Consider the following 102953-nt stretch of genomic DNA (forward strand, 5'->3'; position numbering starts at 1 on the left):
TCCGATCAGCTTCCGCAAAGAGGAAGGGTTTGTCGCCGACACGCTTGATCTCGGCGACACGGGATCCTGAGAGTCTGGCCCATAAATGAAGCTGACATGGTTTGAGGCGAATTGGTCTCCATCAAGGAGCGAAAGCGCAGGAAATGTGGTTCATTTTCAAACCCTTCGCGACGCAGAGGAAGACCAATCCGGTCAAATCCGCAGGACATGGAAATGGCTTCACCCCGTGTCGTCAGCGTGCTTGGCCGGGCAATAAGCCCGGCCCGCGCACCCTACCTATCGGTGTTTCGCCATTTCTCATGCCATTTCGACTTCATTTATGGGCCAGACGCTGAGGGCGGTTTCGGACTAAAGCAGTGAACGGGACGCGTCCCGGACATTCAGCGTCGCGGCGTCGATCTGTGTGGTGGCGGCCGAGATCGACTGCATGTTGCTGGTGACCAGTTCCACCCCTTGAGCGGCCGTCTGCATGTTGGCGGAAATGTCGTTGGTGACGGCGGTCTGTTCCTCGACCGCCGAAGCGATGCCGGCGGCAATGTCGCCGATGTTGCGAATGACATCGCGGATCGTTTCGATAGCGGCCACGGCGCTGACCGTGGTTTCCTGGACAGAGTTTACCTGGGCCGAGATTTCCTCGGTTGCCCTGCTTGTCTGGGAGGCGAGGCTCTTGACCTCGGAGGCAACGACCGCAAAACCCTTGCCGGCTTCTCCGGCGCGGGCCGCCTCGATGGTGGCGTTGAGCGCCAGAAGGTTGGTCTGATCGGCAATGCCGTCGATCAGCTCTATGACGGAGCCGATGGTCTTTGCGTCTTCGGAGAGGCCGGACATGATTTCGCTTGAGCGTTCCGCTTCCGAAACCGCGCCCTGCGACACTTCCAGCGCCGTCTGGACCTGGCGGCTGATTTCCTGGATGGAGGCCACCAGCTCCTCCGCGGCGGCGGCCACGGTTTGGACGCTCGAGGAGGTCTGCTCCGCGGCTGTGACCGAGCTTGTCGCCTGTTCGGAGGTTGCGGAAATCGACCGTGCGATCTCTTCCAGATCGCTGTCGATCTGCTGGCGCACGTCAGCGCGTCTGTTGCGCTCGATGACCTGCCCGGTGATGTCGGTGGCGAATTTCACCACCTTGAATGGCCGTCCGCTGGCATCGAGGATCGGATTGTAGGTCGCCTGGATCCAGATTTCCCTGCCATCCTTGCCGATCCGCCGGAACTGGTCCGATTTGAAGCGGCCCTCGGCCAGCTCGTCCCAGAAACGCTTGTAGGCCGGGCTGTCCCTTTCCTCCGGCGCAACAAACAGGCTGTGATGCCGGCTACGGATTTCGTCGAGCGTGTAACCGACCGTCTTCAGGAAATTCTCGTTGGCATCGACAATGGTGCCGTCGATCTGAAAGTGAATGACCGCCTGTGACCGGTTGATGGCTTCGACCTGACCGGCCGTTTCCGCGTTCTTCAGCTTCTGTTCCGTGATGTCCGAGGCAACCTTGACGACCTTGACCACCTTGCCGGCCATGTTCAGCACCGGGTTGTAGGACGCCTGGATCCAGACTTCCTTGCCGCCCTTGCCGTAACGCAAAAACTCCGCCGATTTGAACTCTCCGGCCGCGAGGTCCTGCCAGAAGGTCTGGTAGTCCCGGCTGTCCGCGTAAGCCGGCTCGACAAACAGGCGATGATGTTTGCCGCGGATTTCCTCAAGCGTGTAGCCCATCGTGTCGAGGAAATTCCGGTTGGCGGACAGAATGGTGCCCTCGGGCGTGAATTCGATCATGGCCTGGGACCGGCTCAAGGCCTCGATCACCGCTTTCGATGATCCGGTTTTGAAAAATGTCATGATACTCCCCAAAAGTATCTGGAATGAAGTCTTGTTTACCTTTTTTATCGGTAAGGCATTAACGCAATGATACTTGTTGCGCAGTGTTCTTCTTGAAGGGGAAGTTTGGAAACAACAGGAGGGAGTGTTTAATAGTTGCTCGTTCACCTAAATAAACTTAGACGGGCAATATAGATAATAAGTAAAAAGAAAATTCCATATTTTCAGCTTCTTATCTCTTGTGTGGCGATTGGATCAGCTCTCTGTTGATTTATTCCACATTGGAAAAAATGCCTAAACGCACGGCAGGCGCCCACCAGGGAGGCGCCCGCGGCTTTAGGGAAAAGGTAGTTCCGGGCGTTTTACTTCAACGACCAGCGGATGGTGACGTTGGCGCCGATGATTTCCTCTCCGGCCTCAACCGGCACCGAGCTGGCCTTGGCGGCCATCATGCCTTCGGCGCGCATCATCACCGGCTGGGGCATTTCCACACCGGTTTCGGTTATGGAGACGATCGTGCCGAGTTCGACACCGGCAGCGGCCGCGAACACTTCCGCCTTATGGCGGGCTGCCGCAACGGCCTGCTTGCGCGCCTCGTCGAGTTTTTGCTCCGGATCGCTGACTTCGAAGCGGATGCCGTCGACCGCGTTGGCGCCGCTTTCCACGGTCAGGGTCAGCAGCCCGCCGAGCTTGGTGAGATCGCGCACCTTGACCTCGACACCGTTGCGGATCTCGTAGCCGATGATGTCCGGCTGGCGGTTGCTGGAGTTGGAATGGTCATAACGCGGATAGATGCCGAAGCCCCGGGTCTGGATGTCCTTGGTCTCGATGCCCTCGCTTTTGATTGCCTCGATGACCTTGGCGATGGCCGCGCTGTTACCGGCAAGCGCCTCGGCGGCGTTGTCACCGGTGGTGACGACACTGGCGGAAATCACCGCCATGTCAGGGGCAACGGCGACCGTGCCGCGGCCTTCCATGGTGAGGCTGCCGGCAGGCATCTGGTCCGCCTGCGCCAGAGCCGGGGCAGCGCCGAACAGCGCAGCGCTCAGACCGGCCGCCAGAACGGCCTTGCGTAGCAGAGGGACGGGAAGGAAATAGCGGACTTTCATGGGATTTATCCTTGAAGCAAAAGCGAATTTCAAGGTCGCGACCCTCACCCTTGAATGCGGCGCGGTAATGACCGCACCGTTCATCCACCGTTCAGGGGCTGGGCCGCATGCGGGCAATGCCCCCTTCTTGATGGGGAGGCGGCCGCGCGATTTCAACCGGCCGGCCGATTTGCGTCAGTCTTTGAAAGGCGCGGTCAGGTGTCCGGCCTGTCCTCTGGGCGAGGGGCGATTTCGCCGGTTTGCGACAGCAATACGGCAATCGGCCGGGCGCCGTCGAAGCGGGCGCAGACGATCACGATCATGACGGTCAGGGGTACGCACAGAACCATGCCGACGACACCCCAGATCGCCCCCCAGAAGGCCAGCGACAGCATGATCACCAGGCCGGAAAGATTGAGATTGGACCCCATCAGCCGCGGTTCGATCAGGTTGCCGATGGCGAACTGGATCAGGCCGAGGCCGGTGGCGATCGCGATGAACGGGGCGAGGCTGTCATAATAGACGATCGCCAGAAGGCTCGGGAAGATCACTCCGATCAAGGAGCCGATGGTCGGGATGTAATTGAGCAGGAAGGCGATGAACCCGAAGAGAGCGGCGTAAGGCAGGCCGATCGCGATCAGCACAAGGCTGGTGAGTGCCCCGGTGGCAACGGAGACCGCGGTCTTGATCGAGAAATAATGCATGATCGACCGGTTGATCTCCGCGCGCATAGCGAAGGCGGCCTCGGCGCGTTCCGGCGTGGCGAACAGGCGCTCGAACTTGCGGTCGAAGGTGGATTGCTCAAGCACCAGGAAGAGGATGTAGATGAACACAAGGCTGGCCGAGCCGGCCAGCGTCGTCACCAGGCTGGCCCCAGCGGTCACCATGCGCGGCACCACGGAATCCGGCAGCAGATCCTTCAGTTCGATCGGGTCGTTCAGATCCAGGTGGGACGAGACCTGGTCGAACAGTTCTTCCAAGCGCCGCTGGTAGGTGGGCGCGTCCTGGGCCAGCTGGGTAAGGTTCACCGTGACGATGTCGAGCACCATGGTGGCGGCGACAAAGATCACCAGAAGCGCCAATGTGAGCGATATGAACCCCGGAAGGTGCCAGTGGCCGATCGGGATCGCCCGGATGGCATGGGCCAGCGCGTTGATCATGTACCAGACGATCAGCGCGATCACGAAGGGCAGGATCAGCGAGCGCCCGACGACCAGCAGCCAGCCGATCAGGCACACCAGAATGAGGCTCAGCGTGACAGACAGAAGCGGGGATCGCATCGGCACTCCGGGACAGGATGGCATTGCTTTCCTTTAGAGCGCATGCGGCGCGTGAACGGAACCGGTTTTTGGACCGGCGCATCCGACGGCCCCGCCAGTGGCCGCCTTTCCAGACCTTTTTGCACCTGGCTCCGCAAAACCCTTGCCCACGATTCCCGCCATGGTATACGGAAAATAGCGCGGGCCTGCTCATGGCGGTCCTGCCGTGGGCCTGTAGCTCAATTGGTTAGAGCCGTCCGCTCATAACGGATTGGTTGGGGGTTCGAGTCCCTCCGGGCCCACCACTCCACTTTCGGGGTGTTGGCTTTCTTGCATTTTTTCCTCTTTTTGTCCCACTCGATTTGCGGTGAGAAGTAAGTGGGACATTTTTTCGTCCCGATGTGTTTTCGAGATGTGCAAACGCCGATCTGGCGAGACGTTCCTGTTCGGCCTTTTTGGTATAGATCCGAGCAGTTTTAGAGTCGCTCCAACCGAAGACGGCCATGAGCTGATATGGACCTTTCCCGGATTTGTACCGCTCCTTTGACTTGGTATTTTGCCACAAAGGAGAATGTTCATGGCATCACGTCACGGCGCGGAGTTCCGCGCAGAAGCAGTCCGGATTGCGCTGACCAGCGGCTTGTCCCGTAAGCAAGTTGCCAAAGATCTCGGTGTTGGTTTCTCGACACTGAACCGTTGGATACAGAAGGGCCGGCGCGATCCAGGGAAACCGGCCACACAATCTGACCTTGAAAAGGAGATAGCGGAGCTTCGCCGAGAGAACCGCCTACTCCGGGAGGAGAGGGAGGTGTTAAAAAAGGCCACCCAGTTCTTTGCGGAAAGAAGCAAATGAGGTTTGCATTCATCGCGGAGAACCAAGGTGTTTTGCCGGCTTCCAGATTATGTCATATCATGAACGTCAGTCCCCGGGGTTACCGGTCCTGGCGGGATCGCCCTGTAAGTGACCGGCAGCGTAAGGATTTGGTCGTGCTTGCTCATATCCGGGAGCAATTTCGGTTGTCGCTTGGCAGCTATGGGCGTCCTCGCATGACCGAAGAACTGAAGGAGCTCGGACTTGATGTCGGTCATCGGCGCATTGGACGGCTGATGCGTGAGAACGCGATCACGGTGACAAGGAGCAAGAAGTACAAGGTGACAACCGACAGCAATCACAGGTTCAACATCGCGCCAAATCTGCTGAACCGGGACTTTTCTGCTGGCCGGCCGAACCGGAAATGGGCTGGGGACATCAGCTATGTGTGGACCCGGGAGGGCTGGCTCTACCTGGCTGTCATCCTCGATCTGCATTCCAGACGTGTGGTTGGTTGGGCTGTGAGCAACCGGATGAAACGCGATCTTGCCATCCGGGCCCTGAACATGGCCATCGCCCTGCGCCGTCCGCCCAGAGGCTGCATTCACCATACGGATCGCGGCAGCCAATATTGCTCTCACGACTATCAGAAGCTTCTGCGCCAGCATGGCTTCCAGGTCTCAATGAGCGGAACTGGGAACTGTTTTGATAATGCCGCCGTGGAAACCTTCTTCAAAACGATCAAGGCCGAGTTGCTGTGGCAGAAATCATGGGCCTGTCGCCGCGAAGCTGAAATGGCCATCTTCGAATACATCAATGGCTTCTACAATCCGCGCCGGAGGCACTCGGCTCTGGGATGGAAAAGCCCCTTGGCTTTCGAAGCAAAGGCCGCGTAAATGAGAACTCGGAGCGGCATCAAAACGTGACAGGTCCATCTCACGTAGCTGGCTTGGAAAAAAAGCGCAAGACGCTCCATCGGATTTGCCCGGGCAGCGATCAAGTTTCCACCTTCCCAGTCTTTTTGCCGTAACTGGAGCTGGAAATTGGCGGCCGCGGGCGGTATGTGATCAGATAACTCAAAAACACCGGACCCGGCCGCACCAGCGAACATGGGCAGGCACCCCGGATAAGTGCGAGACACGGACACCCCATGGTCAGCTATATCGACGCCGCCGAAGCCCCCTTGAAGAACACCGGACAGGTGCGCCTCTACGGCCCCGAGGATTTCGAGGGAATGATGCGCGCGGGACAGCTGACAGCCGCCTGCCTCGACGAGCTGGCCGATATGGTCAAGCCGGGAACGACCACCCAGGAAATCGACGATTTTGTCTATCAGTACGGCCGGGACCACAACGCTCTGCCGGCGACCCTGAACTATCGCGGCTACACCAAGTCGAGCTGCACCTCGATCAACCACGTCGTCTGCCACGGCATCCCGAACGACAAGGCCCTGCGCGAGGGCGACATCGTCAATATCGACGTCACCTTCATCCTCGACGGCTGGCATGGCGATTCCAGCCGCATGTATCCGGTAGGCCAGTTGAAGCGGGCCGCCGAGCGCCTGATCGATGTCACCTACGAATCCCTGATGCGCGGCATCGAGGCGGCCAAACCCGGCAACACCACCGGGGATATCGGCCACGCGATCCAGTCCTATGTCGAGGCCGAGCGCTGTTCCGTGGTGCGCGATTTCTGCGGCCACGGCCTTGGCCTTCTGTTCCACGACACGCCGAACATCCTGCATTACGGCCGCCCGGGCGAAGGCGTCGAGCTGAAACCCGGCATGATCTTCACCATCGAACCGATGGTCAATCTCGGCCGGCCCCATGTCAAAGTGCTCAGCGACGGCTGGACCGCGGTCACCCGCGACCGTTCGCTGTCGGCCCAGTTCGAGCATTCCATCGGCATCACGCCGGAAGGCTGCCAGATCTTCACCACCTCGCCCAAGGGCATTCACAAGCCGGGACGGCCCGACGACTGACCAGGAGCGTATGAACCAGAAGACCTTCGACGAGTTGGCGCCAAAGTCCGAACCGGACCACAAGGGCCACCGCCAGAGACTGAGGCAACGGTTCCGTAAAACAGGCGAGCAGGGTCTCGCCGACTACGAGCTTCTGGAATTCCTGTTATTCTCCGCCCTGCCCCGCCAGGACACCAAGAAAATCGCCAAGGCGATGCTGCAGCGCTTCGGCTCGTTTCCGGCCGCCCTCGCCGCGCCCCGGGAACGCCTGAAGGAGATCCCGGGCCTCTCCGACATCAGCATCGATGCGATCCAGGCCGTGCATGCGGCAGTCATCCGCTATCACAGCGCGGGACTGGAGCGGAAACAGATGCTCGGCAGCTGGCAGACGGTGATCGACTATCTGCAAGCGGCCATGGGCCATGCCGGTGTCGAACAGTTCCGGGTGCTTTTTCTGGACAAGAAAAACGCGCTGATCGCCGACGAGGTTCAGCAGACGGGCACGGTCGATCACACGCCGGTCTATCCGCGGGAAGTGATCCGGCGGGCGCTCGAACATTCGGCAACGGCAATCATTCTGGTGCACAATCACCCGTCCGGCGACCCGACCCCGTCGCGCGCGGACATCAAGATGACGCGGCAGATCATCGACATCGCAGAGCCGCTCGGCATCACGGTTCACGATCACATCATTGTCGGGCTACGTAAAAATGTCAGTTTCCGTAGCCTAAATCTGATCTGAGGCCTGTCATCTTCTGGCAATGTTCAAAAGCAGCCAAATATCTTTTCACCCTTGAATAAACAAAATCGGCATTTTTTCCGCTTTACCCTTATTTTACTATAGTTCTGCGGCATTCCTTAACCGAGATCGACAATACTCTGCCCAAACAACTGGGCACGTGTATGTACAATTCGTCTAAAAATTCAGGTGGCCGTATCGCGAACGCGATCATCATTCCGATGGTCGTGGTTGTCGCGATATCGGTTGTCGGCATTTTTGGGCTGATGCACTGGTCGGCACAGCTTTCGGACGAAGCCGCGGAACAGTCGCAGCACAAGCTCATTGCCGGCGCGCTGAAACTGACCGAGAGCTATCTGGTCAAGCTGCAGAACGGCGTTGTCATCTGGGACGAGGCCTATCACCAGGTCAACCAGCCTGAGCCGGATCAGGGCTGGATCTATGACAACATCATGCATTGGCTGTTTCAGAATCACGGCTTCACCAAGTCGATCCTGGTGAACCGGGATTTCGAACTGTCGACGGTTTACGCCCAGAACCACACCAGCAAGTGGATGACGCCGGAACTGTTCGCGGCGTTGGAGCCAGCGCTCGCAAAGGTACGGGCCCGCTACATCACGTCGTTCAGACGCACGCCTTCGGGGCTTTACAGTTTCATTCCCCAAAGCAGCGACGCCCGCCGGTCGATTGCCGAGACGGGGATCGTGTCCCTGGCCGGCGAACCCTACCTCTTCAGCGCCGCGGCCGTCATGCCGCAGATCCAGTCCATCTCCAAGGACCGCGAACCGCCGTCGGTCCTGGTGAGCTTGGTGCCTTTGCGCGGTGAAAAACTTCAGGACATCTCCGAGATGTCGCGTCTTGACGGGTTTGTGCTGACGAACGTGCAGAACGGCCGCACCGGTGTTGGCCGCTATCAGCTCAAATCGCCTCTCGGCGAAAATGTCGGCCTGATTGCCTGGCAGACCGCCCAGCCGGGCACCCAGATGATGCGCCGGATCAATCCGTTTCTGGCGCTGGCCGCCTTCATGATCACCGCCGTCGTGATCCTGGTAACGCTGTTCACCCGCCAGATGACCCGGCGGCTGGCCCGCAGCGAATCCAAGGCGGTGCACGCGGCCCGTCACGACGCCCTCTCCGGTCTCCCCAACAGAGCGCGCTTCCACGCGCTTCTGACGGACATCCTGGAAGAAAGCACCTTCAGGGAAACCAATACCGCCGTCGTCTATATCGACCTCGACCATTTCAAGGATATCAACGACACGCTCGGCCATTCCGCGGGCGACAAGGTCATCGTCGCGGTCGCCCAGCGCCTCCGGCGCGTCATTCCCGAGACAGGCATCGTCGCGCGCATCAGCGGCGACGAGTTCGCAATGGTTATCAGGGACTGCGAGGACGACGTCTGGCTGGAATATATTCTCGACCAGGTCCAGGACGAAATCGGCCGGCCGATCATGATCGGCCGCCGGGAACTGTTCGCCAGCCTGTCCATGGGCGCCGCAATTGCCCCGCGCGACGGCAACGATCCGGATGAATTGCTGCGCAAGGCCGACATTGCCCTTTACGATGCCAAGGCCAACGGGCGCAACCGGCGGTCCTTCTTCGAACCCGGCATGGAACATCATGTCCAGTCCAAGGACAGGATGTCCCGGGACCTCCGGCTTGCCCTGAAAAACGACGAACTGGACCTCGCCTACCAGCCCCAGACCGACACCAGCGCGAAGCGCATCGTCAGTGTCGAGGCCCTTGCCCGCTGGACCAAGGAAGACGGCACGGTCGTGGCGCCGTCCCAGTTCATTCCGGTGGCCGAAGAAACCGGCCTGATCAACGATCTCGGCATCTGGGTCCTGAACAAGGCCTGCGCCAAGGCGCATGAATGGCCGGGCATCGTTGTCTCGGTCAACGTCTCGCCGAACCAGTTCAAACATCCGCGTTTCGTGGAAAAGGTGATGGCGATCCTGGCGGCCAACAACCTGCCGCCACAGCGGCTTGAGATCGAAGTCACCGAGACCGTCTTCGCCGGCCGCAACGATTCCGTCCTGAAGGCCCTGCGCCGCCTGAAGAATCTCGGGGTCAAGGTCGCCCTGGACGATTTCGGCTCCGGCTATTCCAGCCTAAGCTATCTGCGCCGGTTCCCCTTCGACACGCTGAAAATCGACCGGGATTTCGTCTCGGACATGAACGGCAACGCGGAAGCCGAAGCCATCCTGGTGTCGATCATCCAGCTCGGCAAGGCCCTCGGCATGACCATCGTCGCCGAAGGCATCGAGACCATCGAGCAGATCCGCTTCCTGCAGGCCCATGACTGCCACCGGATGCAGGGCTACTTTATCTCCAAGCCCCTGCACGAGGCCGCCCTCACCCAGTTTCTGGATGACTTCAACAAGGACAGCGGCGGCAACGGTTTCGGCACCGATTTGAGCTTCCAGGCCCGCGCCGCAAAGGTCTGAACGACGCCTTGTTCCAACTAGCCTAAACCCCCAGCAGGCTGTTCATGCTCGCGCTGAAGGCGGCAAAGCTTGCGAAAGGCGTCTGCCGGGCCTGCTGTAGCCAGAAAACCTGCTGATCCCGACCGCACAGCCGCAGCCCGGCCTGACCGTATTGCGTCCGGACCATGTCCCTGAACCATTCCACATGCTGCGCCTGCCGCCGGTCTTTCAGCAGACCGCGCGCAGCCATATGCGCCCGATGCCCATCCATGTGCGCAACCAGCTCCGGTAGCCCATCCAACGTCTGGGAGGAGACCTCGCAAACGGGCACCTGCCAGCCATCGCCACCCGCGCGCGCCAGCGACAAGGCTCCCTTGACATCGGACGCGGCCCGGCGCGCCAGCACGCCCATATCCGCCTTGGTCACCGCGACGATATCCGGCAACTCCATGATGCCGGCTTTCATGAATTGCAGACTGTCGCCGGAGCCCGGTTGAATGCACAGAACCACTGTGTCGACCGCGTGTTTCAGATCGCCTTCCGACTGACCGATGCCGACGGTTTCCACGATCAGCCGGTCGCAGACCGCCCGCAGCACCGCGATGGCCGCAATCGCTTCGTCCGACAGGCCGCCGAGCCGGTCTCGGGCGGCCATGGAGCGCACGAAGACACCGTCATCGTCCGGATCGGTCTGCAGCCGGGTCCGGTCGCCAAGCAAGGCGCCGCCGGTCACGACCGAGGACGGGTCGATGGCAAGAACGCCAACCCGGTGCCCTTCGGCCCGGAAGGCTCTGATCAAAGCATCGGTCAGACTGGATTTTCCGACACCGGGCGGTCCGGTCAGGCCAAGCACCTGAGCCATCGGTTCGGCCGACACCCGGTCGAGAAAGGCGGCCGTCTCCGCGTCACCGGCATGGGTTTCCAGGCGCGTCAGAACGCGCGCCAGCTGGCGTTTGCCGCCGGCGCGCAAATCCTCAAGCTGCGGAAACTTTCCGCTCACCGGGACCTCCCTTTGGTCCGCGCCTGATCGGACAGGCCGGTCAAGCGTCCTGCTTGGCTTTCAGGGCCGCCTGGGCAGCCGCCAGCCGGGCGATCGGCACGCGGAACGGTGAGCAGGACACATAGTCGAGCCCGACGCTTTCGCAGAAGGTGATCGATGCCGGATCTCCGCCATGCTCGCCGCAAATGCCGAGCTTGATGTCCGGCCGGGTCGACCGGCCACGCTCGACGCCGATCTGGATCAGTTCGCCGACGCCTTCCTGGTCCAGGGACACAAACGGATCCTGTTCCAAAATGCCCCGGCTCTGATAGGTGCCGAGGAAAGAGGCGGCATCGTCGCGCGAGATACCGAAGGTCGTCTGGGTCAGATCGTTGGTACCGAAGGAGAAAAATTCGGCGGTCTGGGCAATCTCGGCCGCCTTCAGCGCCGCGCGCGGCAGTTCCACCATGGTGCCGATCTGATAGTTCAGCTCCGTGCCGGTTTCCGACTTCACGGCTTCGGCCATGGCGTCGATGCGCTCACGCACGAGATCCAGTTCGCCTTTCAGGCCAACCAGCGGCACCATGATTTCCGGCACCACCGGCGCGCCGGTCACCTTGGCGGCCTCGACGGCGGCCTCGAAGATCGCCCGGGCCTGCATTTCGGCGATCTCCGGATAGGACACCAGCAGCCGGCAGCCGCGATGGCCGAGCATCGGGTTGAACTCTTCCAGGGCAAGCGCCCGGTCGCGCAGCAGCTCCGGGTCGGCGCCCATCGCCTTGGCAACCTCGCCGAGTTCCTCGTCCGATTTCGGCAGGAATTCGTGCAGCGGCGGATCGAGCAGACGGATGGTCACCGGCAGGCCGTGCATGATCTCGAAAATGTCGGTGAAATCCTGACGCTGCATCGGCAGAAGCTTGGCCAGCGCCGCCCGGCGGCCCTCTTCCGTTTCCGCCAGGATCATCTCGCGGACGGCGATGATGCGCTCACCTTCAAAGAACATGTGCTCTGTGCGGCAAAGCCCGATGCCTTCGGCACCGAATTCCCGCGCGACCTTGGCGTCCTGCGGTGTCTCCGCATTGGTTCGCACGCGCATACGGCGGCCCCGGTCGGCCCAGCCCATCAGCGTGCCGAAGTCGCCGGACAGGGTCGGCTGCAGCATCTCGACCTCGCCCATCAGCACCTGACCGGTCGCCCCGTCGATGGTGATGGTGTCGCCCCCTTTCAGCTGCCGGCCGGCGGCATTGATGACACCGTTGCGATAGTCGATCCGGAGCATACCGGCACCGGCGACGCAGGGCTTGCCCATGCCGCGGGCAACCACCGCCGCGTGGCTGGTCATGCCGCCGCGGCTGGTCAGGATGCCCTCGGCGGCATGCATGCCGTGAATGTCTTCCGGGCTGGTTTCCACCCGCACCAGAATAACCTTGCGGCCTTCCGCCTTGGCTTTTTCCGCTTCGTCGGAAGAGAAGACGATGGCGCCCGAAGCCGCGCCTGGCGAAGCCGGCAGACCGGTGGTGACCACGTCCCGCTCGGCCTTGGGGTCAATAGTCGGGTGCAGCAGCTGGTCGAGCGCGGCGGGCTCAACCCGGAAGATCGCCTCCTCCTCGCTAAGCACGCCTTCGGCCACCATGTCGACGGCAATCTTGAGCGCGGCCTTGGCGGTGCGTTTGCCCGCCCGGGTCTGCAGCATCCACAGCTTGCCCTTTTCGATTGTGAATTCCAGGTCCTGCATGTCCTTGTAATGCGCTTCCAGACGGTCGCAATAGGACTGGAACTCGGCAAAGGCCTCCGGCATCAGCGCTTCCAGCGACGGGCTGGACGAGCCGGCCTCGATCCGGGCCTTTTCGGTAATGTCCTGAGGCGTGCGGATGCCGGCGACGACATCCTCGCCCTGGGCATTGACCAGGAATTCGCCGTAAAGCGCCTTTTCCCCGGTGGACGGATTGCGCGTGAAGGCAACGCCGGTGGCCGAGCTTTCGCCCATATTGCCGAACACCATCGCCTGAACGTTGACAGCCGTGCCCCAGGAGGCCGGCAGATCGTGCAGGCGGCGATAGGTCACCGCACGCGGCACCATCCAGGAACTGAAGACGGCACCAATGGCGCCCCAGAGTTGCTCCTGGGGATCCTGCGGGAACGGCTTTTCCAGTTCCTCTTCCACCAGGGCCTTGAACTTTTCGATGATGCCGAGCCAGGCGTCCGCGTCGATGTCGGTGTCGAGCGTCAGCTCGTTGCGTTCCTTGTATTCCTCGATGATTTCCTCGAACTCGTGATGATCGAGGCCGAGAACAACGTCGGAGTACATCTGGATGAATCGGCGGTAGCTGTCATAGGCGAACCGGCGGTCGCCCGCTTCCCGGGCGATCGCCTCGACAGTCTGGTCGTTGAGGCCCAGATTGAGCACGGTGTCCATCATGCCCGGCATGGAAACGCGGGCCCCGGAGCGAACCGACACAAGCAACGGCCGCTCGGCGTCGCCGAAAAGTCGGTTGGTGGCCACGCCGACCTGTTCCATTGCCGCGCCCACCTGGGCTGCGAGCGTATCCGGATAGGACTTGCCGTTGTCGTAATACCAGGTACAGACTTCGGTAGTGATCGTGAAACCGGGTGGGACCGGCAGTCCGAGACTGCTCATTTCGGCAAGGTTTGCACCTTTTCCGCCCAGAAGGTTGCGCATGTCCGCTGCGCCTTCGGCGGCACCGTTGCCGAAATTGTAGACCCACTTGGTCATATGTCATTCTCCTCGCCTGGGGCAGGTTGCGGCCGCGTGGCCCTGGACGGCAGGCAACGCCCTGCCAGGATCAACCAACGGCCCGCCCGATGTGCTTTCCGCACGAAAACCGTCAGACCTGGCTGCGCGATCAGCGCGCCCGGTCTTTTTGCACCGCACATTCCTGCTACGGCAAGTGCCGGTCTTCAAGCCCTTTTTGGCAGAAAGCCGCCTCCACGCACCATTAGTCTTAGTAATTACGACGATGAGCAAAATCAAAAGGATTTAAACCGTCAGAAAGTTATCCCGGCCGCCTTGCCGGTCAGCCTTAAAGACGCCATTGTCAAAGGCAATAAGCAACAATCCTTCTGACGAAAGACCAAAGTGCGAGGAATGATGACACAAAAGACCGGCGCCGTTGCGAAACCGGACCGTAAGCCCTTGAGGCTGCAGCTCCTTGCGCTGGTCAGCGTGCTTGCTCTCGTCCCCGCGGCGGCGGCGGCCGAAACGTCCGCCGAATCGGTCTCCTATGGCACCCCCTCGGACCTGCCCTTCACGCTCTCCGGCAGCTACTTGTCTGGCCGGCTTGCCGGCTTTGAAAAAGATTTCGGCCATGCAGCCGCTTTCTACGAAGAAACTCTCGCGGCCGATCCCTCCAATGCAATGCTGCTCGAGCGCACGTTCCTGTTGAAGCTGGCCAATGGCGATGTCGATCAAGCGGTGCGTTATGCCGCCGAGATGGAAGCCGCGGGTCTTCAGAATTTTCTTGCCCAGCTGACGCTCGGCGGCGCCAAGATGGTCGAGGGCAACTATGCCGAAGCCGACGAAGCTCTGTCCAAGGGGCGCAACGGTCCGCTGGCGCAGCTCTCCATCGGTGTGTCCCGTGCCTGGGCCCTTTATGGCAGTGGCAAGATCGATGAAGCGCTGGAGGTGATCGACAACCTGAACGGACCGGACTGGTTCGAGGTTTTCAAGGCCACCCACAAGACCCATCTGCTGTTTGTCGCGGGCCGGAACCAGGAAGCGCTGCAATCGGCTGAAAGCGCTTATGCGATCGATCAGGGCGCGATCCGGGTCGTCGATGCCTATGCCCGCGTTCTGGCAGCCAACGGTAGACAGAAAGAAGCCCTGGAAGCGCTTGACCGCTATGACGCGCAGTTCCGCGGCCATCCCAAGCTCGACGAGACCCGCGCCATGATCCAGAACGGAGACGTGGTGCCGCCGATGGTGACCGATCCCTCCGCAGGCATGTCGGAAATCCTGTATGGCCTGGGCGCCGTGATCGGCCGGGATGGCGGTGAGGAATTGTCGACCTCCTATCTGCAGCTCGCACTCTACCTCGATCCCACCGCCGAATTCGCCGCCATTGCCCTTGGCAGCGTCTTTGAGCGGATGGAACAGCCGGACCGCGCCATCGAGGCGCTGGTCAAGGTTCCCGCGGACAGCGTCTTGAAACGGGAAGCCGAAATTCAGGTCGGTCTGAACTACAACGAACTGGATCAGGTTGAAGAGGCCCGCTCGCATCTGGAAGCCCTCATCAAGGACGACCCGTCCGACCTCGAGGCGGTGATCGCGCTTGGCAACATCCTGCGCGCCCGCGAGATCTACGAGGACGCCGACAAGATCTACACCCAGGGCCTGGACACAATCCCGGAACTGGAAAGCCAGCACTGGTTCCTGCTCTATTTCCGCGGCATCGCACGCGAACGGCTGGGCAAGTGGGAGCTGGCGGAGGCCGATTTCCGCAAGGCACTCGAACTCAACGACAACCAGCCGCTTGTGCTGAACTATCTCGGCTATTCGCTGGTCGACCAGGGCCTGAAGCTCGACGAGGCGCTGAACATGATCAAGACGGCCGTGGATCTGCGGCCAACGGACGGCTATATCGTCGACAGCCTCGGCTGGGTCTATTTCCGCCTCGGCCGCTACGAAGAAGCGGTCAAGGAACTGGAACGGGCCATTGAGCTGCGCCCTGCCGATCCGGTCATCAACGATCACCTCGGCGATGCCTATTGGATGGTCGGTCGCCGCAACGAAGCCCGCTTCCAGTGGAACCATGCCCGTGATCTCGGTCCGGAGGAAAAGGAACTCCCCAAGATCCTCGACAAGATCGCCAACGGCCTGAAGGACGTGCCGGGTACCGACGCGGCCAAGGCCGAAACCGGCAAGAACGGCGGCTGACCGGAACGCAGTCATGGCCTTTGCCTCCGCTCCGTCTCCCCGGGTGGAACTCGCCCGGGCGAAAGTGAATCTCGCCCTGCACATTACCGGCCGGCGCGACGACGGCTATCACCTTCTCGATTCCCTGGTCGCCTTCCCGCAGATCGGCGACCGGGTTGCCCTGGAACCTGCCCCGGCGCTGGACCTCAAGCTTGAAGGCCCCTTCGCGCGCGAATTGGCGGGTCCAGCCGGCGACAATCTGGTGCTGAAGGCGGTCCGCCGCTTTGCCGAAACCGCCGGCATCGACCTGCCATCCCTGCGCCTGACGCTCACCAAGCGGCTGCCCGTCGCCTCCGGCATCGGCGGCGGCTCCAGCGACGCGGCAACGACCTTGCGTCTGCTGGAGGACTTTACGGGGACCTACCTCACCGAAGAGACCATGCACGTCCTCGCCCTGTCTCTCGGAGCCGACGTGCCGGTGTGCCTCTTTCCCGAACCGCAGCGCATGCGTGGCATCGGCGACGACCTCTCGCCCGGTCCGGTTTTGCCCAGTTGCGGAATTGTGCTGGTCAATCCCAAGGTCGGCGTGTCGACGCCGGACGTGTTCAACGCGCTGTCAGAGCGCAACAATGCCGCCCTGCCCCTGATTCCAGACCGTTTCGAGTCGTTGGCCCAGCTGGCTGCCTACCTGGCAAGCTGCCGCAACGACCTGCAAGGGCCGGCTGTGGACCTGTGCCCGGAGATCGGAGCGGTCCTGTCCGCGCTGGAGGCGGATGCCCGAATAGACTTTGCCCGCATGTCAGGGTCCGGAGCGACCTGTTTCGGGCTCTGCGAGCTCTCCCAAGCCATGGAAATCGAGCGCGAATTGCGACAGGCGCATCCGCACTGGTGGATCGCCTCCGGGCCATTGTCCTGACCGGGAAAAACAAACACCTGCCCCAAATTCTGGAGCAGGTGTTATTTTTTTGAATTCAAAACTTTACGGCGATCAGCTCACACGAGAGATGCAGAAGGCAACCGCGTCGGCCAGTGCGTCGTTATGCGGTCCGGCCGGCAAGGTCTCAAGAGCCTTCAGCGCGTTGCCGCCATAGGCTCTGGCACGCTCGACGGTTTCGGCCAGCGCATCGTATTTTTTCAAAAGCTCGATCGCCTGTTCCAGGTCGCCGTCGGCGATGTCCTCGCCCTCCAGGCAACGCTTCCAGAAAGCCCGGTCGGCGTCGGTGCCACGCGCGATCGCCAGCACCACCGGCAGGGTGATCTTGCCTTCGCGGAAATCGTCGCCGACATCCTTGCCGAGGTCGGCCGACGAGCCACCGTAATCGAGCGCGTCGTCAACAAGCTGGAAAGCGTAGCCGAGTTCCATGCCGTAGCTGCGGGCAGCCTGCTTCATGGCCTCGCCCTGCCCGGCGATCACCGGGCCGACTTCGGCGGCGGCGGCAAAGAGCGCCGCGGTCTTGGCTTCGATCACCCGCAGGTAATCGGCTTCGGAGGTGGCGATGTTCTTGGCCGCACCGAGCTGCAGCACCTCGCCTTCCGCAATCACTGCGGACGCAGTCGACAGAATGCGCAGGGCCTCCAGGGAGCCGACATCGACCATCATCTTGAAGGCCTGGCCGAGCAGATAATCGCCAACCAGCACGCTGGCCTGGTTGCCCCAGAGCTTGCGGGCCGCCAGTTTGCCGCGGCGCATGTCGCTTTCATCGACGACATCGTCATGCAGCAGCGTCGCGGTATGCATGAACTCCACGCTCGCCGCCAGCGTCACGTGCCCCTTGCCCTCGTAACCGAACATATCCGCGCAGGCGAGCGTCAGCATCGGCCGCAAACGCTTGCCGCCGGAGGAAATCAGATGCTTGGCGATCTCGGGAATCAGCTCCACATTTGAGCCGGCCTTGGAAAGGATCAATTCATTGACGTCGCCCATGCCCGCGGACACGAGATCCAACAGAGCCTGAATGCTCGGCTGACGCGGCTGATCGTCGGAATAGGTTGCAACAACGGCCACTTATGGCACTCCCTGAATATTTGTGCGGACAATATGGCGCCAAGGCCTCCGGGGCAAGCCGCCATTCCATTGACAAACGCTTGAATTGCCGCGATCAGCGGGTTTTGGTGTAGACCTGTGGTTAACACCCCGAGACGACACTGCTGAAGCCGAACCGCTAACTCCGGGAAACATATGGAAGAACTCGTCAGAACCAACGATCCTGTCCTGATTTCATTTCTGGAATCGATCCTCGAGGAGGCCGGCATCAAACATTTTGTCGCAGATGGCAACATGAGCATTCTGGAGGGCTCGCTTGCCATGATTCCCAGGCGCATTCTGGTTGATAGCGGCCAGATCCAGGTGGCCCGCATGCTGGTGCGCGATGCCGGTCTGGAACATGAACTGCGCCCGGAAGGCGGTGAGGCCTGAGATGACGGTGCCGACGGAATTGGCGGACGCGGTGACCACCCATGACGCGTTTCTGGGCGGCAAGGTCTATGTGCATCAGCCAAGGCGCGGCCGGCACCGGGCCGGTCTCGACGCGGTCTATCTGGCTGCCGCACTGCCCGACGGCACCAGAGGTCACGTGGTCGATCTCGGCGCAGGTGTCGGCACCGCCGGCTTTTGCGCCGCAGCACGCCTGCAAGACATCACCGTCACGCTGGTCGAGATCGACGCGACGGTCCTGGATCTCGCCCGCCAGGGTCTGAAGGATCCGGCAAATGCCGCTTTCGCCGACAGGGTCTGCGTGCTGGAAGCCGACATCACCGCCAAGGGCACCTTGAGACACGCGGCCGGCCTGCCCCCATCTCTGGCTGACCACGCCATCATGAACCCGCCCTATTACGAAGCGGAAAAGTTTCGCGCTTCGCCCAATTCGGCCCGGGCCGGCGCGCACATGCTGGACGATCGCGGCCTGGAACCCTGGGCACGCACGGCAACGGATATCGTCCGGGAGGGTGGCAGCCTGACCGTGATCTTTCGCGCCGACGGCCTGCGCGAACTTCTGAACGTGCTGCAGGGCCGCTTTGGCGCGATCGATGTCATTCCCCTGCGCCCACGCCCGGACGCGGCGGCGACCCGCGTTCTGCTGCGCGCCATCCGCGCCAGCAAGGCTCCCATGCAATTGCTGCCGGGGTTTGTGCTGCACGAGGGCGAAGGGTCCGATTTCACAGCCCAGTCCCGCGCTGTCATGCGCGACGGCGAAGGCCTGGGACTGACACCGCGCTGACCTCTCCGTCGGGCACCCGGTCAGTGAATGACGATTTCACCGTCCGCGTAGCGGAAATCGACTGGTTGAATCAGCCTTTGGTGCGCGACCCGCACGGAATGGATACTGCCGTCGATTTCCCGTTCCCAGAAATTCAGGAACCGGTTCAGTTCCGGAAATTTCGGCGCCAGGTCTTCCGTCTGCCATAGAAAACTCTGCAGCAGCTGGGGATGATCGGGAATGCGGTACAGGATTTCCGCGGTCAGCAGTCCGTAACCGAGAAGCCGCTTTTCAAAGTCAGAGCTGGTGTTCATGCCAATCCTTTCTTCCTTGAAAGAAAAGAGTGTCACGCCAAACCGGTTAACCAAACCCAACTTTAGGAGAATTCCTGTTCATAAACAGCACTTTAGCAGCAGTCGAGCACAACTGCTAACACTACACCGTCTCACGGTCCGCCAACGGCTTCACTTGGTTTGGATGGAGCTCAAATAGCCCAAAAAGGCGTCGATGTCATCCGGGGCGAAGGCAAATTCCGGCATATTGTCATGGGCGGTGACAATGCCCTCGGCCAGCGGCTCTTCCAGACTTTCCAGCGGATAGCGTTTTGCCAGATCCCGGAACGCGGGCGCTCCTTCCTGCGCGCTGACATCTTCCGCTGTGACGGCATGGCAGGCAGCGCAGTGGATTTCCGCCAGCTCCCGGCCCGAGGCCAGGCTGACCGGATCGGTCGGATAAGCCCCGTCTGTCGCCAGAGCCGCCGAGGTGGCCCCGATGGCAAACATCAGCCCAAGATACAATTGGCGTCGCAGCAACGTGTCTCTCTCCCTTGAATCAGTCGTCGTTTTATAGAAGGTTCTGGAAAAGAAGCCCATTAGGGGGAACACGGTGGCCAGGTTTTCTTTTGCCGACCATCCCGGACCCGTGTTCCGCAGGACCTGCCCGCCTATATTACCAGAACACCGCTTATCCGCTGGAGGAACCATGATCCCGCTGCCCGCCACCATTGACGACACCCTCGCCCTGATGGATCAGGCCGGTTATGTAGCGGACAGGTCCCTGGCGACCGTGCTGCATCTCGCGCTGAAAATGAAGCGGCCGCTGTTCCTGGAAGGCGAAGCCGGCGTCGGCAAGACGGAAATCGCCAAGGTTCTGTCCACGACCCTCGGCCGTGACCTGATCCGCCTGCAATGTTACGAGGGTCTGGATGTCTCCTCGGCGGTCTATGAATGGAATTACCCGGCCCAGATGGTCGAGATCCGGGTGGCGGAAGCGGCCGGTGACACCGAGCATTCGGAACTCTCCAAATCGATCTTTGACGAGCGGTTCCTGATCAAAAGACCGGTTCTGCAGGCGCTCGAACCCTCGCTCTCGGGAGCGCCGGTGTTCCTGATCGACGAACTCGACCGGGCCGACGAGGCTTTCGAGGCCTTCCTTCTGGAAGTGCTTGCCGACAATCAGGTCACCATTCCGGAGCTCGGCACGGTCAAGGCAACAGAGCCCCCGATCGTCATCATCACCTCCAACCGCACCCGGGAGATCCATGACGCGCTCAAGCGCCGCTGTCTCTATCACTGGGTCGACTATCCGGACGCGGAACGCGAACTGGAAATCGTCCGCCGCAAGGTGCCCGGCGCCGCCGAACGGCTGGCTGCCGAAGTCGTTGCCTTCGTCCAGAAACTGCGGGCCGACGAGGACCTCTTCAAACAGCCGGGCGTCGCCGAGACCCTGGATTGGGCGACCGCCCTCTCCGAACTCAACGAAATCGCCCTTGATCCGGACATGGCCTCCGACACGCTCGGTGTGCTGTTGAAATACCAGGACGACATCGAGCGCGTGCGCGGCTCCAAGGTCCGTCAGATGGTCGAGGACATCCGCAAGGACGCACCCCAGCCGCGCTCCATGCCGGCGGTTTGACGGGCAATGTTCCTGGTTGAACCCCCACCCCTGTCCCCTTCCCACAAGGGGGAGGGAGACCACGGCGCCAACGCTCGCTGTCCTCGCCAACCGAGCGAGAAAGGGTCAGGTGTAGACGTCTGCCTAGGCAACTTTCCAACCCTAACTGAAAAGACGCAGCCTCTGCCGCCAGGTCTCCCTCCCCCTTGTGGGGAGGGGATAGGGGTGGGGATTCCTTGCAAAGAACTTCAAGCCCTTGGAAGCCACCATGCCCGCCTCCCCTGAACTGCGCTCCCGGATCACCGACAACATCGTCTATTTCGCCCGCACCCTGCGCAAGGCAGGTGTCCCGGTCGGGCCGGCAACGGTGGTGGACGCGGTCGCGGCGGTTGAGGTCAGCGGCGTTGAGAGCCGCGACGATCTCTACTGGACCCTGCATGCTGTCTTCGTGCGCAAGCGCGAGCACCGGATCCTGTTCGACGAGGCCTTCCGGATCTACTGGCAGAGCCGCGGCCTTATCGAGAAGATGCTGGCCGTGCTGTCTCCGGTTGCACCGCCCCGCGGGACACCGGAAAAGCCCAAGGCCGGTCAGACCCGCGTCTCCCAGGCCTTCGAGGCCGCCAAGGAACGGGTGGCGGAGGAAACCGTGCCGCAGATCGAGGTGGACGCGAAGTTCACCGTATCGGGCAAGGAACTTCTGCAGACCAAGGACTTTGCCCAGATGACGGCGGCGGAGATCGAGGATGCAAAACGGGCGCTGCGCGCCATGACCTTGCCGATGGACCGGATCCGTCTGCGCCGGCTCAAGCCGTCGCCCAAAGGCAGGATCGACCCGCGCCGCACCTTGAGAGCCTCCATGCGCGCCGGCGGCGACATCATCGACCTGAAATTCCGCAAACCGGCCGAAAAGCGTCCGCCCCTCGTGGTGCTCTGCGACATTTCCGGCTCCATGAGCCAGTATTCCCGGCTGCTGCTGCATTTCCTGCATGCCGCCACCGCCGAGCGGCGCGACGTGCATACATTCTTGTTCGGCACGCGATTGACCAACGTCACACGCCAGCTCCGGATGAAGGATCCGGACGAGGCGCTCGAAGCCTGCTCCGAAGGCGTCGAGGACTGGTCCGGCGGCACCCGCATTGCCTCGGCGCTCAATGATTTCAACCGGCACTGGTCGCGCCGCGTGCTTTCCGGCAAACCGACGGTGCTCCTGATCACAGACGGTTTGGAACGGGATACGGACGAGGATCTGGAGCGCGAGATGGACCGGCTGCACCGGTCGTGCCGCCGCCTGATCTGGCTCAATCCGCTGCTCCGCTTCGATGGCTTCGAGGCCAAGGCGAAGGGCATTCGTGCCATGCTGCCCCATGTCGACGAATTCCGCGCCGTGCATTCCCTGGACGCGGTCGCCGACCTGGTCGCCGCTTTGACAGGTCCGGGCAGTGTCAACGAAAGAACCGACCCGAAACGCTGGCTCACCGCCTGAAGGATTTCCAAGTGCCAGAAAAGACCTTGTCCGAGATTGAAGCGGGCGTTGCAACCGTCTCCGACATCTACGCGGCGCGCTTCGACATTGAGCGCGACAGCACCTGGTATCTTGCCAAGCTGACTGAGGAACTCGGCGAACTCACCGCCGCGGACCTGAAATGCAATGGCAAGGCACGAACCAATGGGGAAACCGCAGCGAAGCGGAAGCAGGCGCTGGTAGAGGAAACCGCGGATCTCTTTGCCCACCTGCTTTTGTTCTGCCGGGACCGGGAGATAGATCTGGAAGAAGCGGTGCGGGGCAAGTGGCTGAAATATTTGGCGGCGGAGCGAACGGGCACCTGAGCCGACGATGTTTCCCGGAAGAAGAAACCCCACCGGTCTCGTGTTGGGGCACTGGAGGCCGGTGGGGTCATTCGAGAGGGTCGATCTAAACCCGGACGAACTATATATTCAAATTATCGAAACTAAATGCGGCAAGCTGTCCCAACGGCGCGAATGCGGGTTTCAGGGCAGCGCCACGACCGGTGTCCTGACGTTCACCCGCTGGTAGAGATCCTGAATGTCGTGATTGGCCATGCGGATGCAGCCATAGGAGACGGCGCGGCCGATGGAGCCCGGCCGGTTGGTGCCGTGAATGGCATAATTGCCGTTGGACAGCGTCATCGCGGCAACGCCCATGGGGTTGTTCGGTGCCCCGCCCTTGATAAGAGTGGGCAGATTGGGGTGGTCCCGGCGGACTTCCGGCGACGGAGCCCAGTCGGGGCGGACATATTTCGCCGTGATGAAGGCCTGCCCTGTCCAGGATTTCCGGGTCTTGCCGACCGCCACCCGATACCGGATGGCCCGGTTGCCGCGCAGCACCAGATAGAGCCGCTTTTCGGAATTCTTGATCACGATCGTGCCCGGCCGGAACCGGGCATCCGAGAAGCCGACCAATTCGGCGGCTTGCGCCGGCAGGCCGGCCGCAAGGCAGACAAGAAGTGCAAATGTCGGCACAAATACGCGAAACAAGAAAGCCGGACGCATGACGATCCCCGTTGAGTGTTCCGGAGACTAGCCTGTCCAAGCCCTTGAAAGAACGTGCGGTGCGCTATTTTCTTAACCCAAGGTTAACGCAAGCAGGCCGTCTTTGCCGGTCTGACGGCAACAGGAATGCGGCCCCTGTGACGACCGTCACTATGCCGCCGAAGGGAAAAAGGGATACTTCCAGCAACGGCTCCGGGAAGAGAGCGACATGAGACTGCGGCGCGGACCGCCGCCCCCGATTGCTTCAACACGCCCGTTCAAGGACCTTTGAGATGATTTCTATTCAGTTCCGTAAAAACAGCACCGTTCCGCGCCTTCGAAACGCCTTCACAGCCGTCTTTGGTCTTCTCGCGGTTGCCGCTGTCCCCCTGCCTGCCACCGCCGGCCCGTTGTCAGGCACCTAAACACTCTCGCCGGCGCAGGTCGACACCGGCTTTTCCGTCAAGGTGCTCGGCGGGAAACCGGTCACAGGCGAGTTCAAGACAGTCTCCGGCAAGATGGTCCTGGACGAAAGCCGGCCCGAGAAGAGCGAGGTCAGCGTCAAGGTGGATCTCAGAAGCGTTTCCACCGACAACTACAAGGTCACCGGGTTTCTGAAAAGCGCGGCCATGTTCGATGTCGCCAATCATCCGGTCGCAACCTTCCAGAGCACGCGTGTGCGCATGACCGGCCAATATTCCGCCGATGTCGAGGGAACGCTGACCCTGCGCGGCCAGACAAAACGCACCAAGCTGTCCGTCAAGCTCACCGGCAACAAGGCCAATGGTCATGTCGGCTTCGAGGTGTCCGGCGGCTTCTTCAGGAGTTTTTACGGTATGAAGGCCGGACAACCGATCTATGCGGACAAGGTCAACCTGAAAATCAGCGGCACCGGTCGCAGGGGATAAGACGTTCGCTCCGGCTCGGCATTGAAAAACTGCGCCTTCATGGGGGCGCAGCTTTTCTGTTTCGAAAGCTGCCTATTTGCGCTGCGGCGCACCGTCCCGCCATTCGTACCAGACATAGGCCGGCACACCCGCATCGCCCTTGTGGTCAAAGGAGACGTTGCCCAGAACCGTATCGAAGGACCCGGTGCCGAGTTCCTTCGATACGGCGTTCAGCACAGTGCTCCCGGCTGAGTTGGCAGCCTGCGCCCAGGCCTGGATCGCGGCATAGGTGGTCAGCGCATAGCGTTCCGCGGGCAGCCCGGCCTCCTCAAGCGCGGCAACGGCCTTTTGCGCCGTCTCCATCTGACGCGGGATCTCCGGATAGGTCAGAAGAGTGCCCTCGCCGGCCGGGCCCGCCACCGACCAGAATTCCTCGGTCATCAGCGCGTCGCCCGAGATCAGCACCGCGTCGAGTCCCTGCCGGGTCATTTCCAGGCGGATCAGTCCGGCTTCCGGGTGATAGCCGCCGAGATAGACCACACCGACATTCTGGAGCGCCAGCTGCGAGACAAGACCGCGATAATCGTCCTCGCCGGCATCGAAGCCGAGCGATAGGCTCTCGTTTGTGCCGAGGCTGTTCATCACCGCCTTGACCGCATCCACAAGCCCCTTGCCATAAGCGGTCTTGTCATGCAGGAGCGCAATACGTTCAACGCCATAGTCGGACGCCAGCAAACGGCCCGCGGCCTCCGCCTGCTGGTCGTCGCGCGGCGCCAGTCGGAAAACGCCTTCACCCGGCCGCTCATCTGTGAATTTCGGCAAGGTGGTCGCCGGCGAGATTTGGACAATGCCTGCATTCGCATAGACTTCGCTTGCCGCTACCGACGCGCTGAAGCAGAAATGGCCGGCGACAAACACCACGCCCTTGCCGATCAGCTGGTTGGCGACGGCAACCGCCTTGTCCGCGTCGCAGCCGTCATCGACCGCCTCCAGAAGAAGCTCTTCGCCGTTGACCCCACCGGCCGCGTTGACATCCGCGACCGCCTGGGCGGCGCCCGCCAGCATCTGTTCGCCAAAGGCGGCGAACTGGCCTTCCATGGGCCCGGCGACCGCGATCCGGATTTCGGCGAAGGCCGGCGTTGACAGCAGACTGCCTGCCAGAAGACACACAGCCGCAACGCGTTTCTGAAGCATCATCCGCCTCTCCAGCGATGGTTTATTGACTTGTTATCCCTATGGTCAGGACCCTAGCGCGAGCGGGTACCGAGCTCAATCCGGGCTACGATAAAATGCTGGCGCCGGGGCTATTCAGGTGCCATATGCGGTCGAGGGATACCGACACCGGTACGGGTCTAGGCACCGCCAGCCGGCGCGCTTACACTCCCGCCGCATCGATCGACCCGACTGATTCCCGCGCCGAACGCCCAAGGAGCCGAGTTCATGTCCACTCCCCCGCCGGATCCGACCGATCAGGACAGGCTGCCGCTGGACACGACAATCTTTCGCGAAGCGATGAGCCGCATCGCTGCGGCGGTTCACGTGGTAACCACGGACGGCCCCGCTGGACGCATGGGCGCAACCGTTTCCGCAGCCTGCTCCGTCAGCGACAATCCCGCCAGCATCCTGATCTGCCTTAACCGTGGTATCCGCATTCACGACGCGGTTCTGGAAAACCGCTGTTTCTGCCTGAACACGCTCAGCGACGACCACGAGGACATCTCCGATACGTTCGCCGGCCGCGACAAGCTGGAAATGCCCGACCGGTTTGCCAAGGGCGAATGGACAGTTCTGGCAACCGGCTGCCCAGCCCTCGACAGCGCCCGGCTCAGCGTCGATTGCGAAGTACATTCTGTGACGGAAATGGGAACCCATTCCATCATCGTCGGAACGGTCACCGATCTGCGCATGACCGATCCCGGAAAATCCCTGCTCTATGTGCGGCGTGGTTACAAAAGCCTCGACACATAAGACAAGGACGCGCAAACTCGACCCTTTCCGCACCGCATCACGGGACGCCTTAGCTCATGGCTGGACAACGCAATCTGATCACCGATGTTCCCGGCCTGAAGGTCGGCAATGCGTCTGATCAGGACCTGAAGTCGGGGGCAACCGTACTCGTCCCGGACGAGCCGGCCGTGGCGTCAGTGGCCATTCACGGCGGTGCTCCGGGCACCCGTGAAATCGCGCTTCTGGAGCCGGAACAGACGGTTGAGAAAATCGACGCGGTCGTGCTGGCGGGCGGCTCGGCCTTCGGCCTTGATGCCGGCGCGGGCGTTCAGGGACGGCTTGCCGAATTGGGCTACGGCTTTCAGGTCGGACCTGTTCGGGTGCCGATCGTGCCGACGGCAATCCTGTTCGACCTGCTCAATGGCGGCGACAAAAGCTGGGGCCAGGCGGCCCCCTATCGCGATCTCGGCCGCTCCGCGCTCGACGCCATTGGCCACGATTTCGCGCTTGGCTCCGTCGGTGCCGGCACGGGAGCGACCACGGCCAATCTGAAAGGCGGGCTCGGTTCCGCCTCGCAGGTCCTGGACAACGGCGTTACCGTCGGCGCCATCGTCGCTGTTAATGCACTTGGCAGGGCCACCGTCGGCGATACAGCCCATTTCTGGGCCGCCCCGTTTGAAATCGGCGACGAGTTCGGCGGCCGCGGCCCAGCACATCCGCTTCCCGCCGACAGCACCACCGTGCGCACCAAGCTGGACGGCCTGAAGGCCGGCGCCAACACCACGATCGCCGCAGTTGCCACCGATGCGATCCTGACCAAGGGCGAAGCCAAACGCCTCGCGGTGATGGCCCATGACGGCCTTGCCAGGGCCCTGTGGCCGGCGCATACGCCGCTTGATGGTGATCTGGTCTTTGCCCTGTCCACCGGCCAGCGCCGGCTGGAAAACGGCCTTGAGGACATGGTGCAGCTGGGGGCAGCCGCTGCCTCCTGCCTGGCCCGGGCCATCGCCAGGGGCATCTACCACGCCAGCCCCGCCCCTGAAGATCCCGTACCGACCTGGCGGGACCGGTTCGGCTCCTGAGATTAATCCGCAAGACGCCGGCGCCCGTATCAAGAGCACCTTCAGCTCAAGCGAGGCACCGCGACCCATGGCTTTCTTCCGGATCTGTCTGTTTCTCCTGTTCTCCGTTTTGGTGAGCGCCAGCGCTCCCGCCTTGGCAAAACCGCTTGTCCTTGAGGAATTTTTCAAGGGACGCACCGTTGGCAAGGGTGTGTTCGAAAGCAAGTTCGCCGGGGTCTATAGGCCCTTCACCGTGTATCTGACCGGTCGCTGGGATCCGCACAGTTTCACGCTGCGACTGCGCGAAGACTTCGTTTATGACGATGGTGAACGCGATACCAAGACCTGGTTCTTCCAGAAAGTTGCCGAGGACAGATATGTCGGTCAGCGCTCGGATGTGATTGCACCGGCGAATATTCGGACGGATGCGGATGGTGCCCTCAGGTTTTCCTATGTCGCGGAACTGAAAACGGAGAACGGTCCGCTTCTGCTGCGCTTCGACGACACCCTTCAGAAGGTCGACCGTAGAACGGTGCGCAACACCGCCAGGGTCATGAAGGCCGGCATAACCATTGGCACAGTTGACCTGACATTCACCAAGTGAAACCACAGTTCGGCCGAAACGGCCTTTGCGCTTGATTGACTTCTCAATCGTGCCTTTACTGCGACGGCAAGGTCAGTCCGCGAGGTCAAGATGCTGCCGCAGAGAGCCGGGAAATTCATTCTAATTCTTCGTTTTGCCTTGCCGCTTGTGGTTCTGGCCGGTATTGGCGTGCCCCTATCCACCGCCAGCGCCATGGGCACGGGCCTTGAAAAGGTGCTGGAAGACAAGCTGCACGAACCTTTTCACGGCGATTTCGAAGCCCTGATCAAGCGCGGTTTTGTCCGGGTTCTGATCCCGTTCTCAAAATCCGGCTATTTCATTGACAAGGGCGTCCAGCGTGGCAGCGCTGTCGACTTGATGACCGAATTCGACAAGTATCTGGCCAAGCGCCACGGCAAAAAGATCCGCGAGGCGAAGCTCGTGCTGATCCCGACACCGAGGCAACGCTTGTTTTCAGACCTTGCCGAGGGACGCGGCGACCTGGCTATCGGCAATCTGACCATCACCCGCGACCGGGAAAAGCTGGTGGCCTTTTCCACCCCGTTGCTAACCGGCGTGGCCGAGGTCCCCGTCACCCTCAACACGGTTGACGATTTGCCGTCTCCGGAGGCTCTGGCCGGCCAAACGCTCCATGTCCGGCCTTCAGCGTCTTACTTTGAGAGCCTTCAGAAACTGAACCGGAACTTGAAGACCAAGGGCAAGACCCCTGTCGATATCGTCAAGATGGACGAGCACCTGGACGACGCGGACCTCCTGGAAATGGTTGCGGCCGGAGCCCTTCCGATGGTGATCGTCGACAAACACAAGGCCGATCTCTGGCTGCAGGTCCTGGACGGTCTGAAGATCCATGAGCGGGCGGCGGTGCGCACGGACGGTGAAATCGCGATTGCCGTCCGCAAGGATGCCCCGGATCTCCTCAAAGAAGTGAACGGCTTCGCGGCCACGGTGAAGAAGGGAACGCTGCTCGGGAACATCCTGTTCAGGCGCTACCTGCAGGAAGCCACCTATCTAAGAGACATGCGCAGCAAGGACTATCAGAGTGCTCTCGCCAGCTTGCGCAAGGTTTTTCAGAAATACGGTTCGGAGTACAAAATCGACTGGCTGCTGATCGCCGCCCAGAGCTTTCAGGAATCGCGGTTCGATCCCAAGGCGCGCAGCCATGCCGGCGCGGTCGGGCTCATGCAGATCAAGCCGGCAACGGCTGCCGGAGATCCGATCAACATCAAGGGGATCGACGGCGATGCCGACAAGAACGTCCACGCCGGCGTGAAATATTTGCGCTTTCTCGCCGATCACTATTTTCCTGAACTGAAGTCGAAGGAAGCCAACCAGACGTTCTTCGCTTTGGCCGCCTATAATGCAGGCCCCAGCCGCTTTGAGCGGATGCGCGAAAAGGCCAAGAAACACGGCTATGACCCGGACGAGTGGTTCGGCAACGTGGAATGGATCGTGGCCTCGGAAATCGGCCGTCAGCCGGTCGATTATGTCGGCAACATCTATCAGTATTACGTTGTCTTCTCCAACGAACAGCATCGCGAGGAAGCCGGTGCCGCTGACGGATCAGCGGCACGGAAGTAAAGGCGGCGGTTCACGCCACGCTGCGGCCGAGGTCGGCCGCGCGGCCAATCATCTTTGCGCGGCTTGCGTCATCCGAGCCGCGAATGGGCGAAAACATGTGATAGCCCTTTGGCTTCAGACCGCAGAAATCGAGGATCTGCTTCTCGGTCTGTTTCCGGACGCCGGCGCCATAGATCCAGCGGAAATACCAGCCGGGCGTGTCTGAGGTGACCAGCACTTGCGAGGTGCGCCCCTTGAGCAGTTTTTCCGGTAACGGTTTTCCACGAACATATTGAAAAGCCGTTCCGGGAAGCAGGATCCGGTCAAACAGGCCCTTCAGCTTGGCCGGCAGCCCGCCCCACCACAGCGGATGGGCCACGACAAAATGTTGGCACCAGGTGAGATCGTCCCAGATCGCCTGCAGATCCGGCTCCAGCGGCTTGGCGTCCTTGAAACTCGAAACGCCGAAATCCGGATCGAAGGCCAATTCCGCCAAATGGCGAAGCCTTACCTCGTGTCCCTGCTCCCGAGCCCTTTCGGCATATTCCCGTGCCAGGGCACCGCAAAAGGCGCCTTCGGCCGGATGTCCATCCAATACAAGTATGCGTGTCATGTCTGTTCCTGTGTACGTGTTCGATCAGCCAATTAAAATTGACCGCGGTCAGTTTTTGACAGCGTTATACAGATGGGTCAAGATATTTTTTGACCGCGGTCATTTTATTTAACGGGGTTTCATGACACGCAAACCACAGCAGCGCAGCATCGCCACGCGCGCCCGCGTGCTGGACGCTGCCCGCGAGCTGAGCCAGAGACATGGACTGGAGCTGGTCACCGCCGACGCGGTTGCCAGGGAAGCCGGCGTGGCGAAAGGGACCGTCTTTGCGCATTTCGGCGACATGGACGGTCTGCTCTCCCATGTGCTTCTGGACCGGCTGAACGCGCTGCACGCAACGGCGGCGGTCGAACCAGTCGAGCCGGATCGGTTGGACGATCCTGTCGGCCTCATCCTCACGCGCATGATGGCGTTGATCGCGGTGATCACGGACAGTCCAACGATCCTGCGGCTGTTCCTTGACAATATCGGCGTCACCAAGCCGAACTGCGCCGAGGCATTTGTCGAGACACTGGACAGGCTGGATGCGGATCTGGCGGGATTTCTGACGGTCTGGCAGACATCACCGACGCTTCAACCGCCGCTGAGAAAGGACAGAACCCCGGCCGAGATGGTCGACGGGCTGATCGCTTTCATGATCCACGGAGCGATCCTGCTGAAGAGCCATCAGCTCACGGACAGGTCAATTCTGGAAGTGCGCCTGCGCAGGCATGTCGAAGCGTTTCTGCTCACGGATTGAAGACGGCATATGTTTTCAGGGCATTGCCAACTGGATGATTGTGCGCCCGTCAATATCGATTTTCTTCGGATCGTAGACATCCGGATTGGCTTCCTTGAGGATCTTCAACAGCGTGCCATCCTTCTCCGAAAGGTTCAGCGCTTCGCTCAGCAATTTGTGCAATTTGACATTGGACTTGGTCACGTAGAAACGGAAATCATTGGCATAGACCAGGCCGACATGGGGTTCGATCAAAAGCTCCGGATGCAGGGCGGCTTCACCTGAGATCTCCGTAATTCCTCTCGGGAAATAATCGACACCCCGCCCTCCGAGCGCGATCAGATCGTAGATTTCCGGATTCCAGACCCCCTTGAATTCCTGGAGCTCGAGACCGTTGCGATGCCACACATCGATGTCGTTCCAGCCGGCGCCGAGCGCGGCCACTGTTCCCACCGCCTGAAAGTCCTCAAGGGTTTTGACATCCTGATAAAGATCGCGATCCTTGGGATGGATCAGCATCACCCGGTACCCTTTCAGGCCATTGGTGATGTCGACATCCACCTCAAGATATCTTTCCTTGAGCTCCGGATTCTCGCCGCGCCAGATCAGATCCAGCCCCTGCCCAGTTTCGAACAGTTTCATCTGGCGTGCCATGTTGAAATTGGGGTCGATCCGGACAAACTCGACCTCCTGGCCGACTTTCCCGAGCGACTCGGTCAGCAGCTCGACCACATAATCTGTCGTGCTGACATCCGGTACGCGCAAGGTAATCGGTTCGGCTTTCGCGGGAAACTGCCAGAAAGATAATGCAGTAGTGCAAATAATCGCAAATGCAACCCTGAGCATTTCTCACCTCTCGCGAATGATGCCAAGACAAATCAATTGAATTCAAAATAGCGCAAATATTAAAGTTTGGCGATCACTGCCGACCGGCAGACTTACCAAAGTATAAGCCCCATGACCGGCAAATCGGCCGATTGCCTTCAGTCTTTTGTTAAACTCTGAGGGACACTCAAACCGGGTCACAGGGTGTATTTCAAAGGGTTGAAGACCGGAAATCCGGTCAGGATGGCGTTTCGCCAGGCCAGCTCACCACGTGGTTCTCATACTCCTCCAGCGCCATTCCGTCTTCCGGCACGGTCCGGCCGCGAACGGATATGCCGGCCTGGTGGACCGTATCCGCCTCCCCCGAAACCAGAGGGTGCCACCAGTAGAGATCCTGGCCTTCCGACACCAGCCGGTAGCCGCAGGTGGGCGGCAACCAGGTTAAGGTCCTGACTTCGGCGGGGGTCAGCTGAATGCAGTCGGGCACGGTGGCCGCGCGATTGGCATAGTCCCGGCAGCGGCAGCTGTCGCCGTCCAGCAGCGTGCAAGCCACATCGGTCCAGACGATGGCGCCCGTATCCCAGTCTTCCAGCTTGTTCAGGCAGCAGCGAGCGCACCCGTCGCAAAGGGATTCCCATTCAGCATTGCTCATTTCCTCGAGCGTCTTGGTCTTCCAGAACGGAAGTTCGCCTTTTTCGGTCGTCGCGCTCATGGACTGTGGGTGCCTCTGCGGTGCCTTCGGTTCAAGGCGCCTAGCACGCTGACCTTGCCTCCTGCAAGATTAGGCCGAGCAAGATTGTTTGATAAGCAGGTATTTTCTAAGGAGAATCGGTAAACTGAAATTCACGGCTGAAAGCGATCGACTGGTTTTCCTCGACCGGAAAACCGGTTAATTTGGTGATGCCCCATTCGATCCGGAGAAACTGTTCGCGTGACGGACACCCCGAAACCAGATGACACGGAAGCGCCCGCACCGCCGGTCGTCGAACCGCCGGTCAAGCGCCATCGGATCCGCCGGTTCTTCCTGGCGGTCGACGCGTTTATTGACACGGCGCTGTGGCGAAGCGGCGCGGCGATCCGGCGCGTCTTCGAAGGTTATGACGCGTTTTTGCGCCGGTTCCGGGCCAAGGGCATCTGGCGGTTCCTGGCCGAACTGTCTTCCGACGGCCTGACCTACGGCCTTGCCGGTTTCATCGTCGTGCTGGCCTTCGCCCAGCCCGCCTTTGAGGCCACCCGCTACGCCGACTGGAAAACCACCGACGACTTTGCCGTGACCTTTCTAGATCGTTTTGGCAAGGAAATCGGCCGCCGGGGCATCGTTCTCAATGACAGCGTGCCGCTGGAGGAAATCCCGGATTCGCTGGTCAAGGCGGCGCTGGCAACGGAAGACCGGCGATTTTTCAGCCATTTCGGCATCGACTTCGTCGGAACTTTCCGTGCGATGGTGGAAAATGCCCGGGCCGGCGGTGTGGTCCAAGGCGGTTCGACCCTCACCCAGCAGCTTGCCAAGAACCTGTTTCTGACCAATGAGCGCAGTCTCAGCCGCAAGATCAAGGAAGCCTATCTGGCCCTGTGGCTGGAGGCCAATCTCTCCAAGCAGGAAATCCTGAAACTCTACCTCGACCGCGCCTATATGGGCGGCGGCGTCTTCGGCGTGACGGCCGCCTCTGAATTCTATTTCAACAAGAATGTGCGCGAGCTGACCCTTGCCGAAAGCGCCATGCTGGCGGGTCTCTTCAAGGCGCCGGGCAAATATGCGCCGCATATCAACCTGCCGGCCGCGCGTGCCCGTGCCAACGAAGTGCTTACCAACATGGTCCAGGCGGGACTCCTGACCGAGGGGCAGGTGATCGGGGCCCGCCGCAACCCGGCGCTGGCCGTCGACCGCTCCCAGGAACAGTTGCCGGAATACTTCCTCGACTGGGCCCTGGACGAAGTCAAGAAACTGGCCCGGCGCAATCCGGCGCTGGCGCGAGACCGCATCGTCACCGTTCGCACCACACTCGACCCGGCCCTGCAGCGGCAAGCTGATCTGGCCGTGGAAACCATCCTGCGCGAGAACGGCAAGCTGCGCGATGTCGGCGAGGCCGCCCTGGTGTCCATGATCCCCGACGGCGCCGTCGTGGCCATGGTCGGCGGCCGCTCCTATGGCGAGAGCCAGTTCAACAGGGCCGTCAATGCCCTGCGCCAGCCCGGCTCCTCCTTCAAGCCGTTTGTCTATATGACCGCTTTCATGAACGGCTATGAACCGTCCAGCATCGTGCCCGACCGGCCGGTCTGGATCGGCAACTGGTCGCCGAAAAACTACAACCGAAGCTACCGCGGACCGGTTACCCTGAAGCTGGCACTGACCAAGTCGATCAACACCATTCCCGTGCGCCTCTCGCTCGATTTCGGCCGCGACAAGATCATCGAGACGGCCTATGCCATGGGCCTGACCCACGAACTGGAAAACTCGATCTCCCTGCCCATCGGCTCGTCGGAAGTCTCCGTCATCGATATGGCCTCGTCCTATTCCACCTTCGCCAATGGCGGCTTCAAGGCAGCGGCCTACGGCATCCTGGAAGTCACCAACAGCAACGGCAAGGTGCTTTACCGCCACGACCAGGACGAGCCGGCCCCGATCCGTGTCCTGCCGGAGGACAAGGTCCACTGGATGAACGATATCCTGGTCAATGTGGTTGAAGCCGGAACCGCACGCCGGGCACGTATCGACGGCGTGGTGGCGGCCGGAAAGACCGGCACGACCAACGCCTACCGCGACGCCTGGTTTGTCGGCTATACGGGCAATTTCACCACTGCCGTCTGGGTCGGCAATGACGATTTCACCTCGACCCGCCGTGTCACCGGCGGCAGCCTGCCGGCCATGACCTGGCAGAAATACAATGCCTTTGCCCATAACGGCATCGAGCTCGCCCGCATGCCCGGCGTCGAGGCCGACAGCCTGCCCCGCCTTGCCAAGTCATCGCCTTCCAGGCAGGAAGACAAGCAGGTCGAAACCGCGCAACCCCGCGTGCTTAAGCGGCGCACCCAGGACCTTCTCCTGCGCATCGGTGAGGATCTCGCCCGCCTGCGCGCCCAGAAAAGCGCCAGCGCAGCCCCGATTGCCCCCTCCTCCGATGTCACGGCGGTGCAATGAACGAGACGTTTCTCCGGCCCGAGCATGGTGAGGCAGACTGGTACGATGCCCGCCTGCCACGGCCGATCCGCCCCCATCGCGGCCATCCTCTTCGCACTCTGGCCACCGTAACCCTGGTGGTTTTGCTGGCGGCCATTCTCGGCATCAGTTCCGCCTACGTGATCATCGAGCGTGAAGAACCGCTCAATGCGGTGACGATCGGTCCCTGGCACGCCTACCCCAAGGCGGGCACCGCCGATGCCGACCCCTATTCGGTGGCCATCTACACCCGCGGCGCGGTCGTGCCGCTGGCTTCCGGCGAAGGCCTTGCCCTGGTCGCCCGCAAGGACAGCGCCGGTCACCTGCTCGATCCGACTTGTGTCTACCGGATTGCCGGTCAGACCCCGTCTGCGCGCCTGTGGACGCTGACCGCCGTTGATGGCCACGGAAAGCTGGTCGAGACCCTGCCCGGCCGCGTAAACCTTGCCAGCGACAGTTTGCTGCGCGCGCCGGATGGCAGCTTCGAGATCATGGCGGCACGCCGCCCCCATTCGGGCAATTGGCTGCCGCTGGCGGCCAATGCCAAGGCCAGCGACGGGTTGCGCCTTGTCCTCAGGCTCTACGACGCGCCGGTCACCACCGGCGCGGCGCTCGATGGCGTCAGCATGCCCGCAATCGAGAGGCAGGGCTGCCCATGACCCTCTCGCCGCGTTTTTCCCTGACGGTCGGTCTTCTGGCAACGCTGTGCCTGGCAGCGATCATCCACATTCTTGTGGTGCTCAGCATCCCGAGAAACGTTCAGCACAGCGCCTATGACAATGTCGCCACGCATGGTCCGGACCGCCAGTTCAATCTTCTGCCGGATGTCCAGCCCGGCAAGGAAGCGCTGCCGGATCTCGATCCGGCGATGAAACACGCCGCCTGCCGTTTTCAGCTCGCCGACGGCCCTGTTCTGTTCGATGCCAGCATTCCGGTGCCGTTCTGGTCGATTGGCCTGTTCAACGCGGCCGGCGAAGCCGTCTACAGTCTCAACAACCGCACCGCCGGGGCCGAACGCCTGTCCATGCTGGTTCTGACAACCGAGCAGCTTTCGATCCTGCGCGAAAATCCGCCGGAAAATCTGGAAGACCTGATCGTCATCGAAACCGAAACACCGATCAGCGGCTTCGCCCTGCTCCGGGCCTATGTACCGCACCCGATGCGATCCGGCACCGTCGACCAGGCGCTGATGGCGGCACGTTGCGGTGGCATTTGACGATGCGCGGTGCATTCAATTGCCCTGGATCGCACAAACCCGATGATGTGACCTGAACAGCAAGGCGAGACCTGACCCCGGCGCATGGAAACAGACTATCGACTTTACGCCGCCGGCGCGGTGCTGCATTTCCTGCCATTTGTCATCGGCTTTGCCGTCGGCCGGTTCGATACCGTCCTTTATGCCAAACGAACGCTCCTGGGCAGGATCTGCCAGACCTTCACGCTGCTCTTGTTCCTGTGGATCGCCCTGTCCTTCGCGTTTCCGCGAAGCTTCTTCACCATCGTCTATGAAGTGGTGCTGATCATCGAGATGCTGTCCTTCGGCATCTTTTATGCCTGCTTCGCGGCCATCCTCTACCATTCCGGCAGGGCCTCCGGCCGCGATTACGTCTGACGGTTAAAAGCTCACATCTAGCGCCAGCAGCGACATCAGCTGTCCGACGGCGCCAGCGGACCGAGCGCCTGGAACAGCGGTCCGAGCTGGGCCTTGTGTTTCTTCCAGCGGCCGATGGAGGAGTTGAACATCGGCTGGCGCACCTGCAGGTTGGAGAAAGTCGTCACCGGGCTGTCGCCCTTGTGGAACTCCAGGCAGGCGTCTTCCCAGGCAAGACCCGTCTTGCCGAGCAGGACACGGCTCTTGGCCTCCTGGTCGCGCACCAGATCCTCGTAGGAAAGGTCGTAGATCTCGACGGGCAGCACCTTGGCCCAATGGGCCATCAGATCCGCATAGCCCTGGAAATAGCGGCCGAGAGTCTCCTGGGTGATGCAGTAATTATGCGCCGGCGACAGCGCATGGCTGAGCAGGGAAACGCAGGTGTCGGCAGGCTCGCGCACGCAGTGAATGAAGGCCGCCTTCGGGAAGATCAGGCTCATCAGCCACAGCATCTCGAAATTATGCGGCATCTTGTCGGTGACCCGGGCGGCCCGCTTGTCGAAGGCATCCAGTTCGGCCAAGTACTGTCTCGCGATCTTCTTGGCATCCTTCGGCTCCAGCGCCTTGAGGCGCCGCTCCAGCGCGGCGCTCGGCGCGCCCTTCAGGCCGAGATCTTCCTGCAAATGCCGGAAATACGGAATTTCGCCACCGCTTGCCGCCTTGGAGTGGCGGCTGACGATCTGCTCCACCAGGGTCGTACCGGACCGCGGCATGCCGAAAATGAAGACCGGCCGTTCGCTGTCCGTCGCCATCTCCTGCCGCTCGGCGAAAAACGCTTCGTCGAACACCTGCTTCATGAACGCCATGCGCTCTTCCTGAAGTTTCTCGTCGAAGGGCGGATAGCCGACCCGGCGGGCGCTGTCATAGTGCCGGTCGGCCTCTTCGATATCGCCGAGATCGAAATAGATCTTGCCGGCGGCCCAGTGCAGTTTCGACTGGTCCAGCGGCGGGCGTGGTTCGCCATCGGCGATCAGCTGTTCGATCTGGCTCAGAACCGCCGGTTTTTCGGAATATTTGCGCCCCATGGTCAGCGCATGCAGCACCGCGGGCAGTTCCTTGCCGGCCGCAACCGCCTTTTCAAACCAGCCTTCCGCTTCCTGGATGTTGCCGACGGAAATTTCCAGCTGGCCCATGCCGAGCAGCGCATAGCCGTTCGCCGGGTCGAGCTGCAGGGCCTTCTGGAAACTTTGCCGGGCCAGCACCGCACGCCGTTCCAGACGGTAGACGTCGCCAAGCTGGGCGTGGAACTGGGACTCCTTCGGCTGCAGCGCAACCGCCTTTTTCAAGGCATCCCGCGCGCCGGTCAGGTCGCCGGCATTCATCAGCGCAAGACCAAGAAGTTGATGCACCTGCGGGTGCTTTTTGGCTTTTTTGGCCGCGGTTTTGAAATGGGATATCGCCGGGCCGATTTCGCCTTGCTGGTAGGCCGCGATGCCCAGCGAGAAATGCGCTTGCGGATTTTGCGGATCGTGCCGCAGGACTTCCTCATAGATGGGCAAGGCGATGCCGAGCCGGCCAGCATGCTGATGAGTAAGCGCTTCCTGAACCAGGCGCTCGACAGTCGAATTCATGGAATGTCCTATTTCGGGTGGCGCGGCAGCGCGTCCAAGGGCCTATCAACCGCAACGGCCAGCGGCCACTGAGGTTCAAGTTTCAGCATAGATAGCTTAGGAAAGCGGCCGCAATCAATCACCAGTGGGGGCAAACTTGCCACGGTGGCTATTTCTGCACCGGAGCCCGTTCCAGTCCCCAGCCCTTGTAAATCCGCGATCTGCGGACGGGTTCGTCGGCGCCATAACGCGTGCTGTTGTCACAGGAGGCTTCCGCAATCCGAACCTGGCCCTCAAGTTCGCGAATGGAATTGTTGACCTTCCAGACCCGATCGCGCGTCGGCGTTTCGATCTCTAGCCCCTCTAGCGCCCTCTTGTAGGCGGTAATGCGGTAGCGCAGCGCCTGACTGACCCATTTGATCATCACCCGGTTTTCCCAGACCCGCGCCTTGGCGCCTTCATATGTCTCTTCGGTCGATACCGGCTTGTTGGCAAGGACACGCAAGCGTTCGTCGTCGGCCTTCTTGACCCGCAGCGCCACCTCGCAGAACGGCATCACCAGTTCGGCGTCGCCGGAGGCGTCGGCCGCGATCTTGTCGTATCGGGCCTCAGAGGACTGAAACTTGTCCGAGCGTAGATAGATCAGATAAAGGTCCGGCGGCACCCGGCCTTCCGTTTCGGGCAGAACGCGCGTGCGTGAGAGTTCCACCATGGTTCCGCCGATCCAGTCCTTGGTCCAGGGCGGACGGATCAGCGTCCAGCCACGGTTGCGCATCAGCTTTTCGTCATTGGTGTAGTTGAATTTGGAAACCGGATCGCCGCGCAGGCGGGCGGCTTCATCTCCGGCCGTCGGCATCACCCTGTCATGAATGATCGAAGGTTTGGCACGGTCGAAATCGCCGGTCGGGCGCACACAGGCCGCAAGGCCCGCGGCGACAAGCACAGAGGCGGCAAGTCCCAGAACCCGCCCGATGCCCTGCCTGCGCTCCTCGCGGGACGCAGCGGCGCACTGAACCCTCATGCCATTGCCCATCGGGCGTGTCTCCAGACCGATCGTCGTCGAATTCGCGTTCGCGGCTGGAGAGGCTTGGACCGTCAGTCCTTGTCGGAACCAGCTGGTCCGGCCGCCTTTCCGATGGTCGCGATTCGTGCGGCAAGATCAAGGTCGTGACGCTCATAGCGGACACCTGGGAAGAGGATAACTTCGCCAAAGGCTTCCCGGCTCGTCGAGCGGCGTTGATTGGAGCGATGACCCACACGTGCAGTGGGCCGTTGTGCGGATGAAAAGTCCAACAAAGTGCCCATCGTCTCCTCCTTCGGTTCCGGCCTCCCCTAAACGGCGTATTACCGATGGGGAACGGTCAAACGGGCGACGCATTACTTCCTGCTTCTCCATTAAGAAGTCGTCAGGGTTAACAGCATGCTAACGCTTTTGCGGCAATTTGAACGAAATCAGTTCCACCGGTGGTCCGGTCTTTTGTATTTCGTAGTCGGGTCTCATGCGCCACAGCCAACGTTTCGATCCTCCCGTGCCGATTTCCTCCTCTTTCCGCAAAAAGACCAGCAGTGTTGGTTCGGACCGCGGCGTGCTTCTTGCCGCGAGTGAGCTCTTCTCCGGCCGGGCGCGGCATGATGTTGAAGAAAAAAGGATTTTTCTGGAGCTTGCGCAGAATCTGCTGCCCTCAACCTCGCTTGGGGACCGGCGCCGAATCTCTGCCCTTCTGGCCGGACATCCGGAAATTCCGGACGATCTTCTGGAGCAGCTGGCCAGCGACGACGACGATCTGACCGCCTATCCCGCGCTGCGTTACAGTCCGAGGCTTTCTGTGGATCTCCTGTTGCGCACCGCCCGGACAGGACCGGACAGTCTGAGGAAGGCAATCGCCAACCGCCCCTCCTTGCGCGATTCGGTGATCACCGTCCTGTGCGAAACTGCCGGCGCATCCGTCATCCGGATCCTGTTGGAGCGTGATGACATCATCCTCACGCAAGCTCAGCAGTCAAAGTTGAGTTGCCGTAGTGACATCGTTGCCACTCTTGGTTTAGAATTGGCCGGTCAGGACGCTCTAAACCCGGATGGACTCATGGGACAATTCCTGCACTTGCCAGATCAACTGAAACCAAAAGCCATCGCCGCCGCTGAAATGACCAGCCTGGTCAAACAGGCGCAGGCGCCGGCAACGCAAACGGGCCGCCGCACGACCGCGAGCCGCCTCAAGCTCCAGGACGCCCTGGTCAAGGAAGCCCTTCACCAGAACCGCTCTCGGTTTGTCGACCTGCTCGGACAGGGCCTCGGCCTGCCGCAACCGACCTGCGACCTGCTGCTGCGCCACGATCAGGCCGAAGGGCTGACCATCGCGCTGAAAACACTCGGTCTTTCCGCGGCACAACTCACCACGGTGCTGATCCGGCTGACCGGTGACGCTCTGTCGCTGGAGCGCCTGCGCGGCATGCTGCGCCTTTACCGGACCCTCAGCACCGGAGCCGCCGAAGTGCTGGTCGGTCAATGGATCCTGCACGACCAGGGCGCTCATACGGCCTCTTCCGCAACGTCCAAGCTTGACGCACAATACCAGGACGGCGCACGCCGCGAGGGCCAGAGCGTCCAGCGCCCCGCCACGCCAGAGGTTGCGGTCAAAAGGACGACCGGCACTTAAGGCGGCCCCGGCAGGTCTCGCAACAAGCACTCAGAACCGGAACAGGCCTGCGCCTGGATCCGGTTTTTCTTCATCAGCCAAGGGAAGATCGATTTGTCCGTCCCGGGCTTCGATGTCGACCAGCCAATAGTCGGGATCCATCCGGGCTTCGCTTTTGAGACGGCTGTCGACTGCGTCCCGGTCCGATTTTTCGAAAACGCATTCGAACAGGCGGCCCTGCGGCTGGCCTGCGAACATCGCCTGGGGGGCGGGACCGTAAAAATCGAAGGTTCCATCCAGTCGGTCGACGCAGACAAACACCGCGCCGGCTTCCGCCGCGCCGCGTTTGGTGACGGCGGCAAAGCCCCCCTCCCCGAAAATGCGGCGCACCAAGGCGCTGACAAAAAATTCCGACGTGACCCGCATCCAGCCTTCCAATCCGTTCGAGCAGCACTGCTGCGCATGCCCGGGAAAGGCAGATTTAGGTCAGTTGGCTTCAGTGCACAAGCTGGCTGACTTTATCCAGAGAGTTTGCGGCCGCTGACCATTTCCAGGCGCTCAATGACCTTTGGTCCCGGCGTGCCCGTCATCGGCAGGCCGCGGTCGAACTCGAAGCGCCTGATCGCCGCGGTCGTGTTCGCTCCCATGAGCCCATCCGCCTTGAGCGGACCGTAGCCAAGTTCGGACAGCGCCTTCTGGATCTTCATCAGATGCGGGTCGGCGTCGACGCCGGCCTCGGTCTCGGCCGCCGCGTTGTTTTGAACGGTGCCCGAGAAACCGGGTTTTGAGCGGGGCACCGGCACCAGACCGGTCTCCGGCGCATCCCCCTGAAGCAGCACCAGCGCGAGCAAGGCTTCACTGGCTTCGCCTGTTTCAACCTGTCCCGCGCGCCGCTCGAAAGCGCGGATCGCGCGTTCCGTCGCCGGGCCATTGAGGCCGTCCAACGGGCCTTCATAGAGACCGATCTTGCGCAGAGAGATTTGGAGATCGAGGACAAGCGTGGAAATTTCCTGGATCTGCAGTCCCGGGCTGCGCCCGTCAGGCTCGGGAAGCTGCAACGCGTCCGGCCGCTCACGTGTCGCAAACAGCGGCGCCGGATGGCGGCCCGGCTGCAATCCGACCGCATTGGCGATGATCAGACATGCGGTCAGGCCCATCACCACCGTGCCACCGGCGGCAACCGGATTGTCGAGCGCGACGTGACCGGCTCTCGACATGAAGCTCTCAGACTGGCTAGGCGGCTGGGTCCTGGATTGTTTTGCGGTTTTTCTCGATTTTGCCATGCCGCCGCCTATGCCGTCCTGGCCATAGGATTGGCCGCCTTCGACGGGGCGCCGAGCGGCAGATGAACGACCACGCAATCTCCCTGGCCCGCCACCGCGCGCACCGACAGATGCCCGCCTGCGCTCTCCAGCAGGGACAACGCGCTGTCGAAGACCAACTCGGAACCGTCGGCACACCAGGGCAAGCCGGACGGCCGGTTCCGGACGGAGAGCACGCAGTCGAGGCCGGCGGACTCACACTTGGCCGAAACGGTGATCAAAGCCCCCTCGCCGCAGGTCTCGATCATGTCAGCCAGGAGGAAATAGAGTGCCTGGCGCACGGATTTCGCGTTGACGGCCACCATCGGCAGGTCGCTGCCAGCCGCCAGATCGAGCATGACGCTTCTGCGCGAGGCCACTGGCGACAGCAAATCGCGGCACTGTTCCAGGCAGGCGGAAATGTCGACACTTCCGGCCACGCCCCCTTTACCGGGAGCAGCTCCTGTTTCGGGAAGCCGAGCCGGCATATGTGCGAAATCTCTGTCCGCGCTGAACGCGGCTTCACCGGTTGCGGCCAGGTCGTCAGAACGGATCAGACAACCGGACAACACAGGCTGCTCACCGAACTTGCTTCCGTCATCAACATCCGGCTGCGAGACTTCCTGGCCAGGCTTCACTTGAGACGGCGCGACGGTATTCTCCGACGTGCGGGCAGCAGTCGCGCTCAAGGTAAGGATGAGCCTGCTCTGCTGGTCAGGTGCGCCCCCGGACTCAAGCTGGGACTGCTGGAGCTTCAGTATCAGGTGACGATACTCAGGCAGACCGGTTTCCCCTGGACGGGAGGCACCGACACGCACCCGGACTGTGAACCTTTTTGCCTCTCCGTTGTGCCGGGCCTCGGACAAGTGGGTCAGATAAAGCGGCCGGTCGGCGACATGAAGGCGCGGGAACAGCCAGTCTTCACCTTCGTCGACAGGAAACGCGCCAATGAGCCCGGCGACAGAACCGCCCAAAACGCGGATCGCGCCGTCTTGTGCGAGGTCGCAGACAACGTCGCTGCTGCCCTGCGCGATCATGTCCAAACGGGACTGCGTCCGTCCGACGGCGCGGCGCGCCAGCAATCGGTCGAGGGTCAGTCGGAGGCTTAATACGCCGGCGTAAATCAGTGCACCCAGCGCGGTGTAGAGCGGAATGTCGCGATCGGAAGCGGCGATCTGCATCTCCGGCAGCGGAAGCAAAGCAAGACCACCGGCAAGGCCGGTGCACAGCACAGCCACCAGAAGAGGCGTTTTCCGGTTCGTCGCAAAAGCCGTCTCCATCACGGGGACCAGCAACCATGGCAAAGCAAAAGACCGCAATCCTCCTGTCAGCAGGCAGATCGTTGCCACCAGACACGCGAAAAGGCAGGACGACAGACAAATGGTCCGGTTCAATGCGCCCGAGCGCGAGAGGAACAGTGCCAGCGGCCATTGGCTCATCATCCAAGTGAGCACCAGCAGCACTGCTGCGTGCGGCGGCCCCGCCAGGGCGAGATGCAGGGGCAGCACGATCAGGGCCGCGACGCCGCTCAATATACTGCTGATCAGGAAGGACCGGTGCAAGGGCGCAAGAATCGGATCGCCCGCTGCTGAGGGATGAATCATCCCGTCGACACGAACCATCCAAAGGCCCACAAAATCTTGCATGAATTTCAGAAGGTTACGCACTCTACTCTACCAAACAACACCGGCACTTCCCGCCGCTCGCAGCCTTTGTGAGGGTATTGTGTGCCGGAGCACTTAAGGAACGATAAAGGATGAATTCGGATCGCCGTTTTTTTCCGAAAAACTTTTGTTTTCAGGGGCTTGATGCAAATTCGTTCAAATTTGACTCAATTTTTCAGAAAACTTGCGCTAAATACCTGATTTATTTTATGAAAATTAGACCTTCCGGTTCAACCGGGCATTCTCATGTCGCTGTTATGGTGCCCTCATAACAAGCGCGTCAGTGGCACAAAGACGCGCAAAGCAGAACAGACTATGGGTAGCGACATGTTCTTTCTCTTGAGGACGGCCTTTTGGCTCACCTTGGTTTTGGTTCTGATCCCATTGGGTTCGGAACAGGAAAGCACCACGGTGGAAAAAGTGGATCCGGTGTCCGCCTTCCTGGCGGCGCAGGCAACGGTGTCGGATATCGGCGGTTTTTGCGGGCGCAACCCGCAGGCTTGCGAAACCGGAGGCAATGCGCTCACGGCAATCGGCAGCCGCGCCCGCGACGGCGCGCGGATCGTCTACGAATTCCTCGACACACAGATTGCGGACGGTTCCGGAGCTGAATCCCTGGTAACCGGTTCCACGGCTTCCGCACCGGCCGCACCGGCGGACCAGAAACTGGCCGGCAGTGCCACTTGGCAGCCGGACTTGAACAACGTCTCCGCAGTTGAGACAGATTTTGGGCCGGTGCCACGGCCCAAACCCCGCTTGGGTCTAAACACCTGAGCGGTAAGACCGTGCAAGGCCCTACGACCTCCTGGGCCTGACAACGGTCGATTGCGCCCCCGCTGGAGCGGTGCCGCGCAGCGGCATCGCCAAGACGGCTTCACTTCAGCGGTTCGTTCCGCTGCGCCGCAGATGGAAAGCTGCCCATTCCATCTGCGGCGTATTTTTATGTCCGCCCCTCACCACTTCCCGCCAAAACAGACCGCCCTGGCCCATCGGTGCCCCGCACAGGTAACCGCATGGTTTGCACATTCGCGCCCACAGGCTATATGAAGGCGGAAACGACTTTCAAAGACCGGTGCCATGACAACCAGCCTAGACGAAATCCTTGAGACCTTTGATTTTCTCGACGACTGGGAAGACCGGTACAAATATCTGATCGACCTGGGCAAGGAAATGCCCCCGCTCTCGGACGGGGAAAAAACCGACGCCAACAAGGTGCGCGGCTGCGTGTCGCAGGTCTGGCTGATCACCTCGGTCGAAAAAGCGCCGGACGGTTCGCCGGTGCTTTCCTTCAAGGGCGACAGCGACGCGCTGATCGTGCAGGGGCTGGTGGCGATCGTCACGGCCCTCTTCAGTGGCAAAGCCGCGAAAGACATTCTGGAAACCGACGTCGAGGCGGTCTTTGCCCAGCTCGGCCTGCAGGATCACCTGACCCCGCAGCGCTCCAACGGTTTGCGCTCCATGGTCGGCCGCATCCGCACGGACGCCCAGCAGGCCCTCGAAGCGGCCTGACGCTCCACAAAGTCAACGAATAAAGACACAAAAAGGGCCGTCCCGAGGGCGGCCCTTTTCAAATTTCACGTTGCGGTCGGGCTTATTTGGAGCGCTTGCGCTGCTGGCCGAGACCCATTTTCTTGGCCAGTTCCGACCGGGCCGCCGCGTAATTCGGAGCAACCATCGGGTAGTCGGCGCCCAGGTCCCACTTTTCCCGATACTCTTCCGGGGTCATGTTGTAGTGAGTGCGCAGGTGACGCTTCAGCGACTTGAACTTCTTGCCGTCTTCGAGACAGATGATGAAGTCCGGCATGACCGACTTCTTGACCGGCACGGCGGGCTTAAGCGGCTCCGGCTCCGGTTCGCTGGAGGCGTTGGCCGTCTTCTGAAGAGCGCCATACACTTCGTTGATCAGGCCTGGCAGATCTGTTGATGCAACTGTGTTGTTGCTCACATAGGCCGACACGATGTCCGCCGTAAGATCAATCAGGTTTGCATCCACCGGACTGTCAGTCATTTTTCACCCGTTCTCTACTGATTTTAAAATTTGTTTCGGTGTTTACCTGCAAAAGCGGACGTCCGAAGGGGCATCTAGAAAAAACGATACTTACGGAGCCGAAAATCAATAACGATTCTACTTTGCAGGCAATCGTCACAGCCTTATATCGCCGTCCCTCATAAACGACAACCCCGGAATTCAAATAATAATCGCATAGTCGCAATAAAAATCAAATTCTATAAATATTGGCCGCTTCCCGGGAGCCTAGTTAGACAATGGACGGATAGTATTGTCCTGACAGCGGACTATTCCAGGGAAAGCAGCCCTCTTGGCGCTTCAGCCGTCCGGATGGACCTTCTTGGCAAGGGCGTCTTCCTTGGTATCGGCGCAAGGGCGGTATCCCGCAGCGTAAGCAGCTTTTGCCAACAAATGGGCCGAAATTGGGGCGGTAAGCAGAAAGAAGACGACCCCGGCAATCGCGCGTGTGACTACGGCAAGATCGCTGGCATGGACGGCCAGCGCCAGCAGCATGACGCCGGATCCTAGCGTTCCCGCCTTTGAGGCCGCATGCATGCGCATGTAAACATCTTTCAGCCGGATCAGCCCGATGGAGGCCACCAGAGCAAAGCTGGCACCGATGATCAGCATGAGGCCCGTAATGATTTCGACAAACGGGTTCATTGGCCAGCCTCCCTGCGTTTGATGCTGTCTTCGACCTCATCCATAATGGTCTTGTCGCCTGCCATCCCCCGATTGAGCACAAAACGCGCGAATGCCACGGTCGCCAGAAAACCCACCAGGCCGAGCGTGATGGCAATGTCGATATAGAGGTAATACCCCGTCGACACGCCGATGGCGGCAATGAAGCCGATACCGACGGCAACAAGCATGTCGAGCGCGACCACACGATCCGGCAGGCCCGGGCCCTTCACGGTCCTGTAAACGATCACGAAGAAGGAAATCGTCAGAAGAGCCAGAGCAATATGCACGCTGACATGCATGAAGTTCGAGGCGAACGTTTCGAAAGGTGTCATCGGAACACCTCCAGGATCTTGCGCTCAAAACCGTTCTTGATGTCGTCGATTGTCGCCTGAGGGTCGGGCACATCGATACAGTGCACATAGAGGATTTTGCGGTCCTCGGAGACGTCCACCGACAGGGTTCCCGGCGTGAGCGTGATCAGGTTGGCGAGCATGGTTATTTCGAAATCCCGATCGACGGTCAAAGGAAAGGCGATGATGCCCGGTTGCAGCTTGATCTGCGGCCTGAGCACGATCATGGCCACACGCGAGGCGGACAGGACCAGCTCATAGACAAACAGCAGCGCCAGGGCGAACCCTTTCGCGACCCGGTTGGTATATTCGCCCGTGCCGACCTGTTCGCGGATCAGGAACAATGCCCCGAACCCGAGCAGAAAGCCGAACGCCAGATTGACTTCCGAAAAACTGCCCGTGACAGCCGCCCAGGCCAGCATCAGGAGAATATTGATGAGAAAGAGACTGGTCATCCCTCACCTCCAAAGACCGAACGCAGATAGCCGAGCGGCTCGACCACGCCGGTCGCCCCCTGCGTTGACAGTTCCAGCATCCATTCCGGCTGAAGACCGAAATAAACCACGAGTGCGGTGAGGATGCCGATCGGCAGCCACACCGCGGCACCGGACAATTGCCCCGTATCCGTTCCGGCCGCCGCGACCGACTGGCCGTCGGGCGTGCCTTCCGGCCCGCCGCGCCAGAAGGCGTAGATCCACACCCGGCCCATGGCAAGGGTCGTCAGGAACCCGCTGACCAGGATGGCTGCGCCGAGCCAGGCCCGTCCGTCCTGAAAGGCCGCATCCACCAGGATCACTTTCGGCCAGAACCCGGAAAACGGCGGCAGGCCCGAGACCGCGAAGCCCAGCACCAGGAAGACACCGGCAAAGCCGGCGCTCTTCTGATAGAGCCCGCCGAGCTTCCTCAGATCATAGGACCCACTCATCAGGTTCATGATACCGGCGGCCAGATAAAGCGCCGTCATCACGATGATGGAATGGACCGCGTAGAAAATGGCACCGGACACGGCGAGCGTTGAGCCTACGGCAACACCTGCCAGCATCGAGCCGATCCCGGCAATCACCAGATAGCCGAACAGGCGCCGCAGCTCGCTCTGGGCCAGCGCGCCAAGTGCGCCGGTCAGCAAGGTGGCAATGGCGACCAGGGCGATGACGTCGGCCATATAGCCGCGAGAGGCCGGCAGGATCAGCACGAAGACACGGATCAGCGCGTAGACACCAACCTTGGTCAGCAGACCCGCAAACACCGCGGACACCACGACATTGGGCGTGTGATAGGACGCCGGCAGCCAGAAATTGACCGGAAACGCAGCTGCCTTCATGGCGAAAGCGAGGAAATAGAGCGCAGCGACGGTCGCCAGGGTGCCGGAGGCCGGGTTGTCCAGTGCAGCCACTTTCTGCGCCAGGTCGGCCATGTTGAGCGTGCCGAAGATCCCGTAAAGCAGGCCGGTTGCGATCAGGAACAGGTTGGTGCCGATCAGGTTGAGCACACCGTATTTGACCGCGCCATCGAGCTGGATCCGGTCATTGCCGAGCACCAGCAGGCCGTAGGACGAGATCAGCAGCACCTCGAACCAGACATAGAGGTTGAAGATATCGCCGGTGATGAACGCGCCGCAGACGCCGGTCATCAGCAAAAGCAGGAACGGATAGAAGCCGTATCGGCGCCCGGTATTGTCGACCGATGCCGCACCGTAGATACCGGCGCAGAGCGCCACGATGGACCCGATCAGCGACAGGGTCGCGCCAAGTGCGTCCACCGTGAAGGCGATGCCGAAGGGCGGCAGCCAGCTGCCCATCACCATGGAGATCACGCCATAGTCGAGCACCCGGACCAGCAGGCCGAAATTGGCCAGCACCAGCAGCGCCAGGAACCCGATGCCGAGTTTGGGCTGCAGATCGGTATTCTTGCGCAGCATCAGGCAGAGCGAGCCGCCCAGAAGCGTGATTAGCGTCGGCGCAACGACCAGCCAGTCGCCAGCCGGAACCGCTGACAGGTTCATGGCCTGGGAATAGTCGACGGAAACGGGAGAACCGGCCATTAAACTTAGTACCCTTGCGGCGGAGTTTGGTCGTTTTCAGGTTCGGCGATGCGCATTTCGTTGACCTCGTCCGTGCCCAGTTCCTGATAGGCCCGGAAAGCCAGCACAAGCAGGAAAGCGAAAAACGAGAACGAGATCACGATTGCGGTCAGCACCAGGGCCTGTGGCAGCGGATTGGCCGTCGTCTCGACCGGCATATAAAGATGGTCGGGAATAAGCGGCGGCACTTCCCGGGTCAGCCGCCCATTTGTGAAGATGAGCATGTTGACGGCATTGCCCAGGATGGCAATGCCAAGCAGCATCCGCACAAGTTGTTTGGACAGCATCAGGTAGACCGCGACGGTGAAAAACAGCCCGATCAGGACAACAACACCGGTTTCCATCAGTCGGACTCCCTTTCCTCGAGCGCCAGCGCAATCGACCCGATCGCCCCGACCACCACCAGGTAAACGCCGATATCGAAGATGAGCGGTGTCGACAGCGGAATCTCGACGCCGAAGACCTTCAGGTACCACCACTGACTGGTCATGAAGGGTTGCCCCTTGAAAAACGAAACAATGCCAGCCAGAGCGCCAATGAACAGGCCGAAACCGGCAATGCCCATTGGATGAAACACGATCGCGCGGCGCACCGAGGCGACGCCGCAGGCGACCCCGAAGATCGCCAGCGCGGACGCGGCGATCAGCCCGCCGATGAACCCGCCCCCCGGCTCGTTATGGCCACGCAACAGCACAAAGATCGAAAACAGGACCATGAGCGCGGACAGGTAAGGCGCGATGGTGCGGAAGATGATCGTGCGCATCAGCGTGCCTCCGCCGGTCTGGCCTGCGTGGCGCCTTGATCTGCCGCCTCCGCCGGTTTGTCCGGTTTGGTGCGTATCCGGATCAGCGCCAGCACGCACAGACCCGCAAGAACGACCACGGCAATCTCGCCGAGCGTATCAATGCCGCGGAAGTCCACCAGGATCACGTTGACGATGTTGCGGCCATGCGCGATCGACCGGCTGTATTCTGTAAAGAAGTCCGACAGCTGGCGATCGAACGGCTGCTGCGTGATCGCCAGCAAGGTGAGCGACAACCCGAGGCCGACCGCGACCGCAACAAGTCCAGTTCCAAGCGCCGCTGTCAGCGGACGGTGATCGCTCGGCGACAGGTTGAGCCGTGTCATGACCAGGGCCAGAATGACCACCGACAGGGTTTCCACCATGAACTGGGTGAAGGAAAGATCCGGCGCGCCGAACATCATGAAGATCAGGGCGACGGCAAACCCCTGCACGCCCAGAGAGACGATGGCGGTCAGGCGCGTCTTGGCGATCAGCACCGCGATCAGCCCGAGAACAGCAATCAGCAGGATGCCCCATTCGTAGAAGCGGTATTCAGGCAGCTTCGGCATAGCCGGGAAACTGTTGGTGAGATAACCCGGCAGCAACACGGCGAGACCGGCAAAAATGAAGGTCAGGATCATGTAGGTCTGCATTTTGCCCGACTGCAGGCGCCGCGTGATCCAGCCGGAGAAGCCGACAATGCCGGCGACAAACTGGTCGAAGCCCTTGTCCGGCCCCCAGCCGATGGCCGTCAGGATGCCGGCGATCAGACTGCGCAGCCGATCGATCTGGGTAAACAGCACGATGCCGAGACCGATGGTCACCAGAGACAGATAAAGCGGAATGTTGCCGATGATATAGGTTGGCCACAGATGCAGTTCGACCGTCGTGGGTTCGCCCATCAGCGAGGACAGGGTCGGGCCGACAAAGAGCTCGCCGGTGGTGTGGGCGATCACAGCCAGTCCCAAGCCGAGAACGGAGAGCACAACAGGACCGGCAAACAACAACACAGGGCCTTCATGGGCGTGTTTCGGTGTGTCGACCTTGGGTCCGTAGAACGGTTTGATTGCGACGGCCGCGGCAATGACGAGCATCAGGGCATTGCCGACGACAGCTGTGATCGTGAGCGGCAGGCCAAAGAGCTCGAGCCAGCCGGTGGTGCCGTAATAAAGCACTTCCTTGGCGATGAAGCCGATGAAGGGCGGCAGACCGGCCATGGACAGTGCCGCCAGCGCGGCTGCGATACAGGTGATCGGCATGGCCGCGCGCAAGCCGCCCAGCTTGGTGATATCGCGGGTGCCGGCCTCGTGATCGATGGTGCCGGCGACCATGAACAGCGCGCCCTTGAAGAGCGAATGCGCCAGCAGATAAAGCACAGCGCCTTCCAGGGCCTTCTCGTGGCTTGTGCCCGTCAGCATCACCAGGAGCCCGAGCGAGGCGACGGTGGTATAGGCCAGCATCAGTTTCAGATCGGTCTGGCGCACCGCCAGGATCGTGCCCACCAGCAGCGTCAAGCCGCCGAAGATCGGCAACACCGTGGTCCATTCCGGTGTTCCTCCCAGCAGCGGCTGGGTACGCATCAGCATGTAGACGCCGGCCTTCACCATGGTGGCGGAGTGCAGATAGGCCGACACGGGCGTCGGCGCTTCCATGGCGTTCGGCAGCCAGAAATGGAACGGGAACTGCGCCGATTTGGTGAAGGCACCGCCCAGTACCAGAAGGAAGATCGGCAGATAGAGCCCGCTGTCCTTGATGATGTCCGGCGAGGCCAGCAGCACCGACATTTCGATTTCGCCGGTCGACGAGATGATCAGGATAAAGCCGGCAAGCAGGGCCAGCCCGCCGCCGCCGGTGACGACCAGCGCCTGGATCGCTGCCCGCCGCGAGGCGGCACGCAGGTGATCGAAGCCGATCAGCAGGAACGATGTGACGGAGGTCAGCTCCCAGAAGATGAACAGGGAGATCAGGTTGTTGCACAGCACCAGGCCGAGCATCGCGCCCATGAACATGAACAGGAATGAAAAGAACCGCCCCTGCTGGGGATGGCCTTTGAGATATCCGCCGGCATAGAGAATGATGAACGTGCCGATCCCGGAGATCAGCAGTGCGAACAGCGTCGACAACCCGTCCACATAGACCGAGAAATTCACGCCGTAGCTCGGTGCCCAGGCCATGCTGGCCACGAAGCGCTCGCCTTGCGACACCGGCTCGATGAAGCCGGTGAAATGCAGAAAGATCAGCGCCGGCACCAGCGCCAGCGGCCAGGCGGCATTGTGTTTGAACCAGCGCGTCAGGGCCGGCGCGACCACGGCCGCGGCAAAGGGGGCGAGCACAGCATAAAGAGTGGTGTCGTCGATCATTGCTGGCGTCATGCTGAACTTTCGTTGCAGGTAAACAAGAAACGGCGACCGCCGATCAAATAGAATCAGCGCTGACCCACCGGATAATAGCGGGACGAAACGGGTTAGCACATGTCTTAGGCAGTTGATTTTGCGTCTTCAAGCTTGGCACTGCCGTTTTTCGAATTTTTTCGGCCCGCTACTTGCGTCAGCGTAGCCACGCTCTAGATCCCTTGGTTTTTCCCGTGCCATTTTTGCTTATGCGCCAGCCAGATAAAGACGCGTTCGCTGACGGATTGTCGGAAAAATACACACAGGCTGGTCAATTCTGCGCCGTTCTTTGCCGTCGGCACTACGTGCAGACCACCCTTGCCACTTGATTTCACAGCGTGAATGCCGTTGAGTTTCAGGGTAGCGATGTGTTGCCGACAGAACTCTGTGCGAGGCGAAGATGGTGTTGGACAGCAACAAGGAAACCCCTGCCGGGCAGAGATTGCTCCACCCGACCAGCATCGATTTCGAAACGCTCGTCAAACTCAGCGGAGATGCCGTTGTTCTGCTGTCGCTCGGCGGTGAGCTGGCCTTCATGTCCCCCGCTGCGGAACGGCTGTTTGGCTGGAGCGCCGACAAGTTCACCGACCATCTGAGCGATCTTGTTTATATCGGCAGCTCCAATGCAGATGCCGAACTGCTGCACCGGATCCTGTCAGGCGCCGGCGATCTCGACGCCCCCCTGCCCCATGCCGACCTGCAGCTCCGATCCGCCTTCGGCTCTCTGGTCTGGGCCGAGGTGACCACCCACCTTCTGGAAGATCCCTCCGGTCAGCCCTATGCCTTTGCGGTCTATTTCCGCAGCATCGCCAAGCGCAAGGAGCTTGAAGGGCTGCTCGACGCCGCGACCCAGACGGATCCGCTGACCGGTCTTTATAACCGCCGGGCTTTCGAAGACAGTCTGAGACGGGAATGGGCGATTGCCCTGCGCGAAAAAACCCATACCAGCCTGATCAAGGTGTCGCTTGACCGGTTTGAGGCCCTCGCCGACCAATATGGACCAAGCGCTGCGGAAGACTGCCTCAACAAGGTCGCCAACACCTTAAAGGAAACGGCCCGCCGCCCGGCCGACATCGCCGCCCGCACCGCGACCTCCGAATTCTCGCTGCTGTTGCCGCGCACCCATGAGATGGGCGCCGAGACCATCAGCGCCTATATCCACATCGCCATCCAGGATCTCGGGATTCCCAATCCGGAAAACACCGCCGGCAATGGCGTCGTGACAGCCTCCGTCGGCGCCGCCTGTGCTGTTGCCGACCAGACCGGCGTGGCGGAAAGCTCGGAATTTATCCTGGCGGCCGCGGAAAACTGCGTCTTCCAAGCCCGCCAGGAAGGCGGCAACCGGGTCAAGTCCGTAATGAATTTCCTGTCGCGGTAACATCCTGCCCAATTGCCAGGCGATGACTGCGCGATACATCCAAGCCACGGTGCCTTGTCGTTGACGGAGACGTTATTCGGAACGGCTTGCCGACACGCGGTTGTGCGCCTATGTCTCTGAAAAAGACCAAAAGGAAGTGCACCATGAGCGACAATGCAACCAACAAGCGAAGCGCGGCACCCAAGGTCAAGAAGACCACTGCGGAATGGATGGAGCAGCTGACTCCGGAACAGTTCTACGTGACGCGGCAATCCGGCACGGAGCGTCCCTTTACAGGTCCCTACTGGGACAATTCCCTGATCGGCCGCTATGACTGCGTGTGCTGCGGCACGCCACTGTTCATGTCGGACACCAAATTCGACAGCGGCTGCGGCTGGCCGAGCTTTTTCGAGAGCGTACACCCGGAAGCCATCCGGGAGCTGGAAGACCAGTCCCACGGAATGATCCGCACCGAGATCCGCTGCAACAATTGCGATGCCCATCTCGGCCATGTCTTTCCGGACGGCCCGAGGCCAACCGGCTTGCGCTATTGCATGAATGGCCATGCCATGAGCTTCGTTCACGGCGGTCAAAAGCCTTCGGGCGGCGAAGACGGTCAGACGTAACCCGGCAGCAGACAGTCAAAACCCCCGGCCGGTGCGCTGACCGGGGCATTGCATCAAGTAACGCGGAAAAAACTCTTCGGAATTTTAGACTTCAGTTACAAAACCTAGGCATAAATAGCGATGAGATAAAAACATCGCTCGGGGGTTTCCTTGTCTTTTCTGCGGAGATATTCCACTGCTTGTGTCCGCATCCTGGTGGCCGGATTTGCCCTGTTGATGGCCTCGCCGCTTCAAGCGGACGCCAAACTGCGGCTGACCGCGTTCACCGGCTACCTGCCGCCCCTGTCCATTGACGAGCGGCAAAAGGGCATCGCCGTCGAGCTGATGGAACTTGTGGCCGAAGAGGCCGGCGTCGAACTCGACATCCGGTTCGCCCCCTGGAAACGCGCCCAGATTCTTGCCGAGACCACCTCTGGATCCCTGCTGTTCACCGCCGCCTATTCAAAGGCCCGCCGGGACAGGTTCCAGTATGTTGCGCCTCTGATCTATACGGAAAGCGCCTTTATCACGCTGGATCAGCCACTGGACACATTTGAAAAGGCCATCGAGACGGGCAAGGTCATCGGCGTCCATCTTGGCAGCCAGCGCAGCCAGATCCTGCAGCGCTCCGGCATCCGCAATGTTGAAGAGATCCCCACGGCCGAACAGATGAGCACCATGTTGCGGACCGGCCGGATTGACGCCTGGTACACCATGTCGATGCGGGCAAGTTACGTCTACCGGCAACAGGGCTTCGATCCGCGGGATCTGGTGATCGGCGCCCCGGTGACCCACGGGACCCAGTGGCTGGTCGCCAACAAGGATCTGGATCCCGAAATCCGGGCCCGCCTGACCGCGGCAGTTTCCAGGGTCTGGCGCGATCCGCGCTACTGGCAGATCGTCGACCAATATTCCAAGTAGCGGCTGCCCTATCAGCCCAGCAGTGCCCAGGCCATCAGGACGTTACCGACAAAAGCGACTCCGTATGAGAGCGAGCGCGGACCGGGAATGCCGCTGAGATAAAAGGGCACATAAGCCAGCCGGCCAAAGAAAAACACCTTGGCCCCCGTCACGGCGAGCGCCATGTCGGTTCCGGGCAGGACATAGGCCAGCACCGCCGGCACCAAAAAGAACGGCAGGTTTTCCTTCATGTTGACGAGAGCCTTGTCGGAGCGGCCGGCATATTTGCCCTTTTCCGGCAGGACATCGCGGCCGCCGGCATGCTGCCAGATGCTTTCCGCCGGCAGGAAGAGCACGGCGCTGAGATAGATCTGTGCCAGATAGAGAAGAAGAACGGCCAGGATCCAGGTGGTCATCAATTGCTCCAGTCTTCGTGTGTTGCGCGAATTCGCCGTGGAGCCTAAATCTTCTGAAACCCTCGGCAATTCCTTCACAGGGAATAAAACCAACCGCAATAAACAGGAACCGATCTGATGGCGCTGGTCCGGATTGGCCGGCAAGGCGCGTTGCGCAGGACGGCCTGGTTGGCCGTTCAAGCGGCGCAATGCTGTCCGGCGGGCCGGAGCAGGCCACCGAAGGCCGCATTTGGAGGTTGTTCTGCCGCGTCGCAGATTTTGGACGATACCCCGTATCGCCCTGCAACCTGCTCCTTGCCGAACAGCCCCCAAATACGGTCAGATGGGTTCCTGTTTATTGCGGTTGGTATAAGGCGGTCCGGCAGATGACGACAAAAAGCTCGCCCTTCGGCAAAACCCTGAAAGCGCTCCGCCGGGAACGCGGCCTGTCGCAGGCGAGTCTTGCGGACAGGCTCGGTTCCACCCAGCGTCATGTCTCTTTCCTGGAAACCGGCCGGGCTACCCCCAGCCGCTACATGCTCCAGCGGATCGAGCGGGAACTGGCCCTGCCGGTCGGCCGCAGCCAGGTGCTTTTCGAGGCAGCCGGCTTTGCCAGCCCCTACAAGCACCGCGCGGAAGATTCGCACGACGTGGTCGAGGCGCTCGACCTGATCGAGACCCGGCTCCTCGCCCATTGGCCCTTCCCGGCCTATGTGCTCGACAAGCGCTGGACCATCCTGCGCACCAACGCACCCGGAAAACTGTTCCTTGCCGGTTTCACCGGAACGCAGAACGAGCCGCCAAATCTCTTCCGGATTTTCCTGTCCGAGACCTTTCGCGAACGCATCCTGAACTGGCGGGAAGCCGCGCCGATCTTTGCCGCGCGGCTCTATAAGGAAGCCGCCGAGGATCCCGAACTTGAAAGCCTTCTTGAGGAAGCGCGCGCCAGCGGTCTGCTGGACGGACTGGACGAGACCTTCCGGGAAGATGTTCCGGTTTTCGTCCCCGTCGAGGTCATGGCGCCCGGTGGCGGCCGGCTGCGGGTCACCTCTCTCCTCGGCCAGCTCGCCTCCGTCCAGGATGCGGTGATCGAGGGCATGACCATCGAACTGATGGTGCCCATGGACGAAGGCACCGAAACCTGTCTGCTTGCCGCCGGTGCCCAGGCAGGTCTCAAGGCCGCCGAGTAGGCAGTGAGATACCTAGGCGGGCTCCTCGGTCCGCTGCCCGTTCTGTGCCGCCAGGATCCGGCCGATATTGACCTCGATCCAGTCGGCGAAATCGCGCACCTTGCCCGCCACTTCCCGTCCGATCGGCGTCAGGCTGTAATCGACATGAGGTGGCACCACCGGATGCGAATAGCGGTTGACGAAACCGTCGGCCTCAAGCGTCTGCAGCGTCTGGGCCAGCATCTTCTCGCTGACACCGCCAACCTTGCGCCTGAGTTCGGAAAACCGGTGTTCCCGCTCCAAAAGCGCGATTAGGACCAGAACGCCCCAGCGGCTGGTCAGGTGTTTCAGAACCTCCCGGGACGGACAGTTGCGGTTAAAGAGTTCGCCCTGTCGCACAATCTCCGATAACGGCCTGGTGCCGGAGAGCGCACATCCGAGCGGCGTTTCGATCTCATCAGCCATCGGTTTTCCTGTCTTTTTCAAGCGAGATCCAAAAATCTCAAAACTAACCTTTTTGTACGTACTAACAAAAAGTAAGTACCCAGTCTACATGGGACGCATCCGAACGGAACACCGATCACATCATCCAAGGAGAAACACGATGATCGCAGTCACGGGTGCCAACGGCCAGCTGGGCCGTCTTGTCCTGAACCATCTGGCGAATCTGACCGGCGCGCCGGTCCGCGCCCTGGTCCGCTCGCCGGAAAAGGCGCAGGATCTCGCCTCGGACCAGGTCACGGTCGTCAAGGGCGATTATGACGATCCGGCCAGCCTTGCCGCGGCGCTTGACGGCGTTGACCGCCTGCTGCTGATTTCCGGCTCCGAGGTCGGCAAACGTGTGCCCCAGCACAAGGCCGTGATCGACGCCGCCAAGTCTGCCGGCGTCCGTTTCATCGCCTATACCAGCATCTTGAACACGCCTGTCTCGAGCCTGATCCTGGCCCAGGAACACAAGGCAACCGAATTGCTGCTGGCCGAGAGCGGCCTCGCCCACGCGCTGCTGCGCAACGGCTGGTACGTTGAAAACTACGCCGGATCGATCGCCGCGGCTCTCGCCCATGGCGCGGTTGCCGGAGCTGCCGGCAACGGCAAGATCTCCGCCGCCGGCCGAACGGACTACGCGGAAGCGGCTGCCCGGGTGGTTTCGGGCGACGATCTCTCAACGCGCGCTTATGAACTTGGCGGCCGTCCCGCCTTCACGCTCGGCGACCTTGCCGCGGAACTCTCCCGCCAGAGCGGGCGCGAGATCCCCTTCAACAATCTGCCGGAAGACGTTTATGCGGGCATCCTGGTCCAGGCCGGTCTGCCCGAGGGCTTTGCCAAAGCCCTGGCCGACGCCGACAGGGGCACGGCAGCCGGTGAACTCGAAACCATCTCCACAGATCTGGAGACCCTGATCGGTCATCCGACGCGGACCTTGAGCCACTTCGTCGCCGAGGCGTTGGCGCAGGTTCCGACTCAACAAATCGCGGGCTAACCCCCCGGATATTTCATCCGGGCTCATCCGGACTGCGACGGCGTTCGAAATACGCTAGGCTTGTGGCGGAAACGAAGGTCTCTGTCACAAGCCGTCATGCAGCAACCTCCAGAACAAGTTCTCCCACTCGACCTATCAGGACACTCTGAGGTGATCCAGTGGCTGCTGAAAGGCGATCCCTCGATCGCCTTTCAGACTTTTCGAGACCTCTTGGGACAAAACCGGCCGGACCTGCAGGAGCGAATTCCCCAGGAAGGTTGGGGCAAGGCCTTTCTAGAGGCGCGCAATGCCGACGGTTCCTGGGGAGAGGGTTTCTACCGGCCAATGTGGACGTCCAGTCACTACACGTTGCTTGATCTCAAGGCCCTTTGCTTTCCCAGCGGCCACCCGACCGTCGCCGAAAGCCTAAATCGGCTCCTCAACCGTCCTAGAAGCATGGACGGAGGCATCGCCGTGTCACCTGGCGACAGGAAGAGTGACGTTTGCATAAACGCTCTTTTCCTGAGCTACGCCGCCTATTTCGGCACTGAGACCCCCCGGCTGGAAGCAATAGTCGATTTCCTGCTCGGCGAGCGCATGGCCGATGGCGGCTTCAACTGCATGCGCAACCGCTCCGGTGCCGACGTCAGTTCGCTGCATTCCACGCTTTCGGTGATCGAAGGTTTTTCCGAATATCTGAAACAGGGACATAGTTACAGGTCTGATGAGGTGACGAACGGCCTGCAGAGCGCCACCGAAACCATTTTGGCGCGGTACATGTTCCGGTCACACCGCACTGGCGAAATCATCAAGACCGAGTTTTTAAATCCGGTTTTTCCAGCACGCTGGAAATACAACACATTGAGGGCATTCGACACTTTCCGCAGCAACGGAACCACCTTTGACGCACGTATGACTGAGGCGCTTGCAAAACTGGTTTCCCTAAGAAAGCCCGGGGGCTACTGGCTTCGGGCCGCCGCTATTCCCGGCAAGGTCCATGTAGTGATGGAACCACCACGCCGAGCCAGCCGCTGGGTAACGTTAATCGCCATGCGCATCCTGAAGACGTATGGTGAAAACCTGCAAGTCTGTGAAAACATTCCGCCACTCTCGTCCTCAAATTGAGTTCGTAGGTGCATACCACCCATCTCAAAAACTGTTCAATGGCTTCAAGGATATTTGTTGGTTCCGGCTCGCGCGACCTGCTAGGCAAGGAAGACCTGTTTCCGGAAAGCTGCCGATGACCATCGCCACCGCGCCCGATCCTTTTATCCAGGACGGCCCTTATGCCTGGTTCCGCCTGGCCATTTCTATTCTGCTGAGCACGCTCGGCGGAGCCGGCATGTGGGCGGTCGTCGTTGTGCTGCCCGCAGTCCAAGCCGATTTCGGCATTGACCGGGCCGGTGCCTCCCTGCCCTATACGGCGACCATGCTCGGCTTTGCCGCCGGCAATTACCTGCTCGGCCGGGTGGTCGACCGGTTCGGCATCGTGCCTCCGGTGATCGGTTCCGCCGTCTCGCTCGGCGCGGGCTTTGCCCTGGCGGCGATTGCGCCGGATGTCTGGCTGTTTTCCCTTGCCCAGGGCGTGCTGGTCGGGCTTGGCACGGCGGCCACCTTCGGCCCGTTGATCGCCGATATCTCGCACTGGTTCGTGAAACGCCGCGGCCTCGCCGTTGCCTGCGCCGCCTGCGGCAATTATCTCGCCGGCGTGCTCTGGCCGACCTTCATCCAGTGGAGCCTGGCGACCCACGACTGGCGCGAGACCTATCTGATGATCGCGGCGATATGCCTGATCACCATGGTGCCGCTTGCCCTGATCCTGCGCCGCCCGCCGCCCGAAACCGCCTTTGCCACAGCCCCCGGCACCCCTGCCTTCGGCGCGCAAACCACCGGCCTGTCACCTTCGGCACTGCAATGGCTGCTGGTGCTGGCGGGCATCGGTTGCTGCGTCGCCATGTCGATGCCCCAGGTCCATATCGTCGCCTATTGCGTCGATCTCGGCTTCGGCGTTGCCCCCGGCGCGGACATGCTGGCGCTGATGACTGGCGCCGGCATCATCAGCCGTCTTGCGTCCGGCTTCGTTGCCGACAAGATCGGCGGCGTCAAAACCCTTCTGATCGGCTCGGTGCTGCAATGCGCGGCGTTGTTTTTATATATCCCGTTCAACGGTCTCGCGTCGCTCTACCTAGTGTCGCTGATTTTCGGGCTTTCCCAGGGCGGCATTGTGCCGAGTTATGCCGTGATCGTGCGCGAATACCTGCCGGCACGCGAGGCCGGCCAGCGGGTGGGCCTGGTGATCATGTCGACCATCCTCGGTATGGCCATTGGCGGTTGGCTCTCCGGATGGATCTACGATCTCACCGGGTCCTATTCCATGGCCTTCCTGAACGGCATCGCCTGGAACCTTCTCAACATGGCGATCATGGTGTTCATCCTGTTCAGCGGCCGCCGACGCCGGCCTTCGATCGCAGCAGCGCAATAAAGAACACGCCTCCAATGAGGCCCGTGACGATGCCGATCGGCATGTCTTCAGGCGCCATCAGCGTGCGCGCCAGGATATCCGCCCAGATCAGGAACACCGCGCCGAGGAGCAGCGAGACCGGCAGCACACGCAAGTAGCTGCCGCCCACAAGCGCCCGGGCGATATGCGGGATCATCAGGCCGACAAAACCGATGATCCCGGAAAAGGCGACCATCACGCCGGTGACCAATGCGCCGAAGACGAAGACCGTCAACCGGAACCGGGCCACCGGAATGCCAAGCGTTGCCGCCGTTTCGTCGCCGACGGTCATGGCATTCAGATCCGCAGATTTCGCCAAAAAATAGGGTGTGGTCAGCGCGAGAATGCCGAGCGGAAACAAGAGGTGGCTCCATTTCGCAAGCCCCAGCCCGCCGAGCATCCAGAACACCACCGTATGGGTCGCCCGCGGATCGCCCAGAAAGATCAGGATATTGGCGAAGGCCATGATCACAAAGGAAACGGCAACGCCGGAGAGCACCAGCTTGTCCGCGCTGGTCGCCGAGGCGAACCGGGTAACGCCCAGAACGATCAGCGTGGCGGCGAGCGCACCGGCAAACGCCATCAGCGGCACGGTCAGAAGCCCCAGGAAAAGACCGGTATGAAGCAGCGCCAGAATGGCACCGGCCGCAGCGCCGGACGAAATGCCCAGGAGATGCGGATCGGCCAGCGGATTGCGCGTCACCGCCTGGAGCGCCGCCCCGACCATGGCAAGGCCGGCCCCGACCAGACCGGCCAGCAGCACGCGCGGAAAACGGATCTCCCAGACAATCGCCTCGCGTCCTGCCGTCCAGAGCGGCTCGACAGCTCCCGGAAAGAGCTTGTTGGCGACAATGCCCAACACGGTCTCCGCCGGAACGGACACCGCCCCGACCGATACGCCGACCACAATGGAAAGCACCAGCAGGGCAAGTCCGAGAACCAACAATCCGCCGGTGGACATAAGGCAAGACCGGCGTGCCGGCTTCATGGGAACCGTCCCGGGACCGGCGGCCGGTCGCATCAGCAAGGCTCAGTCCCCCCGGAAGGCTTCGGCGAGTTTTTTGACTGCCCTGATGTTGCGAGGCCCCGGCGTTGCCTCGACATAGTCCAGAGTGACGAAGCGATCGTTCTTCACCGCATCGATACCCGCCAGCGCCGGATTGTTTTTCATGAAGCCCCGTTTCTGCTCGGCGGTGACACTGCCGTAATTGACGATCACGACCACTTCCGGGTTCTTGTCGACCACGGTCTCCCAGTCGACCCGCGCCCAGCTCTTGTCGAAATCGTCGAGCACGTTGACGCCGCCAGCCGCCTCGATCAGTGCAGTCGGCATGGCGTAGCGCCCGGCGGTGAAGGGCTTGTCCTCGCCGCTGTCGTAGACAAACACCCGCCTGGGTTTCCCGCCCGCGCCGATCGAGGACGTGATACGGTCCAGTTCCAGCTTGTAGGCGGCGACCAGGTCATAGGCAGTGTCCTCGACGCCGAAGATCCTGCCGAGATTGAGCAGGTCGTTATACATGTCCTGCATGGAGGCCTTCGGCTTGTCGCCGATATGAATGCAGGATTCCGTCAGTTCGTAGACCTTTATCCCGAACGGCGCCAGAGTCTCGGGCGTCACCTCTCCGCCGACCTTCATGCCGTAGTTCCAGCCTGCGAAATAGAAATCCGCATCAGCGCCGATCAGCACCTCCTTGCTCGGATATTTTTCCGAGAGCTCCGGCAGTTCCGCGACACCCGCGCGCATCTCCTCATCCAGGGTCTTCCAACCGGAAATACCGGTATAACCGGCCATCCGGTCGCGCAGACCAAGCGCCAGCATCATCTCTGTGAGGTTAACGTCGTTGGAAACGGCGGCTTTGGGCGGCGCCTCGAAGGTGACCTCGCGGTCGCAGCTTTGAACGGTGGTCTGAGCAACTGCAGAACTTGCAGCAAGCGTCGCGGCCAGGCCGAGGACCAGACGATTCATGAAATACTCCGTGGCTAAAGATGAAAACTGAGATGCGGATCGCGGCTGAGGGACAGTTCCTGCCGCATAACCTTCACCGAATAGGCATGTTCGATATTCTTTGGCGTCAGCACCTCTTCCGGCGCGCCATGGGCAACCTGGCGGCCCCGATGCAGCAGCAAAACCTCGTCGCAGACGCGCGCGGCGAGATTGAGATCGTGGAGACTGGTGACCACCGTGATATCAAGAGCGCCGATCAGCGCGACGATTTCCAGCTGATGCCGGATGTCGAGATGGTTGGTCGGCTCGTCCAGAATGAGCAGCTGCGGCTCCTGCGCAAGCGCCCGGGCCACCATCACCCGCTGACGCTCACCGCCCGACAGGCTACCGAACAAACGGCCCGCAAACGCAGACACCCCCATCTGTTCCAGCGCAGCATCAATCAGCTCCGTGTCCCAGCGACCGCCTATTGAGATACCTGAGCTGTGCGGACGGCGGCCGAGCGCCACGATCTCCCGCACCGACAGTGCGAATTCCGTTGGCTGTTCCTGCAGCACCGCGGCGACCTTGCGCGCGCAGTCTCTGGCTGGCATTGACCAGATGTCCCGCTCATCCAAATGGACCGCGCCCGTCACCGGCCTGTGGAACCGGTAAAGCAAGCGCAGCAGCGTGGACTTTCCGGCACCATTGGCGCCGGCAACTCCGAGAACCCTGCCCGCTTCCAGCTCGAAACCGACCCGGTCGAGAAGAAGAGCTCCCCGGCCCGGCCGCCAGCTGACATCGCGCACGGACAGCGCCGCCCCGCTCACGAGACCACGATCCTATCGGCTTCCGTCATGATCATTGCCGCCGGAATGCGCGCAAGCGCTGTATGCCGCAATTTGCCCGGCCGTTCACCGGACGAGCACCAGCCGTCTTCCAGGCTCCGGTACTGTTCGCCAAAGGCGACGAGATCGTCGATATCGGTTTCAGGGTCGATATCGCCGAACAGGTAGGTCGCCTTCTCGTTGGCCCTGAAGGCCACGGTGCAGGGTCGTGTACAGCCGGCCATGCAGGCGACACCGGAAATCTCGAAATCGTCGCCGACGACAGGCGCGGCCAGCTTCAGGGCGTGTTGCAGCTTACGGATCAACTCATAGCCCGGCCGGCAGGTTTCGCCTCTGTGACGGCACGAGGTGCAGACAAAGATCTTGTGCGTGTCAGCTGTCATCCCGTGCCCCCTTTCCGTCCTGTTTGCTGTTCATGGGATGCCGCCGGAGGATCCCGGGACCGCCTTCCACTCGAGGCACAGCCTGCCGTGACCCATTATCTATCTGTAATGTTATTACATTACCAAACAAGGGATTGGCAAGCTCTTCCTTCAGCCCGTTCGGGAGCATGGCTCTGGCCGCACGATCGCTAAGACTGCCTGCAGTCTTCAAAAAGGTGGAATGGGTCTCGTCGTGTGTCTTGCATGTCCGGTTCATATCGCCCTCCGCGATTGCGCGGGGCCGTGTCGAACCGAATGTCACTTTTCGTCAGCAGGTGCTGAATTGCCATGTCACTCGCTCCTCCGGGACACCCCGCCCGGGTTGAGGTTGAAGATGAAATGGCAGGTCTCCTGACTTGCGGGTCACAGCTTGCCTGGTCCTTCCCGGGGATTACCCAGTGGCGTTCCAGGGTCGCTCGCCGCTCACAGTTGCGGGGGCAGTCACGGATTTGGTGCCTTCTGGCTACGCCGCACCGTGTTCCCTTTTAATTCCGATCCGTGTCCGGATTCGGAAACCATTCTTATCTAATTGCTGGAAGAGCCTCCCCTTGTCAATCGTCCGGCGCTTGGCTCCCCTGACATCGACAGGAAGTCTCGGCACGGAACTGGACCGGGCATTACGGGACCGCGAACCTACCCAAGCGAGCATCCTCCGAAGAACTTTACAACCCAAAGTAACACAAGGCAGCTTTATTGGGATGGATGCATCGATTTTTAACTTAGCAAAGCAGAAAGCAAGGTAGGTGCTTCCCAATTTTCAGGATAGGTTTATTGCACGCATGCTATGAGCATCTACGCCAAATAACATCGCACCATCAGGAGTGCGCCCCATTGCTGACTAGGCTGACATGTCTGTTTGTTTTGCTGTGCTCTGTCTTTTCAGCCAGTGCGCATGCTGACGGCAAGTCTGTCTTGATGATTACATGGCGGGGGCAGACACAGGCGGAATTCGGCTTCATTCAACGGCTGAAGGAATTGGGCGTAGACGCCGACTATGAGGTCTTCGACGCGGCAAGGGACCAGAACAGGCTGGCAGGCTTTTTGCGAGAAAACCGCGACAGGCTGAAAACAAAAGACCTGATTTACACATTCGGAACAACGGCAACCAAGACCGTCAAGAACTTGAACCCGGATCAGATCCCGCATGTCTTCAACATTGTCGCCAACCCGGTCGGCGTCGGCATCGCCGCCTCGCATGTTTCCCCTGTCCATGGGGTGACGGGCGCGAAAATGGCGCTGTCGCCAGAGGTCAATATCCAGCTGCTTGAACAGCTCTATCCGTTTAACAGGATCGCTATCCTGTTCGACCCGCGCGAAGACAATGCGGTTTCGGAAGTCGACAAGCTGACAGCTGTCTGCGAGGCGCTTGGCAAGGAAGTGCTTCTTCTCAGGCTGTCGCCGGACGCGAAGACAAGCCAGCTGCAAATTGAAGCGCTCGAGCAGCAGGTTAAGTCGGCGGACGTCATCTATGTCACGGCCACTTCTTCCTTCATTGCCAATTCGGGCCTATTGAAACAGATCCTTCCTCCCGACGTCGTCAGTATCGGATCGTCAACTGCATCCCTTAGTGAAGGCGTCACGGTTGCCTTCGGAACCGAATACTGGGAGCGCGGCGAGGCCGCAGCGGAACTGGCGGCCAAAATACTGCTGGACGGCATGTCCCCCAACGATCTCCCGATCAACGAAATCTCCGCCGAGGAGGCCACGCTTTACGTGAACACCAGCCACAAGGCCGCTTCAAAACTGAATCTGGACAAGACGCGCAATCCGGTCGTCATGAAATAGGTTTCGCAAGGTGCCGCCCGCGGGCAAGGCGGAGCCCTCCAAGGGACATCGCCTGTCCACCCTTCGTTGCCCCTTGCCATCCCCATTCAAAGCGCCTACCTCCCAAACCATGAAACAGGATGCTTTTCCCCCGCGCGCCGAAGCGCGCCCCGTCACCCTTGAGACCCACGGCACCAAGCGCCAGGACGACTATGCCTGGCTGCGAGCTGACAACTGGCAGGAGGTCATGCGCGACCCGTCGGTGCTCGACGCCGATATCCGCGCCTATCTGGAAGCGGAAAACGCTTACCAGGAAGCCCAGATGGCCCCGACCAAGGACCTTCAGGACAAGCTCTTTGCCGAATTGCGCGGCCGCATCAAGGAGGACGACAGTTCGGTCCCCTCCCCTGACGGCCCCTATGCCTATGGCCTGAGATTCGAGACCGGCGGCCAGCAGCCGATCTTCTTCCGGACGCCCCGGGACGGCGGCGCGGAAACGATCCTCGTTCACGGCGACAACGAGGCCGACGGCAAGGCCTATTTCAAGTTCGGCGCCGTCAGCCAGTCGACCGGCCATAAGCTCCTCGCCTGGGCCTATGACGACAAGGGCTCGGAATATTACACGATGCGCCTGCGCGACACGGCGACCGGCAAGGACCTCGACACCGTAATCGAGGACACCGGTGGCGGCGGCGTCTTTTCCGCGGACGACAAATTTGTCTTCTACATCCGTCTCGACGCCAATCACCGGCCGTCGAAGCTGTTCCGACACGAGATCGGCACCGATCCGGCAAAGGACGTGCTGGTCTTCGAGGAAAAGGATGCCGGCTTTTTCATGGGCGTCGGCAAGACCCAGTCCGGCGACACCATCGTGATCGACATTCACGACCACGAGACGTCTGAAGTCTGGACCATTCCGGCCGACGATCCGACCGCGGCGCCAAAACTGATCGCCCCGCGCGAGACCGGCGTGGAATACTCTCTCGACGATCACGGCGACCTTTATTACATCCTGACCAATGCCGGCGACGCGGAAGACTTCAAGATCGTCACCGCGCCGAAGGCCAATCCGGGCAAGGACAATTGGACCGACCTGGTGCCCCACAAGCCGGGCTGCCTGATCCTGTCGCATTGCGTCTACAAGACCTTCATGACCCGGCTGGAGCGCGAGGACGGCCTGCCGCGCATCGTGATCCGGCGCCTGGCGGACAATCTCGAACATGCGATTTCTTTCGACGAAGAGGCCTATTCGCTGGGTCTTGGCGGCGGCTACGAATTCGACACGTCGACGATCCGATTCACCTATTCCTCGATGACGACGCCCTCGCAGACCTTCGACTACAATGTCGACACCCGCGAACGTGTCCTGATGAAAGAACAGGAAGTGCCGTCCGGACACGCGGTGTCGGATTATGTCACCCGCCGCCTGATGGCGCCGGCGGCCGACGGCGAGACCGTGCCGGTCTCCGTGCTTTATCACAAGGACACCAAGCTGGATGGCTCCGCGCCGCTGCTGCTCTATGGATACGGCTCCTATGGCATCACCGTGCCGGCCAGCTTCAACACCAACAGCCTGTCCCTGGTCGACCGGGGCTTTGTCTATGCCATTGCCCATATTCGCGGCGGCAAGGACAAGGGCTTCCGCTGGTACAAGGACGGCCGCCGGGAAAACAAGAAAAACACCTTCACCGATTTCATCGCCGCCGCCGATCATCTCGTCGCGGAGAAGTTCACCGCCTATGAGCGGATCGTCGCCCATGGCGGCTCCGCAGGCGGTATGCTGATGGGGGCAGTCGCCAATATGGCGCCTGACAAATTCGGCGGCATCATCGCCGAAGTGCCCTTCGTCGATGTTCTGTCGACCATGCTTGACGACACGCTGCCGCTGACGCCGCCGGAATGGCCGGAATGGGGCAACCCGATCACCGACAAGTCCGCCTACGACTATATCGCCTCCTATTCGCCTTTCGACAATGTCGCGGAGAAGGACTATCCGGCGATCCTCGCGGTGGCCGGCCTGACAGATCCGCGCGTCACCTATTGGGAGCCGGCCAAATGGGTCGCACGCCTGCGCGCGACCAAGACCGGCGACAGCCTGCTGATGCTGACCACCAACATGGAAGCCGGTCATGGCGGCGCCTCGGGCCGGTTCGACCGCCTCAAGGAAGTCGCCCGCAACCAGGCCTTCGCGCTGATGGTGACCGGCAAGGCTTGATCCGCACAAGGCCCTCCGTTCCCGGGAACGGAGGGCGCTCCACTCGTGACTTGATTTTGTCCAAGTCTTCGGATCATGTGAGCGGTATTGCAAATCAGTCTGTTAAGGGCCTTTCAACGGGTCCGCACCGATCACTGGAGCCCGACATGTCCCGCCGTATTCACAGCCCTGCCGCCGCAACCAGCGGCTTGAAGACCGGTATGCGTGTGACGGCGGTCCTTGCGGTCTCACTCGCACTCGGCGCCTGCCAGTCGCAGTTCCAGAAACCTTCCGATCTCCTGTTCGCGCCGACCTTCTCCAAGAACCGGTCGGACCTGCCTTATACGGCCAACACGCAATATGACTGCCGGGCGTTCACCGGCAACGGCTGGAAAGGCATCGCCAGCGGGCGGATCCACAATTTCGGCCAGGACTACCAGCTGTCCCAGGCCGGCTGCTTCAAGAGCCAGAACGAATGCCAGGCCTGGCTGATGGTAATGCGCGGTTATATCGACGTGCCCCGCTACATGCGCTGTGCGCCGCACAGCGCCTGAGGCCCTTCAAGGCGTCACGGCAAGGTGCCCTGAAACACGGGATTGCCACTGACATGGGCCGAGATGTAATCGCGCAGGCATTTCGCTCTCGCACTCAGCAAACGCCCGGTTGGCCAGACGACCAGAATATCCCGGCCTGGCCCCTGCCAGTCGGACAGAACCGGCACGAGCCGGCCGGTTTGAAGGTCCCCTGAAATCTCGCTGACCGGCAACAGGGCCAGGCCGTGGCCATCGACCGCCAACTGCCGGGCAAGACCAATATCGTCCACCGTTACAAACGGGTTCAGGTGGATCGTCTCCCGAGCCCCCGTGACGACGTGCTTCAGCTCCCACCGCGCCAGCGCCACCACCTTGATGAGCTTGTGACAGCTCAGATCACCAGGCTCGAGAGGGCTGCCCGCAGCTTCCAGATAGCCGGGCGCGGCCACCAGAACCGTTGCTATGCTGCCGAGCTTCTGCTGGTAGAGGCGCATATCGGTCTGTGACCCGGCACGCAGGGCAAGATCCACCTGATGCTCCAGCAGATCCTTGTTCTCGTTGCTGAGTGTCAAAGTCAGGCGGATATCGGGATGGGCTTTCAGGAAACCGGACCACATCGGCTGCAGGATACCGACGGAAATATTGGTCGGCGCCGCCACTTTCAGCGCCCCCTGCAAGGCATGCAGATCCGAACTCAGCGCGCGCCGCGTTATTTCGGCTTGTACGATCAGATCCGCGAAAGCCTCGAAATAGGCCTCGCCTTCAGCGGTCAGGGAGAACTTGCGCGCGGAGCGGTGGACCAGTTGTGCGCCGATCGCTTCCTCCAGTTTGCGCAGCCGGCGCGTCACCGTTGCGGCAGGCAAACCCAAGTGACCGGCCGCGGCCGCGAGGCTGCGTCTCTGGGCAATCTGGATGAACAGCGCAATGTCGTCGAGCATGATTCCATTTTCGAAATTAAAACAGCCGTTTTTCGATATAGATTATCACATGATCAATCAATAGGTCTCTCTTCATCGCATTCGAAACGGAGACCGACATGACACGCTATTTCATCAGTGCAGGGATTGAACTTCAGGAAGGCGCGGATCTTGGCACCGCGGAAGCAGGTCTGAAGAAACTGGTTGAAGCGACCCAAAACGAACCGGGCTGCCACTTTTTTGAAATCCGGCAGAACCTGCAGGACCGCACGAGGTTCACCCTCTGGGAATGCTGGACCGACAAGGCTGCCCTTGCCGCGCATTTCGAGATGCCGCACACAAAGGCTTTCCTCGCTCGGAACCTCACTCAGGTCCGCTACATCGAGGAACTGGGAGAGATCGGCGCCGAAGTTCCCGTTGAGGCTTGACCGGATGAAAAGCCGTCTGATTGCAACCCTGCTGATGTCTTTTGGCCTGTCGCTGACGATGTCCTGCTGGGTGACTTTCCTCAATCTGGGTCTCTCGGAAACCTTCTTGAGCCATTGGATGGCCGCCTTCCGGCTGGCCTGGCCCGCCGCCGCCGTCATCGCCTTCTTCCTGGGCCCGCCTGTTCAAAAGGCGACGGTCTTTCTTACCAACAGGATTCCCTGACCCGAAAAGGAGCTTCCATGCCTCTCGTCAGAAAGAATATCGAAGAACTCGGCCTTCCGGTCGGCCCCTACACCCATGCGGTGGTCCACGGCAACATCCTTTATACGTCCGGCTTCACCGCTTTCGGCACAGACGCCCAGGCGGCCGGCGCCGGCGAACAGGCCCATGCGGTTCTGGACCAGCTGGACTTGCTGGCCCGGGACTTTAACCGCTCGCTTGCGGACCTCGTGAAGGTGACCGTGTTTGTCACGGACCCGCATGACATTCCCGGGATCCGCACCGCATTGACGGAGCGCTATGGCCGCAATGTGCCGGCCAGTTCCCTGGTGATGATTTCGGGCCTTTTCGCGCCGGACCTGAAAGTCGAGATTGAGGCTATCTTTGCCCTCGAGTGACGGCAAAGCCTCGGACACGCAACCCCGTATACGTGTTTTCCCTTAGTTGTTTAGTATTACAACCGCCCTACAACCAAGGTAAGATGACGCTGAAATCGAAAAGACTGTGCACGGGCATTGCGACCCATAAAAAACAAAAACTCACTGACCACCTGTTCGCAGGTGGTTTTGTTTGACCGCCTGCTTCAGTCCGCCAGCTTCTTGCAAAAGAACACCGTCTCCGCGATCGGCGTGTCGTAATAAGCCGGCACATCCTCAAATCCCGCAGCCTTATAGAGTTTGATCGCGCCCGTCATGGTCGGCAGCGTGTCCAGAAGCATTTCGCGGTAGCCCGCCTCTTTCGCGGCCTCGATCACGCGCGCAACCAGGGCCGTGCCAACGCCAAGACCACGGGCTGCCGGCAGGACGTAGAGACGCTTCATTTCACTTGCCCCGTCGTCGCCGAAGGCTCTTAGACCGACACAGCCCAGGACGGTACCGTCTGCCCGCCGCGCCAGAAACAGCCCCCCGGCCGGCGGCGCATATTTGCCGGGAAGCCCGGCGAGTTCTTCCTCGAAGCCCTGATAGGACAGGTCGATCCCGAGCCAGTCGACATAGGCGCGGAACAAGGTTCTCACGGTGTCCAAGTCGTCCGCGTCGCTCACGGCGGAGATTGCGAAAGCAGAGTTTATGGTCATGAAGGCGCAGATGTCTCGATGCTGGAAGGTCAGGATCCGGGGGGCGGAACCGGTGGGATAGCCTTCAGATAGGCTGCGATAGCATCCCTGTCGATAGCCGGCAATCTGGCCATGTTTTCCTGCACATGCACCATCTCGCCGCCAACGGAATCGTATTCCGGGGTGAAGCCGCTTTCCAGGTAATAGGCGATGTCGGCAGCGCTCCAGCTGCCGAATCCCCCTTCAACCGGCGTGATGTTGGGAATGCGCCCCTCCCCGGTCGGCGCGGCGGCACCGCCGAGCCAGTCTGACAGGATCAGGCCACCTGCAAAATCGCGGGCCGTGTGGCATTCGCCGCAATGGCCGGGACCTTCGACGAGATATCGTCCACGCGCCCAGAGTGCCTGGTCAATTTCAGTTCCGTTGGCTGGCGCGGCAATCACCGGCGCCGGATCCAGAAACATCCATTTCCATAGGCCAATGCCACGCCGGATGTTAAAGGGAAAGCCGAGCTCGTGATCCGCCGCCTTGCCCTCCACGGCGGGAACCGTCTTGAGGAACGCATAGAGATCACCGATGTCCTTGTCGGACATGCGTGCATAGGACGTATAGGGAAAGGCCGGATAATAATTGCGCCCGTCCGGGGACGTGCCGTGGGTCATCGCGTTGGCCAGGTCGGCCAGCGACCAGGCGCCGATGCCGTCCGTCCTGTCTGAAGAAATGTTCGGGGCAACAAAGGTGCCGAAGGGCGTCTCCAGACGAAGTCCGCCCCCAAGTTTCAATAGGTCCTCGCCCTTGGCCCCCTTGGCCGCATGACAGGACGCACAGCCTCCGGCCCAGAACACCAGCTCGCCCTTTGCGGGGTCACCCTCATCCAAGGTAGCCGCCTGAGATTCGCTTAGGCGTGTGGGTGCGGAGAAGCCCCAGCCGGCTACGGCCGCGATCACGCCAAGGAGGAGGATGACAATGATCGCTTTTTTCAACGGGCCTCTCCAGGTGTTGTTTCAGCTTCACCGGAAGGTTGCGTTCCTCCGGTCAGTTCTTTTTACGGTAAGTCTCGTGACAGGATTTGCAAGTGCCGAAAATCGGTCCCATGGCCGCCTTGAAGGCTTCGACATCGGCCGGTCCATCCTTGCCGGAAGCTTCCGTGGCCTTTGCAGTAGCGTCGGTGAACTTGGCAAGCTCAGCGGCAAAGCCATCCGCATTCTCCCAGATGCTCGGCGCAGCGCCAGTATTGCCCTGGTCGGAGCCGGCCGGGAAGTAGTCGCCAAAGCTGAGGGAGACGGCGCGCGCGGTCGCAATCGCCGATTTTCCGGCTGCCGGTGAATAGGCAATCTCGCCTTTCATCATGCCGCCCGCGAGCCCGGCTGCGGCTCCCATCGACGCCATCAACGACTGCCGCACAGCGACCGGGTCGTCGGAGGCCTGCGCCGGAATGGCAGCAAACCCAAGTCCGGCGGCCAGTCCCGCCACAACGAATTTCCGGAAATAATGCATCTCTTCCTCTCCCTCTTTGCTGGCGCCGGGGACGCCCCTCTCAACCGGGAGTACAGCGCACATACCGGTCGGCAATAAAATCAAGCTCCTGTGAACTCGGGCAAATTTCCTGAACACACCGTCAATGGTGAGGAAACAGTCACGAAAAACCCCGGCTCTTTCGAACCGGGGTTTCTGTACAACCGGATGTTCAAACGGCTTATTTGGCCGCTTCGTACATCTCCAGGACGTAGTCCCAGTTGATCATGTTGTCGATGAAGGCTTCCAGGTATTTCGGACGCGCATTGCGGTAGTCGATGTAATAGGAATGCTCCCACACATCGCAGCCGAGGATCGGCGCTGCGCCATGGACCAGCGGGTTTTCGCCGTTCGGGGTCTTCATGATTTCCAGCTTGCCGTCCTTCACGGCGAGCCAGGCCCAGCCGGAGCCGAACTGGCCGACACCGGCCGCGATGAAGTCGGCGCGGAACTTGTCGTAGCCGCCGAGGTCACTGTCGATGGCGGAAGCGAGAGCGCCCGGCAAGGAGGTGCCGCCACCGTCCTTCTTCATCCACTTCCAGAAATGGATGTGGTTGTAGTGCTGGCCGGCATTGTTGAACAGCGGTGCGTTCTTGCCGTAGCTTTCCTTGACGATCTCTTCCAGGGATTTGCCTTCCAGGCCGCTGCCGGCGAGCAGCTCGTTGCCTTTGGTGACATAGGCCTGGTGGTGCTTGTCATGGTGAAACTCGAGCGTTTCAGCAGACATGTAAGGGGCCAGCGCATCATATGCATACGGCAGGTCAGGCAATTCGAAAGACATGACAAACTCCTTAAGTGGTCGGTGACCGGCGGCGCGGGCGGTACGCCCTGCAAGACCGCGTCGAGCGGCAAAATAGGATCGCAGAGCCATGTGGGCAAGGACGGATCGCGAAAATAAAGAAATTTTTTCTTTTTAAAAACGCACACCGGCTCAAAACCTGGGCTCCGCCACATCAGCGACAGCAAATCCGCCAAGACAGTTCGCGATGCCGCAAAATTGAATCGTGTGACCTGCAGCACTGCCAAATCATTTCGGCGCACATAAAATAATGACCATGAAGAGAGACGATCACCCGAACAATTGGAGAGCAAGATGAACTTCAATAGTACTTACGGTATCGCCGCCATTGTCGCCGTCGGCATAGCGTTCGCCACCACGATGACTTCGGAAAACAATCATATTGTCGAAAGCAAGCTGGGAGACTGTAAAAAGAACCTGGCGGCGCTGTGCATCGATACAACGTCCGGACCTCAGGAAGGCTGCGCCAACGGCGTCGCGGACCAGTGCGGAGCCGACCCCGTCAAGGTCACACCGGCCTAACCGGTTTCTGCCCTCTTTGCGAAAAGCCCTGCGAGACCGCTTGCAGGGCTTTCGCGTTTCTGCGGCGCGAGCGCCGATGCGATCACCCCACAAGGCAACAAATCACCCGCCTATTTCACTAAACCAATTGGTTGACTGTTAGGTTTGATATCGGTAGATTTGTCGAGGCGCCTGCAGCACATCGAAGACCGGATCCCGGTCCCCATACCCGGCGCGCTCAATGCCAGGGGAGGCAAACATGGAATTCGAGACCGTAAGCTGGATTGCCGTCATCACCGGAGCCGTCGCCGCCTTTCTGTTCGGCTGGCTGGTCTATTCACCGCTTCTGTTTTTCAAAGTCTGGGCCGAAGGCTCCGGCGTGGAGGTCGAACCCGGCGGAAAGCCGCCCCTGGGCGCCATGGTCCTTCAGATTATCGGCCTTTTGTGTCTGTCGGCGGTCGTCGGCGTGACGGCTACGATCGAAGCTCTCATCACCGCCCTGCTGGCGATCCTGGCCGCAGCCTGCCTGACCATGTCCAATGGGGCCTTTGCCGGGAAATCGACAGCCGCAATTGCCGTTGACGGCGGCTATATTGTCGGTGCAGGTATCCTGATGATTGTGGCCCAGGCGATTTACTAGAGAACCCGGGTGACGGTTCGGAACGGGCGCGGCGCGAAGCAAATCCGGGCGGAATGCCCGTTTGCCGCCGCGTCTTTCCTTTGAGGCGCGACAACAGCCTATCGGCCATTGAGCCGACATGACAATGCGTACCGCACATGCAAGATTGCGGATCCCGTTTCCGGCACCGTGACCTCGTCGCGGCGGCATCCGTTTCCTGCGCATGAGGACACCATGGCCCCCTCCCCCCGCTCACCGGTCGCGCTTGCGTTTGGCGGATTGTTCGCGCTGGCAGCAGCCATGGGCATCGGGCGCTTTGTCTATACCCCGATCCTGCCTTTCATGGGCGATGCCCTGCGGCTACCCGCGGACGACGCCGGACTGATCGCTTCCGCCAATTTTGTCGGCTATCTGGCCGGAGCCCTGATGGGGGCCTCTCGCTCGCTCCCCGGCAGCCCGCGTTTCTGGTTCCTGGGCGGTCTGATGACCAGCGCGCTGACCAGTGCGGCCATGGCCATGACAACCGCGCTCGCCGCCTTTCTGGCGATCCGGTTCCTGAGCGGCATTGCCAGCGCTTTCGTCCTGGTGTTCTCGACCACGCTGATCCTGGAGCGTCTGGCGGCATCGGGCCGCGCGGGCCTGTCGGCGTTTCATTTTGCCGGGGTCGGCTGCGGCATCGCCTTTTCGGCACTTCTGGTGGCCATTGTTGCCGGCATTTCCGCGGACTGGCGTTTCCTGTGGCTGGCGAGCGCCGCCGGGACGCTTGTCTTTCTCGCCCTGGCGGCCCTGCTGGTTCCCTCCGAAGCACCGGCCGCTGCGACACAGGCCAAGAACGCCGGCGCGGCCGTGCCTGTCTCGCCCTTTTCAAGCGGCAGCCGCATCCGCCTGATCCTGGCCTATGGCCTGTTCGGCTTCGGCTATGTGATCACGGCGACGTTCGTGAATGCGATCGCCCGGACCACACCCGAGCTGCAGCCGACCGAGCCGTTTGTCTGGCTCACCGTCGGTCTCTGCGCGGCGCCCTCCATCTATCTCTGGAACTGGATCGCGGCCCGCCTCGGGGCCCGCAAGGCCTTTGCGCTTGCCTGCGTGCTGGAATCGGCCGGTGTCGCCCTGACGGCAATCACACTGTCACCGGGGCTCTTTCTCCTGGGCGCAGGTCTGCTTGGGGGGACCTTCATGGGCATCACCGCCCTCGGGCTCATGGAAGCCAGGCGGGAGACCTGCGCCGATGGCTCTTCGGCCATCCGGCAGATGCTGGCGGTGCTGACCGCCAGCTTTGGCCTTGGACAGGTGATCGGACCCTGGTTTGCCGGGCAGCTGCACCATGCCACCGGGTCCTTCTCGGCAGCGTCCCTGGCCGCCGCGGCATCGCTTCTGGTCGCGGCAGCTCTGGCCTTTCGCTGAAGCCCGATCAGGCGTGCGAGAAGTCCCAGTAGAGTTCGCGGGCCCGGGCGGCGATCGGGCCGGGCTGCAGGTCGCGGTCCTCGATGCGCTTCACCGGCGTCACCTTGTTGTAGTTGCCGGTGGAGAAGATTTCGTCGGCTTCCAGGAACTCGCCATAATCCATGGTGCGCTCAAAAACGTCATATCCGGCCTTTTTCAGCAGCTGGATGACACGCTGACGGGTGATCCCGTTCAGGAACGTGCCGTTCGGCGCCGGCGTATGTACCTTGCCGTCCTTGGCCATGAAGATATTGGCAGAGGTCAGTTCCGCGACATTGCCGAGCATGTCGCGCACCACCGCGTTGTCGAAGCCCCTGCCCTTGGCTTCCACCATGGCGCGGGCATTGTTGGGGTAAAGGCATCCGGCCTTGGCATTGACAGGCATGCATTCCATGGTGGGGCGGCGATAGGGTGACAGCGTGATGCTCATGGCCGCGTCCTTCGGGGCCATCGGCGCATCGAACAGGCAGAGGCAAAAGCGGGTGCTTTCCGGATCGCCGACAATGACGCCTGGACCATCGCCCTCAACCCAATACATCGGCTTGACATAGATCTGCTGGTTGCTCTTGAACTTCGCGCAGCCTTCCTTGGTGAGTTCGGCCATTTCACCTGCCAGCATGGTCGCCTTCATGCCCAGCGCCGAGGCGCTGTCATTGACCCGTTTGCAATGCAGATCGATGTCGGGCATCACGCCTTCGAAGAAGCGGGCACCGTCAAACACGCTCGAGCCGAGCCAGGACGCGTGGGTGCGCGGCCCCATGATCGGTGGATTGCCCTCATGCCAAGTCCCGTCAATCCAGGTCCAGGTGTCGCTCCATCCGCTCATGTCTCTTCCCTTTTCTCCGCTGCGCTTGTGCAGTTCGTGAGCCGACACAACACCGGCGAACTCCTAAGGTCAATAGCTTACCGCAGAAATCCGGAAACTTGCCGGTTTTCTTCGCACTTCCCATGATTTTTGAGATGAAATCGGTCGCTCTTCGCGATTTGACGAATGCATTCTTCCAATCCGGTTTTCCACTTCCCGCTCCGCTCCGATCACACGCCTGAGCGGCGACGGGCAAATGCGCAATTGACGACCGCCCTGAAATGTTCTCATTATGTTCCAATCAAAAAACGGGAGATCCGACATGGAACAGCGCATATCCATGACCACGCTTGTGGTCGATGACATCGGCGAAGCCAGACGCTTTTTCGAGACAGGCCTTGGTTGGCAGGTCGCCGCTGCGCCGTCTCCGGAAGTGGTGTTCTTTCAGGTAATCGGCGGTGTCCTGGCCCTTTACAGCCGTACAGCCCTTGCCGAGGAAATCGGCCGAGAGGTCTCAGACAACCGCACGGGCGCCGTGACACTGGCCTGGAACGGCCGGTCGGAAGAGGAAGTCGATCAGGTGTTTCAGGAAGCGCTGAAGGCGGGCGCGAAAGCCGTCAAACATCCGGAGAAAGCCTTTTGGGGCGGTTATTCTTCTTATGTGGAGGTGCCGGGCGGACATCTTCTGGAGATTGCCCACAACCCGTTCTGGACCGTCGGGCCGGACGGAGCGGTTTCTTTGCCGCCGCAGCAATAAGCACGGGTTCCCGTGCCTCTGACTTTAGTCGCAGGTCGTTGCGCTTGACGCAGCGAGTTCCAGGCTGTTCTCTTCCTCCGTTTCCGGAAAAAGCTTGGAGAGTCGGAAGATGGCGCATGCCGCTTATGTGTTTGATGCTTACGGCACCTTGTTCGATGTGCATGCGGCCGTGCGCAAACATGCCGAAAAACTTGGGCCCGATGCGCAACGCCTGTCCTCACTCTGGCGGGAAAAGCAGTTGGAATATTCCTGGGTGCGCGCCCTGATGGGCAAATATCTGGACTTCTGGGAACTCACCCAGCAGGGGCTCGACACAGCATTCGCTCTGGTTCCGACCGCAGACAAGGCGATGCGCGACGATCTCCTCAGCGCCTATTGGGAACTCGACTGCTATCCGGAAGTGCCGCAGGTCCTCACAGACCTGAAGGCAACCGGCGCCAAGATCGCCATCCTGTCCAACGGCTCGCCCGCCATGCTGGAGGCCGCCGCCAAGGCTGCCGGCCTGACTGAACTCTTTGACGAGATTTTTTCCGTCGATGAACTGAAGACCTTCAAGACCGACCCGTTGGTCTACGAGATGGTGACGACGCATTTCCGGATCTACCCGGAGGAAGTTTCCTTCCAGTCGTCGAACCGCTGGGACATCGCCGGCGCGACGGCCTTCGGTTTCCGCACGGTCTGGATGAACCGTGCCGGCATGCCCGACGAATATGCGGATCTGGCGCCCAAGGCGGTGCTCGCCGATCTGACAGGACTTGCGGCGCTGAGCTGAATGCAGCCAGATCACCGCACTGAAGCCATCCGCCGTTTCTCCCCCTCATTCGGCGCGGGACGGAACGAAGGATCGGCAACACCCACAAGTGACGCAACGTTACTCAAATGCCAATCTTCAACTTTCGTCTAACAGTCTCTCTGATTATTTCCATTTCAGAAAAGATGTTTTGAGTCTTAGTAAAGGTTGCGGCAAATTGAAACTGTAATATCCTTTCTTCAGTTGGGAGAATAGAAGAGCGGCGATCTTACGTTAAGTCACGCAAAACCCCATTGAAAACAAAAACATAAAACTATTCGCATGGGCACTGCGACGTCAGGAAAGATCAAGGGCTACATCGAAAGCCCTCAACCGGCCACTCGTTTCTCCTAAACTGCTTGGGAGGAAAACATGCAAAAGATGACGACACGGCGCCAGGCTCTGCGGACACTTGCAGGGGCCGGAACGGCCGGTGCTGCCACACTCGCGGCACCGCACATCGCCTCGGCCCAGGGCCAGACCACAACCTGGAAGATCCAGACCTCCTGGCCGGGAGGCGCAGGTCTGCAGATCTTCAAGGACTGGTGCGCGACAATCGAGGAAAAAACTGGAGGCGAGCTGGCCTTCCAGCCGTTCGGCGCCAATGACGTCGTGGGCGATTTCCAGCTCTATGACGCGGTCAAAAACGGTGTTCTGGACGCAGTCAACCCGTTCACGATCTACGCCCAGGGCATCATCCCGGCCGCCACGTTCCTGACCAGCTATCCGCTGGGCCTGCGCAATCCGCATGAATGGGACGTTTTCTATTATTCGCTTGGCGGCCTGGAGATCGCACGCGAGCTTTATGAAGCGCAGGGCATGAAATTCGTCGGCCCCGTGCATCACGGCCCGAACATCATCCACTCGAAGGTGCCGATCCGCTCGATCGACGATTTCCGCGGCCGCAAGATGCGCCTGCCGGGCGGCATGGTCGCTGAAGTCTTCACCGAGATCGGCGCGGAAACCACTGTTCTGCCCGGATCTGAGATCTTCCCTGCCCTTGAAAAAGGTACGATCGACGTTGCCGATTATGTCGGACCGGCGGTCAACTACGCTCTCGGCTTCAGCCAGGTGACCAACTACATCTCCATGGGCCCTCCGGGTTTCATGTCGCTGTACCAGCCGGTCGACCTGATGGACATCACCGTCGGCATGGACGCCTGGAACGCCCTCAGCCCGCAGATGCAGCAATTCGTCGAAATGGAAACCCATGTCTATTCGGACATGCACCATGCGGCGATCCAGAAGGCGGACCAGGAGGCCTGGGCGAAGTTCGAGGCCGACGGCACGGAAATCACCCGCCTCAGCCAGGACGACGTCGAACTGATGACCGAAGTGGCCGTTCCGATCTGGTTCAATTATGCGAACCGGGACAAGGACAGCGCCCGCATCTTCAAGATCCAGCTCGACTACATGATGTCCGGTTCACTCGGCTATGTGACGCCCGAGCAGATCGAAGGTCTGGAACTCGACCTCTGAGCCTTTCACGACGCTCCGAAGAAAGAACCCGCGCAGGTCTCTGCGCGGGTTCTGTCGAACTCGGCTGACACAACTTCCGTAAGGGAAGGACGAGGCATGCCTCACCTGGATTTCACGCTGCCGCACTGGGCCTATTGGCTCGGCCTGATACTGTTTCCGCTCATCGCGGCCAGCCTCGCCAAACGGCCGAAGCCCAAGGAACGCCGCTATACGCTTGGCCTGGGATATTTCATTCTGGTCACCGGTGGCATTCTCGGGCTGCACCGGTTCTACCTGAAGAACCTGATCGGGCTGGTCTATATCCCGGTCTTCATCTGCATTCTCTTCGCAAACGCGCAAAGCCAGGATGCCCGCTCCGTCGTCTCCGACATGGACAATCTGGTGCGGCAGTCCGAACGCACCCTCCAGCGCGAGGGCGAGCGGGTGAAAACCGCGGAAGCCGATTTGCCCGGCCTGAAGCGGAAACTGGCCGAAGCCGAAGCCGAAGCGGAAGAAGGCAGCTTTGCCCTGCGCCGGGCCGAACGCGACGTAAAACGCGCGGAGCAGCGGATCGAACAGGGCCGCGAACGCGTTTCGGAAGCCGAAACGGCGCTCGAAACCGCAAGGCCGGCGGCGACCGACGCCCGGCAAACGCTCACCTTCTGGGGCAATGTCGCCAAATACGCCTTCTGGCTGCTGCTTGCCGGCGTTGTCGTCGATGCCTTTCTCTTGCCTGGCCTGATCCGCCGCGCCAACGCCAACCTGCCGCCGGAACGCGAACTCAGCGAGGCCGAGAAGAAACTGAAGGAACTGGAGGAAGCCGAGCGCAAGGACGACGCCGACCATGTCTCTGCGGGCTGGACCGGTTGGATCGACCGGCTTTCGCTGTTCTGCGGCGAATTCGTCAGCTATTGGGCGGTGATCGCTGTCATTGTCTATTATTTCGAGGTGATGAGCCGCTACGTCTTCGGCAGCCCGACCAACTGGGCGCATGAAGCCATGTATCTGATGTTCGGCATGCAGTACCTGATCGCCGGCTCCTATGCGGCGCTGACGGAATCCCATGTCCGCGTCGATGTCTTCTATGCGCCGCTGTCCAAACGCCGCAGGGCCTTGGTCGACCTGCTGACCTCGGTGTTCTTCTTCATCTTCGCAGGCACGCTGCTGGCAACGTCCTGGATCTTCGCCTTCGACGCCATTGCTGTGCCCTCAGGCAATTCCCTGATTTCGGACTGGGCGCGCGGCCAGATCGGGTTCAGTGAGGTCGTTGCCAGCTGGAACCTGGACCAATGGACCGATCCGAACATCCGCTGGGGCGAGATCAGCTTCAACGAATGGGAAGTGCCGCTCTGGCCGATGAAATGGGTGATGGTACTCGGCGGGCTGCTCCTGGTGCTCCAGGGCATATCGAAATTCGCGCAGGACATCCGCGCACTGACGGGCAGGGCTTGAAGCGATGGGTTTGGAAATCGGAATTGAGTGGCTGACACTCATCATGTTCGGCTCGCTGCTGGTCCTGCTTATGGCCGGCCTGCCGCTGGCCTTCGTCACCGGTGGCCTTGCCTGCGTGTTCCTCTTCGTGCTCGGCGACGAACGGGCGCTTAATATTGTGCCCTCGCGCATATTCCCTTTGATGACCAACTACCAGCTGTCGGCGATCCCGCTGTTCATCTTCATGGCTTCGATGCTGGAACGGGCGGGCATCATCAACGACATGTTCGACGTCATCTACAAGGTGCTCGGCGGGGTCAAGGGCGGCCTTGCGGCGGCGACCATCATCGCCTCCACCGTGCTGGCGGCGATGGTCGGCGTCATTGGCGCGGCCGTCGTCACAATGGGCATCATTGCCCTGCCAGCCATGCTCAAACGCCATTACGATCCAAAGATCGCCATGGGCTCGATCATGGCCGGCGGCACGCTCGGCATTCTGATCCCGCCGTCGATCCTGGCGATCATCTACGCGGTCGTGGCGGAACAGTCAGTCGGCGAGCTTTTCATCGGCGCGGTGATCCCCGGTCTGCTGCTGTCGGGCATGTATGTGCTTTACGTGATCGTCAGCAGCATGATCGATCCGAAAAAAGGGCCGCCTATCCCGATGGAAGAACGCATTCCGATGCGTGAGAAAATCCGGCTCCTGTCCAACATGGCCGCACCCATCGTGCTGATCGTGATCGTGCTCGGCGTGATCTTCACGGGCGTCGCAACCCCGGTGGAGGCCGCAGGCATCGGCACCTTCGGTGCCATCATCGTTGCCGCCATTCACCGCAATCTCGACTGGCAGACCCTGCGCGAAGCCTCGCTCACCACCCTGAAGGCTTCCGCCATGGTGATCTGGATCATGTTCGGTGCGACCATCTTTGTCGGACTTTATGTCCTGGAAGGCGGCCAGCAATTCGTGCAAGGCGCCCTGGAAGCGACCGGCCTCGGCCCCTGGGGCATTCTGATCATCATGCAGGTGGTGCTGGTGGTGCTCGGCATGTTTCTGGATTGGGTCGGCATCCTGCTCTTGTGCGTGCCGATCTTCGTGCCGATCATCAAGGCGCTCGGGGCTGCCTCCTTCGGCCTCGACAGTCCGGATGACCTGGTGTTGTGGTTTGGCGTCCTCTACCTGGTCAACATGCAGATGAGCTTCCTGTCACCGCCCTTCGGCTACGCGCTGTTTTATCTGCGCGGCGTCGCGCCGCCGGAAATCCCGATGACCGACATCTTCAAATCCGCCCTGCCGTTCCTGGCCCTGCAGATCGTCGGACTGGTGCTGTGCATGCTGTTTCCCGGCCTGATCACCTGGCTGCCCAACCTGGTCTATGGCTGACGCCGCAACAAAAAAAGCATCTGCGCCTCGTGGGATAAGACGCAGATGCCTTTGGCTGCCGAACGAACTGGTCCGGCAACACCTCAAAATGACCGTGACAGGCCGATCATGAGACGATGATTGGCCGAGGTCCGATTGACCTTGGAGCCGCCATAGAGCGATGTCTCGTCAAGGATGCCGGTGACCGAATAGTCCGCACGTACATGCCAGTCGTCGCTCACAGCTACTTCGAGACCGCCGCCGAAAACCGGCCCGATGGAGACCGAGTTCTTCTCTTTGCCATTGGCTTTCAAGCTGTGCTCGGTCGCGGCGATGCCGAGGCTGAGATAGGGCATGAAATTGTTGATCGGCAGACCAACGCGGGTCTTGGCATTGACCGTCCATTTCGCGCCGGTCTCCACGATACCGAGCGTCGGGTGTTTACCCTTTTCCCGGCTTCCCAGATAGGCGGCACCGCCCTCGACCCCCAGGACAAAACGCGAGACTTCCCAGTTGTAGCCACCGAACAGACCGAAGGCCGCGTCGACCCGGGAAAAGTCTTTCTTGCGTCCACCCGACTTAACATCGGTCACAGTCTGGGAAACCCCGGTTTCCAAGCCGAGATAGGGACCGGCCCAAAGGGAGTGCGGAGCCGGTGATTGAAAGACCGGCTCCTGATAGGTGTCGAGATCGGCGGCAAAGGCTCCTGACAGAAGCACCAAAAGCACCGCGCACAGAACCAGCGGCTCCAATACCCAGTGACTGCGCAATATGCGCCGGACAATGCCACGGCGCACGCTCCTGCTCAGGCCGCCGGATTGGCCTCGAGCGGGAAAATCATAATTGGCAAAAGAACTTACCATCAGTGAACTCGCTTCATGGATGACGTTTTCACCGCATCACAAACTTGATTTATTATTGTGAAACGATAATTTGCAAAATGATCACAATAATTTTTTTGTCAACCACTTTGTTTCGCGCTTGCAAAAAAAACTGGTTCGGCGTACTCAGCACCCTGGGATCAACTTTTCCAAGATGCGTGAGACAGCCATGAGCAGCCTGGACCTGGACAGAGACCGCAGACTTGACCGGATTCGCCGTCTGGCAGGCGTCATGAAATGGGTCGTTGCCGCTCTTTTTATAGTGCTCGTGCTGACGGGACTCTTCCTGATCGCGGCGCTGATCTGGCCGGAGCCTCTCGGCGCCGGCGGCGAGACCATCGATTTCGGCTTGGTCGAAAGACCGATTGCCGAGCTGCCCCTGCTTCAGCGGCTCGGGCTGGCGGCCCTCACAGGCATCGCCTTCCTGTTGCTGACGGGGACGTTCTGGCATATTCGGCGCATTTTCGCACAGTTTCAGAAAACCGAATTCTTTTCCCCCGCCACGCTTTCGACCGTGTTCGCAATCGGCATCTGGCTGATTGCTTTTGGCGCCTTGGGTGCCGCAAACGATCCGATCTGCTGTTTTCTGGCTTCCCTCGACTTGCCGAAAGATCAAAGGATCATTGAAATGAACATCGACGGCGGCGCGATTTTTTTCACGGTGTTGGGAACTTTGATGCTGCTGTTCGGCTGGATCCTGCGTGAGGCAGCGCTGATCGCCGACGAAAACCGCCAATTTGTATGAAATACGTCTTTAAGAGGCCACGATGACGTCGTCAGAAGCCACCGACAGGGAAGTGCGTTTGAAGCGGATCCGCAGGGTATCGGCCTTTATGAAATGGGTCGTGACCGTTGTTCTTGCGATTATTTTGGTCCTGGGCGTGGTGTTGACCATCGGCATAGCCCTTCCGAACGATCTCTTGATCGCGGCGGACGAAACGCTCGACGTTGCCGACGTCGAACGAAGGCTTGGCGATGTGCCCCATATCCAACGCATCGGCCTTGCGATCTTGACCGCGATTGCCTTTGCACTTTTGACCGCCGCTGGCTGGAAAATCCGCCAGGTGTTCAATGGCTTTCAGAAAATGGAGTTCTTTTCACCAACAACCCTTTCCAACGTTATCTCCTTCGGGGTTTGGTTGATTGCTTTTGCCGTCTTCGACCTCATCAGCGACCCGATCGGTTCTGTCATGCTGACCTACGACTACCCACCGGGAGAGCGTGCAGTGGACCTCACCCTGGATGGCGGCGAGATATTCTTCTTGATTCTGGGCGCCTTGATGCTGCTGTTCGGCTGGATCTTGCGCGAGGCCGCACTCATTGCCGACGAAAACCGGCAATTCATATGACGCAGTAAACCTGGGAGCGGTTGTGGATGACGACACAGGAACAACACCAACAAACGAAACGGCTGAAGCGCATCCGCGGCTGCGCCAGGGCCGTCAAATGGGTCCTGACGTTTGTTGTCGTGGCTCAACTCGTGTTTGGCATTGCCCTTTGTCTGTCCATTCTTCTGCCCGCCTATTCCCTGTTCAATGGTGTCGACAGTATCTCCACCGGCAATATTGAACGGGCCTTCCGAGACATGCCGCTTGTACAGCGGGCACTTCTGGCCTTCCTGGCTGCGATCTCCTTCATACTGCTCACCAGCGCCTTGTGGACCTTGCGCAACCTGTGCGCCCGTTTTCAAAAGGCGGATTTCTTTTCCCCCAGAACACTTAAACAGGTCGCCTTTGCCGGCATCTGGCTGATCTCCTATGCCATATTCGACGTTGCCAGCGACCCGGTCGCCGCACTCATCGCCACAATGGACTTCCCGGAAGCGCAAAGGATTGTTGACGTTACGGTCGATGGCGGTGAAATATCCTGCATGATTCTTGGGGCCCTCATGCTTTTGCTTGGCTGGATCATGCGTGAGGCCGCCCTGCTCGCAGAAGAAAATCGACAAATAATATAGCGACAGCGCGCCGGGGACCTTTCATGCCAATCATTATAGAACTGGATGTCATGCTTGCCCGCCGCAAGATGCGCTCCAAGGAACTGGCGGAGCGTATCGGCATTACCGAGCAGAACGTGTCCCTGCTCAAGTCAGGCAAGGTCAAGGGTGTGCGGTTCGAAACGCTTGAAAAAATCTGTGACGTTCTGGACTGTCAGCCCGGTGACATTCTGATCTATCAGCCGGACGAGCCAGCTGCGGAATAACCGCACCCTTTCGCCGATCGCTAAAATCCGATTCAACTGCGACTTACCGGTTCAAGCCTTGCAAAAGCTTCCTCCGGTATAAGTCCCCTCGGTAATTTCTACACTGGTTGTAATTCGGATCGCTGAGGACCGCACAGTGCATTTACGGGACACGAAACTTGCAAGCCGGACGGCACCGGCGACCCGCGCCAGAACGCGCAGCGGCAAACTCAGGGACATGGCCAAGGACCTGATCAGCCCCTGCACGCTCTATGATCTGGTAAACGGCAACACCGGTATCATTCTGCCCGAAAACGGCCCGGAACTGCCGGACACGTTCTATATCGAGGACGAGGGCGACCTGAGCCTGGGCCTCGCCCATGTGCAGCAGCGCTCACGCCCGCATCTGGAGATCGCGTATCTCGATCCGCCGGTGCCGTTGAGCGTGCTCGCCAAGCGCGCCGCCAACGGCCTCTAGCGCCAATATTTCTTCCGGATTGCGTGCTTACTCCGCCGCTTCCGCGGAACCATAGCCCAGCTGCTCGTTCAGCTTGCCGATCAAGCCGATGGCGGCTTCCGCAATAACGGTTCCGGGCGGGAAGATCGCTGCGGCGCCTGCTGCGTAAAGCGCATCATAATCCTGAGGCGGCACGACCCCGCCGACCACGATCATGATGTCTTCCCGGCCTTCGTCGGCAAGCGCCTTCTTCAGTGCCGGTACCAGCGTCAGGTGGCCTGCGGCCAGCGACGACACACCGACCACATGGACATCGTTTTCCACCGCCTGGCGGGCCGCCTCTTCCGGTGTCTGGAAAAGCGGGCCGATATCGACGTCGAAGCCGAGATCGGCAAAGGCGGAGGCAATCACCTTCTGGCCGCGGTCATGACCGTCCTGGCCCATCTTGGCCACCAGAATGCGCGGCCGGCGGCCGTCATTATCCTCAAAAGTGTCGACCAGCTTCTGCACTCTGTCGATCGTGTCGGCCATGGCACCGGCCTCCCGTTTGTAGACGCCGGCAATCGACTTGATTTCGGCCTTGTGCCGGTCAAAGACCTTTTCCATTGCCAGGGAAATCTCGCCGACCGTGGCCTTGGCGCGCGCCGCCTTGACCGACAGGTCCAGGAGATTGCCGTCACCGGAAGCGGCGCATTGTGTCAGGGCATCCAATGCGGCCTGGGTCTCGGCTTCGTTGCGCTCGGCGCGCAGGCGTTTCAGCTTGTCGATCTGCGCCGCGCGCACCTGGGCATTGTCGACCTTGAGAACGTCGATGGCCTGTTCGCTTTCCGGCTTGAACTTGTTGACTCCGACCACGGTCTGCGCACCGCTGTCGATCCGCGCCTGGGTCTTGGCGGCGGCCTCCTCGATGCGCAATTTCGGAATGCCCTTCTCGATGGCCTTTGCCATGCCGCCGAGCTCTTCGACCTCTCGGATATGGGCCATTGCCTTCTCGGCAAGGTCGGCGGTCAGCTTCTCGACATAATAGGAGCCGCCCCAGGGATCGATCACCTGGGTCGTGCCGCTTTCCTGCTGCAGGAACAGCTGGGTGTTGCGGGCGATCCGGGCGGAGAAATCCGTCGGCAGCGCGAGGGCTTCGTCAAGCGCGTTGGTGTGCAGGGACTGGGTGTGGCCTTGCGTGGCCGCCATCGCCTCGACACAGGTGCGAACAACGTTGTTGAAGACATCCTGCGCCGTCAACGACCAGCCGGAGGTCTGAGAATGGGTCCGGAGTGACAGGGATTTCGGGTTTTTCGGCTGGAAATTCTCTTCCATCAGCGTCGCCCAGATCAGGCGCGCGGCGCGCAACTTGGCGACTTCCATGAAGAAGTTCATGCCGATCGCCCAGAAGAACGACAGCCTGGGAGCGAACTGGTCGATATCCATGCCGGCGGCAACGCCGGCACGCGCATATTCGATGCCGTCGGCGATCGTATAAGCCAGCTCCAGATCCGCGGTCGCCCCGGCTTCCTGCATGTGATAGCCGGAAATCGAGATCGAGTTGAAACGCGGCATGTTCTGGGACGTGTACTTGAAGATGTCCGAGATGATCCGCATGGAAGGCTGCGGCGGGTAGATATAGGTATTGCGGACCATGAACTCCTTCAGAATGTCATTCTGAATGGTGCCCGACAGATCCTTCTGCTGAACGCCCTGTTCTTCCGCAGCGACAATATAGAGCGCGAGAACGGGCAGCACCGCACCGTTCATGGTCATGGAGACGCTCATCTTGTCCAGCGGGATGCCGGAGAAAAGCGTGCGCATGTCATAGATGGAATCGATCGCCACACCGGCCATGCCGACATCGCCGGCCACGCGCGGATGGTCGCTGTCATAGCCCCGGTGCGTCGCCAGGTCGAAGGCGACCGACAGGCCTTTCTGGCCGGCGGCCAGATTGCGCCGGTAAAAGGCGTTGGAATCTTCCGCCGTCGAGAAGCCCGCATATTGGCGCACGGTCCAGGGTTGCTGCACATACATGGTCGGATACGGCCCGCGCAGGAACGGCGGCAGGCCCGGCCAGCTGTCGAGATGCTTCAGCCCTTCAAGATCAGAATTGGCATAGACGGGCGGCACTTCAATGCCTTCCGGTGTCTCCCATCCGGTTTGGTCACCCGCCCCGGCTTCCGTCACGCGGTTGCGAAACGGTTTGTCAGCGAAATTCGGGATCCTGCTCATTGTTGGACCTCCAGATCGGTAAGCTCCGTGCCGTAGACGGCCTCCAGCCGGTCATGCGCGGCGCCAAGCAGCGCCAGCAAATCGCATCCGGCAAAGAGGTAGGCGTCGATCCCGGCTGCGTTCAGTTCGGTTTCCGTGGCGCCGGGCCGGCCGGCGAGGAAAAGCTGGTGGACCCCGGCCACCTTGAGTGCCCCGGCTGCGGCGACCGCCTGCTCCGCATAGACTTCGTCAGAAGACACCAGGCAGGCAAGCACCGCACCGCTGTCGCGATAGGCCTGGACAAGATCCTCAAGTGTATCATAGACGGCCATGCCAACCGGCGTCACGCCGCCAGCGGCAAAAGCATTGGCCGTCCAGGTGGCCCTGGCAGTGAATTGGGCAAGGTTGCCGAGCGTCGCCAGAAACACCTTGGGCGCAATCGCTGTGCTGGTTTCGAAAGCTTCCGCCTTGGCCCTGAGGGCCTCGAACGGTTCCGCCAGACGGGCCGCAGTCAGCGTCTTCAGGGATGTATCGCGCGGCAGCTGATCCAAACGCATGCCGAGATGTTGCAAGGGGCTGCCTTTAAGTGCCAGCTTGCGCAGCGCCGTGAACCGTTCGCCGTTTCCGGGTTCCGGCAGATCCTGCGGCGACGGCGCCAGCCCAGCCAGATCTGTGTCTTTCTGGATCAGCACCGAAACGCTCTTCTCGGAGAGATCCGGAAATTCGCTGACACCGGTGATCGGCCGCTTGCGGCGGGCAATATCGGTTGCGCGCGTGTCCCGGGCAGCGGCAATCCGGTCCTGAACCAGTCCCTTGCGGATGGCATCCATCAGCCCGCCGGCTGCCTCGATCTCCTGGAAGAACGCCCAGGCGCTGCCGCACAATTTGTCCGTGCGGTCCTCGATCGCGCCTGATCCGGCCGCCGGATCGGTGACCTTAGCAAGGTTGCTTTCTTCCAGAAGGATGGACTGGGTGTTGCGCGCAAGGCGGCGCGCGAATCCGTCCGGCAAACCGACGGCGAGCGTATGCGGCAGGACCGAGATGCTGTCTGCGCCGCCGACACCGGCCGCGAACACCGCGACGGTGTTACGCAACAGATTGACCCAGGGATCCCGGCGCGTGAGCATCCGGAAGGAGGTGCTCATATGCAAAGGCATCTTCGTTTGCGGCAGTCCGGCGCCGTCCAGAACGCTGGACCACAAGGCCCGGATCGCACGCGCCTTTGCGATGGTGCCGATCTGATCCGCCTCCGCGATCACGCTGAGAGAAATCCGGTCCGCCCAGGTCTCCGGCGCAAGCACCGTGCCTTCGAGCATGCGCATATGAGCGGTCGCCGAAGCCAGCACCAGGGCCAGTTCCTGCGCCGGTGTCGCACCGCTTTCGTGCCAGATCCGGCCGTCGGCCTTCATCATCCGCACTGGACTGCCAAAGGCATGCGCCGAGACGATGGCGTCCCGGAAGTGCCGGAAGGCGTTCTCCATATCTTTCAGGGCCACTCCGTTGGCGGCGATCCAGCCATAAGGGTCGAACCCGGCCGTCAGACGGACGCTTGCCGGGTCGATCCCGTGCTTTTCCAAATAGGCCAAAAGCAGCGCCAAAACTTCAATGTTTTCCCGTCCCGCCTCGAAGCGCAGATCGATCAGATTGAGCTGAACGCCTTTCAGAAGTGTCTCGAGCCCGGCCAGATCCTCAATCTGGATGCCGTTGCCATAGGCGGCCGCGGCCCCGGAGAAGACCAGATCGAGCCCGCTGGCGCCCCCTTCCAGATCTTCCAGGATCTGTGCGTTTGCCTGGGCCGCGTCGGGAATGTCGATACGCTGCACGACGGACCAGTCCTGCTGCGCCCCGCGCAAGGCGCGGGCGGGTGTGTCCAGGCGGCGCGCATAGAGCGGCGCGATTTCCAGCCCGTCATCTGTGGCACCAAAGAGTTTCTGACGCGGGGCGCCCTTGAGCGCCTTGTCGACGGCCTGCCACCAGGCTTCCTCGTCGGAGGTATAGAAATGATCAGGACCGGTAAAACTGTTGGGCATGTGTGTCTTCTCCCTGGTCCCGTTTTAGTCCTTGGCCGCAAAGGATGGCAACTCATCAGAAAGGGTAAGCAATCCGCTTCAACCGGGCATTTGGACGGCGCGTTTCCTTGCACCGGAAAGAATCAAATTCGCCTATACTTAATTCGGGAGTCGAAAAAATCGCCTATAGCGGAAATTGTGCACCGAAACCGCAACAACCCTCATGATTGAACTTTTAACAAGGCAACTAAATTGGCGTAAAATGACAACTAATTGCCAATTTTTTGGCGGAATAAGCCAACTTTGCCAGTTTTCCCTATTGGTACGATCATCAATTGTATTGTAGCGTATAGGTGCTGACGCATGGGAATTTCTACCCTCATAAGAAATGCGCGGCTATCGGATCCAGCCAAGACCGTCCCGGATTGCGGCAGGATGCGTTTTCACCCATCAGCGGCTGCCCCGGTGTCCATCGGAGCGGACGCAGAAAAGCGGCGACTCAAGCCGCAAAGGATGTGCACAATGCTTGATCAAACGGAATTGAAGAGCAAACTGAGAGCTATCTCAGAAGCCAATGCCGCCCATCATGTTCTCGACATCTTGGAATCCAATCTCCGGCGCATGGGGGCGACGCATATCCTCATAACTGGCCTGCCGATGCCGAACCGCCCGATTGATAATCTGGTGCAACGCTTCCGGTGGCCCGATCAACGCAATGACGGAATTGAAAGCACCTCTCTGTCGGCAAACGACAGTGCCTTGATGCTTGGCCTTGGCTCAAACCGCGCCCGGGTCTGGACCATCAGCGCGGGCGACATGGAACATTCCGACCTTTTGGCCTCCGCCGGTGAAGGCAGCCAGATTGTTGTGGTTCCGGTGACGGAACTCTATCCGTTCCAGGCCTTCGTATTCGCAAGCGGCCCCTCGCTGCAGGTCAACAAATACGACCTGTCGAACCTCGAAGTGCTGTCGGCTGCGGCGTTCTCGCGTCTCAGGGAACTCGGCGTCATCTCCGGTCAGCGTCCGGGCGCTCTGTCGACCCGCGAACGCAGAGTCCTGGAACTGACGGCCTATGGCAAGACCGCTGGCGAAATCGCCGATGTGCTCGACATCTCGCAGCGGACGGTGCATGCGCATTTGCAAAATGCCAGTGTTAAGTTGAACGCTTCCAACAAGACCCACACGGTTGTTGAAGCGCTTCGTTACGGCCAGATCAGCGTTTAACACTGGCGCAAGCAAAGCTGATTGAATTCAGGGGCTAATAAAAGGCGCGCTCAACGGCGCGCCTTTTCTTGTTTATCCAATTGGAATGCCGGTGACCTCAATAGGTCATCATCGGCGGCAGATCCTTGGCTTGGTCGACCCATTTGGTAACCTGGCTCTCGCTCGGCACCTGTCGCACGAGTTTCTTGTCCTCGTTCACTTCGGCCATTTTCGCCGCCAGATTGGCCGCGTTGCGGTGCTTGAGTTCCTTGACGGTGTCGACACCGGCCGCTTCCAGGAGTTCGGAATATTCCTCGCCGACGCCGCTGATCCGCATCAGGTCGGCCATGTTGGCCCATTTCAGGATCCGCTTGCCTTCGATGCCGGTTTCCTCTTCCAGCGCCTTGCGGCCCTTCGGATCCTTGGCACGTTCCAGATAGGCCTCGGTCGTCTTGATGCCCAGCTCACCGAGCTTGGCCGCATAGGTCGGACCGATGCCCTCGATTTCATCGATGGAATAAGACATCCGCACAGAACTCCCTCAATCAATCCGAAGCCGACCCTGGGGCAGTCAGACGATTTGGCTCAACCCCGGAATTTGTGAAACCACTTCATTCACAACGTCATCCCCTGCTTTTTCCTTAGCATAGGAAATGAGTTCCTTGGCAACACTTTGCACACCGCCCATGTCGAGACCGATGCCATTCAGCTCGCTCAAGGCCGCCATGGCGCCCATCTGGCCGCCCATCATGGCGCCCAGACCACCAAGAAGACCGCCGCCGCCGCCATTGGCCTGACGCTCGGCCACCAGTTCCTGCGCACCGGGCAAAGCGTCGAAAATGAGCTGCATCTTGTCTTCCGGACCTTCCTTGTTCAGAAAACCGAGAATGATGCCGATGGCGCTTTTCGCAGTGTCTTCTTCAATGCCCGCTGCTGCCATGATCCGCTTGATGAGCTCTTCCATGGAGTTCTCCTGAATTATCCCCTTGGCGCCTGGTTCCCCTGCGCCCGTCCGGCTCTTCTATACAAGTCCCAAAGCGGTCCCGTCGATGGTGAATTGGCGCGGTGCATGACATTGCCGCAGGCGCCCCTGCGTCATCACGGCAAATTTCACGCGCCTGTATCGCGTCCCGCGCAACTGAACAGTTCTATCTAGTCGTGAAACGCTCTAGGCTGCCGGCAGGTGTTTGGATTCGGGGGAAAACGTGACGGCGACAGACAGTATCTTCATCGGTGCCAGCACCAGGGACGAAACCCTGGCCCTCAAGCTTGCCAACCGCCACGGGCTGATCGCCGGCGCGACCGGCACCGGCAAGACCGTATCGCTGCAAATCCTGGCGGAAGGGTTCTCAAAAGCCGGCGTGCCGGTCTTCTGCGCCGATGTCAAAGGCGATTTGTCCGGGCTTGCCGCCGAGGGTGTCTCCAAGGATTTTCTGGAAAAGCGCGCCAGGGAAGTCGGCCTCGAAAAGACCTATACCTACGAAGCCGTTCCGGCAGTGTTCTGGGATCTCCTGGGCGAACAGGGCCACCCGATCCGCACGACGGTGTCGGAAATTGGCCCGCTCCTGCTGGCGCGCCTTCTGGAACTGAACGATACCCAGGAAGGCGTTTTGAACGTGTTGTTCGAACTGGCCGACGACGAAGGCCTGCTGCTCTTGGATCTGAAAGATCTCAGAGCGATGCTTGCCCATGTCGCCGAGCGCGCCTCCGAGCTTTCGACCATCTACGGCAATGTCTCCAAGGCCTCTGTCGGTGCCATCCAGCGCCGTCTTCTGGTTCTGGAACGCCAGGGCGGCGAGAATTTCTTCGGCGAACCGGCTCTCGATATCCGCGACTTCATCCGCACCGCCCCGGACGGCCGCGGCGTCGTCAACATCCTGGCCGCCGACAAGCTGATGACCTCGCCGCGGCTTTACGGTGTGTTCCTGCTCTGGCTGCTGTCGGAACTCTTCGAGGAACTGCCTGAAGTCGGCGACCCGGACAAACCGCGCCTGGTGTTCTTCTTCGACGAGGCTCATCTGCTCTTTTCCGATGCTCCCAAGGCGTTGATCGAAAAGGTGGAACAGGTGGTGCGTCTGATCCGTTCAAAGGGTGTCGGCGTCTATTTCGTCACCCAGAACCCGCTCGACGTGCCCGAAACCGTGCTCGCCCAGCTCGGCAACCGCATCCAGCATGCCCTGAGGGCCTTCACCCCGCGCGACCAGAAAGCCGTCCGCGCCGCCGCCGAGACCTTCCGGCCCAATCCGGATCTCAACACCGAACGGATCATTACCGAACTTGGCGTCGGCGAAGCACTTGTGTCTACCCTTGAAGGCAAAGGCATTCCCTCGATCGTCGAACGAACGCTGATCCGCCCGCCTTCTTCCCGTCTCGGACCGGTAACGCAGGCCGAGCGGAGGAGCATGATCCAGACCAGTCCCGTCTTCGGAATTTACGACCGCACCAAAGACCGCGTTTCCGCCTACGAAGTGCTTGCCGGCCGCGCGGAAGAAACACAGCGCCAGGAACAGAAACGGCGGGACAAGGAAGACAATTACGCCAAGAAACATGGCGAGCCACGCCGGTCCCGCTCCGGATTCCAGCTTCCCGACTTCGGCCGGGACGACCGGCCACGCCAGGACAGCCGAAAACGGCGCAGCAACCGGCAGAGCCAGCGGGACACGGTGCTGGAAGCCGGTCTCAAATCGGCTGCCAGAAGCCTTGGCAGCTCGCTTGGACGGGCGCTGGTCCGGGGCCTGCTCGGATCGCTGAAACGCGGCAATTGAGCCTGACCATGAGCGGAGACAAGGCACAGCACCTGACCGTTGAACGCAGAGCGCTCACGGTCGGGAAATGGGCAAATCTGTTCATGGCCTTTGCCGGCCTGCTGACCGCTTGGCTTTCCCGCTCCGACGCCATGCTTGTCGACGGGCTCTATTCGGCCGTCAATTTCGTGTCCGCCATCGCCGCCGCGAAAATCGGAGCCAGGGTCGGCCTGCCGCCAACGCGCGCGCGTCCCTGGGGGCATGATTTCGACGAGGTGCTCTACGTCACCTTCCGCAGCCTTATCCTGATCGGGGTGCTGGTGTTTGCGGCCGTCGTTTCCGGAATGAAGATCTGGACGTTTTTCTCCGGCGGCAGCGTGCCGGAACTGGTGTTCGGACCGATTGCTGTCTATGCGGTGGTGATCGTCTCCATCTGCCTCGCGCTCGCCTTCAATTTTCACCGGGCCTATCGCAAGACCGGCAAGCGCAGCGCGATCCTCAAGACGGAAGCCCGCGCAGCACTGATTGACGGTGCGCTCAGCGTCGGCTCCGGTGCGGCCCTCCTGTCCCTGCCCTTTCTGGAAGGAACGGTTCTCGGCCCCTATGTGCCGATCGGCGACGCGGTGATCGTACTGGTCCTGATCCTGGCCATCATCTGGCAGCCTCTCGCCACCTTCCGCACCACGCTTGCCGATCTTGCCGGCGTCAGTGCCCCGAGCGGCACCCATGCCAAGGTCGCCCGTGCCACCCGGGATCTCGCCAGGGACAAGGGCTACAGATTTCATCGCGCCGCCGTTCTCCAGGCCGGGCGCATGCACTGGGTTGTTGTGTATCTGGATCCGGACCGGCCGATCGCGGCCGCCGACGTGGACGCATTTCGCGATCTCCTGGCCGCGCGGCTGGAAGATCTGATCGGCGCGACCCGCGCGGAAATCGTCGTGACGGCGAGTGACGGCCTCAAACCCGCGGGCAGGACAGGCTGACCAGTTCGATTTTCCCTTGGGTAACAAGATAGTTACCCATGAGCGTTAAACCTGCAGAAAGATCAACCGCAGGTGGACTGAAATGCGCATTCGGGACGATTGGCGAGGTTTTTCATTCAACCAGGGCCATGTGAACAAGCGGCTTTCCGCTACCGGTGCAACATTGCTTTGCTGCCTGGTTCTGGCTCTGACGGTTCTGGGGCTGCAACAACGATCCTACGCCCAGGACGCGGCTCTTCCGCAAGCCGAAGAAGGCCCCGGAGCGCTCGATCCGGACCGGGTCAGCCGCGCCCGTGCCTACCTGCGCGACAATCCCATTTCGCCACCCGACACGACTAGCCCACGCGCAACCCTGGAAAGCTTCGTATTCGTCATGAACGAAGTCAACGCGCTTTGGCTCGCCGTGCGCCAGTCCTATGATGACAGCAATCGCTTGTTCCTGACCCCCGAAGAGCGCGAAAAGCTTTTTCTCGTCAGGGCTTTGCTGGAGAAGGCCGCGCAAACCTTCGACCTCAGCGACATCCCGGTCACCTCGCGCGAAAACGCCAGCATCGAAATTGCGCTGCAGCTGCAGGAAATTCTCGACCGGATCCCCCCACTCGTCTTCTCGGATATCCCGGGAGCGTCCGCTGGTGGCTTCCACCACACCGGGAGTGAAACCGGCCTTCCCGGACACTGGACGATACCTGGCACCAGCATACGCATCCTGCGCCAGGAGACGGGCGAAACCCGCGGGCATTATTTGTTTTCGAAAGACTCCGTTGCCCGCATACCGGACGACTATGCCGTCGTGCGTGTCTTGCCGCTTCGGGCCGACCGCGGGGAAGACCTGTTCGAATACTATATCTACACGCCGGGCAACCTGATCGCGCCGCTCTGGTATGACGTGATCGAGGCTGGGCCGTCCTGGCTTCACTATCACCTGTCCGACCAGGCATATTGGCAGTGGCTGGCGCTGCTCCTGCTGCTGACCTGTTACATACTGGTGCTGGGCGCTTACGTGCGCTGGCGAAGGTGGCGTGCAGTCTCCGTCAACGAGGGCAAAAGGATTGTCCAGGCCCTGCTCAATCCGGTTCTCGTGATCCTGGCAGCGAACCTGTTCCGGTATCTGTGTGAAGACCAGATCAACATCACCGGCACCGCGCTCCTAATCATCGGCACGACCACGACCGCAATCGTCTGGTCGGCAACCGCCTGGCTGGTCTATCAGATCCTGCAACTGCTCTATGTCTGGTTCGCAAGCACCACCGGTCCGGCCCGTCAGGGGCTCGACGCCAGTCTGCTGCGCACGGGTTTCCGGGTGTTTTCCCTGGCCATTGCCCTGATCGTTCTGGGATATGGCGCGACCCGCATCGGCATCCCGATCTACGGCGTCATTGCCGGCCTCGGTGTCGGCGGCCTCGCCATTGCCCTCGCCGCGCAGCCGACGATCGAGAACCTGATCGGCGGCATCATCCTCTATGCCGACCGTATGGTCCGGGTCGGGGAATTCTGCCAGTTTGACGACCTCGCTGGCACGGTGGAATCCATCGGCATTCGCTCGACACGCATCCGCGCCCTTGACCGGACGCTGATCACCGTGGCCAACGCAGACCTCGCCAAGCGCAAAATCATCAACTACAGCCAGCGGGACCAATTCCATTTCCGGCACCGGTTTGGTCTTCGATATGAAACCGGCGCTTCGGAACTGAAAAACATACTGGCTGCCCTTCGCGCCTATCTGGAAGACCACGAAAAGGTGCTTGCCGAAACCTCGCGGGTCCGCCTGATCAGCTATGCCGACTATGCCGTCACCCTTGAGGCTTATGCCTATGTCCTGGCCTCGTCCAACGCAGACTTCCTGGGCATACAGGAAGAGATGCTGTTCGACATGCGCGCCATCATCGAAGCCAACGGCTCTGAATTCGCTTTTCCCTCGTCCACAGTCTATCTCGCCCGAGACAAGGGGCTGGCAGCGGAGAATGCCCGGGACGGAGAAGCCAATTCGGAAGAGGAAGGCACCCAGGCCGCTTGACCGGCAACGGCCAGGCCGAAGCGGACGGGAACCAGTCGCCAATATCCATTTGCGCTGCCCGCCGCGTTGTGGCCTGTTAGGGCCTTCTCAACGGGCCTGAGTCTTCCGGCCCCATCATTCAGTTCCAATTCTCAAGGATCCGTCATGAGTTCCATCGACAAGGTCCTGGCACGCATCGATGCCAATCTCGACCAGAGCCTTCAGCGCCTGTTCGACCTTCTCAAGATCAAGAGCATTTCCACCGACCCGGCCTTCAAGGCGCCCTGCCGCGAAGCCGCGGACTGGCTCGCCAAAGAGCTGACCGGCATCGGCATCGAGGCTTCCGTGCGCGACACGGCCGGTCATCCGATGGTCGTCGGCCACCGCAAGTCGGGAAAACCCGGCCCACACGTGCTGTTCTACGGCCATTACGACGTCCAGCCGGTCGACCCGCTCGAGCTCTGGAACCGCGACCCCTTCGATCCGGTCATCGAGACCCGGGAAGACGGCAGCAAGATCATCATCGCGCGCGGGTCTGCGGACGACAAGGGCCAGCTGATGACCTTTGTCGAGGCCGCCCGCGCCTATATCGAGGAAACCGGCGACCTGCCGGTCGACGTCACGATCCTGTTCGAGGGCGAGGAAGAATCGGGTTCGCCGTCCCTGCATCCGTTCCTGGAAGCCAACAAGGACGAGCTCTCCTGCGACCTGGCCCTGGTCTGCGACACCGGCATGTGGGACGCCAAGACGCCTGCGATCTCGGTGATGCTGCGCGGCATGGTCGGCGACGAGATCATCGTCAAGGCGGCCAGCCGCGATCTGCACTCCGGCATGTATGGCGGCTCGGCGCAGAACCCGAACCACATCGTCGCCAGCATCATTGCCGGCCTGCATGACGAAAACGGCAAGATCACCCTGCCGGGCTTTTATGACGGCGTCATCGAGATGCCGGACGACGTCAAGGCCATGTGGGACACGCTCGGCTTTTCCGTCGAGGACTTCCTCGGCGATGTCGGCCTGAAATATCCGCGCGGAGAAAACGACCGCACGCCGCTGGAGCATATCTGGACCCGCCCGACCGTCGAGGTCAACGGCATGTGGGGCGGCTACCAGGGCGCGGGCTCCAAGACGGTGATCCCGGCAGAGGCCCACGCCAAATTCACCTTCCGCCTGGTCGGTGACCAGGATCCGGACAAGATCCAGGACGCCTTCCGCGCCTATGTGCGCTCGAAAATCCCGGCCGACTGCAGCGTTGAGTTCATCGCCAAGGAAGGCAGCCCGGCACTGCGGCTCGACTTCGCCATGCCGGTACTGGAAAAAGGCAAGAAGGCGCTCCAGGACGAATGGGAAACGGAAGCGGCCCTGATCGGCATGGGCGGCTCCATTCCGATCGTCGGCGACTTCAAGCGCATGCTGGGCATGGATTCGCTGCTGATCGGCTTCGGCCTGGAAGACGACCAGATCCATTCGCCGAACGAGAAATACAACCTGACCAGCTACCACAAGGGCATCCGCTCCTGGGCGCGGGTCCTGAAGGAACTGGCCGAGGATTGATCGGTCAGGCGCGCGGCTCCGGCCGCGCGCGCTCTTTGCGAGGAGACACACATGAAAGCCATCTGCGTCTTTTGCGGTTCCAGCTATGGCACGCGTGAGACCTATGCCGACGCCGCCAGGGCCACCGGCCGGGTGATCGCCGAGCAGGGCTACACCCTGGTTTATGGCGGCGCCAAGGTCGGCTTGATGGGTACGGTTGCGGATGCGGCGCTAGAGGCAGGCGGCAAGGTCATCGGGGTACTGCCGCGCGCGCTGGAAGACAAAGAAATCGGCCACCAGGGCCTGACCGAACTGCATCTGGTCGGCTCCATGCACGAACGCAAGGCCAAGATGGCGGACCTCTCCGATGCCTTCATCGCCCTGCCCGGCGGTGTCGGCACGCTGGAGGAAATCTTCGAGGTCTGGACCTGGGGCCAGCTCGGCTATCACCAGAAACCGTGCGGCTTTCTGAACATCGACGGCTATTACGACGACCTGATCCGGTTCCTCGACCATCAGACAGAGCAAGGCTTCACCAAGGACGTGATGCGCGCCATGGTCCAGATCGCCGGCACGCCCGAGGAGATGATCTCCCTGTTTGAGAATTACACGCCGCCCTCGGCTCCAAAATGGATCAAACGGGACGAGACCTGACCGCACTCGACAAGCCATGCAAACCCCTGCGGAACCTGTCAGGAACTTTCCACAGGGACACAACACCGCTTTGCAAACAGGACTCTAGTTGGTAAATCCCTCAGGGCGCCGGCTTACGAGGCGCTGATCTGTCAACCTGAGTATCATCATGCGTTTGAGTGTCATCGGCCTTGCGTTTGTCCTTGCAGCTGCGGCTGCCGCCTGTACGCCCACGGGCGAGCTGGACGGCACCTCCGGCCGGCTGGTGCGCACCTCGAACGAGACGCTGGTGCAGATCACCGAGGATCATATCGGCGGTATCAACGGCGACACGGCCTATGGTCAGAAGGCGATCGAGGCCGCCCTGCCCGGCTTCACCACCGAAGGCATCCAGACAGCGGTCGAGAACAACACCGAATGGGCGTTGGCCGCTTTCAACAGCGACGGTTTCCAGGTGCTGCAGGTGTTCAAGGGCCAGAATGGCAAGGTCCGCAGCGTCCACGGCGTCACACACCACCTGCAGGGCCCGAATGGCGAGCGCATCGGGATGACCTTCTCCGAGATCGGCTCCTCGCGTGCCGATTGCCGGGTCGGCAAGAACCTGTGGCGCGGCATGGCCATCTGCCATTCCAATGGCCATCCGAATGTGGAACTGGTCTACGCCATTCCGGGCTACCAGGGCCCGTTCGACCGCCTCCCGGCGGAAAACGACCTTTTCGACGCCGAGCTGCAGCGGATTCTATGGACGCCGAAGAGCTGAGTTTCTCGGCAAAGCCAGTCTTAATGGCACAGTCTTCACCACAAACTCTACCGTCATCCTGAGTAGGACCGTCAGGTCCGTCTCGAAGGATCGGCTACTTGTTCTGGAATGTGTCGCCCATCCTTCGAGACGCCGCTTTCGCGGCTCCTCAGGATGACGCTGTTGGGTATGACAACTCACAGGATGAGGTGGTTTGTGTCGGCAAGGCCGAGACCTCCGGCCCTCACACGGTCGCCCTAAACATGCGGCTCCGAGCGTACCATCACCTCGCCGACCGGCCGCCAGACATTACGCATCTTGACCGTCTTTTCCGCGACATCGGCCAGATCCATCAGCAACGGCATGCCGCGGTCCTTCAGGAAGGGCAGGCTCATCACGTCGCCGCCGGTCCAGGGCAGGAAGGGGTTGCGGCGCATGTGCCAGTGGATCTCGGAGCGGATTGTCGGCTTGTCGGACGGCGTGCGACCGTGAAAGGCGAAGGTGTCGGCGACGATCAACGTGTTTTCAGGCACCGCCATCTTTTTGGGCTCCGGCAACCCGAGCGCGGCGAGTTCGTCGGCGCGGATCCGGAAGGAGCCGCTGGCATGATGCGAGCGCTTGTCCCTGGCTGCCGTCAGCGAGCATTCGTATTCCCACGCGAGCCGCTCCTTGGTGAGCTTGTGGGAGCCGGGCACAAAGAAGAACGGCCCATCCTCCTCGCCGACGTCCTGCAGGAACAGCCAGGCCTTGGACGTGGCGTGGAACGTGTCCGCATGGGCGTCCGACTGGGGATCCTTCTTTTTCACCTTCTTCGGTTCCACCAGAACAGTCTGGATGAAATTGAGCGGCTGGCCGCCTTGCGAGGCCGCGTAGCGGAGCATGTTGATCGCCCGCGGATCGCGCACGGCCTGACCGAGCGCCGCGTTCCTGGCCAGAACGTCCGGCGGCAGCAGCGTCATCCGGGTCACCGCCTGGCCCTGACGCATTTCCCGGGCCTCGAACGGCTGGTTGAACACTTCTTCCTTCAGCTGCCGGTAGGTCTCGTCCGGCAGAAAATTCTTCACCAGGAAATAGCCGTTCTCGTCAAAAAACGCCCGCTGATCCGGATCGACCAGGTCTGCCAACCGCGCGCGCCGGCTTGCGGCAAGGTCGGCCGCCAGTTTCACGCGCTTCTTGTGCAGGCCCCAGCTGTTGAGCGTTTCACTGCCGAGCAGCGGATTCTTGCGCGGCGACTTGTCGGTTCCGGCAAGACCAAGAACCCAGAACGGGGCTTTCAGATAAGATAGAGGCGACATACGGCACCGGAAATCAGTTGTTTCGAAGTCGCCGTATCTAACACGCTTTTCCCGGGTGCAATCAATCTTTTGGGCTGATACGGCGCGGATTTGTCCCACATCTCAATGAGGGTCCGGAAACTTCTCCCTTTGGCGACAGTGACCTTTGCCGTTTCCTGCGCTAAAGCCTTTGATATGACTGCAAAGGCTTCTTCTCCCGACCCGGCGCAACTTGCCGCGGATCTTTGCGCCGGCAAACGCGCGGCGCTGGCGCGCGCGATCACGCTGGTCGAATCGAAAAAGGCCGAGCATCGTCGCCTCGCCCGGGATCTGATCCAGGAGCTGCTGCCGCGCACCGGCAAGGCCTTGCGGGTCGGCATCACCGGCGTGCCCGGTGTCGGCAAGTCGACCACCATCGACACGCTCGGCTCGAACCTGACCGCGGCCGGGCATAAGGTCGCCGTTCTGGCCGTCGATCCCTCCTCCACGCGCACCGGCGGCTCGATCCTCGGCGACAAGACCCGCATGGCGCGGCTCGCCGTTGATCCCGACGCCTACATCCGTCCCTCGCCTTCGGCCGGAACCCTCGGCGGTGTCGCCGCCAAGACCCGGGAGACCATGCTCCTGTGCGAGGCTGCTGGATTCGACGTCATCCTGGTGGAAACCGTCGGCATCGGTCAGTCCGAGACCACCGTCGCCGACATGGTCGATTTTTTCCTGGTGCTGATGCTGCCGGGCGCCGGCGATGAACTCCAGGGCATCAAGAAGGGCGTTCTGGAGATCGCCGACATGATCGCTGTAAACAAGGCGGAAGGCGACGGCGCCCTGCGCGCCCGTTCCGCCGCTTCCGACTACCGCGCCGCCCTGCATATCCTGGCACCGAAGTCGCCCAACTGGACGCCCCCGGTAATCACCATCTCTGGCCTTGCCAATGAAGGGCTCGATCATCTCTGGGAGCAGATCGAGGTTTACCGCGAACGCATGCAAAAGAGCGGCGAATGGGCGGACAAGCGCAGCCGGCAGCAGGTGGCCTGGATGTGGGACATGCTGCAGCAGCGCATGATGGAAGCGTTGAAGACCAACTCGAACACGGCCGATAGGCTGAAATCCCTGGAGGCGGACGTGCGCGACGGCAAGACCGCCGTCTCACTTGCCGTCGATGAACTGGCATCCTTGATGGGGCTGAACACATGAGCGACAAGCCGCTGAAAACCATCCTGGTCACGGGCTTTACGCCCTTTCCCGGCGCGCCGGTCAACCCGACCCAGCACCTCATGCGATCCCTGCCCGACCGTCTGGCCGACCTCTCCTCGTCGGCAAACTTTCACTTCCACGTCCTGCCGACCACCTGGGTGGGCCGCCAGGAGGTCACAGACAAATTGCGCCGCGACCTTCAGCCGGATGCCATCGTCCATTTCGGCGTGGACGGGACGAGACCTACGATCAATATCGAGACGCGCGCTGTGAACAAGGCCGAACAGGTCCGCCTGGATGCCTCTGGCGCGGTCTCCCCGCAGGCGGAACTGGCAGCCGGTGCCGAAGCCGCCCGGCTTTCAACCTTGCCTGCGGACGCCCTGTGCGCAGCCGCCCGGTCCGCGGGCGCACCGGCAGAATTGTCCGAGGATGCCGGCACCTATCTCTGCAACGCGACCCTCTGGGATTCCATCGGCTCAGGCATCCCCAGCATCTTCGTCCATGTCCCGGCCCTACCGGACGGCCCGCAGGACGTCAGGCCATCATTTGCCGTGGTGGAAGCGGCAGCTGTGCGGGTGCTGGAAGAGGTCGCCCGGCAGCTTGGGTGAATCGCGTTTGCGCAGCATAGTTCGTCAGCCTTTCTCCCCCGATGCGTCATCCTGAGGAGCCGCGTCAGCGGCGTCTCGAAGCAACCGTGTTTGTTATGTGATCATAGGCTGCCATTCCTTGTCGTCTCTGACCATGGCGTTGAGAATGGTCAGGAGCTTCCTGGTGCAGG

The 102953-nt window shown here is 60.9% G+C and carries 105 protein-coding genes, 1 tRNA gene, 1 pseudogene and 1 riboswitch (1 of these 108 only partly in view); of the genes and pseudogenes, 62 read left to right on the forward strand and 45 right to left on the reverse strand.

The features are described from left to right. A protein-coding gene (locus M0H32_RS11040; RefSeq protein WP_248153851.1) for a substrate-binding periplasmic protein crosses the window boundary here: on the forward strand, positions 1-70 show its 3' portion. Its footprint begins 806 nt before the window's first position; 70 of the gene's 876 nt are visible here — the last part of the coding sequence; its start codon lies off the left edge, out of view; it ends in the stop codon at positions 68-70. Between the two features lie 278 nt (positions 71-348). Here the strand turns inward: M0H32_RS11040 and M0H32_RS11045 are convergent, their stop codons facing one another. The 3 genes from M0H32_RS11045 to M0H32_RS11055 form a co-directional block, all read right to left on the reverse strand. Then, positions 349-1827, reverse strand: a complete 1479-nt coding sequence (locus M0H32_RS11045; protein ID WP_248153854.1) for a methyl-accepting chemotaxis protein — start codon at positions 1825-1827, stop codon at positions 349-351. A 341-nt stretch (positions 1828-2168) separates the two neighbouring features. Further along, on the reverse strand, positions 2169-2915 hold the full coding sequence (locus M0H32_RS11050) for an SIMPL domain-containing protein (protein ID WP_248153856.1): 747 nt from the start codon (positions 2913-2915) through the stop codon (positions 2169-2171). Between the two features lie 194 nt (positions 2916-3109). Next, positions 3110-4174: an AI-2E family transporter gene (locus M0H32_RS11055; RefSeq protein ID WP_248153858.1), complete on the reverse strand. Its 1065-nt coding sequence runs from the start codon at positions 4172-4174 to the stop codon at positions 3110-3112. 207 nt (positions 4175-4381) lie between these two features. On the opposite strand from M0H32_RS11055, the gene M0H32_RS11060 reads away from it, so the two are divergent. The 5 genes from M0H32_RS11060 to M0H32_RS11080 all read left to right on the forward strand — a co-directional run bounded on the left by M0H32_RS11060 (position 4382) and on the right by M0H32_RS11080 (position 10110). After that, a tRNA-Ile gene (locus M0H32_RS11060) sits at positions 4382-4458 on the forward strand. A 272-nt stretch (positions 4459-4730) separates the two neighbouring features. Then, positions 4731-5860 (forward strand): IS3 family transposase gene (locus M0H32_RS11065; protein ID WP_248153860.1). Its coding sequence is split into 2 segments (ribosomal slippage): positions 4731-4989 and positions 4989-5860, totalling 1131 coding nucleotides; the frame shifts between segments, so codons are not numbered across the junction. A 254-nt stretch (positions 5861-6114) separates the two neighbouring features. Further along, positions 6115-6945: a type I methionyl aminopeptidase gene (gene map, locus M0H32_RS11070; protein WP_248153862.1), complete on the forward strand. Its 831-nt coding sequence runs from the start codon at positions 6115-6117 to the stop codon at positions 6943-6945. A 10-nt stretch (positions 6946-6955) separates the two neighbouring features. Then, positions 6956-7666, forward strand: coding sequence for a RadC family protein (gene radC / locus M0H32_RS11075; protein ID WP_248153865.1), 711 nt, complete (start codon positions 6956-6958; stop codon positions 7664-7666). A gap of 161 nt (positions 7667-7827) precedes the next feature. Then, positions 7828-10110, forward strand: coding sequence for a bifunctional diguanylate cyclase/phosphodiesterase (locus tag M0H32_RS11080; RefSeq protein WP_248153867.1), 2283 nt, complete (start codon positions 7828-7830; stop codon positions 10108-10110). A 22-nt stretch (positions 10111-10132) separates the two neighbouring features. Here the strand turns inward: M0H32_RS11080 and M0H32_RS11085 are convergent, their stop codons facing one another. Both M0H32_RS11085 and ppdK read right to left on the reverse strand, forming a co-directional pair. Then, a complete protein-coding gene (locus tag M0H32_RS11085) occupies positions 10133-11089 on the reverse strand; it encodes an ArgK/MeaB family GTPase (RefSeq protein ID WP_248153869.1) in 957 nt (318 codons plus the stop codon). 40 nt (positions 11090-11129) lie between these two features. Continuing rightward, positions 11130-13802, reverse strand: coding sequence for a pyruvate, phosphate dikinase (gene ppdK / locus M0H32_RS11090; RefSeq protein WP_248153871.1), 2673 nt, complete (start codon positions 13800-13802; stop codon positions 11130-11132). Positions 13803-13838: 36 nt separating this feature from the next. Between ppdK and M0H32_RS11095 the strand changes: the two genes are divergently transcribed. From M0H32_RS11095 to M0H32_RS11105, 3 genes are read left to right on the forward strand one after another with little or no spacing between them, the layout of a single operon-like run. Further along, the gene (locus M0H32_RS11095) at positions 13839-14153 is read left to right on the forward strand and encodes a hypothetical protein (RefSeq protein ID WP_248153874.1); all 315 of its coding nucleotides are present in this window, start codon (positions 13839-13841) and stop codon (positions 14151-14153) included. Between the two features lie 21 nt (positions 14154-14174). Further along, positions 14175-15962, forward strand: a complete 1788-nt coding sequence (locus M0H32_RS11100; RefSeq protein ID WP_248153877.1) for a tetratricopeptide repeat protein — start codon at positions 14175-14177, stop codon at positions 15960-15962. 13 nt (positions 15963-15975) lie between these two features. Further along, the gene (locus M0H32_RS11105) at positions 15976-16857 is read left to right on the forward strand and encodes a 4-(cytidine 5'-diphospho)-2-C-methyl-D-erythritol kinase (RefSeq protein WP_248153879.1); all 882 of its coding nucleotides are present in this window, start codon (positions 15976-15978) and stop codon (positions 16855-16857) included. Between the two features lie 72 nt (positions 16858-16929). Here M0H32_RS11105 and M0H32_RS11110 read toward each other — a convergent pair whose 3' ends face one another. Further along, positions 16930-17946 carry a polyprenyl synthetase family protein gene (locus M0H32_RS11110; protein WP_425607311.1) on the reverse strand — a complete coding sequence of 339 codons (1017 nt, stop codon included), beginning with the start codon at positions 17944-17946 and terminating at the stop codon, positions 16930-16932. Positions 17947-18120: 174 nt separating this feature from the next. Here M0H32_RS11110 and M0H32_RS11115 point away from each other — a divergent pair, with 174 nt between their 5' ends. Next, the gene (locus M0H32_RS11115) at positions 18121-18357 is read left to right on the forward strand and encodes a putative signal transducing protein (protein WP_248153881.1); all 237 of its coding nucleotides are present in this window, start codon (positions 18121-18123) and stop codon (positions 18355-18357) included. 1 nt (position 18358) lies between these two features. Further along, entirely contained in the window at positions 18359-19159 is an 801-nt protein-coding gene (locus M0H32_RS11120) for a tRNA1(Val) (adenine(37)-N6)-methyltransferase (protein WP_248153883.1), read from the forward strand. Between the two features lie 20 nt (positions 19160-19179). Here M0H32_RS11120 and M0H32_RS11125 read toward each other — a convergent pair whose 3' ends face one another. Then, positions 19180-19452: an usg protein gene (locus M0H32_RS11125; protein WP_248153885.1), complete on the reverse strand. Its 273-nt coding sequence runs from the start codon at positions 19450-19452 to the stop codon at positions 19180-19182. 150 nt (positions 19453-19602) lie between these two features. Continuing rightward, complete coding sequence (locus M0H32_RS11130) at positions 19603-19950, reverse strand: c-type cytochrome (protein WP_248153887.1); 348 nt, start codon at positions 19948-19950, stop codon at positions 19603-19605. Between the two features lie 169 nt (positions 19951-20119). Here M0H32_RS11130 and M0H32_RS11135 point away from each other — a divergent pair, with 169 nt between their 5' ends. The 3 genes from M0H32_RS11135 to M0H32_RS11145 all read left to right on the forward strand — a co-directional run bounded on the left by M0H32_RS11135 (position 20120) and on the right by M0H32_RS11145 (position 22858). Next, complete coding sequence (locus tag M0H32_RS11135) at positions 20120-21052, forward strand: AAA family ATPase (protein WP_248153890.1); 933 nt, start codon at positions 20120-20122, stop codon at positions 21050-21052. Between the two features lie 247 nt (positions 21053-21299). After that, a complete protein-coding gene (locus M0H32_RS11140) occupies positions 21300-22514 on the forward strand; it encodes a vWA domain-containing protein (RefSeq protein WP_248153892.1) in 1215 nt (404 codons plus the stop codon). Positions 22515-22525: 11 nt separating this feature from the next. Next, the gene (locus tag M0H32_RS11145; RefSeq protein ID WP_248153894.1) at positions 22526-22858 is read left to right on the forward strand and encodes a pyrophosphohydrolase domain-containing protein; all 333 of its coding nucleotides are present in this window, start codon (positions 22526-22528) and stop codon (positions 22856-22858) included. A 162-nt stretch (positions 22859-23020) separates the two neighbouring features. Here M0H32_RS11145 and M0H32_RS11150 read toward each other — a convergent pair whose 3' ends face one another. Beyond that, entirely contained in the window at positions 23021-23542 is a 522-nt protein-coding gene (locus M0H32_RS11150) for a L,D-transpeptidase (RefSeq protein ID WP_248153896.1), read from the reverse strand. Between the two features lie 419 nt (positions 23543-23961). Between M0H32_RS11150 and M0H32_RS11155 the strand changes: the two are divergent. Next, positions 23962-24429, forward strand: a pseudogene (locus M0H32_RS11155) (YceI family protein); the annotation flags it as partial. Positions 24430-24501: 72 nt separating this feature from the next. Here the strand turns inward: M0H32_RS11155 and M0H32_RS11160 are convergent. Continuing rightward, entirely contained in the window at positions 24502-25605 is a 1104-nt protein-coding gene (locus M0H32_RS11160) for a branched-chain amino acid ABC transporter substrate-binding protein (protein WP_345779329.1), read from the reverse strand. A 243-nt stretch (positions 25606-25848) separates the two neighbouring features. Between M0H32_RS11160 and M0H32_RS11165 the strand changes: the two genes are divergently transcribed. The 4 genes from M0H32_RS11165 to M0H32_RS11180 all read left to right on the forward strand — a co-directional run bounded on the left by M0H32_RS11165 (position 25849) and on the right by M0H32_RS11180 (position 29598). Next, positions 25849-26376, forward strand: a complete 528-nt coding sequence (locus tag M0H32_RS11165; protein ID WP_248153899.1) for a flavin reductase — start codon at positions 25849-25851, stop codon at positions 26374-26376. 56 nt (positions 26377-26432) lie between these two features. Next, entirely contained in the window at positions 26433-27437 is a 1005-nt protein-coding gene (locus M0H32_RS11170) for a P1 family peptidase (protein WP_248153901.1), read from the forward strand. A gap of 67 nt (positions 27438-27504) precedes the next feature. Further along, positions 27505-28020 carry a DUF3833 family protein gene (locus M0H32_RS11175; protein ID WP_248153903.1) on the forward strand — a complete coding sequence of 172 codons (516 nt, stop codon included), beginning with the start codon at positions 27505-27507 and terminating at the stop codon, positions 28018-28020. Positions 28021-28110: 90 nt separating this feature from the next. After that, positions 28111-29598 carry an MltF family protein gene (locus M0H32_RS11180; RefSeq protein WP_248153905.1) on the forward strand — a complete coding sequence of 496 codons (1488 nt, stop codon included), beginning with the start codon at positions 28111-28113 and terminating at the stop codon, positions 29596-29598. Between the two features lie 10 nt (positions 29599-29608). Here M0H32_RS11180 and M0H32_RS11185 read toward each other — a convergent pair whose 3' ends face one another. Further along, positions 29609-30190 carry an NAD(P)H-dependent oxidoreductase gene (locus tag M0H32_RS11185; RefSeq protein ID WP_248153907.1) on the reverse strand — a complete coding sequence of 194 codons (582 nt, stop codon included), beginning with the start codon at positions 30188-30190 and terminating at the stop codon, positions 29609-29611. A 121-nt stretch (positions 30191-30311) separates the two neighbouring features. On the opposite strand from M0H32_RS11185, the gene M0H32_RS11190 reads away from it, so the two are divergent. Beyond that, the gene (locus M0H32_RS11190) at positions 30312-30929 is read left to right on the forward strand and encodes a TetR/AcrR family transcriptional regulator (RefSeq protein ID WP_248153909.1); all 618 of its coding nucleotides are present in this window, start codon (positions 30312-30314) and stop codon (positions 30927-30929) included. A 15-nt stretch (positions 30930-30944) separates the two neighbouring features. Here the strand turns inward: M0H32_RS11190 and M0H32_RS11195 are convergent, their stop codons facing one another. Both M0H32_RS11195 and M0H32_RS11200 read right to left on the reverse strand, forming a co-directional pair. Beyond that, on the reverse strand, positions 30945-31673 hold the full coding sequence (locus M0H32_RS11195; protein WP_248153910.1) for a type III PLP-dependent enzyme domain-containing protein: 729 nt from the start codon (positions 31671-31673) through the stop codon (positions 30945-30947). Between the two features lie 298 nt (positions 31674-31971). Continuing rightward, positions 31972-32445 (reverse strand): YcgN family cysteine cluster protein, encoded by a 474-nt coding sequence (locus M0H32_RS11200; RefSeq protein WP_248153912.1) that lies wholly within the window; start codon positions 32443-32445, stop codon positions 31972-31974. Positions 32446-32664: 219 nt separating this feature from the next. Here M0H32_RS11200 and M0H32_RS11205 point away from each other — a divergent pair, with 219 nt between their 5' ends. The 4 genes from M0H32_RS11205 (at position 32665) to M0H32_RS11220 (ending at position 36502) form a co-directional block, all read left to right on the forward strand. After that, positions 32665-34872, forward strand: coding sequence for a transglycosylase domain-containing protein (locus M0H32_RS11205; protein ID WP_248153914.1), 2208 nt, complete (start codon positions 32665-32667; stop codon positions 34870-34872). Beyond that, a complete protein-coding gene (locus M0H32_RS11210) occupies positions 34869-35549 on the forward strand; it encodes a DUF1214 domain-containing protein (protein ID WP_248153916.1) in 681 nt (226 codons plus the stop codon). The genes M0H32_RS11205 and M0H32_RS11210 overlap by 4 nt, the downstream gene beginning before the upstream one ends. Next, a complete protein-coding gene (locus M0H32_RS11215) occupies positions 35546-36106 on the forward strand; it encodes a DUF1254 domain-containing protein (protein ID WP_248153917.1) in 561 nt (186 codons plus the stop codon). Before M0H32_RS11210 ends, M0H32_RS11215 begins: the two co-directional genes overlap by 4 nt. An 84-nt stretch (positions 36107-36190) precedes the next feature. After that, positions 36191-36502, forward strand: coding sequence for a hypothetical protein (locus M0H32_RS11220; RefSeq protein ID WP_248153919.1), 312 nt, complete (start codon positions 36191-36193; stop codon positions 36500-36502). A gap of 35 nt (positions 36503-36537) precedes the next feature. Here M0H32_RS11220 and M0H32_RS11225 read toward each other — a convergent pair whose 3' ends face one another. The 3 genes from M0H32_RS11225 to M0H32_RS11235 form a co-directional block, all read right to left on the reverse strand. Beyond that, positions 36538-38112 (reverse strand): tetratricopeptide repeat-containing sulfotransferase family protein, encoded by a 1575-nt coding sequence (locus M0H32_RS11225; RefSeq protein ID WP_248153921.1) that lies wholly within the window; start codon positions 38110-38112, stop codon positions 36538-36540. A gap of 148 nt (positions 38113-38260) precedes the next feature. Continuing rightward, a complete protein-coding gene (locus M0H32_RS11230; protein ID WP_248153923.1) occupies positions 38261-39124 on the reverse strand; it encodes a hypothetical protein in 864 nt (287 codons plus the stop codon). A 62-nt stretch (positions 39125-39186) separates the two neighbouring features. Next, positions 39187-39396, reverse strand: a complete 210-nt coding sequence (locus M0H32_RS11235; protein WP_248153924.1) for a hypothetical protein — start codon at positions 39394-39396, stop codon at positions 39187-39189. Positions 39397-39677: 281 nt separating this feature from the next. Between M0H32_RS11235 and M0H32_RS11240 the strand changes: the two genes are divergently transcribed. Then, positions 39678-40748, forward strand: coding sequence for a DUF2336 domain-containing protein (locus tag M0H32_RS11240; protein ID WP_248153926.1), 1071 nt, complete (start codon positions 39678-39680; stop codon positions 40746-40748). 30 nt (positions 40749-40778) lie between these two features. On the opposite strand, the gene M0H32_RS11245 is transcribed toward M0H32_RS11240, so the two are convergent. The 3 genes from M0H32_RS11245 to M0H32_RS11255 form a co-directional block, all read right to left on the reverse strand. Then, entirely contained in the window at positions 40779-41153 is a 375-nt protein-coding gene (locus M0H32_RS11245; protein WP_248153927.1) for a DUF1491 family protein, read from the reverse strand. Between the two features lie 92 nt (positions 41154-41245). Continuing rightward, positions 41246-41944 (reverse strand): peptidoglycan-binding domain-containing protein, encoded by a 699-nt coding sequence (locus M0H32_RS11250; RefSeq protein WP_248153929.1) that lies wholly within the window; start codon positions 41942-41944, stop codon positions 41246-41248. 74 nt (positions 41945-42018) lie between these two features. Further along, on the reverse strand, positions 42019-43695 hold the full coding sequence (locus tag M0H32_RS11255; RefSeq protein ID WP_248153930.1) for a sensor histidine kinase: 1677 nt from the start codon (positions 43693-43695) through the stop codon (positions 42019-42021). 408 nt (positions 43696-44103) lie between these two features. On the opposite strand from M0H32_RS11255, the gene M0H32_RS11260 reads away from it, so the two are divergent. Both M0H32_RS11260 and M0H32_RS11265 read left to right on the forward strand, forming a co-directional pair. Then, entirely contained in the window at positions 44104-44466 is a 363-nt protein-coding gene (locus M0H32_RS11260; protein WP_248153932.1) for a DUF5330 domain-containing protein, read from the forward strand. Positions 44467-44769: 303 nt separating this feature from the next. Beyond that, entirely contained in the window at positions 44770-45201 is a 432-nt protein-coding gene (locus M0H32_RS11265) for a SufE family protein (protein WP_248153934.1), read from the forward strand. Between the two features lie 82 nt (positions 45202-45283). On the opposite strand, the gene M0H32_RS11270 is transcribed toward M0H32_RS11265, so the two are convergent. The 8 genes from M0H32_RS11270 to M0H32_RS11305 all read right to left on the reverse strand — a co-directional run bounded on the left by M0H32_RS11270 (position 45284) and on the right by M0H32_RS11305 (position 51970). Continuing rightward, positions 45284-45700: a Ros/MucR family transcriptional regulator gene (locus M0H32_RS11270; RefSeq protein WP_248153935.1), complete on the reverse strand. Its 417-nt coding sequence runs from the start codon at positions 45698-45700 to the stop codon at positions 45284-45286. A gap of 318 nt (positions 45701-46018) precedes the next feature. Next, positions 46019-46363 (reverse strand): monovalent cation/H(+) antiporter subunit G, encoded by a 345-nt coding sequence (mnhG, locus tag M0H32_RS11275; RefSeq protein ID WP_248153936.1) that lies wholly within the window; start codon positions 46361-46363, stop codon positions 46019-46021. Further along, positions 46360-46716, reverse strand: coding sequence for a cation:proton antiporter (locus M0H32_RS11280; RefSeq protein WP_248153938.1), 357 nt, complete (start codon positions 46714-46716; stop codon positions 46360-46362). The genes mnhG and M0H32_RS11280 overlap by 4 nt, the downstream gene beginning before the upstream one ends. Then, complete coding sequence (locus tag M0H32_RS11285; RefSeq protein WP_248153939.1) at positions 46713-47189, reverse strand: Na+/H+ antiporter subunit E; 477 nt, start codon at positions 47187-47189, stop codon at positions 46713-46715. The genes M0H32_RS11280 and M0H32_RS11285 overlap by 4 nt, the downstream gene beginning before the upstream one ends. Beyond that, a complete protein-coding gene (locus M0H32_RS11290; RefSeq protein WP_248153941.1) occupies positions 47186-48775 on the reverse strand; it encodes a Na+/H+ antiporter subunit D in 1590 nt (529 codons plus the stop codon). Before M0H32_RS11290 ends, M0H32_RS11285 begins: the two co-directional genes overlap by 4 nt. 5 nt (positions 48776-48780) lie before the next feature. Further along, positions 48781-49158 carry a Na+/H+ antiporter subunit C gene (locus tag M0H32_RS11295; RefSeq protein WP_248153942.1) on the reverse strand — a complete coding sequence of 126 codons (378 nt, stop codon included), beginning with the start codon at positions 49156-49158 and terminating at the stop codon, positions 48781-48783. Beyond that, positions 49158-49577: a Na+/H+ antiporter subunit B gene (locus M0H32_RS11300; RefSeq protein WP_248153943.1), complete on the reverse strand. Its 420-nt coding sequence runs from the start codon at positions 49575-49577 to the stop codon at positions 49158-49160. The genes M0H32_RS11295 and M0H32_RS11300 overlap by 1 nt, the downstream gene beginning before the upstream one ends. Further along, entirely contained in the window at positions 49577-51970 is a 2394-nt protein-coding gene (locus M0H32_RS11305; protein WP_248153945.1) for a putative monovalent cation/H+ antiporter subunit A, read from the reverse strand. The genes M0H32_RS11300 and M0H32_RS11305 overlap by 1 nt, the downstream gene beginning before the upstream one ends. Positions 51971-52388: 418 nt before the next feature. Here M0H32_RS11305 and M0H32_RS11310 point away from each other — a divergent pair, with 418 nt between their 5' ends. From M0H32_RS11310 to M0H32_RS11320, 3 genes are all read left to right on the forward strand, one after another. Further along, on the forward strand, positions 52389-53366 hold the full coding sequence (locus M0H32_RS11310) for a GGDEF domain-containing protein (protein ID WP_248153946.1): 978 nt from the start codon (positions 52389-52391) through the stop codon (positions 53364-53366). A gap of 143 nt (positions 53367-53509) precedes the next feature. Continuing rightward, positions 53510-53971: a peptide-methionine (R)-S-oxide reductase MsrB gene (gene msrB / locus M0H32_RS11315; protein WP_248153948.1), complete on the forward strand. Its 462-nt coding sequence runs from the start codon at positions 53510-53512 to the stop codon at positions 53969-53971. Between the two features lie 150 nt (positions 53972-54121). Beyond that, positions 54122-54871 (forward strand): substrate-binding periplasmic protein, encoded by a 750-nt coding sequence (locus M0H32_RS11320; RefSeq protein ID WP_248153949.1) that lies wholly within the window; start codon positions 54122-54124, stop codon positions 54869-54871. An 11-nt stretch (positions 54872-54882) separates the two neighbouring features. On the opposite strand, the gene M0H32_RS11325 is transcribed toward M0H32_RS11320, so the two are convergent. Continuing rightward, the gene (locus M0H32_RS11325) at positions 54883-55266 is read right to left on the reverse strand and encodes an MAPEG family protein (RefSeq protein ID WP_248153951.1); all 384 of its coding nucleotides are present in this window, start codon (positions 55264-55266) and stop codon (positions 54883-54885) included. A gap of 365 nt (positions 55267-55631) precedes the next feature. On the opposite strand from M0H32_RS11325, the gene M0H32_RS11330 reads away from it, so the two are divergent. Beyond that, positions 55632-56435, forward strand: coding sequence for a helix-turn-helix domain-containing protein (locus M0H32_RS11330; RefSeq protein ID WP_248153952.1), 804 nt, complete (start codon positions 55632-55634; stop codon positions 56433-56435). Positions 56436-56447: 12 nt separating this feature from the next. Here the strand turns inward: M0H32_RS11330 and M0H32_RS11335 are convergent, their stop codons facing one another. Then, positions 56448-56879, reverse strand: coding sequence for a winged helix-turn-helix transcriptional regulator (locus M0H32_RS11335; RefSeq protein WP_248153954.1), 432 nt, complete (start codon positions 56877-56879; stop codon positions 56448-56450). Positions 56880-57018: 139 nt separating this feature from the next. Between M0H32_RS11335 and M0H32_RS11340 the strand changes: the two genes are divergently transcribed. The 3 genes from M0H32_RS11340 to M0H32_RS11350 all read left to right on the forward strand — a co-directional run bounded on the left by M0H32_RS11340 (position 57019) and on the right by M0H32_RS11350 (position 60355). Further along, positions 57019-57894, forward strand: coding sequence for an SDR family oxidoreductase (locus M0H32_RS11340; protein ID WP_248153955.1), 876 nt, complete (start codon positions 57019-57021; stop codon positions 57892-57894). 150 nt (positions 57895-58044) lie between these two features. Further along, entirely contained in the window at positions 58045-58998 is a 954-nt protein-coding gene (locus M0H32_RS11345) for a prenyltransferase/squalene oxidase repeat-containing protein (protein ID WP_248153957.1), read from the forward strand. Between the two features lie 115 nt (positions 58999-59113). Next, entirely contained in the window at positions 59114-60355 is a 1242-nt protein-coding gene (locus tag M0H32_RS11350; RefSeq protein ID WP_248153958.1) for an MFS transporter, read from the forward strand. Here M0H32_RS11350 and M0H32_RS11355 read toward each other — a convergent pair. From M0H32_RS11355 to M0H32_RS11370, 4 genes are read right to left on the reverse strand one after another with little or no spacing between them, the layout of a single operon-like run. After that, complete coding sequence (locus tag M0H32_RS11355; protein ID WP_248153960.1) at positions 60312-61361, reverse strand: FecCD family ABC transporter permease; 1050 nt, start codon at positions 61359-61361, stop codon at positions 60312-60314. The two genes, M0H32_RS11350 and M0H32_RS11355, sit on opposite strands and share 44 nt — an antisense overlap. Before the next feature lie 42 nt (positions 61362-61403). Beyond that, positions 61404-62339, reverse strand: a complete 936-nt coding sequence (locus tag M0H32_RS11360; RefSeq protein WP_248153962.1) for an ABC transporter substrate-binding protein — start codon at positions 62337-62339, stop codon at positions 61404-61406. A gap of 14 nt (positions 62340-62353) precedes the next feature. After that, on the reverse strand, positions 62354-63127 hold the full coding sequence (locus tag M0H32_RS11365; protein WP_248153963.1) for an ABC transporter ATP-binding protein: 774 nt from the start codon (positions 63125-63127) through the stop codon (positions 62354-62356). Continuing rightward, entirely contained in the window at positions 63124-63528 is a 405-nt protein-coding gene (locus tag M0H32_RS11370) for a DUF1636 family protein (RefSeq protein WP_248153965.1), read from the reverse strand. The genes M0H32_RS11365 and M0H32_RS11370 overlap by 4 nt, the downstream gene beginning before the upstream one ends. Positions 63529-63891: 363 nt before the next feature. Further along, positions 63892-64102: riboswitch (cobalamin riboswitch) on the reverse strand. 380 nt (positions 64103-64482) lie between these two features. On the opposite strand from M0H32_RS11370, the gene M0H32_RS11375 reads away from it, so the two are divergent. The 3 genes from M0H32_RS11375 to M0H32_RS11385 all read left to right on the forward strand — a co-directional run bounded on the left by M0H32_RS11375 (position 64483) and on the right by M0H32_RS11385 (position 68079). Further along, complete coding sequence (locus M0H32_RS11375; protein WP_248154055.1) at positions 64483-65352, forward strand: ABC transporter substrate binding protein; 870 nt, start codon at positions 64483-64485, stop codon at positions 65350-65352. Between the two features lie 109 nt (positions 65353-65461). Beyond that, positions 65462-67546: a S9 family peptidase gene (locus M0H32_RS11380; RefSeq protein ID WP_248153966.1), complete on the forward strand. Its 2085-nt coding sequence runs from the start codon at positions 65462-65464 to the stop codon at positions 67544-67546. A 146-nt stretch (positions 67547-67692) separates the two neighbouring features. Next, positions 67693-68079 (forward strand): hypothetical protein, encoded by a 387-nt coding sequence (locus M0H32_RS11385; RefSeq protein WP_248153968.1) that lies wholly within the window; start codon positions 67693-67695, stop codon positions 68077-68079. A 14-nt stretch (positions 68080-68093) separates the two neighbouring features. Here M0H32_RS11385 and M0H32_RS11390 read toward each other — a convergent pair whose 3' ends face one another. Further along, a complete protein-coding gene (locus M0H32_RS11390) occupies positions 68094-68996 on the reverse strand; it encodes a LysR family transcriptional regulator (protein ID WP_248153969.1) in 903 nt (300 codons plus the stop codon). Positions 68997-69094: 98 nt separating this feature from the next. Between M0H32_RS11390 and M0H32_RS11395 the strand changes: the two genes are divergently transcribed. Genes M0H32_RS11395 through M0H32_RS11405 form a run of 3 tightly spaced genes read left to right on the forward strand, consistent with a single transcriptional unit; the run spans position 69095 to position 70021 of the window. After that, the gene (locus M0H32_RS11395) at positions 69095-69403 is read left to right on the forward strand and encodes a putative quinol monooxygenase (RefSeq protein ID WP_248153971.1); all 309 of its coding nucleotides are present in this window, start codon (positions 69095-69097) and stop codon (positions 69401-69403) included. A gap of 4 nt (positions 69404-69407) precedes the next feature. Continuing rightward, entirely contained in the window at positions 69408-69626 is a 219-nt protein-coding gene (locus M0H32_RS11400; protein ID WP_248153973.1) for a DUF2798 domain-containing protein, read from the forward strand. A 17-nt stretch (positions 69627-69643) separates the two neighbouring features. Continuing rightward, a complete protein-coding gene (locus M0H32_RS11405) occupies positions 69644-70021 on the forward strand; it encodes a RidA family protein (protein WP_248153975.1) in 378 nt (125 codons plus the stop codon). A gap of 185 nt (positions 70022-70206) precedes the next feature. Here the strand turns inward: M0H32_RS11405 and M0H32_RS11410 are convergent, their stop codons facing one another. The 4 genes from M0H32_RS11410 to M0H32_RS11425 all read right to left on the reverse strand — a co-directional run bounded on the left by M0H32_RS11410 (position 70207) and on the right by M0H32_RS11425 (position 72973). Then, entirely contained in the window at positions 70207-70698 is a 492-nt protein-coding gene (locus M0H32_RS11410; RefSeq protein ID WP_248153976.1) for a GNAT family N-acetyltransferase, read from the reverse strand. A gap of 29 nt (positions 70699-70727) precedes the next feature. Continuing rightward, entirely contained in the window at positions 70728-71660 is a 933-nt protein-coding gene (locus tag M0H32_RS11415) for a cytochrome c (protein WP_248153978.1), read from the reverse strand. Between the two features lie 52 nt (positions 71661-71712). Next, on the reverse strand, positions 71713-72174 hold the full coding sequence (locus M0H32_RS11420) for a c-type cytochrome (RefSeq protein WP_248153980.1): 462 nt from the start codon (positions 72172-72174) through the stop codon (positions 71713-71715). Positions 72175-72373: 199 nt separating this feature from the next. Further along, a complete protein-coding gene (locus M0H32_RS11425) occupies positions 72374-72973 on the reverse strand; it encodes a superoxide dismutase (protein ID WP_248153982.1) in 600 nt (199 codons plus the stop codon). 312 nt (positions 72974-73285) lie between these two features. Between M0H32_RS11425 and M0H32_RS11430 the strand changes: the two genes are divergently transcribed. From M0H32_RS11430 to M0H32_RS11440, 3 genes are all read left to right on the forward strand, one after another. Beyond that, a complete protein-coding gene (locus tag M0H32_RS11430) occupies positions 73286-73513 on the forward strand; it encodes a hypothetical protein (protein WP_248153984.1) in 228 nt (75 codons plus the stop codon). A gap of 238 nt (positions 73514-73751) precedes the next feature. Continuing rightward, entirely contained in the window at positions 73752-74132 is a 381-nt protein-coding gene (locus M0H32_RS11435) for a DUF1761 family protein (RefSeq protein ID WP_248153986.1), read from the forward strand. A gap of 213 nt (positions 74133-74345) precedes the next feature. Continuing rightward, positions 74346-75518 carry a YbfB/YjiJ family MFS transporter gene (locus tag M0H32_RS11440; RefSeq protein WP_248153988.1) on the forward strand — a complete coding sequence of 391 codons (1173 nt, stop codon included), beginning with the start codon at positions 74346-74348 and terminating at the stop codon, positions 75516-75518. Positions 75519-75525: 7 nt separating this feature from the next. Here M0H32_RS11440 and M0H32_RS11445 read toward each other — a convergent pair whose 3' ends face one another. Further along, positions 75526-76383 carry a branched-chain amino acid aminotransferase gene (locus M0H32_RS11445; protein ID WP_248153990.1) on the reverse strand — a complete coding sequence of 286 codons (858 nt, stop codon included), beginning with the start codon at positions 76381-76383 and terminating at the stop codon, positions 75526-75528. 301 nt (positions 76384-76684) lie between these two features. Between M0H32_RS11445 and M0H32_RS11450 the strand changes: the two genes are divergently transcribed. From M0H32_RS11450 to M0H32_RS11470, 5 genes are all read left to right on the forward strand, one after another. Next, positions 76685-77119, forward strand: a complete 435-nt coding sequence (locus M0H32_RS11450; protein ID WP_248153992.1) for a VOC family protein — start codon at positions 76685-76687, stop codon at positions 77117-77119. 109 nt (positions 77120-77228) lie between these two features. Further along, a complete protein-coding gene (locus M0H32_RS11455) occupies positions 77229-77891 on the forward strand; it encodes a haloacid dehalogenase type II (RefSeq protein WP_248153994.1) in 663 nt (220 codons plus the stop codon). A 390-nt stretch (positions 77892-78281) separates the two neighbouring features. Next, the gene (gene dctP, locus M0H32_RS11460) at positions 78282-79388 is read left to right on the forward strand and encodes a TRAP transporter substrate-binding protein DctP (protein WP_248153996.1); all 1107 of its coding nucleotides are present in this window, start codon (positions 78282-78284) and stop codon (positions 79386-79388) included. A gap of 96 nt (positions 79389-79484) precedes the next feature. After that, the gene (locus M0H32_RS11465; protein ID WP_248153998.1) at positions 79485-80819 is read left to right on the forward strand and encodes a TRAP transporter small permease subunit; all 1335 of its coding nucleotides are present in this window, start codon (positions 79485-79487) and stop codon (positions 80817-80819) included. A gap of 4 nt (positions 80820-80823) precedes the next feature. Then, the gene (locus M0H32_RS11470; RefSeq protein WP_248154000.1) at positions 80824-82179 is read left to right on the forward strand and encodes a TRAP transporter large permease; all 1356 of its coding nucleotides are present in this window, start codon (positions 80824-80826) and stop codon (positions 82177-82179) included. Positions 82180-82262: 83 nt separating this feature from the next. Here M0H32_RS11470 and M0H32_RS11475 read toward each other — a convergent pair whose 3' ends face one another. Continuing rightward, the gene (locus M0H32_RS11475) at positions 82263-82955 is read right to left on the reverse strand and encodes an outer membrane protein (RefSeq protein ID WP_248154002.1); all 693 of its coding nucleotides are present in this window, start codon (positions 82953-82955) and stop codon (positions 82263-82265) included. A 136-nt stretch (positions 82956-83091) separates the two neighbouring features. On the opposite strand from M0H32_RS11475, the gene M0H32_RS11480 reads away from it, so the two are divergent. The 5 genes from M0H32_RS11480 to M0H32_RS11500 all read left to right on the forward strand — a co-directional run bounded on the left by M0H32_RS11480 (position 83092) and on the right by M0H32_RS11500 (position 85698). Next, on the forward strand, positions 83092-83784 hold the full coding sequence (locus tag M0H32_RS11480) for a DUF2975 domain-containing protein (RefSeq protein WP_248154004.1): 693 nt from the start codon (positions 83092-83094) through the stop codon (positions 83782-83784). Positions 83785-83806: 22 nt separating this feature from the next. Continuing rightward, on the forward strand, positions 83807-84388 hold the full coding sequence (locus M0H32_RS11485) for a DUF2975 domain-containing protein (protein ID WP_248154006.1): 582 nt from the start codon (positions 83807-83809) through the stop codon (positions 84386-84388). Positions 84389-84414: 26 nt separating this feature from the next. Then, entirely contained in the window at positions 84415-84996 is a 582-nt protein-coding gene (locus M0H32_RS11490; RefSeq protein WP_248154007.1) for a DUF2975 domain-containing protein, read from the forward strand. A 23-nt stretch (positions 84997-85019) separates the two neighbouring features. After that, positions 85020-85241, forward strand: coding sequence for a helix-turn-helix domain-containing protein (locus M0H32_RS11495; protein WP_248154009.1), 222 nt, complete (start codon positions 85020-85022; stop codon positions 85239-85241). A gap of 136 nt (positions 85242-85377) precedes the next feature. Next, a complete protein-coding gene (locus M0H32_RS11500) occupies positions 85378-85698 on the forward strand; it encodes a hypothetical protein (RefSeq protein WP_248154010.1) in 321 nt (106 codons plus the stop codon). Between the two features lie 27 nt (positions 85699-85725). Here the strand turns inward: M0H32_RS11500 and scpA are convergent, their stop codons facing one another. After that, positions 85726-87891: a methylmalonyl-CoA mutase gene (gene scpA, locus M0H32_RS11505; RefSeq protein WP_248154012.1), complete on the reverse strand. Its 2166-nt coding sequence runs from the start codon at positions 87889-87891 to the stop codon at positions 85726-85728. Then, positions 87888-89900 carry a methylmalonyl-CoA mutase subunit beta gene (locus M0H32_RS11510; protein WP_248154013.1) on the reverse strand — a complete coding sequence of 671 codons (2013 nt, stop codon included), beginning with the start codon at positions 89898-89900 and terminating at the stop codon, positions 87888-87890. The genes scpA and M0H32_RS11510 overlap by 4 nt, the downstream gene beginning before the upstream one ends. A 501-nt stretch (positions 89901-90401) precedes the next feature. On the opposite strand from M0H32_RS11510, the gene M0H32_RS11515 reads away from it, so the two are divergent. Then, entirely contained in the window at positions 90402-91103 is a 702-nt protein-coding gene (locus M0H32_RS11515) for a helix-turn-helix domain-containing protein (protein ID WP_248154015.1), read from the forward strand. A 97-nt stretch (positions 91104-91200) separates the two neighbouring features. On the opposite strand, the gene M0H32_RS11520 is transcribed toward M0H32_RS11515, so the two are convergent. Together M0H32_RS11520 and M0H32_RS11525 are read right to left on the reverse strand one after the other, a co-directional pair. Continuing rightward, entirely contained in the window at positions 91201-91608 is a 408-nt protein-coding gene (locus M0H32_RS11520; protein ID WP_248154016.1) for a DUF4332 domain-containing protein, read from the reverse strand. Between the two features lie 45 nt (positions 91609-91653). After that, complete coding sequence (locus M0H32_RS11525) at positions 91654-92046, reverse strand: DUF2267 domain-containing protein (RefSeq protein WP_248154018.1); 393 nt, start codon at positions 92044-92046, stop codon at positions 91654-91656. A 241-nt stretch (positions 92047-92287) separates the two neighbouring features. On the opposite strand from M0H32_RS11525, the gene M0H32_RS11530 reads away from it, so the two are divergent. From M0H32_RS11530 to M0H32_RS11555, 6 genes are all read left to right on the forward strand, one after another. Beyond that, complete coding sequence (locus tag M0H32_RS11530; RefSeq protein WP_248154020.1) at positions 92288-93847, forward strand: helicase HerA-like domain-containing protein; 1560 nt, start codon at positions 92288-92290, stop codon at positions 93845-93847. 8 nt (positions 93848-93855) lie between these two features. Then, on the forward strand, positions 93856-94809 hold the full coding sequence (locus M0H32_RS11535; protein WP_248154021.1) for a cation transporter: 954 nt from the start codon (positions 93856-93858) through the stop codon (positions 94807-94809). A gap of 82 nt (positions 94810-94891) precedes the next feature. Further along, on the forward strand, positions 94892-96823 hold the full coding sequence (locus tag M0H32_RS11540; protein WP_248154023.1) for a mechanosensitive ion channel family protein: 1932 nt from the start codon (positions 94892-94894) through the stop codon (positions 96821-96823). Positions 96824-96967: 144 nt separating this feature from the next. Continuing rightward, complete coding sequence (locus M0H32_RS11545) at positions 96968-98356, forward strand: dipeptidase (RefSeq protein WP_248154025.1); 1389 nt, start codon at positions 96968-96970, stop codon at positions 98354-98356. Between the two features lie 51 nt (positions 98357-98407). After that, a complete protein-coding gene (locus M0H32_RS11550) occupies positions 98408-98989 on the forward strand; it encodes an LOG family protein (RefSeq protein ID WP_248154026.1) in 582 nt (193 codons plus the stop codon). A 148-nt stretch (positions 98990-99137) separates the two neighbouring features. Further along, the gene (locus M0H32_RS11555) at positions 99138-99728 is read left to right on the forward strand and encodes a DUF1131 family protein (RefSeq protein WP_248154028.1); all 591 of its coding nucleotides are present in this window, start codon (positions 99138-99140) and stop codon (positions 99726-99728) included. Positions 99729-99964: 236 nt separating this feature from the next. Here M0H32_RS11555 and M0H32_RS11560 read toward each other — a convergent pair whose 3' ends face one another. After that, complete coding sequence (locus M0H32_RS11560; RefSeq protein ID WP_248154030.1) at positions 99965-101002, reverse strand: phytanoyl-CoA dioxygenase family protein; 1038 nt, start codon at positions 101000-101002, stop codon at positions 99965-99967. 174 nt (positions 101003-101176) lie between these two features. On the opposite strand from M0H32_RS11560, the gene meaB reads away from it, so the two are divergent. Both meaB and M0H32_RS11570 read left to right on the forward strand, forming a co-directional pair. Then, entirely contained in the window at positions 101177-102175 is a 999-nt protein-coding gene (gene meaB, locus M0H32_RS11565) for a methylmalonyl Co-A mutase-associated GTPase MeaB (protein ID WP_248154031.1), read from the forward strand. Next, a complete protein-coding gene (locus tag M0H32_RS11570; protein WP_248154033.1) occupies positions 102172-102783 on the forward strand; it encodes a pyroglutamyl-peptidase I in 612 nt (203 codons plus the stop codon). Before meaB ends, M0H32_RS11570 begins: the two co-directional genes overlap by 4 nt. Positions 102784-102953 lie beyond the last annotated feature (170 nt).

The organism is Roseibium sediminicola (assembly GCF_023156505.1).
GTDB lineage: Bacteria > Pseudomonadota > Alphaproteobacteria > Rhizobiales > Stappiaceae > Roseibium > Roseibium sediminicola.

Coding starts and splice junctions, on each gene's coding strand:
- M0H32_RS11045 (WP_248153854.1), bottom strand. CDS start 1,827: ATGACATTTTTCAAAACCGGATCATCGAAAGCGGTGATCGAGGCCTTG.
- M0H32_RS11050 (WP_248153856.1), bottom strand. CDS start 2,915: ATGAAAGTCCGCTATTTCCTTCCCGTCCCTCTGCTACGCAAGGCCGTT.
- M0H32_RS11055 (WP_248153858.1), bottom strand. CDS start 4,174: ATGCGATCCCCGCTTCTGTCTGTCACGCTGAGCCTCATTCTGGTGTGC.
- map (WP_248153862.1), top strand. CDS start 6,115: ATGGTCAGCTATATCGACGCCGCCGAAGCCCCCTTGAAGAACACCGGA.
- radC (WP_248153865.1), top strand. CDS start 6,956: ATGAACCAGAAGACCTTCGACGAGTTGGCGCCAAAGTCCGAACCGGAC.
- M0H32_RS11080 (WP_248153867.1), top strand. CDS start 7,828: ATGTACAATTCGTCTAAAAATTCAGGTGGCCGTATCGCGAACGCGATC.
- ppdK (WP_248153871.1), bottom strand. CDS start 13,802: ATGACCAAGTGGGTCTACAATTTCGGCAACGGTGCCGCCGAAGGCGCA.
- M0H32_RS11100 (WP_248153877.1), top strand. CDS start 14,175: ATGATGACACAAAAGACCGGCGCCGTTGCGAAACCGGACCGTAAGCCC.
- M0H32_RS11105 (WP_248153879.1), top strand. CDS start 15,976: ATGGCCTTTGCCTCCGCTCCGTCTCCCCGGGTGGAACTCGCCCGGGCG.
- M0H32_RS11115 (WP_248153881.1), top strand. CDS start 18,121: ATGGAAGAACTCGTCAGAACCAACGATCCTGTCCTGATTTCATTTCTG.
- M0H32_RS11120 (WP_248153883.1), top strand. CDS start 18,359: ATGACGGTGCCGACGGAATTGGCGGACGCGGTGACCACCCATGACGCG.
- M0H32_RS11125 (WP_248153885.1), bottom strand. CDS start 19,452: ATGAACACCAGCTCTGACTTTGAAAAGCGGCTTCTCGGTTACGGACTG.
- M0H32_RS11135 (WP_248153890.1), top strand. CDS start 20,120: ATGATCCCGCTGCCCGCCACCATTGACGACACCCTCGCCCTGATGGAT.
- M0H32_RS11140 (WP_248153892.1), top strand. CDS start 21,300: ATGCCCGCCTCCCCTGAACTGCGCTCCCGGATCACCGACAACATCGTC.
- M0H32_RS11150 (WP_248153896.1), bottom strand. CDS start 23,542: ATGCGTCCGGCTTTCTTGTTTCGCGTATTTGTGCCGACATTTGCACTT.
- M0H32_RS11160 (WP_345779329.1), bottom strand. CDS start 25,605: ATGATGCTTCAGAAACGCGTTGCGGCTGTGTGTCTTCTGGCAGGCAGT.
- M0H32_RS11165 (WP_248153899.1), top strand. CDS start 25,849: ATGTCCACTCCCCCGCCGGATCCGACCGATCAGGACAGGCTGCCGCTG.
- M0H32_RS11170 (WP_248153901.1), top strand. CDS start 26,433: ATGGCTGGACAACGCAATCTGATCACCGATGTTCCCGGCCTGAAGGTC.
- M0H32_RS11175 (WP_248153903.1), top strand. CDS start 27,505: ATGGCTTTCTTCCGGATCTGTCTGTTTCTCCTGTTCTCCGTTTTGGTG.
- M0H32_RS11180 (WP_248153905.1), top strand. CDS start 28,111: ATGCTGCCGCAGAGAGCCGGGAAATTCATTCTAATTCTTCGTTTTGCC.
- M0H32_RS11185 (WP_248153907.1), bottom strand. CDS start 30,190: ATGACACGCATACTTGTATTGGATGGACATCCGGCCGAAGGCGCCTTT.
- M0H32_RS11190 (WP_248153909.1), top strand. CDS start 30,312: ATGACACGCAAACCACAGCAGCGCAGCATCGCCACGCGCGCCCGCGTG.
- M0H32_RS11200 (WP_248153912.1), bottom strand. CDS start 32,445: ATGAGCGCGACGACCGAAAAAGGCGAACTTCCGTTCTGGAAGACCAAG.
- M0H32_RS11210 (WP_248153916.1), top strand. CDS start 34,869: ATGAACGAGACGTTTCTCCGGCCCGAGCATGGTGAGGCAGACTGGTAC.
- M0H32_RS11215 (WP_248153917.1), top strand. CDS start 35,546: ATGACCCTCTCGCCGCGTTTTTCCCTGACGGTCGGTCTTCTGGCAACG.
- M0H32_RS11220 (WP_248153919.1), top strand. CDS start 36,191: ATGGAAACAGACTATCGACTTTACGCCGCCGGCGCGGTGCTGCATTTC.
- M0H32_RS11225 (WP_248153921.1), bottom strand. CDS start 38,112: ATGAATTCGACTGTCGAGCGCCTGGTTCAGGAAGCGCTTACTCATCAG.
- M0H32_RS11230 (WP_248153923.1), bottom strand. CDS start 39,124: ATGGGCAATGGCATGAGGGTTCAGTGCGCCGCTGCGTCCCGCGAGGAG.
- M0H32_RS11235 (WP_248153924.1), bottom strand. CDS start 39,396: ATGGGCACTTTGTTGGACTTTTCATCCGCACAACGGCCCACTGCACGT.
- M0H32_RS11245 (WP_248153927.1), bottom strand. CDS start 41,153: ATGCGGGTCACGTCGGAATTTTTTGTCAGCGCCTTGGTGCGCCGCATT.
- M0H32_RS11250 (WP_248153929.1), bottom strand. CDS start 41,944: ATGTCGAGAGCCGGTCACGTCGCGCTCGACAATCCGGTTGCCGCCGGT.
- M0H32_RS11265 (WP_248153934.1), top strand. CDS start 44,770: ATGACAACCAGCCTAGACGAAATCCTTGAGACCTTTGATTTTCTCGAC.
- M0H32_RS11270 (WP_248153935.1), bottom strand. CDS start 45,700: ATGACTGACAGTCCGGTGGATGCAAACCTGATTGATCTTACGGCGGAC.
- mnhG (WP_248153936.1), bottom strand. CDS start 46,363: ATGAACCCGTTTGTCGAAATCATTACGGGCCTCATGCTGATCATCGGT.
- M0H32_RS11280 (WP_248153938.1), bottom strand. CDS start 46,716: ATGACACCTTTCGAAACGTTCGCCTCGAACTTCATGCATGTCAGCGTG.
- M0H32_RS11285 (WP_248153939.1), bottom strand. CDS start 47,189: ATGACCAGTCTCTTTCTCATCAATATTCTCCTGATGCTGGCCTGGGCG.
- M0H32_RS11290 (WP_248153941.1), bottom strand. CDS start 48,775: ATGGCCGGTTCTCCCGTTTCCGTCGACTATTCCCAGGCCATGAACCTG.
- M0H32_RS11295 (WP_248153942.1), bottom strand. CDS start 49,158: ATGGAAACCGGTGTTGTTGTCCTGATCGGGCTGTTTTTCACCGTCGCG.
- M0H32_RS11300 (WP_248153943.1), bottom strand. CDS start 49,577: ATGCGCACGATCATCTTCCGCACCATCGCGCCTTACCTGTCCGCGCTC.
- M0H32_RS11305 (WP_248153945.1), bottom strand. CDS start 51,970: ATGACGCCAGCAATGATCGACGACACCACTCTTTATGCTGTGCTCGCC.
- M0H32_RS11310 (WP_248153946.1), top strand. CDS start 52,389: ATGGTGTTGGACAGCAACAAGGAAACCCCTGCCGGGCAGAGATTGCTC.
- msrB (WP_248153948.1), top strand. CDS start 53,510: ATGAGCGACAATGCAACCAACAAGCGAAGCGCGGCACCCAAGGTCAAG.
- M0H32_RS11325 (WP_248153951.1), bottom strand. CDS start 55,266: ATGACCACCTGGATCCTGGCCGTTCTTCTTCTCTATCTGGCACAGATC.
- M0H32_RS11330 (WP_248153952.1), top strand. CDS start 55,632: ATGACGACAAAAAGCTCGCCCTTCGGCAAAACCCTGAAAGCGCTCCGC.
- M0H32_RS11335 (WP_248153954.1), bottom strand. CDS start 56,879: ATGGCTGATGAGATCGAAACGCCGCTCGGATGTGCGCTCTCCGGCACC.
- M0H32_RS11340 (WP_248153955.1), top strand. CDS start 57,019: ATGATCGCAGTCACGGGTGCCAACGGCCAGCTGGGCCGTCTTGTCCTG.
- M0H32_RS11350 (WP_248153958.1), top strand. CDS start 59,114: ATGACCATCGCCACCGCGCCCGATCCTTTTATCCAGGACGGCCCTTAT.
- M0H32_RS11355 (WP_248153960.1), bottom strand. CDS start 61,361: ATGAAGCCGGCACGCCGGTCTTGCCTTATGTCCACCGGCGGATTGTTG.
- M0H32_RS11360 (WP_248153962.1), bottom strand. CDS start 62,339: ATGAATCGTCTGGTCCTCGGCCTGGCCGCGACGCTTGCTGCAAGTTCT.
- M0H32_RS11370 (WP_248153965.1), bottom strand. CDS start 63,528: ATGACAGCTGACACGCACAAGATCTTTGTCTGCACCTCGTGCCGTCAC.
- M0H32_RS11375 (WP_248154055.1), top strand. CDS start 64,483: ATGATTACATGGCGGGGGCAGACACAGGCGGAATTCGGCTTCATTCAA.
- M0H32_RS11380 (WP_248153966.1), top strand. CDS start 65,462: ATGAAACAGGATGCTTTTCCCCCGCGCGCCGAAGCGCGCCCCGTCACC.
- M0H32_RS11385 (WP_248153968.1), top strand. CDS start 67,693: ATGTCCCGCCGTATTCACAGCCCTGCCGCCGCAACCAGCGGCTTGAAG.
- M0H32_RS11390 (WP_248153969.1), bottom strand. CDS start 68,996: ATGCTCGACGACATTGCGCTGTTCATCCAGATTGCCCAGAGACGCAGC.
- M0H32_RS11395 (WP_248153971.1), top strand. CDS start 69,095: ATGACACGCTATTTCATCAGTGCAGGGATTGAACTTCAGGAAGGCGCG.
- M0H32_RS11400 (WP_248153973.1), top strand. CDS start 69,408: ATGAAAAGCCGTCTGATTGCAACCCTGCTGATGTCTTTTGGCCTGTCG.
- M0H32_RS11405 (WP_248153975.1), top strand. CDS start 69,644: ATGCCTCTCGTCAGAAAGAATATCGAAGAACTCGGCCTTCCGGTCGGC.
- M0H32_RS11410 (WP_248153976.1), bottom strand. CDS start 70,698: ATGACCATAAACTCTGCTTTCGCAATCTCCGCCGTGAGCGACGCGGAC.
- M0H32_RS11420 (WP_248153980.1), bottom strand. CDS start 72,174: ATGCATTATTTCCGGAAATTCGTTGTGGCGGGACTGGCCGCCGGACTT.
- M0H32_RS11425 (WP_248153982.1), bottom strand. CDS start 72,973: ATGTCTTTCGAATTGCCTGACCTGCCGTATGCATATGATGCGCTGGCC.
- M0H32_RS11430 (WP_248153984.1), top strand. CDS start 73,286: ATGAACTTCAATAGTACTTACGGTATCGCCGCCATTGTCGCCGTCGGC.
- M0H32_RS11435 (WP_248153986.1), top strand. CDS start 73,752: ATGGAATTCGAGACCGTAAGCTGGATTGCCGTCATCACCGGAGCCGTC.
- M0H32_RS11440 (WP_248153988.1), top strand. CDS start 74,346: ATGGCCCCCTCCCCCCGCTCACCGGTCGCGCTTGCGTTTGGCGGATTG.
- M0H32_RS11445 (WP_248153990.1), bottom strand. CDS start 76,383: ATGAGCGGATGGAGCGACACCTGGACCTGGATTGACGGGACTTGGCAT.
- M0H32_RS11450 (WP_248153992.1), top strand. CDS start 76,685: ATGGAACAGCGCATATCCATGACCACGCTTGTGGTCGATGACATCGGC.
- M0H32_RS11455 (WP_248153994.1), top strand. CDS start 77,229: ATGGCGCATGCCGCTTATGTGTTTGATGCTTACGGCACCTTGTTCGAT.
- dctP (WP_248153996.1), top strand. CDS start 78,282: ATGCAAAAGATGACGACACGGCGCCAGGCTCTGCGGACACTTGCAGGG.
- M0H32_RS11465 (WP_248153998.1), top strand. CDS start 79,485: ATGCCTCACCTGGATTTCACGCTGCCGCACTGGGCCTATTGGCTCGGC.
- M0H32_RS11470 (WP_248154000.1), top strand. CDS start 80,824: ATGGGTTTGGAAATCGGAATTGAGTGGCTGACACTCATCATGTTCGGC.
- M0H32_RS11485 (WP_248154006.1), top strand. CDS start 83,807: ATGACGTCGTCAGAAGCCACCGACAGGGAAGTGCGTTTGAAGCGGATC.
- M0H32_RS11490 (WP_248154007.1), top strand. CDS start 84,415: ATGACGACACAGGAACAACACCAACAAACGAAACGGCTGAAGCGCATC.
- M0H32_RS11495 (WP_248154009.1), top strand. CDS start 85,020: ATGCCAATCATTATAGAACTGGATGTCATGCTTGCCCGCCGCAAGATG.
- scpA (WP_248154012.1), bottom strand. CDS start 87,891: ATGAGCAGGATCCCGAATTTCGCTGACAAACCGTTTCGCAACCGCGTG.
- M0H32_RS11510 (WP_248154013.1), bottom strand. CDS start 89,900: ATGCCCAACAGTTTTACCGGTCCTGATCATTTCTATACCTCCGACGAG.
- M0H32_RS11515 (WP_248154015.1), top strand. CDS start 90,402: ATGCTTGATCAAACGGAATTGAAGAGCAAACTGAGAGCTATCTCAGAA.
- M0H32_RS11520 (WP_248154016.1), bottom strand. CDS start 91,608: ATGTCTTATTCCATCGATGAAATCGAGGGCATCGGTCCGACCTATGCG.
- M0H32_RS11525 (WP_248154018.1), bottom strand. CDS start 92,046: ATGGAAGAGCTCATCAAGCGGATCATGGCAGCAGCGGGCATTGAAGAA.
- M0H32_RS11535 (WP_248154021.1), top strand. CDS start 93,856: ATGAGCGGAGACAAGGCACAGCACCTGACCGTTGAACGCAGAGCGCTC.
- M0H32_RS11540 (WP_248154023.1), top strand. CDS start 94,892: ATGCGCATTCGGGACGATTGGCGAGGTTTTTCATTCAACCAGGGCCAT.
- M0H32_RS11545 (WP_248154025.1), top strand. CDS start 96,968: ATGAGTTCCATCGACAAGGTCCTGGCACGCATCGATGCCAATCTCGAC.
- M0H32_RS11550 (WP_248154026.1), top strand. CDS start 98,408: ATGAAAGCCATCTGCGTCTTTTGCGGTTCCAGCTATGGCACGCGTGAG.
- M0H32_RS11555 (WP_248154028.1), top strand. CDS start 99,138: ATGCGTTTGAGTGTCATCGGCCTTGCGTTTGTCCTTGCAGCTGCGGCT.
- M0H32_RS11560 (WP_248154030.1), bottom strand. CDS start 101,002: ATGTCGCCTCTATCTTATCTGAAAGCCCCGTTCTGGGTTCTTGGTCTT.
- meaB (WP_248154031.1), top strand. CDS start 101,177: ATGACTGCAAAGGCTTCTTCTCCCGACCCGGCGCAACTTGCCGCGGAT.
- M0H32_RS11570 (WP_248154033.1), top strand. CDS start 102,172: ATGAGCGACAAGCCGCTGAAAACCATCCTGGTCACGGGCTTTACGCCC.